General features: G+C 38.7%; 98 protein-coding genes, 1 tRNA gene, 1 pseudogene and 1 riboswitch (1 of these 101 running past the window's edge). Of the genes and pseudogenes, 29 read left to right on the forward strand and 71 right to left on the reverse strand.

Features of this window, described 5'->3' with window-relative positions:
• The 3 genes from uvrA to BUC12_RS13175 all read left to right on the forward strand — a co-directional run.
• A protein-coding gene (uvrA, locus tag BUC12_RS13165) for an excinuclease ABC subunit UvrA (RefSeq protein WP_062182267.1) crosses the window boundary here: on the forward strand, positions 1-623 show its end. The gene continues 2,164 nt to the left of window position 1, outside the view; the window shows 623 of its 2,787 coding nt (coding positions 2,165-2,787); its start codon lies beyond the left edge, outside the window; it ends in the stop codon at positions 621-623.
• A 221-nt stretch (positions 624-844) separates the two neighbouring features.
• Positions 845-1,198, forward strand: a complete 354-nt coding sequence (locus BUC12_RS13170) for a DUF1801 domain-containing protein (protein WP_062182270.1) — start codon at positions 845-847, stop codon at positions 1,196-1,198.
• A 97-nt stretch (positions 1,199-1,295) separates the two neighbouring features.
• Positions 1,296-2,690 (forward strand): vWA domain-containing protein, encoded by a 1,395-nt coding sequence (locus BUC12_RS13175; RefSeq protein WP_062182273.1) that lies wholly within the window; start codon positions 1,296-1,298, stop codon positions 2,688-2,690.
• Between the two features lie 135 nt (positions 2,691-2,825).
• Here the strand turns inward: BUC12_RS13175 and BUC12_RS13180 are convergent, their stop codons facing one another.
• Together BUC12_RS13180 and BUC12_RS13185 are read right to left on the reverse strand one after the other, a co-directional pair.
• The gene (locus tag BUC12_RS13180; protein ID WP_062182276.1) at positions 2,826-3,578 is read right to left on the reverse strand and encodes a class I SAM-dependent methyltransferase; all 753 of its coding nucleotides are present in this window, start codon (positions 3,576-3,578) and stop codon (positions 2,826-2,828) included.
• A gap of 7 nt (positions 3,579-3,585) precedes the next feature.
• Positions 3,586-4,713 (reverse strand): acyltransferase family protein, encoded by a 1,128-nt coding sequence (locus tag BUC12_RS13185; RefSeq protein WP_062182279.1) that lies wholly within the window; start codon positions 4,711-4,713, stop codon positions 3,586-3,588.
• Positions 4,714-4,857: 144 nt separating this feature from the next.
• On the opposite strand from BUC12_RS13185, the gene BUC12_RS13190 reads away from it, so the two are divergent.
• Positions 4,858-5,727: an AraC family transcriptional regulator gene (locus BUC12_RS13190; RefSeq protein ID WP_062182281.1), complete on the forward strand. Its 870-nt coding sequence runs from the start codon at positions 4,858-4,860 to the stop codon at positions 5,725-5,727.
• A 62-nt stretch (positions 5,728-5,789) separates the two neighbouring features.
• On the opposite strand, the gene BUC12_RS13195 is transcribed toward BUC12_RS13190, so the two are convergent.
• The 5 genes from BUC12_RS13195 to BUC12_RS13215 form a co-directional block, all read right to left on the reverse strand.
• On the reverse strand, positions 5,790-6,854 hold the full coding sequence (locus BUC12_RS13195; protein WP_062182284.1) for a bifunctional 3-deoxy-7-phosphoheptulonate synthase/chorismate mutase type II: 1,065 nt from the start codon (positions 6,852-6,854) through the stop codon (positions 5,790-5,792).
• A 24-nt stretch (positions 6,855-6,878) separates the two neighbouring features.
• Positions 6,879-7,424, reverse strand: coding sequence for a GNAT family N-acetyltransferase (locus tag BUC12_RS13200; protein ID WP_062182286.1), 546 nt, complete (start codon positions 7,422-7,424; stop codon positions 6,879-6,881).
• A 12-nt stretch (positions 7,425-7,436) separates the two neighbouring features.
• The gene (locus tag BUC12_RS13205; protein WP_062182289.1) at positions 7,437-8,606 is read right to left on the reverse strand and encodes a pyridoxal phosphate-dependent aminotransferase; all 1,170 of its coding nucleotides are present in this window, start codon (positions 8,604-8,606) and stop codon (positions 7,437-7,439) included.
• Between the two features lie 22 nt (positions 8,607-8,628).
• Positions 8,629-9,474 carry a prephenate dehydratase gene (locus BUC12_RS13210; RefSeq protein WP_062182292.1) on the reverse strand — a complete coding sequence of 282 codons (846 nt, stop codon included), beginning with the start codon at positions 9,472-9,474 and terminating at the stop codon, positions 8,629-8,631.
• Positions 9,475-9,817: 343 nt separating this feature from the next.
• Positions 9,818-10,276, reverse strand: a complete 459-nt coding sequence (locus tag BUC12_RS13215; RefSeq protein ID WP_062182294.1) for a PepSY-like domain-containing protein — start codon at positions 10,274-10,276, stop codon at positions 9,818-9,820.
• Positions 10,277-10,459: 183 nt separating this feature from the next.
• Between BUC12_RS13215 and dusB the strand changes: the two genes are divergently transcribed.
• Positions 10,460-11,446 (forward strand): tRNA dihydrouridine synthase DusB, encoded by a 987-nt coding sequence (gene dusB, locus BUC12_RS13220; RefSeq protein ID WP_062182297.1) that lies wholly within the window; start codon positions 10,460-10,462, stop codon positions 11,444-11,446.
• A 173-nt stretch (positions 11,447-11,619) separates the two neighbouring features.
• Here the strand turns inward: dusB and BUC12_RS13225 are convergent, their stop codons facing one another.
• The 6 genes from BUC12_RS13225 to BUC12_RS13250 form a co-directional block, all read right to left on the reverse strand.
• Positions 11,620-12,081, reverse strand: coding sequence for a DUF3836 domain-containing protein (locus tag BUC12_RS13225; RefSeq protein ID WP_062182300.1), 462 nt, complete (start codon positions 12,079-12,081; stop codon positions 11,620-11,622).
• Positions 12,082-12,136: 55 nt separating this feature from the next.
• Positions 12,137-12,592: a DUF3836 domain-containing protein gene (locus tag BUC12_RS13230; RefSeq protein WP_062182304.1), complete on the reverse strand. Its 456-nt coding sequence runs from the start codon at positions 12,590-12,592 to the stop codon at positions 12,137-12,139.
• Positions 12,593-12,783: 191 nt separating this feature from the next.
• A complete protein-coding gene (locus BUC12_RS13235; RefSeq protein ID WP_062182307.1) occupies positions 12,784-12,981 on the reverse strand; it encodes a hypothetical protein in 198 nt (65 codons plus the stop codon).
• A gap of 261 nt (positions 12,982-13,242) precedes the next feature.
• The gene (locus BUC12_RS13240; RefSeq protein ID WP_062182311.1) at positions 13,243-14,700 is read right to left on the reverse strand and encodes a PspC domain-containing protein; all 1,458 of its coding nucleotides are present in this window, start codon (positions 14,698-14,700) and stop codon (positions 13,243-13,245) included.
• Positions 14,701-14,953: 253 nt separating this feature from the next.
• Positions 14,954-15,289, reverse strand: a complete 336-nt coding sequence (locus tag BUC12_RS13245; RefSeq protein ID WP_062182314.1) for a PadR family transcriptional regulator — start codon at positions 15,287-15,289, stop codon at positions 14,954-14,956.
• Positions 15,290-15,349: 60 nt separating this feature from the next.
• Positions 15,350-15,928 carry a PspC domain-containing protein gene (locus BUC12_RS13250; RefSeq protein ID WP_062182317.1) on the reverse strand — a complete coding sequence of 193 codons (579 nt, stop codon included), beginning with the start codon at positions 15,926-15,928 and terminating at the stop codon, positions 15,350-15,352.
• 187 nt (positions 15,929-16,115) lie between these two features.
• Between BUC12_RS13250 and BUC12_RS13255 the strand changes: the two genes are divergently transcribed.
• Entirely contained in the window at positions 16,116-17,249 is a 1,134-nt protein-coding gene (locus tag BUC12_RS13255) for a glycosyltransferase family 2 protein (protein WP_062182320.1), read from the forward strand.
• Here the strand turns inward: BUC12_RS13255 and BUC12_RS13260 are convergent.
• From BUC12_RS13260 to BUC12_RS13270, 3 genes are read right to left on the reverse strand one after another with little or no spacing between them, the layout of a single operon-like run.
• Positions 17,240-18,295 (reverse strand): toxic anion resistance protein, encoded by a 1,056-nt coding sequence (locus BUC12_RS13260; RefSeq protein ID WP_062182323.1) that lies wholly within the window; start codon positions 18,293-18,295, stop codon positions 17,240-17,242. The genes BUC12_RS13255 and BUC12_RS13260 overlap by 10 nt on opposite strands.
• A 10-nt stretch (positions 18,296-18,305) precedes the next feature.
• Positions 18,306-20,378 (reverse strand): BREX system ATP-binding domain-containing protein, encoded by a 2,073-nt coding sequence (locus BUC12_RS13265; protein ID WP_070808610.1) that lies wholly within the window; start codon positions 20,376-20,378, stop codon positions 18,306-18,308.
• 36 nt (positions 20,379-20,414) lie between these two features.
• Complete coding sequence (locus tag BUC12_RS13270; protein WP_062182327.1) at positions 20,415-21,731, reverse strand: tellurite resistance TerB C-terminal domain-containing protein; 1,317 nt, start codon at positions 21,729-21,731, stop codon at positions 20,415-20,417.
• 426 nt (positions 21,732-22,157) lie between these two features.
• On the opposite strand from BUC12_RS13270, the gene BUC12_RS13275 reads away from it, so the two are divergent.
• From BUC12_RS13275 to BUC12_RS13290, 4 genes are all read left to right on the forward strand, one after another.
• Complete coding sequence (locus tag BUC12_RS13275; protein WP_062182330.1) at positions 22,158-23,063, forward strand: ABC transporter ATP-binding protein; 906 nt, start codon at positions 22,158-22,160, stop codon at positions 23,061-23,063.
• Entirely contained in the window at positions 23,060-24,343 is a 1,284-nt protein-coding gene (locus tag BUC12_RS13280) for an ABC transporter permease (protein ID WP_062182331.1), read from the forward strand. Before BUC12_RS13275 ends, BUC12_RS13280 begins: the two co-directional genes overlap by 4 nt.
• 81 nt (positions 24,344-24,424) lie before the next feature.
• Positions 24,425-25,291 carry a bile acid:sodium symporter family protein gene (locus BUC12_RS13285; RefSeq protein ID WP_082141933.1) on the forward strand — a complete coding sequence of 289 codons (867 nt, stop codon included), beginning with the start codon at positions 24,425-24,427 and terminating at the stop codon, positions 25,289-25,291.
• A gap of 181 nt (positions 25,292-25,472) precedes the next feature.
• Positions 25,473-26,582, forward strand: a complete 1,110-nt coding sequence (locus BUC12_RS13290; protein WP_062182337.1) for a hypothetical protein — start codon at positions 25,473-25,475, stop codon at positions 26,580-26,582.
• Positions 26,583-26,636: 54 nt separating this feature from the next.
• On the opposite strand, the gene BUC12_RS13295 is transcribed toward BUC12_RS13290, so the two are convergent.
• The 7 genes from BUC12_RS13295 to BUC12_RS13325 all read right to left on the reverse strand — a co-directional run bounded on the left by BUC12_RS13295 (position 26,637) and on the right by BUC12_RS13325 (position 33,868).
• Positions 26,637-27,164: an acyl-CoA carboxylase biotin carboxyl carrier protein subunit gene (locus BUC12_RS13295; RefSeq protein ID WP_062182339.1), complete on the reverse strand. Its 528-nt coding sequence runs from the start codon at positions 27,162-27,164 to the stop codon at positions 26,637-26,639.
• Positions 27,165-27,177: 13 nt separating this feature from the next.
• Complete coding sequence (locus BUC12_RS13300) at positions 27,178-28,680, reverse strand: acetyl-CoA carboxylase biotin carboxylase subunit (protein WP_062182341.1); 1,503 nt, start codon at positions 28,678-28,680, stop codon at positions 27,178-27,180.
• A 29-nt stretch (positions 28,681-28,709) separates the two neighbouring features.
• Positions 28,710-30,251 carry an acyl-CoA carboxylase subunit beta gene (locus BUC12_RS13305; protein ID WP_062182343.1) on the reverse strand — a complete coding sequence of 514 codons (1,542 nt, stop codon included), beginning with the start codon at positions 30,249-30,251 and terminating at the stop codon, positions 28,710-28,712.
• A 65-nt stretch (positions 30,252-30,316) separates the two neighbouring features.
• A riboswitch (cobalamin riboswitch) is annotated at positions 30,317-30,546 on the reverse strand.
• A 61-nt stretch (positions 30,547-30,607) separates the two neighbouring features.
• A complete protein-coding gene (locus BUC12_RS13310; protein ID WP_062182346.1) occupies positions 30,608-31,492 on the reverse strand; it encodes a beta-1,6-N-acetylglucosaminyltransferase in 885 nt (294 codons plus the stop codon).
• A 15-nt stretch (positions 31,493-31,507) separates the two neighbouring features.
• A complete protein-coding gene (locus BUC12_RS13315; RefSeq protein ID WP_062182348.1) occupies positions 31,508-32,698 on the reverse strand; it encodes a class I SAM-dependent rRNA methyltransferase in 1,191 nt (396 codons plus the stop codon).
• A 10-nt stretch (positions 32,699-32,708) separates the two neighbouring features.
• The gene (locus BUC12_RS13320; protein ID WP_062182351.1) at positions 32,709-33,299 is read right to left on the reverse strand and encodes a 3'-5' exonuclease; all 591 of its coding nucleotides are present in this window, start codon (positions 33,297-33,299) and stop codon (positions 32,709-32,711) included.
• Positions 33,293-33,868, reverse strand: coding sequence for a DUF5063 domain-containing protein (locus BUC12_RS13325; protein ID WP_062182354.1), 576 nt, complete (start codon positions 33,866-33,868; stop codon positions 33,293-33,295). The genes BUC12_RS13320 and BUC12_RS13325 overlap by 7 nt, the downstream gene beginning before the upstream one ends.
• Before the next feature lie 435 nt (positions 33,869-34,303).
• Between BUC12_RS13325 and BUC12_RS13330 the strand changes: the two genes are divergently transcribed.
• Entirely contained in the window at positions 34,304-35,293 is a 990-nt protein-coding gene (locus BUC12_RS13330) for a WG repeat-containing protein (protein ID WP_062182357.1), read from the forward strand.
• A 63-nt stretch (positions 35,294-35,356) separates the two neighbouring features.
• Here BUC12_RS13330 and BUC12_RS13335 read toward each other — a convergent pair whose 3' ends face one another.
• The 3 genes from BUC12_RS13335 to BUC12_RS19880 are packed head-to-tail and all read right to left on the reverse strand — an operon-like array spanning position 35,357 to position 37,947.
• A complete protein-coding gene (locus BUC12_RS13335) occupies positions 35,357-35,959 on the reverse strand; it encodes a hypothetical protein (RefSeq protein WP_062182360.1) in 603 nt (200 codons plus the stop codon).
• Positions 35,960-35,973: 14 nt separating this feature from the next.
• Positions 35,974-37,431: a hypothetical protein gene (locus BUC12_RS13340; protein WP_062182363.1), complete on the reverse strand. Its 1,458-nt coding sequence runs from the start codon at positions 37,429-37,431 to the stop codon at positions 35,974-35,976.
• Positions 37,432-37,452: 21 nt separating this feature from the next.
• Positions 37,453-37,947, reverse strand: a complete 495-nt coding sequence (locus tag BUC12_RS19880; protein ID WP_062182366.1) for a hypothetical protein — start codon at positions 37,945-37,947, stop codon at positions 37,453-37,455.
• Positions 37,948-38,053: 106 nt separating this feature from the next.
• Here BUC12_RS19880 and BUC12_RS20080 point away from each other — a divergent pair, with 106 nt between their 5' ends.
• Positions 38,054-38,206: a hypothetical protein gene (locus BUC12_RS20080; RefSeq protein ID WP_157257559.1), complete on the forward strand. Its 153-nt coding sequence runs from the start codon at positions 38,054-38,056 to the stop codon at positions 38,204-38,206.
• Positions 38,207-38,507: 301 nt separating this feature from the next.
• On the opposite strand, the gene BUC12_RS13350 is transcribed toward BUC12_RS20080, so the two are convergent.
• From BUC12_RS13350 to BUC12_RS13360, 3 genes are read right to left on the reverse strand one after another with little or no spacing between them, the layout of a single operon-like run.
• On the reverse strand, positions 38,508-39,311 hold the full coding sequence (locus BUC12_RS13350) for a hypothetical protein (protein ID WP_062183747.1): 804 nt from the start codon (positions 39,309-39,311) through the stop codon (positions 38,508-38,510).
• A 20-nt stretch (positions 39,312-39,331) separates the two neighbouring features.
• Positions 39,332-40,141, reverse strand: coding sequence for a hypothetical protein (locus BUC12_RS13355; RefSeq protein WP_062183744.1), 810 nt, complete (start codon positions 40,139-40,141; stop codon positions 39,332-39,334).
• A gap of 30 nt (positions 40,142-40,171) precedes the next feature.
• A complete protein-coding gene (locus BUC12_RS13360) occupies positions 40,172-40,975 on the reverse strand; it encodes a hypothetical protein (protein ID WP_139262061.1) in 804 nt (267 codons plus the stop codon).
• A gap of 136 nt (positions 40,976-41,111) precedes the next feature.
• Here BUC12_RS13360 and BUC12_RS20085 point away from each other — a divergent pair, with 136 nt between their 5' ends.
• Together BUC12_RS20085 and BUC12_RS13365 are read left to right on the forward strand one after the other, a co-directional pair.
• Complete coding sequence (locus BUC12_RS20085) at positions 41,112-41,276, forward strand: hypothetical protein (protein WP_157257571.1); 165 nt, start codon at positions 41,112-41,114, stop codon at positions 41,274-41,276.
• 627 nt (positions 41,277-41,903) lie between these two features.
• Positions 41,904-44,198 carry an outer membrane beta-barrel family protein gene (locus BUC12_RS13365; protein WP_062183738.1) on the forward strand — a complete coding sequence of 765 codons (2,295 nt, stop codon included), beginning with the start codon at positions 41,904-41,906 and terminating at the stop codon, positions 44,196-44,198.
• A 9-nt stretch (positions 44,199-44,207) separates the two neighbouring features.
• Here BUC12_RS13365 and BUC12_RS13370 read toward each other — a convergent pair whose 3' ends face one another.
• From BUC12_RS13370 to BUC12_RS13390, 5 genes are all read right to left on the reverse strand, one after another.
• On the reverse strand, positions 44,208-46,508 hold the full coding sequence (locus BUC12_RS13370) for a carboxypeptidase-like regulatory domain-containing protein (protein WP_062183735.1): 2,301 nt from the start codon (positions 46,506-46,508) through the stop codon (positions 44,208-44,210).
• 31 nt (positions 46,509-46,539) lie between these two features.
• Positions 46,540-48,837, reverse strand: coding sequence for a carboxypeptidase-like regulatory domain-containing protein (locus BUC12_RS13375; RefSeq protein ID WP_062183732.1), 2,298 nt, complete (start codon positions 48,835-48,837; stop codon positions 46,540-46,542).
• A 190-nt stretch (positions 48,838-49,027) separates the two neighbouring features.
• Positions 49,028-49,363, reverse strand: a complete 336-nt coding sequence (locus BUC12_RS13380; RefSeq protein WP_062183729.1) for a carboxypeptidase-like regulatory domain-containing protein — start codon at positions 49,361-49,363, stop codon at positions 49,028-49,030.
• 74 nt (positions 49,364-49,437) lie between these two features.
• Positions 49,438-49,857: a thioredoxin gene (gene trxA / locus BUC12_RS13385; protein ID WP_062183726.1), complete on the reverse strand. Its 420-nt coding sequence runs from the start codon at positions 49,855-49,857 to the stop codon at positions 49,438-49,440.
• A 43-nt stretch (positions 49,858-49,900) separates the two neighbouring features.
• Positions 49,901-50,692 carry a DNA alkylation repair protein gene (locus BUC12_RS13390; RefSeq protein ID WP_062183722.1) on the reverse strand — a complete coding sequence of 264 codons (792 nt, stop codon included), beginning with the start codon at positions 50,690-50,692 and terminating at the stop codon, positions 49,901-49,903.
• A gap of 112 nt (positions 50,693-50,804) precedes the next feature.
• Between BUC12_RS13390 and BUC12_RS13395 the strand changes: the two genes are divergently transcribed.
• Positions 50,805-51,143, forward strand: a complete 339-nt coding sequence (locus BUC12_RS13395; protein WP_062183718.1) for a winged helix-turn-helix transcriptional regulator — start codon at positions 50,805-50,807, stop codon at positions 51,141-51,143.
• 37 nt (positions 51,144-51,180) lie between these two features.
• On the opposite strand, the pseudogene BUC12_RS13400 reads toward BUC12_RS13395, so the two are convergent.
• The 12 genes and pseudogenes from BUC12_RS13400 to BUC12_RS13455 form a co-directional block, all read right to left on the reverse strand.
• Positions 51,181-52,593, reverse strand: a pseudogene (locus BUC12_RS13400) (cation:proton antiporter domain-containing protein); the annotation flags it as partial.
• 266 nt (positions 52,594-52,859) lie between these two features.
• A complete protein-coding gene (gene ahcY, locus BUC12_RS13405) occupies positions 52,860-54,278 on the reverse strand; it encodes an adenosylhomocysteinase (protein WP_062183712.1) in 1,419 nt (472 codons plus the stop codon).
• Between the two features lie 82 nt (positions 54,279-54,360).
• Positions 54,361-55,179: a DUF3108 domain-containing protein gene (locus BUC12_RS13410; protein ID WP_062183708.1), complete on the reverse strand. Its 819-nt coding sequence runs from the start codon at positions 55,177-55,179 to the stop codon at positions 54,361-54,363.
• A 27-nt stretch (positions 55,180-55,206) separates the two neighbouring features.
• Positions 55,207-57,228: an Ig-like domain-containing domain gene (locus BUC12_RS13415; RefSeq protein ID WP_062183697.1), complete on the reverse strand. Its 2,022-nt coding sequence runs from the start codon at positions 57,226-57,228 to the stop codon at positions 55,207-55,209.
• Between the two features lie 38 nt (positions 57,229-57,266).
• Positions 57,267-58,748 (reverse strand): O-antigen translocase, encoded by a 1,482-nt coding sequence (locus BUC12_RS13420; RefSeq protein ID WP_062183694.1) that lies wholly within the window; start codon positions 58,746-58,748, stop codon positions 57,267-57,269.
• Between the two features lie 39 nt (positions 58,749-58,787).
• Entirely contained in the window at positions 58,788-59,564 is a 777-nt protein-coding gene (locus BUC12_RS13425; protein WP_062183691.1) for an SDR family NAD(P)-dependent oxidoreductase, read from the reverse strand.
• 2 nt (positions 59,565-59,566) lie between these two features.
• Positions 59,567-61,225 carry a hypothetical protein gene (locus BUC12_RS13430; RefSeq protein WP_062183689.1) on the reverse strand — a complete coding sequence of 553 codons (1,659 nt, stop codon included), beginning with the start codon at positions 61,223-61,225 and terminating at the stop codon, positions 59,567-59,569.
• 16 nt (positions 61,226-61,241) lie between these two features.
• Complete coding sequence (locus tag BUC12_RS13435; RefSeq protein WP_062183687.1) at positions 61,242-62,867, reverse strand: phospholipid carrier-dependent glycosyltransferase; 1,626 nt, start codon at positions 62,865-62,867, stop codon at positions 61,242-61,244.
• Positions 62,868-62,917: 50 nt separating this feature from the next.
• A complete protein-coding gene (locus tag BUC12_RS13440) occupies positions 62,918-63,787 on the reverse strand; it encodes a YitT family protein (RefSeq protein WP_062183685.1) in 870 nt (289 codons plus the stop codon).
• A 1-nt stretch (position 63,788) separates the two neighbouring features.
• Positions 63,789-66,590, reverse strand: a complete 2,802-nt coding sequence (gene leuS, locus BUC12_RS13445; RefSeq protein WP_062183683.1) for a leucine--tRNA ligase — start codon at positions 66,588-66,590, stop codon at positions 63,789-63,791.
• Between the two features lie 472 nt (positions 66,591-67,062).
• Entirely contained in the window at positions 67,063-68,673 is a 1,611-nt protein-coding gene (locus BUC12_RS13450; RefSeq protein ID WP_062183680.1) for an ABC-F family ATP-binding cassette domain-containing protein, read from the reverse strand.
• A gap of 74 nt (positions 68,674-68,747) precedes the next feature.
• The gene (locus tag BUC12_RS13455; protein ID WP_062183676.1) at positions 68,748-70,181 is read right to left on the reverse strand and encodes a PDZ domain-containing protein; all 1,434 of its coding nucleotides are present in this window, start codon (positions 70,179-70,181) and stop codon (positions 68,748-68,750) included.
• Positions 70,182-70,393: 212 nt separating this feature from the next.
• Between BUC12_RS13455 and BUC12_RS13460 the strand changes: the two genes are divergently transcribed.
• The 8 genes from BUC12_RS13460 to BUC12_RS13495 all read left to right on the forward strand — a co-directional run bounded on the left by BUC12_RS13460 (position 70,394) and on the right by BUC12_RS13495 (position 81,510).
• Entirely contained in the window at positions 70,394-70,996 is a 603-nt protein-coding gene (locus tag BUC12_RS13460) for a riboflavin synthase (RefSeq protein WP_062183674.1), read from the forward strand.
• A 188-nt stretch (positions 70,997-71,184) separates the two neighbouring features.
• Positions 71,185-72,060, forward strand: coding sequence for an arginase family protein (locus tag BUC12_RS13465; RefSeq protein ID WP_062183671.1), 876 nt, complete (start codon positions 71,185-71,187; stop codon positions 72,058-72,060).
• A gap of 292 nt (positions 72,061-72,352) precedes the next feature.
• Entirely contained in the window at positions 72,353-74,701 is a 2,349-nt protein-coding gene (locus BUC12_RS13470; RefSeq protein WP_082141944.1) for a TonB-dependent receptor, read from the forward strand.
• 69 nt (positions 74,702-74,770) lie between these two features.
• Positions 74,771-76,165, forward strand: a complete 1,395-nt coding sequence (locus BUC12_RS13475) for a DUF4374 domain-containing protein (protein WP_062183666.1) — start codon at positions 74,771-74,773, stop codon at positions 76,163-76,165.
• 84 nt (positions 76,166-76,249) lie between these two features.
• Complete coding sequence (locus BUC12_RS13480; RefSeq protein WP_062183662.1) at positions 76,250-77,116, forward strand: alpha/beta hydrolase; 867 nt, start codon at positions 76,250-76,252, stop codon at positions 77,114-77,116.
• Between the two features lie 19 nt (positions 77,117-77,135).
• Positions 77,136-78,809, forward strand: a complete 1,674-nt coding sequence (locus tag BUC12_RS13485; protein WP_073357317.1) for a PepSY-associated TM helix domain-containing protein — start codon at positions 77,136-77,138, stop codon at positions 78,807-78,809.
• Positions 78,810-79,601: 792 nt separating this feature from the next.
• On the forward strand, positions 79,602-80,903 hold the full coding sequence (locus tag BUC12_RS13490; protein ID WP_062183660.1) for a tyrosine-type recombinase/integrase: 1,302 nt from the start codon (positions 79,602-79,604) through the stop codon (positions 80,901-80,903).
• Positions 80,896-81,510 carry a hypothetical protein gene (locus tag BUC12_RS13495; protein WP_062183655.1) on the forward strand — a complete coding sequence of 205 codons (615 nt, stop codon included), beginning with the start codon at positions 80,896-80,898 and terminating at the stop codon, positions 81,508-81,510. Before BUC12_RS13490 ends, BUC12_RS13495 begins: the two co-directional genes overlap by 8 nt.
• A 169-nt stretch (positions 81,511-81,679) precedes the next feature.
• Here BUC12_RS13495 and BUC12_RS13500 read toward each other — a convergent pair whose 3' ends face one another.
• Positions 81,680-83,323 carry a hypothetical protein gene (locus BUC12_RS13500; protein ID WP_062183652.1) on the reverse strand — a complete coding sequence of 548 codons (1,644 nt, stop codon included), beginning with the start codon at positions 83,321-83,323 and terminating at the stop codon, positions 81,680-81,682.
• Positions 83,324-83,377: 54 nt separating this feature from the next.
• On the opposite strand from BUC12_RS13500, the gene BUC12_RS13505 reads away from it, so the two are divergent.
• Positions 83,378-83,587, forward strand: a complete 210-nt coding sequence (locus BUC12_RS13505; protein WP_062183649.1) for an NUMOD3 domain-containing DNA-binding protein — start codon at positions 83,378-83,380, stop codon at positions 83,585-83,587.
• Positions 83,588-83,863: 276 nt separating this feature from the next.
• On the opposite strand, the gene BUC12_RS13510 is transcribed toward BUC12_RS13505, so the two are convergent.
• The 3 genes from BUC12_RS13510 to BUC12_RS13520 form a co-directional block, all read right to left on the reverse strand.
• Entirely contained in the window at positions 83,864-84,799 is a 936-nt protein-coding gene (locus BUC12_RS13510; protein WP_062183646.1) for a hypothetical protein, read from the reverse strand.
• A 4-nt stretch (positions 84,800-84,803) separates the two neighbouring features.
• Positions 84,804-85,115: a hypothetical protein gene (locus tag BUC12_RS13515; RefSeq protein WP_062183642.1), complete on the reverse strand. Its 312-nt coding sequence runs from the start codon at positions 85,113-85,115 to the stop codon at positions 84,804-84,806.
• 318 nt (positions 85,116-85,433) lie between these two features.
• Positions 85,434-85,748 carry a helix-turn-helix domain-containing protein gene (locus BUC12_RS13520; protein ID WP_070808627.1) on the reverse strand — a complete coding sequence of 105 codons (315 nt, stop codon included), beginning with the start codon at positions 85,746-85,748 and terminating at the stop codon, positions 85,434-85,436.
• Positions 85,749-85,921: 173 nt separating this feature from the next.
• On the opposite strand from BUC12_RS13520, the gene BUC12_RS13525 reads away from it, so the two are divergent.
• The 4 genes from BUC12_RS13525 (at position 85,922) to BUC12_RS13540 (ending at position 87,478) form a co-directional block, all read left to right on the forward strand.
• On the forward strand, positions 85,922-86,116 hold the full coding sequence (locus tag BUC12_RS13525) for a hypothetical protein (RefSeq protein WP_062183640.1): 195 nt from the start codon (positions 85,922-85,924) through the stop codon (positions 86,114-86,116).
• A gap of 19 nt (positions 86,117-86,135) precedes the next feature.
• Positions 86,136-86,462: an SH3 beta-barrel fold-containing protein gene (locus BUC12_RS13530; RefSeq protein WP_062183637.1), complete on the forward strand. Its 327-nt coding sequence runs from the start codon at positions 86,136-86,138 to the stop codon at positions 86,460-86,462.
• A gap of 10 nt (positions 86,463-86,472) precedes the next feature.
• Positions 86,473-86,793 (forward strand): hypothetical protein, encoded by a 321-nt coding sequence (locus BUC12_RS13535; RefSeq protein ID WP_062183634.1) that lies wholly within the window; start codon positions 86,473-86,475, stop codon positions 86,791-86,793.
• Positions 86,794-86,890: 97 nt separating this feature from the next.
• Positions 86,891-87,478, forward strand: a complete 588-nt coding sequence (locus BUC12_RS13540) for a tyrosine-type recombinase/integrase (protein WP_062183632.1) — start codon at positions 86,891-86,893, stop codon at positions 87,476-87,478.
• Here BUC12_RS13540 and BUC12_RS13545 read toward each other — a convergent pair.
• The 21 genes from BUC12_RS13545 to BUC12_RS13645 form a co-directional block, all read right to left on the reverse strand.
• On the reverse strand, positions 87,475-88,341 hold the full coding sequence (locus BUC12_RS13545) for an NADAR domain-containing protein (protein WP_062183629.1): 867 nt from the start codon (positions 88,339-88,341) through the stop codon (positions 87,475-87,477). The two genes, BUC12_RS13540 and BUC12_RS13545, sit on opposite strands and share 4 nt — an antisense overlap.
• Positions 88,342-88,479: 138 nt before the next feature.
• Positions 88,480-90,447: a radical SAM protein gene (locus BUC12_RS13550; RefSeq protein ID WP_070808626.1), complete on the reverse strand. Its 1,968-nt coding sequence runs from the start codon at positions 90,445-90,447 to the stop codon at positions 88,480-88,482.
• Entirely contained in the window at positions 90,444-92,012 is a 1,569-nt protein-coding gene (locus BUC12_RS13555) for an ATP-binding protein (RefSeq protein WP_062183626.1), read from the reverse strand. The genes BUC12_RS13550 and BUC12_RS13555 overlap by 4 nt, the downstream gene beginning before the upstream one ends.
• 2 nt (positions 92,013-92,014) lie before the next feature.
• Entirely contained in the window at positions 92,015-93,676 is a 1,662-nt protein-coding gene (locus BUC12_RS13560; RefSeq protein ID WP_062183623.1) for an ATP-binding protein, read from the reverse strand.
• On the reverse strand, positions 93,677-94,861 hold the full coding sequence (locus tag BUC12_RS13565; protein ID WP_062183621.1) for a hypothetical protein: 1,185 nt from the start codon (positions 94,859-94,861) through the stop codon (positions 93,677-93,679).
• Positions 94,862-95,273: 412 nt separating this feature from the next.
• Positions 95,274-95,347 (reverse strand) — tRNA-Ile (locus tag BUC12_RS13570).
• Between the two features lie 157 nt (positions 95,348-95,504).
• Positions 95,505-96,551, reverse strand: coding sequence for a ketol-acid reductoisomerase (gene ilvC, locus BUC12_RS13575; protein WP_062183618.1), 1,047 nt, complete (start codon positions 96,549-96,551; stop codon positions 95,505-95,507).
• Positions 96,552-96,597: 46 nt separating this feature from the next.
• Entirely contained in the window at positions 96,598-97,272 is a 675-nt protein-coding gene (locus BUC12_RS13580; protein ID WP_062183615.1) for an acyltransferase, read from the reverse strand.
• A 257-nt stretch (positions 97,273-97,529) separates the two neighbouring features.
• Positions 97,530-98,276, reverse strand: coding sequence for an acyl-[acyl-carrier-protein] thioesterase (locus tag BUC12_RS13585; protein ID WP_236689412.1), 747 nt, complete (start codon positions 98,274-98,276; stop codon positions 97,530-97,532).
• Positions 98,269-98,823 (reverse strand): acetolactate synthase small subunit, encoded by a 555-nt coding sequence (gene ilvN / locus BUC12_RS13590; RefSeq protein WP_062183612.1) that lies wholly within the window; start codon positions 98,821-98,823, stop codon positions 98,269-98,271. Before ilvN ends, BUC12_RS13585 begins: the two co-directional genes overlap by 8 nt.
• Positions 98,824-98,868: 45 nt before the next feature.
• On the reverse strand, positions 98,869-99,348 hold the full coding sequence (locus tag BUC12_RS13595; protein WP_062183609.1) for a hypothetical protein: 480 nt from the start codon (positions 99,346-99,348) through the stop codon (positions 98,869-98,871).
• Positions 99,341-101,038, reverse strand: a complete 1,698-nt coding sequence (gene ilvB / locus BUC12_RS13600) for a biosynthetic-type acetolactate synthase large subunit (RefSeq protein WP_062183606.1) — start codon at positions 101,036-101,038, stop codon at positions 99,341-99,343. Before ilvB ends, BUC12_RS13595 begins: the two co-directional genes overlap by 8 nt.
• Before the next feature lie 36 nt (positions 101,039-101,074).
• Positions 101,075-102,055 (reverse strand): zinc-binding dehydrogenase, encoded by a 981-nt coding sequence (locus tag BUC12_RS13605; RefSeq protein ID WP_175552632.1) that lies wholly within the window; start codon positions 102,053-102,055, stop codon positions 101,075-101,077.
• Between the two features lie 58 nt (positions 102,056-102,113).
• On the reverse strand, positions 102,114-102,554 hold the full coding sequence (locus BUC12_RS13610) for a VOC family protein (RefSeq protein ID WP_062183591.1): 441 nt from the start codon (positions 102,552-102,554) through the stop codon (positions 102,114-102,116).
• A 7-nt stretch (positions 102,555-102,561) separates the two neighbouring features.
• The gene (ilvD, locus tag BUC12_RS13615; RefSeq protein WP_062183588.1) at positions 102,562-104,391 is read right to left on the reverse strand and encodes a dihydroxy-acid dehydratase; all 1,830 of its coding nucleotides are present in this window, start codon (positions 104,389-104,391) and stop codon (positions 102,562-102,564) included.
• Between the two features lie 268 nt (positions 104,392-104,659).
• Entirely contained in the window at positions 104,660-105,244 is a 585-nt protein-coding gene (locus tag BUC12_RS13620) for a hypothetical protein (protein ID WP_062183585.1), read from the reverse strand.
• 81 nt (positions 105,245-105,325) lie between these two features.
• Positions 105,326-105,913, reverse strand: coding sequence for a Crp/Fnr family transcriptional regulator (locus BUC12_RS13625; RefSeq protein WP_236689411.1), 588 nt, complete (start codon positions 105,911-105,913; stop codon positions 105,326-105,328).
• Positions 105,914-106,020: 107 nt separating this feature from the next.
• Complete coding sequence (locus BUC12_RS13630) at positions 106,021-106,776, reverse strand: succinate dehydrogenase/fumarate reductase iron-sulfur subunit (protein ID WP_062183581.1); 756 nt, start codon at positions 106,774-106,776, stop codon at positions 106,021-106,023.
• 24 nt (positions 106,777-106,800) lie between these two features.
• Positions 106,801-108,759 carry a fumarate reductase/succinate dehydrogenase flavoprotein subunit gene (locus BUC12_RS13635; RefSeq protein WP_062183578.1) on the reverse strand — a complete coding sequence of 653 codons (1,959 nt, stop codon included), beginning with the start codon at positions 108,757-108,759 and terminating at the stop codon, positions 106,801-106,803.
• A gap of 29 nt (positions 108,760-108,788) precedes the next feature.
• Positions 108,789-109,475: a succinate dehydrogenase cytochrome b subunit gene (locus BUC12_RS13640; protein ID WP_062183575.1), complete on the reverse strand. Its 687-nt coding sequence runs from the start codon at positions 109,473-109,475 to the stop codon at positions 108,789-108,791.
• 349 nt (positions 109,476-109,824) lie between these two features.
• Positions 109,825-111,480, reverse strand: coding sequence for an ABC1 kinase family protein (locus BUC12_RS13645; RefSeq protein ID WP_062183572.1), 1,656 nt, complete (start codon positions 111,478-111,480; stop codon positions 109,825-109,827).
• Positions 111,481-111,665: 185 nt separating this feature from the next.
• Here BUC12_RS13645 and BUC12_RS13650 point away from each other — a divergent pair, with 185 nt between their 5' ends.
• Positions 111,666-112,577, forward strand: a complete 912-nt coding sequence (locus tag BUC12_RS13650) for a hypothetical protein (protein ID WP_062183570.1) — start codon at positions 111,666-111,668, stop codon at positions 112,575-112,577.
• Positions 112,578-112,711: the final 134 nt, after the last annotated feature.

Raw genomic sequence — 112,711 nt, forward strand, 5'->3', positions numbered from 1 at the left:
GATGCGAAGAGTGTAAAGGTGAAGGTCAGACGACCATCGAGATGCAGTTTATGGCAGATATCACTCTCGAATGTGAAGCATGTAAAGGAAGGCGGTTTAAGCAGGAAATACTCGATGTAGAATATCGGGGCAAGAGCATTTATGATATTTTAGAGCTGACTATAGACGAAGCAATCGAGTTTTTCAGTGAAGGGAAAAACAGTACTGAAAAGAAAATCGTAAAACGACTCCAGTCTCTACAGGAAGTAGGGTTGGGATATATTAAGATGGGGCAATCGTCATCGACCTTGTCAGGAGGTGAGAACCAGCGCGTAAAACTGGCTTCTTATCTGGGTGAAGATAAGACGGAGCCTACCCTGTTTATTTTTGACGAACCGACTACGGGTCTCCATTTTCACGATGTGAATACTTTGCTTAAAGCATTTGACTCCCTTATTAAGAAAGGGCATACCGTTATTATTATAGAGCATAATATGGATGTGATCAAATGCGCCGATCATATAATTGATATAGGTCCCGAAGGAGGAGTAGAAGGCGGACATGTTGTATTTGAAGGAACTCCCGAGAAACTGATCAAAGAACCTAAATCGTATACAGGTAAGTTTCTGAAAGACAAATTATGATAGAACAATAAAATGAAATCAATACTCTGCGCCGTATTGTAGCTGTTTTATTTTTGTAATACGCACATCCGGAATGTATTGGTTTCATTATAAAAAAAAGAGAAAAGGCCGGATAATATTCATAAATATACACGTTATAAAGATATACAGAAAAGGCTTCCTTAATATTCCTTAGAGAATTCGACACACTAATTGAAAAACAAAATATAAACGGAGAATATATGGAATTACGACCTATAGATTCTTATTTTTTGCAACATAATGATCATATTAATGTTTGCCTGCAATTCCTGAGACAGCACATCCTTAACCTTGATGAGAATATATCGGAATCGTGGAAATACGAAATGCCCTTTTTTGTGTATAAGAAACAGATGTGCTGTTATCTTTGGGTACACAAAAAACTTAATCAACCTTATATAGGTATTGTTGAGGGAGCTTTGGTAAATAATCCGGCACTGATACAGGAGGGAAGAGCCCGAATGAAAATATTGTTGATCAATCCGTATGAAGATTTGCCGATGGAAACAATTAATGATATACTACAACAAATGCTGGCCATATATAAGAAATAAAAAATCTGAGTGATTTTTACTTTTTTGTTGATCCGTTTTATGGAAATTACGCGGCCTGTTACTCTACTTAGGTAAGTACAATCAAAAACCATGCGTAATGAAGAAAACACTTTTACTATCGATCGGATTACTAGCGCTAATCCTGGCAACAGCTTGTTCTAACAGAAACAAGAATAATCCATCGGGTGACGATGGTCAGACTACCGAAAATATCTCCGACGAAGGGGTTCTTACATGGGAACTATCAGCAAATAATCAGTATTGGGATAAGAACGAAAAGGACACGTACCTTTATATTTCGGTAAAGGTAGCAGGTAAAGAGAAAAAAACAGAGAAGAAACGTGTTCCCCTCAATATCGCATTAGTACTCGACAGAAGCGGTTCGATGGAAGGTGATGCCATGACTTATGCAAAAGAAGCTGCCAAATTTGTAGTCAGGCAATTGTCGTCCGAAGATATACTATCGATAGTCAATTATGATGATATTGTCGAAGTTACCTCTCCTTCGCAGCCGGTCAAAAATAAAGAAGTATTAATACAAAAGATAGACGAAATCTATGCTCGGAGTTCAACCAACCTGAGTGGAGGAACCCTCGAAGGTTACAAGCAGGTTGCAAGTACGAAAAAATCGAACTATGTGAACCGTGTGCTTTTGTTGACCGATGGTTTGGCTAACGAGGGTATAATCGATCCTGCACAATTGAAAAAAATAGCATCATCTAAGTTTCAGGAGTCAGGGATTGCTCTCTCTACTTTTGGTCTTGGAGCTGAGTATGATGAAGACTTATTGACACAAATGGCCGAATCGGGCCGTGGAAACTACTACTACATTGACAAAGCCGATAAGATAGCTGATATTTTTGCAAAAGAGTTAGACGGACTACTGAATGTAGTTGCACAAAGCAGTACCATTACTATTGTATTACCTCCTAACACTACATGTGAGAAGGTGTACGGTTATCCTTTTGTTGAGGAAAACCGTAGGGTGACAATTGCATTTAACGATGTGTTTGCCAAAGAAGACAAAGTAGCTCTTTTGAAAATAAAACTGAATGGAACTAGCGCTGAAAACCTCGATTTTCCGGTTGAATTAAACTTTATAGATGCAGAAACATTTGATTCGAATAACGTCAAGAAGAACTTGAAAATACAGGCTACAAAAGATAAAGCACTTATTAAAGAGCATAAAAATAAAAAGGTAGAAGAGCTGATAGCATTATTTGAGGCAACAGATACATTCGACCTGATTCTTTCGGATGTAGATAAGAATGACTATAATGCCGCTAAAAATAAGGCTACTTCTGCTATAATCCGGTTAAAGGAAATTCAAAAAGAAACTCCATCCGAAGAACTGCAAAAGCAAGAACAGAAAATGCAGGAATATCTGGATAATATGGACGAGATGAAAGAAATGGAACGCGAAGAGAAATTAATGCTCCAGAAGTCGACGAAGAATGATAATTATTCGATTAAGAAAATGAAAAAGCAATAAAATAATATTTTTATCCATATAGCCCTTCAGGTAAGAACCAGACCGAAGGGCTGTATGGATTATTTAAGGTTAATATTCAAAAATAAAATCATCATAAAACACAAACTGTAAATATCTTAAGTAATTCTACAAATTTTAGCAATCTGTTTTTCTCCCGATAAAGAAAGCATATCCGTAATGCTTGCCGAACTTCTCATACAAATCTATTTCTTTATCTATATTCTGAATTAATTGTTGTGCGAAAGGGTCGTCGGGATACTTTTTCAGGAAACTCTCAAAACCGTCTTCCAACGGGCAATAATGGTTCCACCAGCATTCGTCGGGCATCACGAAATAAGAGACAGGTAAAAAACCTGTTTTTCTTAGCTGTTCAATTCTGCTTGTGACAGGTGCTATTTCATTCTCATTCTTTCTCCAGAAATCAATTATTGCTGTTGGCGGATTGTCTGTAAGCCAGCAATAAGCACATATTACAATATAGCCATCCTTCTTTATAAATTTGTTCCATTCGTTGAGGGCATAATTAAAACCAATCTTGCTAGCCTGATATTCCGACCAGATAATATCATACTCCTCGTTCATAAACGGTAGATTATCGGGCGAAGCCAATACCGGATGTATGTATCTGTCCAGATTCTGCCGTTTTAGTTCATGCTCTACCGATTGGATATACTCCGGTATAAAATCGATGGCTGTAATAGGCTGATGGGTGGCTTCGTAGAGTATTACTGTCTGTAAGCCTGTTCCACAACCAATATTGGCTATCTTTTGTACGCGCGGAAGTCTTTCAACGAAGCTGAGAGCCTTTATCGTCGACTGATAGCTATTGGGAGCCAAGCTCCCTGCATGCAGATAGAAATCTGCAATCAAGTTGCCCGGTATTCCCATTTATCATTTATTTTAAAAAGCGTTTACGTAACCACTCTCTGACCGGCAGGTCGTATAACTTCATAGTCGAATAAGCGACAACTATACAAACAGCAGCGGCTAATAATCCGTAGGGCCATGATTCTTCCAGCGTATAGCCGTTGTTTGTAACCCATGCCATGTATATGTATATTATCGGGTAATGGGTGATGTAAATAGGGTAGGATATGTCTCCCAGAAATTTACAAAGTAAGGATGCTTTCTTTCCATGTACTTTTCCGCCTGCGCCCAGCCAAACAATAAGAGGGAACATGATGATAAGGCAAAAACATTCATATAATCCGTTTACCCACAAGATGTCGCTATTGAGACGGGGCATAGCCAATAAGATAACCAGCAGGATACTTGCTGTAAGAAACGCATTTTTAGTATATCGTAATTTTCCGATACGGGCTAGTAATAGTCCTGCCAAAAACGGGAAAGCAAGACGGGTGAATCCAATTCGCAATTGAGTAGGATCATCGATAGTCCATCCTCCGATAATATCTCCATTAGGATTCGTGAGAGCATATTGAATGGTAAACCCAGCTGCCACTACAACTAATATAGCCAGTACTACCTTTGATAAGTGACGGAAAACAAGTGCATAAAGTATGTTTGCTATATATTCGAAGAATAAAGACCATGCCGGCCCATTAAGCGGGTGCATTTCGTTCCATCCTCTAATATCTAATCCTTTGCCAACCGGTATCAGCGTGAATCCGATTACCATCACCAGTAGCATTTTCCATATGGGTACTTCGGATATTCCTCCCCAGCCTAAGTCGGGCGAATCCTGAAAATAGAACAGCAATGCCCCGATAAGGGAGCCGACTATAATCATCGGTTGCAAACGGATGACACGGCGCTTGAAGAAGTCTTTTAAAGTCATCCTTCCCCAGCGGTCATCATAGGCATAACCTATTACATAGCCGGATAGAAGGAAGAAAAAGTCTACAGCTAAATACCCATGGTTGATGATTTGTTTGGTATGGTCTCCTCCCGAGTGTATTTCGAAAACATGGAAAAGGACAACCAGCACAGCAGCTACACCACGTAATCCGTCGAGTATCTCGTAGTGAGGTTTGGATTCTGCTAAACTTATTGATCGAGTCATAATTATAAAAGAAAAGATTATATTGAATAAATTGGGTGTAAAAAGGTCGGCGACCTTATTTGCAAAAATAAGACTAATCTTGCAATGTTATTTGTTTTATTTTTGGATAGACTTGTCTTATATTTGTATTGAATGTGATTTTAGATGAAAAGAGAGAGAAATATAAAGTATGGACCTACACTCGAGTCAGAAGGAAGATCCTTTTTTCTGGACCATGTCCATATCAGATGGGATAACCAGATTACTTTGCATCAGCAGGATTCGTGGGAACTTTCGTATGTTATTACCGGAAGAGGTGTACGGGCAATCGGAGATATTATAGAGCCGTTTATAGAGGGTGAGGTTATACTGATACCTCCCCATATACCGCATTGCTGGACATTTGATGAATCGATACACGATAGCGAGGGCAAGATAGAGAATATAACTATTGCTTTTTATGATAAATTGCTCGAAGAGTCTTATCGGGTTTTTCCTGAATTGTCTGATGTAATCAGGAAGATACGGCAAAAGCAGAACGCAATTTCGTTTTCGGGAGAAACTTTGACGAAATTACAAACGGTAATGACATCTATGGCATCCGAAAGTCATGCCGAAAGGGTTTCGTCTCTGATCAGGATATTGAATCTGATAGCTTCTCCTGATACTGCTGATATTGTGGGACGTCCGGTCATGGAAGATAAGAAAGCCCGAAAGATGCAGCTTATATATTTGTATGTGATGAACAATTATCAACACAATATTTCATTGGATGAAATTGCTCAATTTGCAGGAATGGAAAAGGCTTCATTTTGTGTCTTTTTTAAGAAGATGGCGAATAAGCCTTTCTTTAGTTTTCTGACTGAATACAGAATAGGATCATCTTGCCAGATGTTATTAAAGACGTCTGATTCCATTTCAGAAATTTGTATCGCGTCGGGGTTTAGGGATGTGCCTTATTTCAACCGTGTATTTAAGAAAGCAAAGAATATGACTCCCGGAGAATATCGGAAAAACCACCAAATGGAACTATAAATAGGATAAAAAAAGAGGACAGATAATTATTATCTGCCCCTTTTTAGCTTTGTAAGTGCTGGTTATTTATTCAATATATCCAGTTGTACACGTACTGATTCTTCGTGGATAGCTTCCAGAATAACACGCATAAATTCAGGATTCATTTTCATTTCGGTTGCCTGAGCAATGCGTTTAGAAAGAATTTCATCATAACGGTCGGTTTGCACTATTGTCATACCGTGCTCTTTCTTAAAAGTGCCTATTTCCTGAGAGATACGCATGCGTTTAGCTATCAGTTCCAGTAATTGGTCATCCAGTTCATCTATTTGACGGCGCAATGCTGTCAGGTCTTCTGTGGTTTGTTTATTGCCATCGCGAATAACCAGATTCGCAAGAATTTCTTTTAAGCGGGGAGGCGTTACTTGCTGAGCAGCATCACTCCATGCACAATCAGGATTGCAGTGAGTTTCGATAATCAAGCCTTCGAATCCCAGATCCATAGCCTGTTGTGACAGAGGCTGGATCAAATCGCGTTTACCTCCGATGTGGCTAGGATCGCAGATGATAGGAAGATCAGGGTAGCGGCGTTTCAATTCGATAGGAATATGCCATTGAGGCAGGTTACGGTAGATCTTTTTATCGAAAGAGCTGAACCCACGGTGAATAGCACCGATACGAGTCAGTCCGACATTGCTCAAACGTTCTAATGCTCCGATCCATAATTCGAGATCAGGATTTACAGGGTTTTTAACCAATACGGGGATGTCTACTCCTTGTAGAGCTTCTGCAATCTCTTGTACGGCAAATGGGTTAGCTGTTGTACGGGCACCGATCCAAAGAAGATCCACTCCATATTTCAATGCTTCGTAAACGTGTTTTTGTGTAGCTACTTCGGTAGATACATACATACCGGTTTCTTGCTTTACCCTTTTCAGCCATTGAAGTCCTTCGCTGCCTATTCCTTCAAAACCTCCGGGTTTAGTACGGGGTTTCCAGATTCCGGCACGCATAATTTTGATACCATCGGCAGCCAGTTCTTTGGCTGTTTCCATTACCTGTTCTTCGGTTTCGGCGCTACAAGGTCCTGCAATTACTAAAGGACGTGTTGGGTCTACACCCGGTAGTAAGATTGATTCTAGTTTCATCGTTGTATGTATTTTAATTGTTTATTATTTTACGTTTAATGTCATAGTTATGTTTGCCACATATTTGTCATTTCCTATTTTCACAAAGTTGGGATGTCGGCCTACTTCTTCAAATCCATATTTGATATATAATTTATGACCCTGTACATTAGAATCATAAGTCTCCAGCCAAAGAATTTCGAGCAAAGGGTTGGCTTTCGCCCATTTTACAACCATGTCGACTAAAGCCGAACCGATACCGGTTCCTCTGTATTCTTTCAGCATTCCTATACCGATACAGGCCGTATGGCTCATCATCTTCCGCTCAATTCCATTTACACTGATATTTCCGACAATATGACCGTTTATCTCGGCCAGCAGAAGTAAACTATTCGGTCTATCTAAGAAGGATTGTATCCATTTTTGCTCATCTTCTACCGACAGGCTGAATTCGTCTTTTTCGTAAGGGATAAATTCACTTTCTTCAACATATTCTTTCACAACGGCAACTAGTTCGGCAGCATCCTCTATACGGGCTCCCCTTACAATTAGTTCTTCTCCATTTTTCAAAATATGCTTTGTCTTCTCCATATCTATCTGTCATTAAACTACCTTCTTCACCCTCTCCAAAGCCTCCTCTAACTGAGCCTCCTTACAACAAAGCGAAATACGGATATACCGTTCGCCGTTGCTGCCGAATATAAATCCCGGAGTGAGGAAAACATTAGCCTCATACAATAGTTTATCGGCAACCTCTTCGCCGCTCTTGTATTTTGCCGGAATTTTTCCCCAAAGAAACATTCCCGATTGTTTGGGATCGAAGGTACAACCCAGCACATTCATTATTTCTTCGGCAATTATACGGCGCGCACGATAAGCCTTATTATTTCCTTCGTACCAATCGGCTTCGCTGTTTAATGCTGCGATTGCCGCCATCTGGATAGGCTTGAAGATTCCGCTTTCGATATTACTTTCGACTTTCAGTATCCATTGGATAAACTGCGGATTGGATGCCAGCATGCCCATGCGCCATCCGGGCATATTGTGGGCTTTACTCATAGAGTTCAGCTCGATACAAATGTCTTTAGCTCCTTCTACTTCGAGTATGCTTATCGGATGATCATTCAGTATAAAGCTATACGGGTTATCGTTGACAATAACTATACCGTGTTTTTTACCGAACGCAACCAGTTTCTCGAACAGTTCCATAGTGGCATTGGCTCCGGTCGGCATATTCGGATAGTTTACCCACATGAGTTTGGTATGGGATAAATCCATCTTTTCCAGAGCATCAATGTCCGGTTGCCAGTTATTATTTTCATCCAGATCGTATGTCTGGATATTGGCTTCTACTAACTTGCTGTTAGATGAATAAGTAGGGTAACCGGGGTTGGGAACCAATACGTTGTCTCCCGGATTCAAAAAAGCCAGTGATATATATATTATCCCTTCCTTGGAGCCGATCAACGGGAGTAACTCGTTTGCTGGATTAAGGTCTACACGATACCATTTCTTATACCAGTCAGAAAAAGCTTTGCGCAATTCGGGGATGCCGATGTGAGACTGATAGCCATGTACATCAGATTTGCGGGCATTATCACAGAGAGCCTCGATGGTTGCTTCGGAAGGTGGAAAATCGGGGCTTCCGATTCCTAGGCTGATTACTTTTTTACCTGCTGCATTCATTTCAGCTACTTCCTGTAGTTTTTTAGAGAAGTAGTATTCGCTGACCGAACCGAGGCGTTGAGCCGGTATTATTTGTTTTGCACTCATATAGGTATATGGTTGATAGTTCTTAGTTTTCGCTTTGTCTTCCTTCGGGATAATCTCCCAGTATTTTAAGATCGCTGATAAGTGGACGGATAGCTACCAGTGACTGCTGGTATCGCTCGTAATTATCGAACTTCACATCTACATAAAACTGATATTCCCACTCGCGCCCGATAATTGGCAGCGATTGTATCTTAGTCATATTTATGTGGTAGAATGATAAGACTGATAATACCTGCGACAAGCTTCCTTCGTTGTGAGGCACAGTAAATACGATAGATGATTTGTTGATCACTTCGTCTTTCTGTATTTCGTCTACTATCCACTTATTACCGAAAATAAGAAAGCGAGTAAAATTGTGTTTGTTAGTCTCAATTCCCCTCGCCAGTATTTCCAATCCATAAATTTCGGCAGCTCTCACACTGCAAATCGCAGCGACTCCCTTCAATTGCTTTGTGGCAATATCACGGGCTGCTAAAGCTGTATCTTCATGTTCTACTACTTTTATTCCCGGTATTGTTTCAAGAAAATCTACACATTGCATCAATGCAATAGGGTGTGAATTTACTTCTTTCACATCGTGAATAGTCTGTCCCGGCAGAACAGCCAGACAGTGAGAAACCCGTTGTTTGAATTCTCCAGCGATAGGCAGCTTACTTTCTTTCAGTAGGTCGTAGTTTCCTAACAGGCTTCCGGCAATGGTGTTTTCGATAGCCATAATACCAATCAGATTAGGATCTTTCTTGATACCTGTAAAAATATCTTTGAATGTTGTACAAGGCACAATCTCTACCTCATCCCCTACAAAGAAATTTTCTGCGGCAATACCGTGGTATGCTCCTAATCCACCTTGAATAGCTACTCGTTTCATTCGAATTTATTTTGTTATTCTATTTTTATTTGAACTTAGTACCAAAAAAAAATCCCGTCATATCTGACAGGATTCTATATCTAGTTTCATTTTTCTATATGCATACAAAATCCTGTTCTACCTACTAAAGTAAAAGTAAAAAAAGAAGAAATATGCAAATGAAAACTGATTCATTTTATCGTTTGTTTATTTTGATTGGTACAAAAGTAATATTTTTTCAATAGAAACAAGTGTTTTGAGATTTTTTTTCTGAAAATTCTATATAATAAGAGCAAAATGCAGAGGATATGAGAATATCCTCTGCACCGAAAACAAAAAGTACCTGATTAGTTAGAAATAAAAATTAATCGTCTATTTTTTCTTTAAGCAATTGTCCTGTTCTGCTAAATTTGAGTTTTGCTTCCAGATTTCCGTTTTCCAATTCTACTTCTATCTTAGAGCTTTTCACTTCTACTTCGGTTAAAGCCCAATTACCGTATTTGGACGAGATATAAGAATGTATTTCTCGAGGTAACTCTTTCAGTATGCTCATCGGTAAGGGCTTGTTCTTAGCTTCCGCATCTTTGAGCGAACCGTCTTTATAAAAATTTAGCTTATAATCGTTGTTGAGATGTACGCCATAATTGTTAGGCCATTCTGCTGCAAATGTTACAGCCGATATCCCTTTGAAATATTTTGAGATAATGTTTTTCGATGTCGATGGTAAATTGTTTGCATCAATCTCTACCATTCTGCCCCATCTTCCTGCAAAAGCTCCGGTTGCTATACTTAGTACTAAAACCAGAAATAATAATCGTTTCATATCTATTTTATATTTATTGTTTTGATGCAAAGTTATTATGAGATTCTGGTTTAAATCTGAAGTTGATTACTGATCGACTGTATTGTATCGATTTTTAACTCAAGAATAGAGTATTATTCATCTTAAGGCAATATCTTTGCACCTCAAATAGAATCTGTTTATGAGCAGAAGAAAATTACATCAATGAAAATAGGCGATATACAATTTGCAGAAAATCCTGTATTCCTTGCCCCGATGGAGGATGTTACGGATATGAACTTCAGGGTACTATGCAAAACCTTTGGGGCAGACATGGTTTATACCGAGTTTGTGTCGAGTGATGCCTTGATAAGGCATGTGAATAAGACAAAAGAGAAACTTACTATATGTGAGACCGAACGTCCGGTTGCCATACAAATATATGGCAGAGAGGTAGATGCAATGGTTGAGGCGGCCCGGATATGTGAAGAGGCCAACCCAGATATTATTGATATAAACTTTGGGTGCCCTGTAAAAAAAGTGGCCGGTAAGGGAGCAGGATCGGGTATGATGAAAACTCCCGAACTGATGGTGGAGATTACCCGGGAGGTAGTGAAAGCTGTAAAACTGCCGGTAACGCTCAAAACGCGGTTAGGATGGGATCACGAATCGAAAATCATAGTTGAACTTGCTGAACAGTTGCAGGATGTAGGTATACAGGCACTTACTATACACGGGCGTACCCGCAGCCAGATGTATACGGGTGATGCCGACTGGTCGTTGATTGCCGATGTAAAGAATAATCAGCGGATGCATATTCCGGTAATCGGAAATGGAGACGTAACTACTCCCGAAATATGTAAGCAACGTTTTGATGAAACGGGGGTGGATGCCGTAATGATAGGACGTGGGGCAATAGGCAACCCCTGGATATTCAAAGAAGTGAAGCATTATCTGGCAACGGGTGAAAAATTACCTGCCGAGTCTTTTGGTTATTATATAGATATATTGAAAAAGTATATCATGGAAAATGTAGAAGAAGTAGGAGAGCGGGGCGGAATTATACATAGCCGCAGGCATCTGGCTTCGAGTAATTTGTTCAAAGGGATTCCCGATTTCAAAAAGACCCGTATAGCTATGTTGAGGGCTTCTACTGTGGGAGAGCTGTTTGAGATAATGGATAGTATTCCTCAAAATTATGAAGTAGAGTAAATAAGGCCTCAGACCTTTTTTATTGCTTTGGTATGTATAACAACCAAAGACTGTTATAAATTAAAAGTATATCATTAAATACTATCTGTTACTTAATATATAAAACGAAACCGGACACTGGTTTCACAACTAATGTCCGGTGAGTAAATTGAGTTTATTTAAAGAAGTATTGATTATCGTTGAGTTACAAATGAGTTTGTAGGGATACTGTTATCAATTTTCACGTAATTGATAGATAGACTGTTGTCTTCTGGGTTTCTTTCGTATACGGTATATGCTGTATTGTTTTCCCATTGTTCTGAAGATTTTTTCCATTTTGTATAAGCTATAGCCATAACCTGATTATCCGGGTTATACAGATAAATGTATTTAGCTTCATTCTCCCATTTATTGGAAGTTTCGTTCCATTTTGAGATAACACGTTCTACTGTATTCCCTGACTGGTCGTTGATATCGAAATAACGTTTGAGAGGAGTCAGGTGTTTTTCGTTCTCACCTTTGTATGTAATTGTTTCCTGAGTGCCGGACTGTTTATCGATTGTAACATTTTTATAGATATTTGAACCTGTACTTGCAAATACATTACCGATTGAAAATAATACGCTTGCTACTATTGCTATAATTGATGTTTTCATGACTGTTTATTTTTTATTGTTATTTTTCTAAGATTGATTTTATCCCTGTTATAAATTACTTATTGAGTTCTGCGTGAAGTTTTTGGGCTTCTTCTCCTTTTATATTATTGATCACCAACTTTTCTTCCTCTATATTCTGTTGATAAACGGTGTATGTAATGTCTTTTTCCCATTGTTTGAAATTGGCATTCCATTTGATATATCCCAGTACGACAACATCTCCGTTGGTATTACATTTGAAAATGTATTTTTTAGAGTTTACCCATGATTGTGACACTCCATTCCATACACATATTTTCCGTTCTGTTATGTTTCCTGCATCGTCGCGGGTGGTTGTATACTGTTTCACGGGAGTTAAGTATTTTCCATCTTCTCCGCTATATACTGTGGTTACTTCTCTGTTGTTTTCGTCTACTATCGTATTTTTATAAAGATTAGACGTTGTTCCTGTAAAAATGTTACTGATTGAAAGTAATAAGCTTGCTACTACTGCGATAACTGATGTTTTCATGACTTTTTATTTTTAATTATTATTTTTCTGAAATTATTTCTGCTTCTGTTACAAATTATTCCAAACCTGTGCCAAAAAACATAAAATGCTATAAGTCAATGATCTGTGTTTGTCTTGCTATCTTCTTGTTGTAAATAAATTTTACAGTATGAGTTTTTATTCTTTACACTTGTTGAACTCTTTCTATTCTATTAATTAATAGTGAAACCGGTCAAAGAATCGTGCTTGTACTCTACACTGATGCTATTTTTAATACTATCAGGAGAGCAGATCAAAGCATTTGAGATTTCGGTTTCCGAATCCTGGCTCAATACGTTTTCCTGTTGAAGTAAAATATAACTCGTTACAGCAAGAAACAGGGCCGAAATAACTGCAATTATTGTATTCATTCCTTTATTTTTTAGATGTAAGACACCTGATACGAAAAAATCGTACCTGATTGTGTTTGATAATATAATTTGGAAAAAAGCCGGATATTAATTTCCCAACCGATATCCGGCAACATTGAGTTAATTGAAGTTCAGGTCTTAACCTGTAATTTTCGAGTAGGTATAGAACCTCTTGTCTTACCTACGTGAATATTGTATTTCTGTTCCCTTTAATTAAGACTGCCGTCAATAGGGAAATGTTACACTTGCGGATGATTTTTTTTAAAAATCGAAGTCGAAATCGAAATCATTCGGAGACCATCCGTAGTGCCAGGAAGTCTTTGCGAAATCTCTGGAGTCGGGAAACCGGCTGTCTATTTTGACTTCTTTCGATTTAGGACGGGTGATCACTATGTTGAAATACTCGCGGTCCCACTGTTTTTTCTTATTGTATAAGCGTGGATTAATAGTTACCAGCGAATCCTGCATCTGTACATCGAATTTGGCTTTATCCGCTTTAGCTTTAGCTTTACGCTTACTTGAAGCAAATGCCTTTTTATTAATCTCGATAGAGAAATTCTGTGCTGTGGTGTCTTCCACTACTCTGATGGATGGTACAAAAAACCACGAATCGGGATTCCCTTCCAGCTTATATGTATATTTAGAGGCTCCTACCAGATCGGCTTGTTTATACAAGTTACCGATATTAATATAAAGGGTATCGGCCTGGGTTTGAGGTTGTATAATCTGGCTCTCCGATGACTGGTGCTTATACTGTTGCGCTATATGTGTTGTTACAGATGCACCATAGCCACAGGCAACCACCCATATTCCAAAACCAATGCCTATAATGATCAGGTCACGCGAGGTAAACTCTATCATAATGCGGATCCCTATATAAATAATAATAAGTGCTGGGATAAACCAGACCAGTATAAGTGTTATACCAAGATTGGCGTTGCTGAACCCGAGTATTGTAGTTAATTCATTAAAGGTTGGTAGCCCTGTTGCAGGAGCGAAAAAGAACATTGCTGCACCTGCAAGAATAATGCTGATACCGGTTAAATAACAAATCAGTCCGACAAGTATCTTAAGTGTTTTGATCAATACGCGTCCTGCGGCAGCTCCTTTTTTCTTTACCGGCAGATTACCACTTTGTATATTTTCGATAGTAGGAGTCTTACCCGACATTGCCAGTTTCTGGGCGAAAGTGCGTGCTGCAGGCATCACTATCCACAAGATGAAGTATAATAGAAAGAAGAATGCACTGATTTTGTGCGATAACGGATTGGATACGGAAAGTAATATAAGGTAGATAACACGTACCATCACCGGATCGAGGTTGAAGTAATGCCCGATACCGCTACATACCCCGCCTAATATGGCATTGTCGGTATCACGATAGAACCTTTTGCCGATAGAAGCCGGTCTTTTGTCGTCTTCGGCAGTATCTGACGTTGGGTTATCCGAAGCTGATTCATCTTCAAAATCTTTCGGGTTACCCATTATCTTGATGATATCTTTCGCGTCTTCGAGTGTGATAACTCCATCTGTTTTGGCATTTTTCAGCTGGAGCAGTTCGCTCATACGGGCTTCTATGTCCTGAATGATCTCAGCACCTTCATCTTTGGTCGAAAAATGCCGTTTGAGGTTTTCGAGGTATGCTTGCAGCTCCTCATATGCGTCTACATCCAGTGTAAAGGCGTATCCTCCTATGCTGACTTTAGTTGTTTCTTTCATGTTATTTTGTTTTTATCTTTCTTCTGTATTATAATCCTTTTGTATCTACATGTTTATAGTACGGACTGTGAATAATTATTTCGAAGCTGGTAGCATCCCATTTCTTACCGGTGTTATAAACCGGAGGGGATAATGCAATGATTGAATCTGCTATTTCGAAATTGAATACCGCTTTTTGTGCTATTTGTTGCGCTGTAATCGAATCTTGTGCATAGCCTTATTCCCAGAAAAAGATCTTTGATAGTCATATCCTTTATTTTTTGCGTATACGTGCTATTGTATTAACAAGGTCGGCCCATACATTGTCGAGTTCTGCCAGTACTGCTCTTCCTTTGTCGGTGATCGAGTAGTATTTGCGGGGAGGTCCCTGTGTCGATTCTTCCCAGCGATAGGTAAGTAGTTCCTGATTCTTCTGGCGGGTAAGCAACGGATACAGTGTTCCTTCCACCACGATCATCTCGGATTCCTTCAGTTCGCTGATAATGGATGATGCATAAGCATCTCCTTCCGATAAGATACTCAGTATACAGTATTCGAGTATACCTTTCCTCATCTGGGCTTTTATATTATCTACATTTATTGGTTCCATAATTTTACAATTTTGTAACTGACTACAATTTTCTTCATATACTAACGGGTAAGTTTGTATTTACTTGTTACCCGAATAGTTCTTGATATTTTCGGCGGTAACCGATTCGCCACGCATTTCCATCTTCTGGCTTACAGTCAAAGCCTCGGGCATAGCAATCCACAGTACGATATAAATTAATAGTGTAGACCCATACAAAAACAAGGCTACGATGAATATGATACGCATAAGGGTTACATCTATATTGAAGTACTCGGATAAGCCGCTACATACACCTGCTATTTTTTTATCTTCAGGGTTGCGATATAATTTTTTTTCTGATCTCATTTTCTTATTATTTGAATTGTTTGTATTTGTTTCTTTATTTCCGGTTTGATTGTTTGCTCCTGCCTGATCGATTTCTCCCAGACATTCGATTACGGTATCTACCATTTTTTCGTCCACTACCTGGCTTGGATATTTTATTTCTTTCTGAAATAATTCTGATACCCGTATTTCGATATCTTCCATTATTTCTTTGGCATCTTCGGTGGGCAATGTTGCCTCAAACCTTGCTAAATAAGATTTTAGCTTTATATAGGCGTCGTCTTCGATAGTAAAGTTGATACCTCCTATATTTACTTCAACTACTTTTTTCATGACATTTTTATTTAGTTTATGCTTATACCTTGTTTTATGTATTGCAAATATATGTAATTATTTTAGTACTATGCAATACATAATACCATAAAAATAATACTACCTTGTATTGTGTTCGTTTCAATGTATTGTTTATTAGGTGTTTATGTTTTTATTAATTTCTTTTCGTTAAGAAAAATTAACTATAATGATTCTGTTTTTTATTTATTACCTTTGTGAAAAGACTTCGAATATGCCTCTGGTTTCTGTCATATTACCTGTGTTTAATGCAGAGCGAACTATATCGAAATGTATCGGTAGCGTGCTTTCGCAAACGTTACACGACTTCGAATTGATTATTATTAATGACGGAAGTACAGATCTGACTTTGTCTATATGCGAAGAATTCATTCTGAAGGATAATAGAATCATTGTTCTGAATCAGGAAAACAGGGGTGTGTCGTATGCCCGTAACAGGGGGATTGAAAAGGCTTCGGGGAAATATCTTTGCTTTGTCGATTCAGATGATTGGGTAGGAGAGCGGTACCTGAAAGCGTTTTTCAAAGATGGTGAGATTGCTGAAAAGGAGATCGTTTTTCAGGATTGTATTGAAGAGTCGGAAGGACGCTCGTCGATCAAGTGCAATTTTCAGGTGAAAGAGTATAATTCATCTCGATTAAGTGAAGTATTCAATGAGCAACGGTTATTGAACTTCGGATATCCTTTTTGTAAATTGTACCGGAGGGATGTTATAGAGTCTCACGGTATCAGGTTTCGTGAGGATATATTCTTTATAGAAGACCGGATTTTTTTGCTTGAATATATCCAATATATGGAGAGTTTCCGGTTTTCGGACGAAGCTCATTATCATTATACTTTCAGCCACGGGCAAGAATCGCTAACCTTCAGGCACAACTCTTTTGAGTCTGAGATTAATGCATACTATATTGAAAAGGGCTTACTGAAAAGCCTGACCCGGCAATTCTCGCTGAATGCTGAAGCTGTGCATTATTGGAAGTCGTGCAATGGTTTTTTGCTTTACCGGGCTTTACGGACTATCTACCGTCCCGAATGGCAGAAAAACTTCGGAGAAAGACAAGGTATTTTACGAGAGCAATATTCCGAAGAGAATATTTATTGCCTCAGAGCATATAGCCGTGCATATCTGGGAGAACTTCTGAACCGGACGGCCGTCCGGCTATACACCCACAAGTGTTTTTATACTTATGATCTTTATACCCGGTTCTTCATTTTTATCAGGTACAGAATGTCGTTTGTCTGGCAGATTTTCAGAAAGGTTGTGAAACCTGTAACCGAATACCGGACAAAAGATCATGATTGAAGTCCGGACGCCAGTTGAGAGAGTTCGCGCTCAGCGACCAGTAACTGGTTTTCGGCATCGCCTCTGGCTCTTCGGGCTTCCTGTTGTACATTAAGCACATCATAGACCGATGTTAGTAAATCATTATTGATACGTTGCAGTGAGTAAAGGCTTACGACACCTTGTTCGCCTTCGCGGGCAATGGTATGAGTCGACCGACGAAGGGTTTTGCTATTTCTCCGTAGTACTTTATTTACAAACCGGGTGATCGTCTGCTGGGCTTCTAATGCCTGTTGCGAGTTTGCCACATTCAGCGACAGTATCATTTGGTTGCGCCACAACGGGAGTGTATTTACGAGGCACGATTGTAACTTGTCTAACAATACAGTATTGTTACTTTGTATAAGACGTATCTGCGAAGCCAGTTGCATGGCTACTACTTTGCTCAATCGAAGATTGTGGATACGGCGTTCGAGCCTGAGTGACTGTTCTTCGAGTACGGAACTTTCGTACTGTTTTGCGGGATCGGATTTCAGTAAGGGAAGTTGTGTTTCCTTTATTTTTTTCAGCAATAATTCTCCGGCATATATGTATAAGGATAGTTCTTCGAAGCATTCCTTATTTTGAAAAAACATTTTTTCGAGCAACTTCAGGTCTACAGCCAGAGTCTGGTACTGCTTTTCGATTTGTAATTCAATTTTAGCAACTGTCGATTCGATGCTCTTATACTCGCTATTGATACGGACAATACGTTTTTTATTGCTTTCGAACAGATATTTGAATTTCCAACGGCTTATCGATTTATCGAATTTCTTCAATTCGTCGACCAGAGTGGATAGGGTAGTATCTATGCTTATCGCATCTTTCGAACGCATTTGCTTCAATACTGCTTCTGAAAAACTGCCCAATTTATATTGGCTCGCTATTCCATATTGCATGGAAGAAGTATTATTCAGGTCGATTCTCGACTTGAATGTATCGATCCGTTGCTGATATTCGGGAGTTACATCCACTACCTTTTCGATAAGGTCGTCTCCTAATACGGTTAGTTTACGTACGTCTTCCATTATTTTCCTGTTAATCTAAAAGTCCTCTGTTCCTTAAATTCTCGATATATACTTCCGACTGTGCATCTATGTCCATCATATCCATCTGGAATATATTGGTCAGCTCCTGTTCGAACGCAATATGGGATGTGCCGATGGCTTCTTCTATCTTAGTCATGGAATCTAATGTCTCGGGATTGTTCAGACCCGAATTTTCGAGAATATAGTATTGTTGCAGCATCTTGGTCAAAGCTTCGAAATGACGGATGAAGAATGTTTCGCTGGCTTGCGGGTCTTTTTCCTGAATGATAAATGCAATACGTGCCATTTTGATCAGATGCTCTTTAATTTCCGCATTTTGCATCTGCTTGATCCAATATCCCAGTTCGGCGGCCAGAGTTTTACGTTCCAGTATATCGATCTGTGCTTCGAGAAATGCCAACAGGGGTTTGATCTGTACATTCGGTATAAAGTCGATATGTAGCTTGTCGTTATCTCTGGTGAGATATAAGGTACTGTTCTGAGCGCCTTTTTGATAGCTCATTTCAGTAATCTGGCTGTAAGGAAAGGATTCTACTATATCGGCCTGTTTGTTGATAAACACAAGGCGTTTCTCTGTCGCGATAAGCGAGCCTGCCTTGTTGTTAAACGAACAGGCGACTACCCGGAGGCAATTTTCATCGTCGAGAAGTGTCTCCAATAGTTTATCGGTAAATTCGGGACTGAAGTTCATCGATTTGTATTGCTTAGTTATCTGCCTTGCTTTTTTCTCGTACAATTGCTTTTGTCCTTCTTCGAGATCGAGAGGGCGCTCGTCGGCAATGGTTATTTGTTGTATCAGCGTTTTTTTATTTGCTTCCGGATTTTGGCGGAGTATATTCAGTATATTCAGAAAATCGCGAATCACACTGCGGGGTGTAAGGTACTCGGCCGCACCGGGTTTGTTATACATTTCCTCCATGAAATGGTGAATGTCTTTGTCCGAAAAATCTACTTTGACACTGTAATTGAAATCGAATATCTCCTTGAGGTTCTTCAATAAAACAAATATCTCGTTATGGTTCAGTGGCATGAGCCGGATTACGGGTTGGGCGAAATCGCGGTTTTGCGCCGTTTCGAATTTGTTGACCTGCAAACGGGTTTTCAGTGCGTCGTAACTGTAAAAGCCTCTGTCCTTGTCTTCCAGAGTCTCGGTGGTTGCGGCGAAATTCAGAAAAAGATGCTCTACTTTTCCCTGAAAGCAATCATTATACATACTCATCAGGGCTTCGTAGTTTTTTTGCCGCATCCCCGAATTATTGATCTTGTATAGGTTGATGACTTCATCGAAATTGATGACGAATCCACTGTACCCGATTTTAACGACCAGCTTTGCCAGATTTTTCAGCATATCGTAATAGTTACGGTCGTGCACTATATCCAACACTCCCAGATCGGCTTTGGCTTCGGTTTTGGTTTTGTATTCGCCTTTGAGCCAGCGGAGGGCATTTCGTTTCAGAATGTCGTCTCCGTTGATAAATCCTTCGTAATACCTCACAATGGCTAGCCCGAAGTCGAAACCGCCTACTTCGGTTATCTCATTAGTCGTTTTTATAATCGTGTTTTGTATCTTTCCGGCATATTCCGGTTTACGGATATCGGTCAATGGGATATTCTCTTCTGTTGCGGTTTGCATAATGGCTTGCTCTATCCACTTCTCAAGTAGGACGGACAAAGCACCGCCTTCGGGTTTGGAAACAATGGCAATATTGTCGACCAACGATGTATATAAAGCCTGAGCTTTGCCATCGTTGGAGTACAACCGCGAATGTGGAGTGAAATCGACATTTGCCACAACAAATTTTTGTTTTAGCGCTACGGTGGTAAGCAGATGCAGCATAAAGGATTTTCCGGAACCGAAGTCACCGATCCAGAATTTGGTCATACTGTGTCCGGCTTTTACTTCGTTCAGCGCCTGAATGAAGGTGTCTACTTCATCGGCTCGTCCAACAGTAATATGCTGTACCCCTATTTTGGGTACAACTCCTCCTGTCAGTGAATTTATTATCGCTGTTGCTTCTTTTGGTTTTATATTAACCGGATTATTAGTTCCTTCTTGCGTCATATAAGTACTTTACATTTACTGGTTTTTTTAGATGCCTTACGAAATCAGGTGTTGGTAATACTCCTTGTTAAGGGTATAATGATCGCCGTCTTCTTCGATCAGAAGGTCGTCGAGTTCTTCGTAAAACTGTTCGTTGATACCCTCTATCAGCTGGCTTTTGAACATTCCTTTTGAATGAACGAAATTATCGACTTCATCGTATTCCAGATGGAAGTTGTTAGCTTCGAACAACTTTAGAAATTCGGTTTGTAAGGTATTGAATACTGGTGACGTGTTTTCCGTCTCCTGTACATCCTGTATATTTTGAGAGTTATCGGCTATCGCTTCGGGTTCTTCGAGATATTCGTTTAGTATATCTACTACTCCGGCTAAATCATTGCGTGCGGATTGTATTGCATCGGTATCCAGAACAATTCGCCTTTTTTCTTTAATAAAGATATTTTCGACTTTCAGTAAAGAGGAGTTTAGATATGATTTTCGCTTCTTTTTCTGCTGCAACTGGCTGAGTATTTTCTCGAATTTTTTGAGTTGTTCGGGCGTATCGAATAATATTTTTTTGTCACGAGCTGTTACCGGCTTGTATTTAAAGTTATGATCGCTTGATAAGGTTTCGTAACAGAAGTAGCGAATGTAATATTGGAGTGAAGCGACTTTGTCTCTTGTCACTAAAAATTTATGAGCTTTCAGGTGTATCTCCCGTTGTGCAACTTCAGTTCCATTATTTTTGATTAAAGTGTCGATATCCGCAATAAATTTTTCAACTGCTGTATATCCTGTTTCTATATCTTCATGCTTGGTCTCAGATGTTTCAATCGTAGTATATTCTGCCTCTATAGCTTGATAAAAGTTTTTCCATCTTTCAGAATCATGTTCGTTCAGTTTCCTGTTTTCTTCTTCGTTCAGTCCAGAAAATTGAGGGATAAGTGAATCTATAACCTTTTTTATCTCGTCGGGTACTTTCGATTCTATTTCGGCTATTTTGGTATGGTAAGGCAGCTTTACTTTGAGTGCTACCTTCAGTACGTATATTGTATAGTTGAAAATGTCTAGATAGCCTTCCAGCCCGATATAGCGTTCATTCGTATGGTTTGGTAGTTCAGCCCGGAGATATTGTAAGAACAAATAAAAGGCTCTAAGCTTGAAGAAATGGACGTAAAAAAAACGCTCACCCCGGGTCTTTTCCGACAGGTAGCTCATTATTTCCTCTTCTTTTTTGGTCATATCACATCCACCCCGTATTTCCTTCATCCACTCGTCGGCGTGGGCAGGTCTTTCCCTTACTGTAGAATACAGGAACCACATAAACCAAAGAGCAGGCAGAGCGAAAAAGATACTAAAAAAGAACATCCCCATAATTCATAAAAAGCGTGTGGATGGTCAAAGATAATGAATTCTGATGATTTTCAAGGTGTCAGGTCTTTTTACATCTTTAGACAAATACATCGAAATATTAAACCTGTTGAGGGAAATCATAGGGGGATGTATTGTGTTTTATCTATTATATATAAAGAGGGGCCTTTGATATATTGAAGCTAAAAGCTAAAAATGAAAAACTGAAAATTAAGAATAAAAAAATATTCAAAAACAGTGTCACTTTTGTCACCTTTGTCACTTTATATGATGTTTGATGCTGATTCTTAGTTCGATAAAAAGGTGACAGCCTAAACAAAAAAGTGACACAAAGTATACACAAGGTGTATAAGTTTGTTTACTTTGTGATTTTTTAGGGAAAGCATGGACTCATTATATAAAATACTCAACTTACTATAATCGACATTTATGATATATCTTGAAGCAAGAAACGTAGTAAAGCAATACGCAGAGCATACCGCCCTGAGCGGAGTCAGCCTGCAAGTGCCCAAAGGTTGTGTTTATGGTTTGTTGGGACCCAACGGTGCCGGCAAAACTACATTGATACGCATTATCAACCGCATAACTGCACCTGATAGTGGGGAGGTACTGATAGAAGGGCATCCGTCGCAGGCATCGGACATTTATAAGATCGGCTATTTGCCCGAAGAAAGAGGATTGTACAAGAAAATGAAGGTTGGCGAACATGCCGTATTTTTGGCCCAGCTGAAAGGTTTAAGCAAACGTGATGCGGAACAGAAAATAGCTTTCTGGTTCGATAAATTCGATATTACCTCATGGAAGAACAAGAAGGTGGAAGAATTATCGAAAGGTATGCAACAGAAGGTACAGTTTATCGCTACCGTTATTCATGACCCTGAGCTTTTGATTCTGGACGAGCCTTTCAGTGGTTTTGACCCTGTGAATGCCGAGTTGTTGAAAAGGGAAATATTAGAACTGAAGGCGAAAGGCAAAACGATTATCCTATCGACCCACAATATGGAATCGGTGGAGACTCTTTGCGACGAAATCACACTTATCAATAAATCGCAGGCAGTGCTGCAAGGCAATGTAAAAGACATTAAAGAAAAGTATAAGACCGACGAATTTAATGTGGTTGTTAAGGGTAATTCTTTTGATATCGATTCGGGGCTGTTTTCGGTAGAAGCACAGGAAATGAATGAGGGCATCACCGGCGTCCGTATCAAAAAATCGCAGGACGTGTCGAACTCCCGGGTTATCGGCGAGATATCCGGTAAATACGAGGTTGTCTCATTCAATGAGATTCTGCCATCGATGAACGAAATATTCATTCAAACTGTAACAAACAAATGAAAGCGCTCAAACTGATTATACAAAGGGAATATCTGACCCGTATCAAGAAAAAGTCGTTCCTGATATTAACGATACTAATGCCGGCTATATTTATCGGCGTAATATTTCTTCCTATCTGGCTATCCGGAATCAAGGATTCGGAGGCTAAGCATATTGCTGTTATCGATCCTACCGGTAAATATGCGTCTCACCTGCAATCGTCGGACGAATACAAGTTTGATATTACCGATCATAATCCCGGGCATCTGGTTAGTGAAGGCGGGTCTGAATTGTATGGTATTCTTCAGGTCACCGATGATTTGTCCGTTAATCCGAAAGCCATTACTTTCTATTCGGAGAAACAAGCACCTATCGGGCTGCTCAGTTATATTAATTCAACCCTTTCGGAAGTAGTAAAGTCCGAAAAGCTTTCTACTCTATCCAGCCGTGACAATATCGACCCGAAGGTTCTAACCGAAATAAGGGAGATAACACAAAGCCGGAATAATGTGAGTGTAACTACTATGCGTTGGGATGAAAACGGTGCGGAGAAGGAAACTTCAACAGCCATAGCATCCGGTATCGGAGGAGTAATCACTCTGCTGATGTACATGTTTATACTGATGTATGGGGCTATGGTAATGAATGGTGTTGTGGAAGAGAAAAGCAACCGCATTGTGGAAGTGCTGATATCATCGGTTCGCCCGTTCGATCTGATGATGGGTAAGATTATCGGTATAGGGTTGGTCGGGCTGACTCAGCTTCTTATCTGGGCTGTTTTGTTGGGTGTGGTGTCGGCATCTGCGGGAACTTGGCTCACTTCTTCGGGGATGAGTGATGCAGCTCCGATGTTGACTAATATGGAATTACTGTTCTCTGTCAACTGGATCGAGATTTTGATCTGTTTCCTGCTCTTCTTTGTTGGAGGATACCTTATTTATGCATCTATTTTTGCTATTATCGGTGCGGCAGTAGACAATGCACAAGATACCCAGCAATTTGTGATGCCTGTGACCCTTATATTTATATTTGCCCTATATGTCGGTATATATAGTATACAAAATCCCGACGGTCCGCTGGCGTTCTGGTGTTCGCTTATCCCTATTACATCGCCTATCGTAATGATGGTACGTATACCTTTCGGCGTGCCGCTCTGGCAAGAGGTGTTATCTGTGGCTATTCTTTACATATCCATTGTGCTGGTTGTCAAATTCGCAGCCAAAATATACAGGGTGGGTATATTGATGTACGGAAAGAAACCGAGCATGAAAGAAATTATCAAATGGTTCTCTTATAAATGAAGCCGGTTGAGGGCTTTTATTCGTATCTTTGCCTGCGCTTAGAGAAAGACAATCATGACGTTGAAGAATATTAAATCCTATATGATGCCGATATCTATGTCTATCGGCATTGTTTTTTATCCGGTATTAAGCCAGTTGGGATTTTTGACCCCATACCTTATATTCTTTATGTTGTTGCTCTCGTACTCGAACCTGTCGTTCCGTACGATCCGGTTTAGTAAACTGCACTTTTGGCTTCTGGGTATACAACTGATAGGTAGTGTTGTTGTATACGGCTTGTTATCCTCTTTAGTAGACCCTATAGTGGCTCAGGGTGTAATGATATGTGTATTGGCTCCGACGGCCACTTCGGCTGTGGTTATAACAGGGATGCTCGATGGTAATATGTCGAGTCTTACGGCTTATAGCCTCTTAAGTAATCTGGCGGTAGCTGTAGTTGCTCCTGTACTGTTTACCCTGATCGGGAACAATCAGGGGGAAATGTCGTTCATAGCCGAATTCTGGGAAATAGGTCAGCGAATCTTTGTCCTTTTGCTGTTGCCATTCATTATATCTATTGTAATTAGCCAGGTGTCACCACGTACACACAGCTTTATCCGTAAGCAAAAATCAATGTCTTTTTATTTGTGGAATATTGCCCTGATTATAGTAACAGCGCGTACTGTCCTTTTTCTGCTTACAGAAGGGCAAGGACATTTTCTACTTGTATGTCTTATATTCTTCTTGGCTTTTGTTGTATGTGCGGGCCAGTTTTTGACCGGCCGGAAACTCGGTCGGAAGTATGACGATACAGTGGCCGGAGGGCAGGGGCTGGGCCAGAAAAACACAATCCTTGCTATATGGATGGCTCAGTCGTATCTCAATCCGATATCATCTATCGGACCCGGAGCATATATCTTATGGCAAAATATGATCAATTCGTATCAAGTGTGGCGTAAACACCACTGAATCTGAGACATTGAGCATTCTTAACAATCCAATGCTTTGTTAATTCAAACATTATTTCTAGCTTTGTAGGCTGGAAGTGTGTCTGGATATTTAGTAAAGACACTGTGCGAACTAATCCTCTAAGAACAACAACGTATAGGTATTTTTTATAATAAGGCACAACCGTATTGAAACAAGGAATATGAAAAAACTCTCTATAATATTATTCTCGCTGGCTTTGACATCTACTCTTTTTGCCCAAAATACGACAGGCAATCAGACAAATGTTAATAATGAAGAGCAATTCGAGAATAAGATTAAGCAATCAAGCAACTTCTACATCAATTCAGACGGATTGGTTGTATATAAGCGAAGTAGTGCAGCTACTACGCAGGAGGAAGTTCCTGCTAAGAATGATACTACGGCAGCACAAAAGGAAGAATCAGGACAAACCGGAACATACTCAAACTCAACAGTGTCAACTCAGAATCAAGTGAGTGATACTCCTGTTATTATACGTAAAAGCGCATATGATAACAATGCATCGCAAGCTCCTTCAAGAGTTGAGAGCGATAACTCTGATCCGGTAATAACACGTCCGGTAAAGAAAGAGCCTGTAAATTATGCTTCTTCGCCCGAAGAACCGGTAGCAGTACCGGTGAGGTCTTCGAGCGTACCTCCGGCTGTGGCAGCAGGAGCTGTTAAAAAAGAAGCTCTTACTGTAGATGAATCTATAAGAATAAACAGCAGGCCGGTGAATGTTAACAGTATGGAAGATGAAACTGTTAATTACGGAGCTATCACTCCTGCGCCTTCAAAAGTAAACGAATCTAAGGCTGACCCCAAAAAGGAATATAGAAAATACAGCGAAAGAGGGTATGAAAAACGCCAGCCACAATATAAGAGTATAGAGGAAGCGGCTTTGGCTGTAGAAGAGATGATAGATGAGCTAAAGAAGAAACAAAGCCAAACGACAACTGCAAAATCGATGTCATCTAGATTGTCGACAGGTGCGAACCGTGCGGCGCTGCGTAAAAAACCTCTTAGTAATAGTACAATGAATGCTTCCGGTTATGGATATACAGATACTTCTGCCCAGCCAAAACCTGCAGAAACAGTACAGGCTCCTGATAATGATTGGGGCGAAGAACCTACATACTATATTAATGGTACGGAAGTAGAAAGGGCTGACGTTGAACAACTCAAAAAGAAAGATATTGTAAATAAGCAATTTAAAATAAGAAATACGACTTCGGGAAATCCCAATGGGGAAGTCTGGTACGAAGTACAAGGATATAGTAATAAGAACTAAAAAAAAAGAGGTGAATTAAGATTCACCTCTTTTTTTATATATCAGAGACATACTTTACATATCTTTTTCCAACTCGATAAGTAGGTCGCTCTTACTGGTTGTGTCACCTTCTTTTACCAGTACCTTTTTAATGGTTCCTTTGGTGCTTGCCAGAATAGCATTCTGCATCTTCATGGCTTCGAGTATAAGGAGAGTGTCTCCTGCTTTGACCGAATCGCCTGTTTTAACAAGTACCTCGAGTATTTTACCCGGCATAGGTGCTTTCAGTCTGATAGTTGTCGATTCACTTGCTTCGGCACTGAGCATCTTTTTGCGTCCGAGTGAGAAAGGTGTTTCGACCGAAAAAAGATAACTTACTCCATTGACCAGCAACTCATATTCGTTCTGATGGCGTGATACTATTTCGATCGGATAGCTTATTCCGTTTATAGTCATAACAGAAAAACCATCGTCGGTAGTCTCGATAGATGCATCTAACTGTTTAGAGTCGAATGCATATTTGCCGTTCCCGCTTATTGTGATAGGATATTCTTTGGACGAAACTTTATCTAAAGCTATAAGTGTTTTATTATTAGTACTCATATGCATTCTTTCATTACATGTTATTGATTCTGTTGCGTAAAGCCCATAAGTCTATATCTTCTTTCTGTTCAGTGATGGGCTTGTTTTGCTTACCGTACTGGGATACAGCAAACAGAGCAGCAAATATTTCTTCGTCTTTCTCTACATGAACTGTCGATTCCATATCTTTCTCGATAAATGAAGTATCGAAATTACCATTGCAAAAGATCTCGTTATGTAAAACGGCTTTATCAAACGGGATCGTTGTTTTGATCCCCTTTATCTGAAAGTCATTAAGAGCCTCCAGTGTACGTTTGATAACTGCGTTACGGTCTTCGGCATGCACTATCAGTTTTGCGATCATAGAGTCGAAGAATGGGGTGACTTCCGATCCTACAACTACGCCTTTGTCTACCCGTATACCTTCGCCTTCGGGTAAGCGTAGAGCTTTAATCATACCTGTGCAAGGCGAGAAGTTAGATTGCACATCTTCTGCATTGATACGACATTCGATAGCCCATCCGTTTAACTTAACTTCTTCCTGTGTGATAGGAAGTTTTTCGCCGTTGGCAATACGTATCTGAAGCTCAATCAGGTCTAATCCTGTGATCATTTCGGTAACAGGATGCTCGACCTGTACACGGGTATTCATTTCCATAAAGAAGAAATCCCCGTGCTTATCAAGTAGAAATTCTACTGTTCCAAGACTTACATATCCGGCTTCGCGGGCAAGGGATACGGCAGCATCGGTGATTTTCTTCCGCAGTTTATCGTCTAGTGCAGGAGAAGGCGCTTCTTCGAGCAGCTTCTGATGCTTGCGTTGCACTGAACATTCGCGTTCCCATAGGTGGATAACATTACCGTGTGTATCGGCTACTATCTGTACTTCGATATGTTTCGGGTTTTCGAGATATTTTTCTATAAACACAGACGGGTTATTGAATGCCGAAAGAGCTTCGGTAGATGCCGAATGGTACATTTGTTTTATTTCAGACTGTTTACGTACGATACGCATACCACGTCCGCCACCACCGGCAACGGCTTTAATAATCAACGGGAAGCCGATTTCTTTCGAAATCTGGATAGCTTCGTCCAGAGTGTCTACACTTCCGTTACTGCCTCCCAACATCGGAACTTTGCCTTTTGCTGCTATTTCCTTAGCAATAACCTTGTCTCCCATATTCTGGATAATACGGGGTGAGGGGCCGATAAATATAATTCCTTCTTCGGTACAGCGGATAGCGAATTGTGCATTTTCCGACAGATAACCGTATCCGGGATGTATAGCATCTATTTTATTACGTTTGGCAAGTAATACAAGGCTTTCGATATCGAGAAACTCAGGGACATCGTTTTTCTCCCTGTCGGGAAAGTCTACCACCTTGTCGACCTGTGTCAGATAATAAGCATTAGGTTCTTTCACTGTACGGATACCAACCGGGGTGATACCCATCTTACGGGCGGTTTGGGCTATACGTATAGCAATTTCGCCTCTATTGGCTATTAGTATCGATTTTATCTTATCTTTATTTTTCATCCTTCTTCATTATTTAGATAACCTGTCTTTTACAGAGGCATATTTCCGTGTTTGCGTTTAGGACGGTACTCTGTTTTTCTATCCAAAGCTTTCAGGCTGGTAATAATTTTCGAACGGGTCATTGCCGGATCGATAACTTCGTCGATAAAGCCTTTTTCGTCAGCTATATAAGGGTTGGTTACTTCCTCGCGGTATTTCTGGGTAAGCTCTTTTTTCAGCATAACAGGGTCTTCCGATTCGGCAAGCTCTTTACGGTAAAGTATGGCAATAGCTCCGTCCGGTCCCATTACGGCAATTTCGGCGGTTGGCCATGCGAAAACAAAGTCTCCGCCTATACCTTTACTGTTCATTACAATATAGGCACCTCCATAGGCTTTACGCAAAATGACAGTTATTTTAGGTACGGATGCAAATGTATAAGCATATAGCAACTTCGCTCCATGGCGAATAATTCCGTCGTGCTCCTGATCGGTTCCGGGAAGAAATCCGGGTACATCTTCCAATGTTATAATCGGGATATTGAAAGAATTACATATATTGATAAAGCGTGCGCCTTTTATCGACGAATCGATATCTAATGTACCGGCCATCACTTTAGGCTGATTGGCTACGATACCTACAACCTGACCATCCATGCGGGCAAAGGCTGTGAAAATATTCGATGCATGGTTTTCGGCTACTTCCATATAGTCGCCGTTGTCGACCAATAGTTCTACGATCTCTTTTACATCGTAGGGTTTATCGGGATCTTCGGGTACAATATTCCTGAGTTGGTCTTCGACACGTTTTGCCGTATCATCCGATTTTATCAATGGGGGATTCTCCATATTATTTAACGGAAGAAAAGACAATAACCTTTTTACTCCGAGAATAGTGTTCTCGTCATCACTGTAGACGAAGTCGGCTACACCCGATTTAGTGCTGTGTACGGAAGCACCTCCGAGGTCTTCTGTCGAAACGGTTTCATTCAGAACCTCTTTCACTACATTAGGTCCTGTAACGAACATGTAGCTGGTGTCGGCTGTCATGAATATAAAGTCGGTCAATGCAGGAGAGTATACCGCACCTCCGGCGGCCGGACCCATGATTACAGATATCTGGGGGATAACACCTGATGAGTATACATTGCGTTTGAATATATCGCCATATCCGTTCAGTCCGGTGATACCTTCCTGTATACGGGCACCTCCCGAATCGATAAGCCCTACAACCGGCGATCCGGTCTTGAGAGCCATATCCTGGATTTTTACGATCTTGGCAGCATGCCTCGATCCTAAAGATCCTCCCAGTACATTGAAGTCCTGCGAATATGCGTACACCAAGCGTCCGTTGACTCGTCCGAATCCTGTAACTACTCCGTCTCCGAATGCTTTAACTGTTTTACCGAACGAAGCTTCGGCAGGTGGTATATAGGCATCGGTTTCTTCGAAAGTTCCTTCATCGAATAGCAAGAGAATACGCTCGTGTGCGGTTAGTTTTCCTCGTTTGTGCTGCTTTTGCACATACGTTTCGTCATATTGCTTATCAAGCAGTTCGCGACGAGCCGAAAATTGTTCGTACGATTTCTTCATATTATAAATACTATGTGTTTTAATCTTCCTCTGTGTTTCTATCAGCTTTATTTTCCCGAAAGCAATAGCTCTAAATGGTATTGGCAGGTCTTCTGGCTTACTCCGTCTTCGAATTTCCTTCCCGTTAGCAACCGGTCTGTATTATTAATATCCGGTATAACAGTGGTATTTAAGTATTTATTCAAAGATTTCAGGTGGAGCTTACAGCAGCGGGTCTGCCCGGGATTTACACCCGGTTCCCTTTTCACCACTACGCACGAATGTACGAAGTGACACCAAAACCGGCCCAAAGGTAGATATTTTTCTTTATTTATACGTTTTTATGATTAATTCTTTCGTGACAGACTTTTTGTATATTATTTGTTTGAGATTTTCTCTTTCAATATTTCGTATAGTTTTTGTGATACCGGAAATTCGAATTTACGTGCAAATAATGCATCGGACTTTAAAATATTCTCATAATCGGTTTCATCCAGATTGGCCGGATTATTACCGTTCCGTTCCTGCCAGATTACGAACCGCAGGTTATTCGATTTCACTCTGTCTTTGTAAGGAGAGTTCATGATTATAGTCTGGAAGAAGATTTCTTCGGAACAATAAGTAAACCTGAACCGGCGGAGAAAAGAAGGATTATTGTCTGAAAAATCGAGTATATACTTCATAGCGTCAGTAGGTATCGACCAATATACGAGTCCACCGTAAAGATCTTTTGGAAAGCTTTTTGGGAAACTACGGTTTATCCTGAACTTTTGCTGTAACTTGATAAGGCGCTCTTTCAATTTGTAATTGCGCTCGGTGCGTACGTTTATCAGGTCATGCGGGTGGTAGTACATTAGACGGTCTAAGCCTCCTTTATACCACGCATGGTAGGGTAGTTTATTTACTTCCATGAAGACCGTACCTCTGTTCTCTTCCATAAACCGGGTGATTTCCGCAGGAGATTGTATAGGATAGTCGTGTCCGGTTATTGTATGTACATATTCGATAGAAATATCTTTAGCAGCTTCGCGGCAAAGTTGTAATATCGCTTTTAGATGGTTTATGCTGCCCCACTGAACTTTATAGTCACGGGATACGAATTTTACGTTAGGCTTTGATCGTAAGTTTCTTATATCTTCATCAGTAAAGGCACCTTTGCTATCGATGTGTATATATATCGGAAAATTATCGTCGAATACATCTATCAGATTATTCAGATGCACCGGATTCTTATATGCCGTAATTAATAATGCCTGTTTCATGTGGATGATATGGTTTTATTCGACATACAATACTAGTCCTTTCAGGTACTCACCTTCCGGATGGTAAATGTTGATAGGGTGGTCGGCGGGCTGGGTCAGCTGATGCAGTATCTTAACGCTCCGTCCTGATTGGGCGGCAGCACTGAATACGGCCAGACGGAAAGCATCTTTTGTTATAACCTGCGAACAAGAGAAGGTAAAAAGTATTCCCCCCGGAGCTATTTTATCGAAAGCAACGGCATTCAACCGTTTATAACCTTGTAAAGCATTTTTGATTGCTCCCCGATGTTTTGCAAAAGCCGGTGGATCGAGGATGATGAGGTCGTACTCTCCTTTTTCCATGTTTGCCAGATATTTAAAAGCATCTTCGGCATAAGCTTTGTGGCGGTCGTCGCCGGGAAAATTTAACTGTACATTATTCTCGGTAAGCATTACGGCTTTAGCCGAACTGTCTACCGAATGAACAAGCTTTGCACCCCCGCGCATTGCGTAGAACGAAAATCCTCCTGTGTAGCAAAACATATTCAGTAAACGGCGGTCTTTAGAATATTTTTCTAAAAGAGCCCTGTTGTCTCTTTGGTCGACAAAAAAGCCTGTCTTTTGCCCTTTGAGCCAGTCGGCATGGAATTTCAATCCATTCTCAACTGCTATGCCATCGGTGTTTTCTTTTCCTCCGAACAAATATCCATTCTCAGCTCCCAAATCGGCTTTATATGGTAGAGTTGTTTCCGATTTATAATATACATTTTTCAGGTTATCGCCCAGTATTTTTACAAGGGCTTTGCATATATCGTTACGGTTTTCGTGCATTCCTACCGAGTGGGATTGCATTACGGCTGTATATCCGTATATGTCGATAATTAATCCGGGGAGGTTGTCTCCTTCACCGTGAATAAGGCGGAATGCGTTGTTGGATTCGGATACTACACCTATTGTTTTGCGCATATCGTAAGCTACAGAAAGCCGTTCTTCCCAGAATGAATCGTTTATCTCCCTTTCGCTAAAACTCAATACCCTGACTTCGATGCTTCCTATCTGATAATGTCCCGTAGCTATATACTCGCCTCCGGCTGTGTATACTTCTACGATCTCACCTTCGGTAAGAGACGGATCTTTCTGGGCTACAGCTCCCGAAAATATCCATGGATGGAAGCGACGTAACGAGTCTTCTTTTTTCGGTTTCAGGGTAATTCTCTTATATTTCATATGATATGCATTATGCTTTAGAAAGATCAGGATCGAGCCTAACCAGTTTGTTATATATTTGCAGGCAAGCCCATGCATCGAGTGCAGCGTATTTTTGCTGAGCATCGGTCAGAATATCAGCTTCCCAGTTCGAGAGCCGCTGTCCTTTCGAGATGCGTTCGCCGAAAAGGATTGCATAGATACGTTGTAATCCATTGTCTTCGATCCCGAATTTTTTCACGTAAGATTGCAGTTCGATAAAACTTTGGGGCTCCAGTTGTATCCGTTTGCGGATTGCCGCAAAATCATCTTTCAGTGATAGGCCTATCTTTAGAATATCGGGTGCTATCAGTATCTCTTTGAGACATTCGGGTATATCTATCAGGTTGAGCCGGAACAAAAAGCAGGTGTCGGGAGTCGATATCTGCATAAGCGCGATTTTGCGAATCAAGCCTTTGGTAAACGAAGGACGGGTTTCGGTGTCAAAACCCAGGATGTCGAATTTCTTGAGGTACGAAACGGCTTTTACAGCTTCCGCTTCTGATTGTATTACGATAATACGTCCCGGAAAAACGGCGGTTTCGAGTTCTGCTATCTGTTCTTTCGATATTGTTTTCACCACTCGGCTTGCATGTTTTCGGGAAGACTGTCATCTTCCTCCTGTTCGGGATTCATTGAATATCGGATAGAGTGTAATGCCCGTAGGACATTTACCAGTTTTTGCCCCCAATAAAGCCTGAAGTTTTCGCTGCAGGAACATAGTGCCTCGTACATACTTTCTTCGAGGCCTTGTTCGTACACCGCGGCAAAGTTTTTTATATCCTGATAAATATCAGCAAGGTCTTCCGATATACTTGCCGAAATAGGTGTGTCGCTGTATTTCATATCTTCGAGAAAAACTTCGAGATACGTATCATTACTCTTAAATGTAGAGTAGAGCCGGTTAACGATATATTCGTAATCGTCTTCGGTCACACTCACTTCAGGATAAATGTCATATTCTATCTCAACTTCCGGAAGCAGGGTCGCTTTCAGATAGAGGAGGGGTAATAGCTTGGTGAGCTTGTTTGATAACTCTGAAGAAGTTTGTTCTTCAAATGTCTCCAAAAACGAGCAGTACTGTACGCCTACTGCTACGAATTCGACCACATTCTTCGAAAAAACTATATTTTGAGACAGGTTATTTTCCATCTTTAATACTCTTTACGGAATATTGTCCGTTTATTTATTCTTTTATTTTTAAATATTTATATATCAGATTTTTATATCTGTTTAGGGAGCCGTTCCAGTACAGACATCTGATATACCTATCTGCAAATTTAGGAAATTATATTATAAACTGTTTAAAAATACTTCATGTACTGAAATTTAAGTATCAGTATGAGTATGTTACATAATGGTTGGGAGCGGACGATATAAAGGATATAAATTTTTAACAGACAAAATCTATGATTGTTGCTTATATTGTTGTGAAATAAAGAAGTAAGTGCTAAATTTGTTGTGATATTTCCTGTAATCAGATAAATCAGTATATTAGCTTAAAGTATAGGGAGGTGGTATAACTATCAAAATAGTATTATTTCTATAGATAATTGACACTTATATTTCAACTATTCGCATATTTAAATGAAAAAAATCTTACTTGCACTACTAACGTTTGCAGTTTTCAACACTTACTCTTACTCTCAAAAGTACGAGATCATTCAAAAAAAAGACAAGTATGGGATTGCCGAGGGTAAAAAGACCTGGGTAAAACCTCAATATCAAAAAATATCGGCTCTCGATAATAACTTCTTCTACGCAAAAAAAGATGGTAAATGCGGAGTAATTTCTCCCAGAGGTATGGTTATGATACCTATGGCTTACGAAGACGTAAAACATTTCGACGATGGCTTATACATTGTTAGGGATCAGAACCTGTGGGGTATTGTAGACCGTATGAACCAACTTGTATTGCCGATAGGTTATACCAACTTCGAGTTTCTGGACGATTATTTGTGCGAAGTGAAATCGCAGGGTAAATCGGGTCTTATCAATAAATTCGGTAAGGTACTTATTCCTGCTGTTTATGACGATATCGCAGCATTTTCGCCATACCTTCTTATGATTAAGAAAGACGGTAAATCGGGCTTGGTGGACATGAAGGGAAATCTGGTTGTTCCTGCCTTGTACGATGAATTCGATATAATGACCGAACGTAATATGTATTGTGTAAAGTCTGCCGGTAAAATCGGGTTGATGGATTATAGCGGACGTATGATTCTGGATGCTGTATATGATAATATCGAATACGATTCTCCGGTTGGATATCTACTTCATCAGGATGGAAAAATCGGATTTTATATTGCTGAGGGTAAGGTAATAGCACCTGTTTACAGTAAAATATTATTCGCCCAGCCCGAATTTGGCTTGGTGGTCGTAAAAGAGGGAGATAAATATGCTCTTATCACTTCGCGTGGAGTGGTGACTGCCGCTGCTTACGAGAATATAAGCCGCTTTTCGCCTCAGGGAATTGCTTTTGTCGAAAAATCGGGAAAACTGATGGCTGTAAATTACGAAGGCCGCGAAATGCTTTTGCAGGAAGTAATGGGTGGAGGTAACCGTCCTCCGCAATAATCGGGAAGAATAAACGAAAATATATAAGAAAGGAGGAATATCAGAGGTATTCCTCCTTTTTATTTATCTCAACATAAATACGATGTTAACAAATGCGTCGTAGTTGGGTAACGAATTTACGGTATAACTTAATATTCCCGAGTCGTTGATTCCTGTTATTGTAACACAAGGGTCGGCATAAGTAACGTAATAATATAATTGCTCCCTGTTGAAAAAAGGGATCGAACCCGGCGCACTTGTGCTTTTAATTGCCGGAGCCGAAAATCCTGTATTATAGACACTGTATAAATCGATAGTTTGAGTTCCCGTTAACAGGCTGCCTGTAGCATTGGCTGTCGATATATTGATCGATGGCATGTAAAAGAAGTGCCTGTTGAATATGGTTATACAAGTCCACTCATAAGTGCCAGGATTTGACGGGGTATCTTTGTATTGGGATATGCATTTGTAATTAGTGTCATATACAATCAAACCCGGTGCAGGACTCGATATGGCTGTCTTCTGGGCGGTTGTCATTTGGGGAATCAGGAATCCCTTGTCTTTACTGTATGCACTGATGTCTAACACGGACGAGGCATCGGGAGCATCGGTGTTTACTCCTATCTGGGCAAATGCAGATAGGGTTGTAAACAGTAAGCAAAATATGATTATAAATATCTTATTCATCTCTAAAATAAAAGTTATTGTTGTTTCGAATTCAATAATTCCGACCGTGTCATACGGTTACTTTTGAGTGTACAGTTCACAATATTTGCCTGCATGGTGATATCATCTATCGTAGTCCCGTCACCTTTGTAAGGTGTTATGGTAATGGTGTAGATTCCCGAATTGGGATACGAATGTACCTGAGAGTATTTACTCTGTGTTGAATTCACGGTTTGAGTAATATTTGGTGTACCGTCTCCAAAGTTCCATACAAGCTGCGAAGGAGCATTCCCTCCCGATAGATCGACCTCTACGCTGTAAGTACGGTTATGTGCGGTGCAGGCAAAAGGCTGCTCCTTGGGGATAATCCGGATGAATCCGGCAGCAAAGGTAGGTAAACCTAAGTACCCTGTACCTTTCAGGTAATCGGGAAAATATTTAATATTAGTACCCCCGTCATCAGGATTCAGTACGACATATATGTTTTTAGTCGGTTTTGCAGATGCCAAAGCAGACGTTCCGTATAATCTGTTGTCCATTCCCCTTCTTAAATTGGTTATACCATTGGATAATGCAGTAAATGCGACTCCGGCTCTCAAATTGTCCCAGGTATTGACATAAGCTCTGGCGCTTCCGTTATATCCGCTTGCAACATAGATATATTTATTGTTGGACGAGAATGATCCTCCGAAAGGATAAAGCGGAAAGCTTTGAACCTTGATGTCAGAAATAAGTCCGGTCGCAGGATTGAAATCGGATGAGATAATCTGGTATCCGGCCCACGTACAAGTGACAAGTTTAGTATAGTCGGGCGAGACTATAATTTCTCCAACATAAGATGATGTTACAGTTGTTATAAGACTACTTGTTATTGTTTGGTGCGGAGTTGCCGATATACCCGCAGATGTTATTGCCCATACATAAAATGTTTGGGCAGTACGGTGTATCAGCCAATAGTCTTTGCCATTTGTGTTTGGTACTGCGGCGATGTTCTCGTATACTGTACCGGACAGGATAACGTTATTCTTCGAAGTTATTTCTCCCAGTCCTCCATTTAGAGAAAGATCGGCAACCGAATAACAGACACCCCCGGCAGCCAGTGCTTGTGGCACTGTTATGATGTAATATTGGGTCAAGCTTCCCGGTTTTGGTACTACTATCCCCGATTGCGTTGCCGATGAACCTCCGAGTAAACCTGTGCCGTTTGTCATTACGTTTCCATTCCTATCGTAAACAGTCCTTCCGTCTGACGACATTAATAATTGTCCGTCGTAGGTAGATAGGGTAAAGCATCCTTCTTCGGTATACAGTGGCCCTGATATAGACTCGGGCATATCGGTTACTATAGTGCCATCACTTGCAGTGACATTGCTCAGGCTGTTAAAATTAAATCCACTATTGAATCCGAAGTGCCACCAAGCGGTTTCCTTCTGGGCTAAAGCATTTAGTTGTGTAAGTACAATTAATGTACTTAAGTATATTATTTTTCGCATTGGTTTTAAGTTTTTAGCTTCTTATTTGACAACAAATACTACGGTCATAAAAGAGTCATAGTCCGATTCGGCTTTGATGTCGTACGTCATCACGCCATTATCATTGATCGACACATTCTCAAGCACATCGGTATCATAGCTTGTGATGTAATAATACAGGTCGGTGCGGCTCGTGAAATAGGGAATATTTACAGGTGCTGCCGGATTTTTAATAGGTGCTGTAAATTGTGTCATGTATTCATTGTACAAGTCTATTGTTTTGCCTGTGACAACAGCCGAAGCATCTACCGCAATGGTTGGCATATAGAAAAAACCGTTTTGAGCATCTTTTTGAGAAAGGCATACCCATGCCGGAGATGCAGCTGTACCGGCATTCTGTGCAATACATTTCAGCGTGGTATCATATACCAGGAGTCCCGGAGCCGGGCTGCCGATTGGTGAGGCGAACTGGTGTTTATGCCTACTTGAGCCTGTGTTGTAAATATCCCTATCAGGCAAAGCATTAAGAAGAAACATTTTTTCATTGTTATTACTATTTGAGTTGTTGTTTTCAGGGTTTGTATGCCCTTTCGTTGTTTTTATAATAAGAGGTTGTTTTGTGTTGAAATAATAAAGCAGCAAAGTGCATACACTGCACCCTGCTGCAATAGGCAGTTGGCTTATTGGTAAATGGTTGTCCGGGGTAGTTTTCGAACGACAACAAAACAACAATGATTCTATCCGGTACAGCTTACCGAGCCAACTTATTTGGAAATGGATATATACGACGAAGTAAACGAAGGCATAAAAAAATGCTCCGTTATTTTGACACAATAGAAAATTTTGTTTAGTTAACGCCCTGTGATGCGTCTCTCTCTCTCTCTCTCTCTCTCTCTCTCTCTCTCTAATATTTTAGCACACAATATCAAATCTAAACTGTTAAAATTTAGATAATTATCGATGTTCTTATGTGTGAAAACCTGAATCATTCAGAGATTGTAATAGGTTGTTTGTAGGGCAAATATAGCGAATGTTTTTAATTTAGCAATATTTTAAATAAGAGTATAGATTTTAGTCTATACCCTTATTCTTGTATATTATTTTATCCTAAATGCTGTAATGTTGCTAAAATTATTAGACATCCCGATATTTATAGTTAAGGGTATTGATCCAGCATAGTCCAGTTTACCCAATAACAGATTGTACTGTTTGGTTGTGTTTGAGTCATTTTTTATAGTCAGATTAGCTACTAGATTACCAACACCTCCAGCCCATGCTAAACCGGAGAAATATCTTTTTTCGGTAGTGGATGTTGAGTAATCTTCTATGTCGGATGTTGAAGATAAAGTTCCGAGAGTTGAACTGTCGGCGAATGTGCTTTTAAACCAAGCTCTTTCTGTAGTACCGGTAGATACAACATCAAATATGATCGTTACAAGTACAAGCCATCTGCCTGGAGGCAAGTCAAGAGTTATACCTGTATTTACAAATATAGAACTTGTTGTATGAGGTATGGATGTATTGACCGTACTGAATTGACCGAGAATAGCTATAGGGGTATAGTCTTTCCATAATCCTTTTCCTGTGTTATCTGAATATAAAATTCTATTTACTTGCTGTGCTCCATCATCGATGCGCAGTATAGAGCCGGTAGTCAGGCTTTCTAAATGGAATTTGGCTTGAGGGGTAATTGTGCCGATACCCACCTTACCATCTTTCGAAACAACAATATCGTCATCTGTAATACCAGAAGTCAGGCTACCAGATGTGTCATTATTTGCTTTAGGGTCAATATGTAAAATTAGATTGTTGCTAATTTGCTCTGTATTAATACCTATTTGACCGTATAAAGAGGTGTTTATTACAAGCAGAAAAATAAAAATATAATATAAATGTCTCATGAAAGTTTTAGATATTAAAGTTATTGTTCTATACGTAAGGCTATTACCCTATTTTGGGGATAGTCACTTGAGCCGAAATTTTTAATAAATGTAGTAGCTGTGGGTAGATTATGTGCTTCGGATGTGTTTGCGAACAAATAATAAGTTTTATCTCCTGAACTTTGATTTTGTATAATGTGTATTCCATTAAATAGTGTTGGGGTATTTTCGTAGAAATAATCGGCAGTATAACGTCCTGTTATATTATCAGTGGAGACACTTGCTGTAGTTTGAGAATCGCAAAATATAAAATTTAGCCAGCAGGCATTATTATAGTTATTACCGGTAGCTGTAGTTTCGCCGACAAGATTCGTGAATATAACCCATGTACCTACTGACAATGTTATATTGATATTGAAATATGTTTTTAGGCTATTTTCTATTGTATTACTGATGCCTACTTTGGGTAATATTCCTTCTACTGTTTCCATTTCGCCCGGAAAGCGCCATGTTCCCAAACCATTTACGTCGGATACTAATACTTTGTATTCCAGTTCGTTCCCATCTTCGATTTGTATTGCCGTCTGAGGTTGTGTCACTCCGGTTTCCTTAGAGCTGATATCCAAACGTTTTACCGGTGTTATGTGTCCTAATGCGATTAAACCGTTTGCGTTGATAAAGACATCATTTGCTGCTTGTGATGCAGAAGGTAATCCGCTTGCATTATTATCAGCTCCTCCGTCGATATGCAATGTTCCCTGCTGAGCATTTAATGCATTAATCCCCACTTGAGAATGGGCATAAGAGAAACTATTTGCCACTATAATTGATATAAAAATTAATTTTTTCATTTGTCTTGTTTTACTTTTAGTATACATTGTTTATGGAATACGGAATGCAGAAACACTATCTTCACCGTATCCCATTCCTATGCTGTAATAAATGGTTCCTGCTGTACCTCCTGATAGATTCGTGATGTCTCCAACCATTATGTAATAAGTTTTTGAAGCGAGAGTGTTTTTTATGACTAATTTGCCTACCATATTGCCGGCAGGTCCGCCAACCCATAATATGTTTTTGGCGACTGGTGAACTTTCGAGGTCAGAACTGGCAACAGCTGAGAGGTTTCCCGATGTTTGCGCATCGGATAATGTTGTGCAAATAGTTGAGATATGAGGTTCGAAAATAGTATGGGAAGTCGTTGCGTGTAAGATGATAGAGACAACCCATCTGCCTTCTGTCAGGTTTATTTGAGCACCTGTCGAATTATATATTGGGTTGTTACCTCCTTTTCCTGCAGGAAGTGTGAGGTCGACTCCGGTTCCCCTTGTCCAGTATTTTCCGGATAAAGTAGAAATAGTTTTCCATGTAGCGTCTCCCGAAGTATTTTCAGAAGTCAGAACCTTGCCTTCTCCTTGATTTCCGTCTTTTAGTATAAATCCGGGAATAGGGTTATTCACGGTTCCTTCGGTTTTGATGTGTAATCTGCTATCAGGCATTGTTCCGATACCTAAATAACCTCTGTTTGTTACAATTACATCATCCTCGTAGCCCGAAAGTGTTGTTGTGTTTTCTTGGGGGTCGATGTGCAATATGCCTTGGGGACTTTGTGTGTTGATTCCTACCTGTGCATGGGATAATCCGAACGAGAATATACCCAGCAGAAGCAAACATTTCTTTTTCATTGTCATTTCAATTTGAGTTGTTAGGGCCTCAGACCCTCTTGTTGTTTTTAAGGTCACAGACCTTTTTGTTGTTTCTATAAAGAGTTGTTGATTTTCAGCACAGAATTTATTGATCATTTGAAAGTAAAGCAGCAAAGTGCATACACTGCACCCTGCTGCAATAGGCAGTTGGCTTATTGGTAAATGGTTATCCGGAGTAGTTTTCGAACGACAACAAAACAACAATGATTCTATCCGGTACAGCTTACCGAACCAACTTATTTGGAAATGGATATATACGACGAAGTACACGAAGGCATAAAAAAATGCTCCGTTATTTTGACACAATAGAAAATTTTGTTTAGTTAACGCCCTGTGATGCGTCTCTCTCTCTCTCTCTCTCTCTCTCTCTCTCTCTCTCTAATATTTCAGCACACAATATCAAATCTAAACTGTTAAAATTTAGATAATTATCGATGTTCTTATGTGTGAAAACTTGAATCATTCAGAGATTGTAATAGATTGTTTGTAGGGCAAATATAGTTAATAATTTTATAAATCAAGAATTAAGCTTTTTTTGAAGCGGGCTATCTTCTCTGTAAATTAATATTACTACCCTGAAAAAGCGACTGCATCCGTTACCGCCCACCGGCATGTGTATATATATACACATGCCGGTGGGCGGTAGACTACGGCTTGCAGGATATTTATAGACGGTTATATGTTCTAAATGTATTATCATGCTAATTATTAGATGGATATGTCTTTTTATGGACTGCGCTTATTACCGTCATTGAACCGTTATCTACCGTTCGCCGGTAAGGACGGTTAAAAATGTTCCGTTAAGACTAAATAAGACTTCGTAAGCAAGTGTTAACCCATTTTGAAAAGTATGTTTTTCATCTTTGTTGCATAAAGTTATGAAAACAATAAACAAACATATAATAATATGAAAACTCTAATCTCTTTTATCTTAGCTTTTGTAATTGCCTCAATGGGATTATACGGGCAAACTATTAAAGGGCGGGTTGTAGATAATGCAAACAATCCTGTCGATTATGCTACTATTGTACAACAAACCCCCGATTCGGTATATCTGGCTTCTACCATGACCGATACATTGGGCTACTTTTCCCTGCCTCCGGCTTCTGTACCTTATCGTTTGATTGTTCAACATCTTCTGTATGATACTAAGGTAGTGACAGTAGATACTCCCGATGTTGGTGTTATCACATTAGACGACCGCTCACATGCACTGGGCGAAGTAACCGTTCGGGGATACCGTCCGGCAGTGGCGGTCGAGAACGGTAAGTTGTCGTACGATATGCCACGCTTACTCGAAGGTAAAGTTGTGAGTAATGCTTATGAATCGTTGCTTGAGCTACCTGGCGTAAGGGAACAAGACGGGCGTCTTGTGCTGGCGGGAGCCAATAGCCTGACTGTTATTCTCAATGGTAAGCCTACTACTATGACTGTGGAGCAATTAACTGAAATGCTGAAGAATACACCCCAATCGAGGATACTCAAAGCCGAAGTTATGTATAGCGCGCCTCCACAGTATCATGTGCGCGGAGCTGCTATCAATCTGGTTTTAGATGGTGGTACATCGGAACATCCGTCGTGGCAGGGACAGGTAAATACTTCTTATACACAACGTACATACGACCGTGCTAATCTGGGCGCGACACTGATGTATTCGTCGTTCAGATTTTCGGCAGACCTGATGTATTCGTTTACAAACGGACAAAGTACGAATAGTATGGAATTGTACTCAAATCATTTATTGGATGGAACGGTTTATGATATCGAGCAATTTAACCGGATGAAAAGCCATGTGCAGATACATAATATTCGTTTGGGTACTGAGTATAAGCTTTCCGAAAACGATAAACTCAGCTTCACTTATACTTCGCAATTGATTCCGTCATATACAGGCACACAACGGTCGAATGGTACATACTCTAATTCGGTAAACCGGAAAACAAATGACAGTCCAGAGCAGATGCACAATATGGCATTGTCTTATTCTTCGGGATTTGGCTTGACTACGGGTGTCGATTATACTTATTATACCGATAAGACGATGCAGGACTTTGATGATGTCAGAGGCTCCGAAAACGAGCAATTCATGTCACATTCGTCTCAGGAAATAAACCGCCTGAAACTGTATGCCGACCAGAACCATAGCCTTGCTAAGGACTGGACCCTGAATTACGGGGGTGCTTTTACTTATGCATCGGATAAAAGCGGCCAGACTTATACAACTGTAACCGGAACCGATATTTCGGACAGAAATACAAGTGGTAGCCTGCGTGAATATACATACAATCTGTATGTCGGCTTTGAGAAAAAACTGACCGAGAAACTTTCTCTCTCGGCGTCATTGTCGGGCGAATATTATAAAATGGGTGATTTTGACCAATGGTCGCTGTTCCCTTCGCTGGAAGCTACTTACGTGATGGCGCCCGAGCATATTCTTCAACTGTCGGTATCATCTGATAAGGATTATCCGAGTTACTGGGAAATGCAAGGAGCAATAAGTTATCTGAATGGCTATACCGAAATTCACGGAAATCCATCGTTGCATCCTTCTAACGATTATACTGCACAGTTGAGCTATATCTTCAGAAGTAAATATGTGCTGACACTTTATGGTTCGCATTCCGACAACTATTTTGTACAGCTTCCTTACCAGTCGCCCGATCGTTTGGCATTAATATATAAAACAATGAATTTTGATTTTAAGCAGGATTTCGGAGCTAATCTTACATTACCTTTTGCAGTTGGCGACCGTGTAAGTTCACGCCTGACCGTTATCGGAATGTATAACCGGGCAAAGAGTACACGTTTTCATGACCTTTCGTTCGACAATAGTAAGTGGATAATGTATACATCTCTGAGTAATACATTCAATATTTCGAACAAGCCGAATATAAAAGCCGAGTTGTCGGGAGCATATATTAGCCCGTCGATACAAGGTCCCGGAAGTATTTCGGAACTTTGGAAAGTTGATGCCGGACTCAAATGGGTATTTGCTAATGACAAAGCCGAACTTGGACTGAAAGCTGTTGATATATTCGATACATGGTCTCCCGAAATGCGTTTGAAATATGCAACTCAGGATATAAAGATGAATGTGCAACAAGATTCGAGAGCTTTAACCTTGTCATTCACCTACAAATTTGGTGGATATAAGAATAAGGAACGGAAGAGCGTCGATACATCCCGTTTCGGACAACAATAAATAAGCATATTATAACGAAACATTTATTCCAACACTGATAGCCCTGTTGAAGGGTAACAAATAGAGCGGGTCATACGATCCGCTTTTGTTATCGGTATTCACTTTGGTAAACAGGTTTTCGGCATTCAAATAGAGCCGGATTTGAGGTTTGCTATTGTATCTGTCTTTAAGCATGTAAGATACATTGAGCATTTTCAGTCCGTAGTAATCTGTTTTTGTTTCGTTGCCGTAAGTATAGCCTGTTTTTAGGTCTGATGCTCCATGAAACAGCATTGCGAAATAAAATTTTTGATGCAGCTGGAATTTTGAATGAAAATTGTAGATATTCTGGGGGGTATTATATTCCCCGAGAATCGGGTGCGAATCATTATCCGCTGATATTGGGGTGTGTCTGATTGCCTGATTGTTCCGGGTATAGTTGGCTTGAAAATAAAGAGATATTTTATTTTTATTTATAGGCATGTAACTGGCCGAAAAATCCCATCCCCGGTTGATTAACTGGGTATTGCCCGATGTTATCATTACGCCTGCCGCAGAAGGTACTACTTCGAGCAGATTATATGTCTTCTTATAAAAGTAATCAGCAGTTATATAAATAGAATTATTCCTTTTTAAAGTTAAGTCAATACCTGCATTGCGTTGGTCGGTTATGATCCATCGGAGGTTAGAGTAAATATCCTTATCGTCACCGAATGGAGAAATAGCTCTGGTGCTCCCTGTACGTCCCCATGCTACTTTAGGTCGTAACCGGTAGAAGAATTCCGAATACACCCAATCCTCTCGCATTATATCCCATCCTGCTGAGAGAGCCGGAAGGTTTGCCGAGCTTTTATCCGGCTTTAGTTTTGATGATTCGCTGTGCCGGATACTTGCGGTGAGAGTGCGTGCACCATTCTTATAATTGTAATCGGCCTGTGCCGATAAGGTATTTATTATCTCCTTGCCGGTTGTATACCGATTATCTCCTGAAAGGTCTGTACTAAGCGGACGTAGGCGGTCTTGGGTATGTATATAACCACCTGTCAGATTAATATTGTGGTTGTATATATAGATGGAATGACCTATCGTATTATCCCACATCAGGCGTTGAGAGCGTCCGTTGTATACTGAGCGATAGTCATAATCGGGATTGTACACACTGTAATAGTTATATCCGGCAGAGGCAAGGGTTTTGTCGGATGAGTCTATATAATCGTACGATAAAAGCGATCTTAGATGGATTTTGTTCCACGGGCGTACTTCGAGTGTTGTGGCAGAGTAAATGCGGTCGGTCGGTTTGTGGTCGATGATATTTGCTCCGGTCGATGATTCTGTGGAAGAATTATCAGGATTGTAATCATATATTATACCATCGCGTTCCGAGTAGCGGTTATAAAAGAGCTGCTGGCTGATTTTTGCATATTGGTGAAGAAAAAATTCTCCGTTGACTTGAGCTTTTAGCTGACTGTCGTTAGATGATCTGATCGTGTTTTCGGTGTTGTCATACGAAACCGAGGCATTTAGGTTTACTCTCGAAAACCTATGCGAACTTCTGATATGGTAATGTTGAGTAAACCCTGTCCGCAAATGTTCGTCATACCTCTTTTTATCGAGTCTCGGAAACATTACAGAAGCCTGTTGTAGACCTATCCAAGTGTCTGCCTCGAGTGGACTGTTTTCGTAATAATCTTTCCGTGTGGTGATATGTACTACACCTCCGGATGCTATGCCCGTTCCGAATACCGATGATGATGCAACATCGGAAGTGATCCGGTAACTTCTTACATCGGCAGGATTAAACGGTGCATTCGGGACACCGTCTACTACGTATAAAACCTCACCTCCGGCTATATTACTACCTCCCCTGATATTGCTACCTGAGAACGGATTGTAATATATCCCCCTGCTGAATCCTTGGAGGAGGCTTTCTTCGTTGTTGGGGCGTCCTGAGAATTGAGTACCTACCCAGGATAGGCTTGTCGACATGTCGCTCTGTGAACTTTCTTTTGTGTAAATATATACCGGATGACTACAGATTATCTCGTTTTCTTCCAGAGTAACATTGATGCGCTTTTTTCCGTTTATTTCTATCGTCTGGCTTTTAAACCCTACATAGCTAAATTCTAATATGCCGTTTAAAGGTGCGGATATTTTATAGTCACCGTCAATGTCAGCCATAGTGCCGTTAGGTGTACCTTTTAAAATCACAGAACATCCGATAAGGGGTTCTCCTTCTTTGTCTTTTACTATTCCGGTAACTGTAATCATGTCAGTCTGTGCATACAGGTTCATATGCCCAAATAAAATAAGTATGCAGATAAGGTATTTCATGATGGAAGGGTGTTGTTTTATTACTTTAATCCTATAATTGGATACTTACTCCGGCACTGATTGCCCTGTTTACGGGTAAGAGATAGAGCGGGTTATATAGCTCGTTCTTATTGCCGGTGTTCACTTTGGTAAGCAGGTTCTCGGCATTCAAATAGAGCCGTATTTGAGGTTTTCGGCTGTATCTGTCTTTAAGCATGTAAGATACATTGAGCATTTTCAGCCCGTAGTAATCTGTTTTTGTTTCATCGCCGTAAGTATAGCCTGTTTTCAGGTCTGATAGCCCATGAAACAGCATTGCGAGATCGAATTTCCCGATTCCGTATTTAATATGCAGGTTATAAATATTTCTGGGGGTGTTGTATTCTCCGAGTATTAAATACGGATCATTGTCTTGTTTACTGTTATGCCTTACATCTGATTTATAATGGCTATAGCTGGCCTCGATAACCAATGTCGAATAACTGTTGGAAATAAGCCTGTTACTTGCCGAAAATTCCCATCCCCGGTTGATTAGTTGGCCTTTTCCGGATGTTATCATTGTGCCTGCCGCAGAAGGTACTACTTCGAGCAGGTTATATGTCTTTTTATAAAAATAATCGGCTGTTATATAGATATACCTGTCTGAAAAAGATGTGTTTATTCCGATATTGCGTTGATCGGTGATAGTCCATTTCAGATTGGAATATACATTTCGCTCATAGCTGAAAGGCGATATGGATCTGGTGCTTCCTGTACGACCCCATGCGGCTTTTAGCTTTAGTATCGAAAAGAAATCACAATCCCAAAAGCGTTCCCTCACTATATTCCAACCAGCCGAAACGGAAGGAAAATAGGCAAAATCTTTATCGGGTTTCAGTTTCGAAGATTCGGTGCGGCGGATAGCAGTTGTAAATGTGCGTCCTCCATCCCAGTAATTGTATGTAAATAGCCCCATCAGGTTATTGGTTATATCTTTTCCTGTTGTGTACGAATAGTTTCCAGAGTCATCTGCATTTAATGGCCGTAAGCGATCTTGAGTATAAGTGTAACCGGCCGTAAAGCCTATGTTATGTCCATTTATATAGTGGGAGTAACTTGCTGTACTATTCCACATCAGGCGTTCGGTTCGTCCATTATATACCGACCTGTAATCGTAATCTGGGTTGTATATATTGATGAAAGAATCATATCCCGTAGCCGATTTATCTGACGAGTCGGTATAGTCGTACGAAAAGGTTGATCTGAATCTGAAATTCCGGGGACTGGCGCTTAATGTGGTTGCCGAATAGATGCGGTCAGAGGGTTTATAGGGAGTGATAATTACTCCCGCAGACGATCCTTCCAGAGGTTTACCGGGATTATTATCGTATAATAGTCCATGACGTTCCGAATAACGGTTATAAAATAATGTCTGATCCAGTTTTAACGACCGGTATATGTATTTATTTGTATTTACCTGAGCCATCAGATGCTCGCTGTTCGACGACCTGACGGTATTCTCTGTATTGTCATACGAAAAGGAAGTATTCATTTCTACGCTATTCCATTTGTTAGACCTTTTTGTGGTTCTTAAATAATAATGCTGAGATAAGCCTGTTCTCAAATTATCGTCATACTTGCTCTTATTGAATCCGGGCAATGTTGACGATGCTTGCTGTAGCCCTACCCATACATCAGCTTCAAGAGGGGTGAAATTAAGCCCTTTCTTTGTTGTAATAAGGATGATTCCACCCGATGCCATCCCGGTGTCGAAAACGCTCGAAGAAGCAGGGTCTGAGGTAATCTGGTATCTGATAACATCGGCTGGATTGAAAGGTGCATCCGGTATTCCGTCTACTACGTACATCACATCATTGCCGGCTATACTGCTTCCGCCTCTGATATTGATACCCGAGAAAGGATTATAATATGCACTCTTATTAAATCCATTGATAAGGCTTTCTACTGTATTCGGGCGTCCGGAAAATATGTCAATTGTTCCCGATATGCTGGTTGATAAGTCATTTTTGTGTTGGTATGTCGAGTAAGAGTAAACAGGGCATCCGGTAAGGGTCAACTCATCTTCCTTTAATGTGATATCAATAGTAGATCTTCCTTCTATCTCTATTTCCTGACCTTTGAATCCGATGAAGAAAAATTTCAGTGTGGCATCTTTCGGGGCAGAGATACTGTATTTTCCGTCTATATCGGCCATGGTGCCGTTAGTTGTGCCTTTTAAAATCACAGAACATGCAATAAGGGGTTCCCCTTGTTCGTCTATTACTGTTCCGGAAACAGTAATCGTATCACTCTGTGCAAACAAGCTTGTGTGCGTAAAGAGAATAATGAGTATAGAGATAAGATGTCTCATAGTAAAAAGTGTTGTTGTTTCCAAAGTTAATATTTTATCTGGATATCAGATGATTATATTTAATTTGTATAAGCCGATCAGTCGGTTGTGTTTTGCTGGGGTTATTTAAGTTTTTGGTAAACAGCGCTTTCTTTTGTTATTAATAATGTGTCGATCAGACTTATTGAGATGTTGGACAAAGAGGGATTGATCACTCTTTTGGGGATGCAAATAAAGATTGGAGAATCATTTTGGGAACTGCTTCGAGGGCAATATCAATACATGATGTTTCTGCTATTGATACCTCCATACTTTTATATTCGGCATATCTGAAAATTAATGTGCCGTTTTCGGGAACCTTCAGTGTATATCGTCCGTCTATATTCGTCAGGGTACCGGTAGTTGTACCTTCCAATAATATTGGAACGCTGATGAGTGGCTCATTTGTTTCTTTATCAGTAACGATTCCCGAAATGGTAACTGTGCCGGATTGGGCACAGACTGTTAGGCATGTCAGAAGAATAACTGATAGTATAAAGTATTTCATGGCGTAAAGGCGTTTATATCGACTCCGGTTATTAGTTAATAGAGTCGTAAATTGCCATTATTCCATAAATAGGGTCAACCCTTTTTCAATAAGAACTGGTCGATGGCATCTTTGAGCTCGTGCTTTGGTATAGCTCCTTGTCCCATTTGAGGCTCTTCGTCCATCGGGATAAGTAATAGGGTGGGAATACTGCGGATATTAAAAAGTTCAGCTAGTTCAAATTCTTGTTCAGTGTTTACTTTGTATATGTAAATCTGGTCTTTGTACTCTTTGGCGAGTTCTTCGAGTACAGGGGCAATTATTTTGCAAGGACCACACCAATCGGCGTAAAAGTCGATAATGGCGGGGCGGTCTCCCAGGTATTTCCATTCGGGAGTAGTTTCGTAGTTGGCTATTTTTTTGAGGAAGCCTATTTTATTGAGTTGTATAGTACTCATTCTGTTTCGGATTAATTGATAAATAAAAGTATTATAGTCATTAAAGGTAGTAAAAATTGGGTTTATGACCCCTATAATCCGGTTAATTATCCCCGAAACCTCATTTATTCACTGTTCTCAGTGCTCGTTTGATGATGTAAGATGTACTTTTGGATGTGCTTTCTGCTGCCCATTTTCTGCAAAGGTTTTTTACAAAATCGGGTTTTGATTTACTTGCGTCATTCAGCCAGTTGGCAACACTATCCTGAACGTATTTTGAAGGGTCTGAGTTCAGTTTCTCCAGAATGGGTAGAGCCAACTCGGGTTCGGTTTTCAGGCGGTCGATATGTTTGCACCAAACCCCATTGGGACGGATAGCTTCGCACGAAAATCTCCTGATATTATCATCACTGTTTACAGCCCATCCGGTAAAGATGCGGATAACTTTTTCGATGTGTTTTTCTGTTTCGTGCCTGATAGCCATCCATGCTATTTCGCGTACCCCGAAATGTGTGTCGGCAGCAAAGGGTTTTATTCTTTCCAGTTTTTCTTCGACTGTTATACATTCGTTTAGTCCTACTATGTAAGCCGCCCAGCAACGAGCCATGTCAGAAGGGTGGGGACTCAGCTTACCGAAAAGCCGGTCGTCATTTTCCGATATTGTTTTCCTGAGCAGGACTTCTCCAATCGTCCGGATATTATGCGTGACTGTTTTATTCTTCAGGCCGTTTATACTTTCTTCGCAGGCTGTAGCGTAATCAGGCTGTAGTATGTTATGTATAAGAATGATCTGATCTATTGCTAGCCATTCGGTGAGGTTAACCGATTCGATAAGACCTTTGTTTAATTGATTCAGAATATCCTGAGGGATGTCTTTCTGTGATCTGGCTCCTTTACGGGTTGGGGCATTCATTATATATGAGTATATTTATTTTATTTTTTATCAGAAACAAAAATCATCATTTCCCTTCAGTAATACAAGTACGCATATCTTTATGCGATAGGGATAAAAAAGTCACAATCGGATGAAATCAGATAAAAGAACAATAACAGAAAAGGTATGTCCGCTCGAATTAGCTGTGAATGCAATAAGCGGAAAATGGAAAGTGCCTATTATCTGGCAGATGAATAAAGGTAAAAAACGACCGAGTGAACTGCTCAGAGGGATAATGAAAGTAGACAGGCGGGTTCTTAACCAGCAACTCAAGGAACTGGAGTCTGATGGTATTATTGCAAAAGAAATATTCAAAGAGCTTCCTCCACGCGTAGAATATACACTGACAGAGCGGGGAGACCGGCTTGTAGAGGTTCTCTGGGGATTAAATGAATGGGGTAAATTGTTACTCCCCGAAAAAGAGAAATAAGAGTCTCGGATTTTGGGGAGCAACTGCTGATTTATTACAGATTGGCTGATTCTTCTTTTTTGAATATCTTATTGATAAGGTTTAGTAATGGCCCGGTCATAAATGTGGTGACGAGAGCCATTATCACCATCATGGCAAATATTTCGGCATTAAGCACTCCCAGATCATAACCGATATTGAGCACAACGAGCTCCATCAATCCACGGGTATTCATCAGCGAGCCGATGGTAAGGCTGTCTTTCCAACTCTGCCCGACGACCTTGGCGGCAATGGCACTTCCTGCAAACTTACCGACAATAGCGACCAGAATAATAAGTCCGGTGATACGCCACAGTTCGGGGTCGTCAATTAATCCGATCTCGGTGCGCAGCCCGCTCATTACGAAGAATAGGGGAAGGAAAAGCACTAAGGCAACATCTTCTATTTTTCCTGCAAATTTACTCCTGAACTGCATATCCGAAGGCATCATTACTCCTGCCATGAATGCACCGAAAAGGGCATGTATACCTATTGTTTCGGTAACAAATGCTGATACAAGCATCACAACAAAGAATATAGCTATAAGTGTTTTGCTTACTTCTTTATCCGCTTGATAGCGTTTCCCCAGTTTCTGAAGAAATGGACGGACAACTTTTATCATAAATGCGACATAAGCTACAGCCAGTACGATTGTATAAGCAGAACTTACTACCGAACCGGCTTTTACAATAGCGATTACCACAGCCAGTATACACCATGCTGTGATGTCGTCGGCAGCGGCACAGGTGATTGCTATGGCTCCGAGTTTGGTTTTTTGCATCCCTCTTTCCTGAATAATTCGGGCTAATACCGGAAATGCAGTGATACTCATTGATATACCAATAAACAATGCGAATGAAGAAAATTCGATATGATCGGGGGCATGCGCCGTATAAATGATGTAAGCCAATGCAACTCCGAGAGCGAAAGGTATAATTATACTGGCATGGCTGATAACGACAGCTTCGTGGGCTTTATTACGTAATACTTTCAGATTGAGTTCCATACCTATTACAAACATAAATAGAATAAGTCCTATCTGACTGAGAATATTTAAGTTGCCTAGCGATTGGGCTGGGAATAAAAAACCGGATACATCCGGAAAATACAATCCAAGCAAGGAAGGCCCTAGAACTATACCTGCAAGTATTTCACCTATGACCATTGGTTGCCCTATTTTTTTGAAAGCCCATCCGAATATACGGGATACTATAATTATCGTAATTATTTGGAGGACAAGTAGGCCAATAGAATGATGTAAATTATCGAGTAGCGAACCGATAAATTCCTGAAAGGGGGTTTTTTCTGAAATATTGCTGACAATACCACGGCCTTCTTCAAGAGCTTTGCCATAAAATATAATACCGTATATAAGTGCAGAAAATCCTCCGATAATAACTGCATAAAACAGAATGTCTTTTAATTTCTTCATAAGTTGTGGGCTGGTTCTTTAACGGCTTATTGGGCCGGAATGTAAAATGATGTGAAGTTGTATGCCGTTTTGTACATCTGTATACATAAGGGTATGTCGCAAATTTAAGTATTTTTTGATACTTTATGTGTTATTTTGCGAAAATTCGAGGCTTGTTTTGCTAAATTGTTAGATAAAAAACTGGTTTTCCAGATAAAGTAAAAGCCGGCTTTTATGTTAATAAAAACCGGCTTTTGTATGATATAGGTTATTCTATAATCCTTTTTTTAGTATCTGTAATGCTCAGGCTTGAATGGGCCTTCCTGAGGGACTCCCAGATAATCGGCTTGCTCTTTGCTCAATTTAGTCAGTTTCACTCCGATTTGTTCAAGGTGAAGGCGTGCTACTTCTTCGTCAAGATGTTTAGGTAGGCGGTATACATCTACTGTATAGTCTTTTTGCCAAAGCTCGATTTGAGCCAGTGTTTGATTAGTGAACGAGTTACTCATCACGAATGAAGGGTGGCCTGTTGCACAACCAAGATTAACCAGACGTCCCTCGGCTAATAAGAAGATCGAATTTCCCGCAGGGAATGTATATTTATCGACCTGAGGTTTGATATTGGTATGTTTGATTCCGGCAAAGCTGATCAGCTTCTCTACCTGGATTTCGTTGTCGAAGTGTCCGATATTACATACGATAGCCTGATCTTTCATTGCTTTCATATGTTCGATAGTAATGATGTCTTTGTTTCCTGTAGTGGTTACGAAGATATTGCCTTCTTTTACAGCTTCCTCCATTGTAGTTACTTCGAATCCTTCCATTGCAGCCTGAAGCGCACAGATAGGATCTATTTCGGTAACGATTACACGCGCTCCGTACGAACGCATAGAATGTGCACATCCTTTACCTACATCACCGTATCCGGCGATAACTGCTACTTTTCCGGCAATCATTACGTCGGTTGCACGTTTAATACCGTCGGCAAGAGATTCGCGACATCCGTATAGATTATCGAATTTCGACTTAGTAACGGAGTCGTTTACATTGATGGCAGGAATCAATAATTCGCCGCGTTCCATCATCTGGTATAAGCGGTGTACACCTGTCGTAGTTTCTTCCGAAACACCTTTCCAGTCGGCAACAGTGCGGTGCCATCTTTGGTTATCTTCTTTAAGAATACGGTTCAAGGTGTCAAGTATTACCTGCTCTTCGTGGTTAGAGCCTTTGCGGTCGATGGTTTTTGCATCGTTTTCGGCTTTGTATCCCATATGGATAAGAAGTGTAGCATCGCCTCCGTCGTCAACGATCAGATTCGGGCCTTTGCCTCCGGGGAAGCTTAGTGCCTGCTCTGTACACCACCAGTATTCTTCGAGTGTTTCGCCTTTCCATGCAAAAACAGGAATACCTGCTGCTGCAATTGCTGCTGCTGCATGGTCTTGAGTTGAGAATATATTACAGCTACACCAGCGTACATCTGCACCTAGTTCTTTCAGGGTTTCGATGAGTACTGCTGTCTGGATAGTCATGTGTAACGATCCCATTACTCTTGCACCTTTCAGAGGTTTCTGAGTACCGTATTTCTTACGAAGTGCCATCAAACCGGGCATTTCGTGTTCAGCTATTTCTATTTCTTTTCTACCGAAATCTGCCAGATTAATATCGGCTACCAAATACGGTAAGTTGGGTACTAATTGTATAGACATATTTAATAATTAAAATGTATTGATGTATTGTTCTGGCTGCAAAGATACAAATTAGATATTTTGCAGACAAGTTGATTCACTTTTAGTTAGCTATATTAACCGGATGTTTGTTTCCTTTATAGCTTTTTAGCATAACACGGGTTGAACCAACTTTCAGCTTGGTTTCGAGCCTTACGGGCAAACGGTTGTCATCGTCAGTTATATATACCTTCATCGCTTCTTTCCCGTTGTCGAATGCTTCGTCCGCTATATACAGAGTCAGTTTCAGACAATTGTATTTATTTCCGTCATTGGCTTTTACTTTTTCTTTACCATTGTAAATGATGCGCATATGAACATTTGACTTGCCGGTGATAAACCGCACTTTAGTTTCGGTAATGTCTTTCATGTTCGAATAATCGAGGGTACGCGCATAGAAGAGCACACTCATAAGATCATAGGTACAGGCATCGTTTTCGATGGTTTCATCAAACCTGAATTCTCCGTTTTTATGTCTGATACTCCGTGTTTTAACTTTTCCGTTAGCATAGGTGTATCCCATCCGTTCTTTGGTATAATCTCCTCCTTCATGCGCATCTTTCATATATGCCAGAGGTACAAGGTCTTTGGTCATAACACAAGCCAATGTATCGTTTAACTCAAACATCTTTCGGGCAAATCCTTGGGACTCTGATACAAGCGTCATTTTATACGCATCTTTACCTGCATAGCTCACATTCTGCGTGGTTAGCTTTGCATATCCGCCTTTGATGGTAGCTGCGAATTTTATGTACAGGTCATATTGGAGTGTTTCTCCTGCCTGAAAGTATTTATTGTTGATCGAGCATTGTGCCGCTACGTTTTGTATACCAAGCAGCGGTAACAGTAATAAGAGAGCCGATATGTAAAAAAATTTCTTCATAAGCGTATTCTGTTTAGTAAGTGATGCTTACTGATAGGTGTTATTATAATTGTTAGTAGCGTTACTGTTATTAGTAGTACTATTTGTATTCGAACTGTTTTGCGAATTTCCGCGCCTTTTCTCATTTGCTTCACGACGCTCAAGCTCTTTTTTCTTGCGGTCGTTGTCTTTTGGTTTGTTTTTGGTGATATCGAGTGGCTTCTGCTTGTCGAGTGGCAGTTTGTTCACAGTCCAATCTTCTTCCATCTCCCAATATGCCTTCAAATCAATGCTTTTGCTATAATAATAAACCATTTCGGGTTCGCGTTTGTTCGATTCGGTATATTCACCCGGATCCCATTTACCGTTATCATTATTGTCAATTACTATACGGGCGTAGTACACACCGGGATCGAGATTTGGAACGGATGTTTTGGGTAATGAGACCTTGGCTTTTCGTATTACTCTGTCCGATTTATCGAGTATCTCGATGAAGGCAGGAATACTGTCGGGTACACCTTCCAGATAGAATGAGATGATACCGTACTGGTCTTCGGTCTTCACTTTGAAGCCTGATTCGAATTTGTTGTTCCATCGGCCATCGTAGCTGTGGATAGCCGCCGAATCTACTTCGAATTTATACTGACTGCCTTGTCTCCACTTATATTGTATTATATATTTTCGGGGGCTCAGAGTATCATTGCTTAGTACAAAATCTCTGTCCTGATAAGTAGAGTCGACCAACTCTTTTAATTTCAACTGGTTCTTTTGCAGATCGATAATGGGTCTGTCAAATTCGATATTGATATTCTTGTATACATCAAAAGCCTGTGATATATCGGTACTTATGTTGAGAAAGTCGATTTTCTCTTCTTCCTCTTTTCCGTCTTTTTTCCGTTTCTCTTTTTCTTTCTCCTTTTTCTCCCGTTCTTTTTCGTCCTGTTTACGACGCCTGTTTACGAAACTCAAAGTATCGCTTACCGGCTGTAATTGGTTCAACGAGTCGGTCATATAATACGATATCTTTAGGTTGATGCTGTCCATCTGGACAATCGCCGGTTTGGTGATCCAGAATTTCAGGGTATCGTTTCCTGCGGAACGTTCCAGTACCGACCATTCGTCTATCCCAGCCGGAATATCCAATGGTTCTATCTTGGGCATTTGAGTAGCCGATCCGAAGAAGATGTTCAGTACATCGTCAGATGGGCGTTCGACTTTTTGCAGATATTGCCTCTTGAATGATGAGGTGAAAGATCTTAGCACAATATCATCGGGCAAGAAGCGGGTGTAATGTACTGTTTTGATAGTGTCAAAAATATGCTTAATATCGAAAATACTGTCCTGGCGGCTGGCGGCTTCGGTCGAAGGAACTATAACTTCGTCTAGAAAAGCGATAGCTTCTCCCGGATCGTTGTACCGGTAATCCCGATTAATGTCGTTCAGCGCATATATTCTGTATTTACCCGGTGCAATACCTTTGATAGTGAACTTACCCAGTTCATTGGTTCGTGATATACGTAAAAAGGGTTTTTTGATGAAGGCTGTATCTGACAAGTCGGAATGAATACCTACATACATCCCCGACACCGGTTCGAGATTATCGGCGGTAAGGACTTTCCCCGACACGGATAGACTGTCTACCACGTCACCTGTAGAAAATGAGATGGCAAAGTTTTCGAGAACGTTTTTTTCGTTGTTATCTACTATCGCATCCGTAAAGTCGATAGTGTATGTTGTATTTGCAAGCAGTGTGTCACGTAAATCCACAACTACACGATTGTTGACAGCACGTATGTTCGGAAAGTTTTGTTGAGGAGGCGTGATGATTATTTTTTCGTCCTGCTTTTCGAGTTGTACAAGTTCGTCGAATATAATCTCCACTCTTCCCTTTTGTACATTAGTGGCATTAAATTCGGGAGTTACTTTTACAACTTTCGGAGGATCTAGGTCATAATCTCCTCCCGAGGGTGTGCCAATACTGGCACAGGCTGTGATAAAAGTTCCAATACAGCACAGAAGAATCGTGCGGATAGTATGTTTTTTTCGATCGAATACGGATTGTCTGAACATATAATGTTTCTTACTTGCTATTTCGGACAAAAATACAATTATTTCTTGTTCTTATTTAATTTATTCCTAACCGATTTTAATGGAAATACCTTGTTCAGTTTTATAAAAGAGACGGTTGCTGAAAGAACCAGCATCGGCACAACTGCAATTATACTATATTCCGGCTTGTATTGTACTATAACAAAAGCTAATAAAACTAGAATAAAGCTAAAGATTCCGAATGTCAGATTTTCGCTAGCCCATTTAAATCCGGTGAGCTTCTTTCCGATAACGAATACCACAGGAAGATATATCACATATCCTAACAGATAAGCTATACCAACGGCATCGAATCCGAAGTAAGGATACAGCAGATAAGTAGAGCCGAGATAAACAAGGAGGTACAACATTTCGGTAGCAAAGTATATGGCTCCCTTGCCTTTAGCCAGCAATATAAAGCCTAAAGGCCACGATAATAATTTGGCGAATGTGCCCAGTATCTGCCAGTTTAAAACGGATGCTGCTCCTGTAAATTCAGATGAGTATAACAAAGCGAGTGCCAGTTTAGAGACCAATAATAAAATCAATATTGCCGGTACGCAGAGTATAAGTACTATGTAGGTTTGTTCGTTTATCAGCTTGCGTGATCCTTCTTTGTTCTCGATTACACTGCAAAGGCGGGGATAAAAATCGGATCCCATTGATTTCAGGATCATCGATAAATAAACATTGGTAATACTCCATGCGGCCTGATATAACCCGACTGATTCTAACCCTATATTGTTTGTAAGGAATGCACGGATAATGAAATAGCCGACCATTGTCGGTATTGCTGCCGATGCAATAAAGAAACCCAGCCTGAGCATCTCTACTCCTCTTGCTTTGACCTCGCCGAATGATAATTTTATCTTGGGGATATTCAGCCTTCTGCGATAATAATATGCACTGTAGAACATCCCGATACTTACAACGATAAAAACCGGTATAATACCCTCTGCTCTCCAGTAATAGTATAAAGGGATGGCAGCTATCAGTCCTGTCAGATTCCATATAATCGCAGATTTCACCATATAGCCTATCTGCCGTAATCCCTGTAAGATTACAGTTTGCCCTGCCGCAAGTACCATAAAAAATAAACTGACCGACAGGATAGCTATTTTTAGCGTATGTTCGGTATTATCGAATAGCCATAGTCCGATAGGATAGGCACAAAGTATGCACACAATAGCACTTAGGCCGGCAAGAATCAGCGACCATGTATCTACAGTGGAAATAGTTTTATAGAGTTCCGTTTTTTCTTGCTCTTCTGCCGACTTTGCGACTTCGCGTACTCCGCTTGTCTCTATCCCGAATCCGGTAATAGACTTTATGGTATCGAGAATAGATTGGTAGACACTGATAAGTCCGGTGCCAGCTGCACCCAGAAGTAATGCAATGAGTTTGTTGCGGGCAATTCCGATAAGAATGGTAATCACCTGCGAGCCGCCGAATATACTGGTCGACCTGATAATCTGTTTATATGAATTATCGCTTTTTTGCAAAGAAGTAAGTCTTAAGTGCAAATGTAAGGAAAGAATAGGTTATAAGATACCGCTACGTCCTATTTTTCTCTTTTCCAGATATGAATAGATGGTGAAGATGAACGGGAAGATGTGCCCTGTGTAGTTAAATATCCTGAATAAGAAAGAAGGATATACCGATTTTTTTTCTTGCTCGATACCCCGGATAATAGCTTTTGCTACGGTTTCTACACTTTGTGTAGGAAAGGGCAAAGGAGGCTCTTTATCCCCGTTAGCTTTTTCGAAGAATGGAGTACGTGTCGCCACCGGATAAACAGTAAGTGTATGTACGTTTGACGATTTTTCGTACTGATAAGTGTGGACAAACTGTCTGATAGCTGCTTTTGTGGAGCAATACAATGAATAGTAGGGCAGAGGAACACTTGATACAGCTGATGATGTACATACAAAAAAGCTTTTTGAGCTTTTGCCATTAAATTCGATTTGCTTACTTAAAGAGTAGATGGGTGAAATAGTATTCAGAGCAAAAATATGTTCGATGTGCTTCCAATCGGGTATTTCTATTTTTTCTAAATAGGCAAAACCTGCATTTGCGATAAAGATATCTATGTTTTGAAAGATACTTTTTGCAAAAACGAATAGTCGGTCTATCTCTTCCTTGTTACTTAAATCGGCAGAATAGGGGATGATAATTCCTTCCTTGACAGGTATTGGTTCAATATGCCGCGCAACAGCTATAATTTGCACATTCCCGTATTCCGATAGCCGTTTGAGTAACTCCAGCCCTATGCCTGATGATGCTCCGGTGAGAATTATTCTTTTACCTGCTATGTCCATCTTTAGTCTTTATTCCAAAGGATTGTATAGTAGGCATTTCTATCGACATTAAATCCTTCGAGGTTGATATTTCCTACCATGGCGTTCGAAACCACATAAGCAGTATTTTTCTGAGGGATAATCTGTTCGGGTAACCCAAATTCTACATTGGCATACGAATCTGCTATTTGTATTGATTCGCCTGTCTTCTTGACTGTCTTAGCGAAGGTATATGGGTCAACAGGATCGAAGAACAGAACTGTACTGTGAACAATATCACGGGGATAGTATATCTTGTCGAAATCCTTATCTCGGACAAAGAGTACACTTTGCTTGATCATATGCGAATAGTAAGTGAATCCCGGCTTAAATGTTTTAGCATTGAAATAAGCCAGCAGAAAAAGCAGAAATAGAATACTGAATGTTGATAAGAATAAGCCCTTGGCTGGTGAAAATGATTTGGTGAAGTAATAAATACCATATCCTGAGAATATAGAGAATGGTAGCCATAATAGATTCCAGTGAACAAGGCTGGCTCCAATCAGGATAAGTAACACGGAGGCTGATGCAAGCATTATAAATAATATATCCTCGCTGTTACTTCTGTCTTTTGATCTGAAAAAATACCAGATTCCGTAACCCAGTAAGGGTAAGGATATGACATTGTAGAATACCCCGAAATAAGGTATTGCTATTTCGTTACTGATTCCGTCCGTTCCCAGTAAGATCAGTTTAGCTATGACAGGTATGCTGATTTTTATTTCATTAAGTATATTGTTAGAGCTGAGGATAAATGTTCCGGTATCATCAGCCCTGTTGAATTCGAGTTGGGGAATTGTCATAGCACCGACTTTTACTTCTCCGAAACCAAGATACATAACTCCAGCGAAATAGATTAAAGGCCATGCAATAAGCAGCATTACCCCTATAGACCCGGCTATTTGTTTTGTGGTGATCAGTTTTTTCTTTAATAAGTATATGAAGAGAGCCACAACCAGTACCGGTAATACAACCCATGACACTGCGTACCCGTACGCGGATAATGCAAGTATCCCGAATCCGAGGATATAGGCGGTGCATCGTTGCCAATTGACAGTAAGGTAGCAGGCTAAAATAATAAAGCAAACACCGATTAAAATCAAATCGGGGGCAACCATTGCATCCAGTCCATAACGGCTTTTCATGATATGCCACGGACAGATAGCCAATATGCATGTCATAGTAGCGGTGAGGAGTGTATCTTTTTGTGTTTTACGCAACACCCAATAGAAAAATAGTATGGCAAATGAACCTAGCAGGGACATAGGCAGACGGAATACTCCTTCCGACAATCCGAAGAGTTTTACAAACGGGGCTGCCATATAGATGTATAATGCACTCATTCCACTGCCCCATACCTTCATATATACAGGGAAAGAGGTCATATGGCTGTCGATTCCGAAATTGCCGAGACACCATGCTTCGTATCCCGCCATGGCTTCGTCGAGATTAGCTCCATCCATATAGTCTAGATTGTAGAGGCGCACTATAATCCCGATAACCAGAACCAGTTGTGTGATATATAAATGCGTCTTATCTTGCTTCTCCGGATATGATCTTGTTTTCCATACTTCTCTGCCTATAAAAAGCAGAGCCAAAATGAAAAACAATATCTGTATATACATATAATCTTGAAAAATCATCTTTTAAATCTTTATGTTATTTAGACCATAATACACTGTAATATATACCCTTTTCGATATTGAACCCGGTAAGGTCAATTGATGGCAATGAGGCGTTTGATATCACATATGCGGTTTTTTCTTGTGAATGTATTTCGGCAGGTAATCCGAACGAAATATTGTCGTAAGCTACAGCTTGCGCCAAATCATTCCCATTCGAAACAAATGTCTTTGCAAATGTATATGGATCTACCGGATTATAGAAAAGAGTAAAACTGTGTATTATATCTTGTGGATAATAAATCTTATTAAATTGTTTTGAGCCGACAAAGCGGATCTCTTTTTCAAACATATAGGAGTTGAAAGGACTGTAGATGTTTTTGTCGAAATAATTTCGCAGGAATAATCCAAATGATAAAATATATATTGTACCTATAATAAACAGATTTGTTCTGGATATTTCAGCAAATCGGAAAATGCCATATCCGGTGAAATATATCACGGGAAACCATATCAGGTTCCAATGGTTTATAGTGGGCTCTACCAGCAATAAGAGAGGAAGGCATGAGATGAGCCATATTAGAAATATCCGTCCCATAATATCTTTAGCTTTGATGCTTTTGTATAAGCCATATGCAAGAAATGGTAAAGAGATAATGTTGTAAAATACACCTGATACCGGAAGAGAACTGGCATTGAGATTATCGACACCTGTAATTACGATTTTATAAGCGTATTTTGTATACCGGATAATTTCGGCAGGGATATTACTCGCTCCTAGGAGTGTTGTATTATCATGCCTGTCAGCGCTTAATTGTGTGATAGTTATGAAACCTAATGAGAATTGATCCCATTTCAGGAATAATCCGAAGGCGAATAGTACTAGTGGAAGCAACACTATGGCTGAGGTAATAGAAACAATTGCTATTTTCTTGATATCTATTCCTCCTTTTTTATACAGAAACCAAATAGTTAGTAGGTAAATAAAGGGTAGAACCATCCAGCTGATGCCATATCCATATGCACTGACCGATAACATAATAAAACCACCAAGATAAAACCACAATTGTTTTTTTTGTGTGCTATAGTAGCCCCATATGATGAGGCAAATGCCTATAAGTATAAGGTCGGGGCAAATGTTACAATCTACAGCGAAGCGCGATTTGATGATATGCCACGGATTAATTGCCAGAAATGCAGTAATACAAAGCGTTGCGAGAGTGTTTTTTTGTCCTTTTTTTACAGTCAGGTAAAGAATTATCAGAGCAAGACACCCGATAATGGACATTGGCAGGCGGTATGCAACAATATTTAGCCCGAAAATCTTGATGAAAGGAAGTGCGAAATAAGCATATAAAGCACTCTGTCCGGTTCCCCAGGACTTAAGATATACCGGATAAGATGCCAGATTGCTATCGACCCCAAAGTGAGCCAAGCACCACGAATCGTATGCTCCCATGGCTTCGTCGACAAAGATCCCATGAGGATATGTCAGATTAATCGACCGGAGTAAGATACCGGCTAGGAGAATAATCAGTGTACAATAAGTCAGTTTGCGGTCACTTAGAGACAACCCTTTCACCTTTTGTATTTCATAGCCTAAAAAAACAGCTACAAATACAAAAAATATCACCTGCACTATCATGTAGGGTTGAAATTCCATATTATATAATATAAGAGGTATATGTTATAGATATATACCTGATATCCCTTTTATCTTATCTTGTCAAAGCCTTCACCATATACGCCTCTAACAGTACTTTGTGATATGAAGGCTTTCTCATCGATATTCCGGATGAGGCGGAAAAGTTCAACTGATTCGGCGCGTTTTGCCAGCACCATTATTACTTTAGTCGGTTTTTTAGTGTACCATCCCATTCCGTCGAGCATAGTACATCCCCGGTGTAATTCTTTATTGATAGCATTTGCAATTATATCGTGTTTCTCGGATATAATAAGTACCTGTACCGACTGCCGGAAACCGTTGATAACCATATCTATGGCATAAGTCATTACACCCATTACTATCAGTCCGTATACTATTTTGTTGACATCCTGAAATACAATATAAGAGCAACAGATGATAATGAAGTCGCAGAGTAACATTCCCCGCCCGAAGGCGATATTCTTGTATTTATTAATGAGGGCTACAATGATATCGGTTCCTCCCGTACTACCGTTGGCGCTGAATACCAATCCGATACCGCTACCACACATCATTGCACCGATTACACCCGATAGCAATGGCTCGCCGGAAATGATGGGCTCTTTTATGATAATAGTCAGGGCGGTCATCATGGCAGTAAGCGTTATTACTCCATAGATTGTTTTAATCAGAAACTTGAAACCCAAAATCTTGAGAGCAACAATTAGCAGCAAGCAGTTTACTGCAAAATATGTTTCCTGTAAGAGTATCTTGCCATTGGTCCCATATTCGACTAAAAGTCCGATACCGGCAAGTCCACCGGTAACTATTCCTCCGGGTCGAATGAAACCTATCAGCCCTATGGCATATAATGCAAGCCCTAAAGTTATATTAAGGTAGTCCTTCCAATAGAAATTCTTGAGGTACTGCTTCGGCATATCAGAGAACGATATTTACAATTTTCTTCGGTACGATAATTACCTTTTTCGGAGTTTTGCCTTCGAGCCATTTTTGTGAAGACTCGTGAGCCAAAACTGTTTTTTCTATTTCGTCGTTGGCTGCGTCTGCTGCGAATTCGATGGTGAAACGAGCTTTTCCGTTGAAAGAAATTGTATAGTTGACAACATCTTCTTTCAGGTACTCTTCGTTACAAACAGGCCATTGAGCATCACATACACTGCCGGTGTGTCCCAGATTGTGCCATAGTTGCTCGGCTATATGAGGGGCAAATGGGGCGATAACTATAACCAACTGTTCAAGTATTGCCCTTTTATTGCACTTCAGAGAAGTCAGCTCATTAGAACAGATCATAAATGCAGAAACCGAAGTGTTGAATGAGAAATTCTCGATATCCAGACTTACTTTTTTGATCAGTTTATGCAACGATTTCAGCTCGTCCTTAGTTGGTGCTTCGTCAGATACAGTAAATTCTTCACCCGTGTGGAAAAGGTTCCATAAGCGGCGAAGGAATCTGTGTACACCATCAATACCATTCATATCCCAGGGCTTAGATTGCTCTAATGGCCCAAGGAACATTTCATACATTCTTAATGTATCTGCTCCATATTTGTCTGCTACATCATCTGGATTTACGACATTGTGATATCTTTTCCCCATCTTTTCGATAGCCCATCCACAGATATATTTTTCATCTTCCAGAACGAATTCGGCAGAAGCAAATTCGGGTCTCCAGGCTTTGAATGCTTCAATATCCAGTATATCGTTATTCACGATATTTACATCGACATGAAGTTCCGATGTTTCGTATTGGTCTTTCAGTCCATGAGAAACAAATTTATTAGTACCGTTGATACGATATACAAAATTGCTTCGTCCCTGAATCATACCTTGATTGATCAACTTGCGGAATGGTTCGTCCTCACAAGCTACTTTGATGTCATAAAGGAATTTATTCCAGAAACGGCTGTAAATCAGATGCCCTGTAGCATGCTCGGTTCCCCCGATATACAAGTCAACACTGCGCCAGTATTCGTCTTTGTCTTTTGCAACAAGAGCCTCGTTGTTATGTGGATCCATATAACGAAGATAGTAAGCCGACGATCCGGCAAATCCGGGCATTGTATTCAATTCAAGCGGAAATATAGTGGTATTATTTATTTCCGATTTGTCTACCACTTCTTGTTTTACAGTATCCCAAGCCCATTTAACAGCATTGCCTAGTGGCGGTTCTCCTGTTTCGGTAGGCAGAAATTTATCTACTTCAGGAAGTTTCAAAGGCAGTTTGTCGACAGGCAACATTTGAGGCATTCCATCTTTGTAATATACAGGGAATGGTTCGCCCCAATAGCGTTGACGCGAGAAAGTTGCATCACGAAGACGATAGTTGGTCTTTACGTGACCTATATTTTTTTCTTTGATGTATTCTTTCGTTTTTGCAATCGCTTCTTTTACGGTTAGTCCATTCAGGAAGTCTGAATTCATGACAATACCTTCTTTAGCATCAAAACTTTCTTCCGAGATATCACATCCTTCAATCAAAGGGATAATAGGTAAATTGAAATGCTTTGCGAAAGCATAGTCCCGGCTATCATGAGCAGGTACAGCCATAATGGCTCCCGTTCCATATCCGGCCAATACATAATCGGCTATCCATACCGGAATTTCTTTTCCGTTTAATGGATTGATAGCATATGATCCGGAGAATACGCCCGAAACTTTCTTTTCGGATTGGCGTTCACGTTCCGTACGTTTTTTAGTTGCAGTCAGATATGCGTCCACTTCGGCTTTTTGCTCCGCTTTTGTAAGCATGGCAACATAGTCGCTTTCGGGAGCAAGTACCATAAATGTAACCCCGAAGATGGTATCAGCACGGGTTGTGAATATTTCGAGTTTGATATCCGAATCTTTTACCTTGAATTTCATCTCGGCACCTTCCGAACGGCCTATCCAGTTTTTCTGGGTTTCTTTCAGTGAGTCGCTCCAGTCTATAGTATCTAAGCTTTCCAACAAGCGTTGTGCATATGCAGAAACACGCAGACACCACTGGCGCATTTTGCGTTGTTCTACAGGATAGCCGCCACGCTCGGATAAGCCGTTTATAACTTCGTCGTTTGCTAATACTGTCCCCAGTGCAGCGCACCAGTTTACCATCGTCTCGCCCAGATAAGCGATCCGGTAATTCAGTAATACCTCTTGTTTCTCTACATCAGATTTGGCTTTCCACTCATCGGCTGTAAACAGTAATTCTTCGCTGCAAGCTATATTCATACCTGCTGAGCCTTGTTGTTCAAAAACGGATATCAGTTCATCAATAGGGCGTGCCTCTTGTTCATCGTAACAATAGTACGAGTTGAACATCTGGATAAATGCCCACTGCGTCCATTTGTAATAGCCGGGTTCGCAAGTGCGTATTTCGCGGTTCCAGTCAAAAGAGAAGCCGATCTTATCTAACTGTTCTTTGTATCTGTTTATATTTTGCTCGGTAGTGACCGACGGATGTTGCCCTGTCTGAATTGCATATTGCTCGGCCGGCAATCCGTATGCGTCGTATCCCATGGGATGCAATACATTGAAACCTTGGAGGCGTTTGTAGCGGGCATATATGTCAGAAGCAATATATCCCAGCGGATGCCCTACGTGTAGCCCTGCTCCCGAAGGATAAGGAAACATATCGAGGACATAGTATTTGGGCTTATCTTTGTTTTCTACTACTTTGTAAATTTGCTGATTAGTCCAAAATTCCTGCCAACGCTTTTCGATTTCTTTGAAATTGTATTCCATGACTTGTTTTACCTGTTGTTTGTTTTCAGTTTTATCTAAAGTGACAAAAAAGGTCCGAGACCTTTAAGCTCCTCAAATTTCGATAACAAAGGTAGTTATATTCTTTGAATTAATAAATATGGTATAAAACCTAATTTTCAGATTGATGTGTCGTTTATATTTGCTTGTCAGTTATATTTTATGCCTATTTTGTAATGTGTATATATTAAAATGTATTTATATTTGCAAAATTAAAATATCAATTATTATATGGCTCCGGATTTGTAACTGTGAAGATATTCGAATAATGAGGATACCATGATATTGCTAAGAGACTAGTTTTTATTATTATATTTAATGGATCGCAGTGATGCGTAAAGCAGCAGAATCCTGACCGGGATTCTGCTGCTATTTTAATGTTTTGGATGAAATAGAAATAGCGCCCTGAGTATTAAATCAGGACGCTATTTTTTATAATGTAAATGTGAATTTATCAGTACATTTTTTCCCTTAACTGTTTGATTTCAGGAGATACGATGTAATCGTCGTAATCCATATACTTATCGATGATTCCGTTAGGAGTCAATTCGATAATACGGTTACAAGTGGTTTGGATAAACTCGTGGTCATGAGATGACATCAGGATAATTCCTTTAAACTGTTTCAATGTATTATTGAATGCTTGTATTGATTCCAGATCGAGGTGATTGGTTGGTGAATCCAATACAAGGCAGTTAGCATTTTTCATCATCATGCGGGCAATCATGCAGCGCATCTTTTCACCTCCGGATAATACTTTGGCACTTTTCAATACTTCTTCGCCAGAGAAAAGCATACGTCCTAAGAAACCTTTGATGTATATTTCGCTGGTGTCGTCCGAAAACTGAGATAGCCATTCTACCAAGGTTTGGTCTATTTTGAAATATTCCGAGTTATCCAAAGGTAGATAGGCTTCGGTAATGGTTTGTCCCCATTCGAAAGACCCGTTTTCGGGAGTTTGGTATCCGTTGATGATTTCGAAGAAGGCAGTCATTGCTCTGGGATCCTTGGATAAGAATATCACATGGTCGCCTTTTTCGATATTGAGGTTTATATTGTCAAAAAGAACTGTACCTTCGATAGATGCTTTCAGGTTCTTTATCTCCAGAATCTTGTTACCCGGCTCACGGTCGGGAGTAAAAATGATACCCGGATATTTACGAGACGATGGCTTGATCTCTTCAATATTCAGCTTTTCGAGCATTTTTTTACGGCTGGTAGTTTGTTTCGATTTTGCCACATTGGCACTGAAACGGCGGATAAACTCTTCGAGTTCTTTTTTCTTTTCTTCAGCCTTTTTATTCTGTTGAGCTTGTTGACGAAGTGCCAATTGGCTGGATTCGTACCAGAAGCTATAGTTACCGGGGTATAGGTTTACTTTACCAAAGTCTATATCGACTGTATGTGTACATACTGAGTCGAGGAAGTGACGGTCGTGAGACACCACTAATACTGTATTTTCGAAATTAGACAGGTATTGCTCCAGCCACATAACGGTGTCTATATCCAGGTCATTGGTGGGCTCGTCGAGTAATAAGTTGTCGGGGTTACCGAATAGTGCACGTGCTAATAAGATACGGACTTTCTGTTGTCCGCTCATATCCCGCATCATTTGTTGGTGTAGTTCTTCTTTGATCCCTAGTCCGCTAAGTAATGTAGCTGCGTCATTTTCAGCGTTCCAGCCTTCGAGTTCCGCAAATCTTTCTTCCAGTTCGGAAGCTCTGATCCCGTCTTCGTCAGTAAAGTCTGCTTTCGCATACAAGGTGTCTTTTTCTATCATAATATCCCAGAGGATGGTATGCCCTTGCAGCACTGTGTTCAGGACGGTTTGATCGTCATATGCAAAGTGATCCTGTGACAGTACCGACATACGCTCGTTCGGGTTCATCGAGAATGAGCCTTGGGTTGCATCTTTCTCTCCGCTCAGGATTTTGAGGAAGGTTGATTTTCCTGCCCCGTTTGCGCCTATTATTCCATAACAATTTCCGGGAGTGAATTTCAGATTTACGTCCTGAAACAAAACCCGCTTACCAAACTGAATACCTAAATTTGAAACTGTAATCATATTCTACTTCAAAATCAGAGGATAACCGATACCGGCTATCCTCTGATATATTTATAAATGTTTTCTTATTTTAATCAGAGCGCTTTTATTGTAACCGATGTTTGTAATTCGGGTACAATAGTTATTGATTTTTTGCTGCTTCCATCTTTTATTTCCACCTGAATTGATTTCGAAGGTTTTTCGGAAACAAATTTTTGGAAGGCGTAAAGATAGCTAAAACATGGCATATAAAGGCTCTCTTTTTTGAAAAGGTTTGCCGCATCGGCATATTTATTGACACTCCAAAGCATGCAATCGGGGAATCCGTTAGCATCGATGAAACGTGTTTTTGGGTTTCTAAACTTCATAGACTCAATGATAAAACGTCTGTAGCCGTTGTCGATTTCGTCTTTTGTATATTTGAAGTTAACGCCATTGATGCTCTCGATAACAGCACCTGCGCGTATTCCGGCATTGTAGGCCGGGGAGTTTTCGTCGACGGTAGTAATCGTTTTCAGGTCTTTGTTGTCGAAGTTCATTCCGGTATAATTGAAGCTCTTGAAGCTGACAATGTATTTAGCTGTGGTTTTTGCTACACTGTAAGGGTATTGCATCAACATTAATGGAGCGTGCAGGCGGGCATATTCTGTAAGAGCATAATCTTCTGTCAGATATTCAGTCGTTTTACAATCCCATATCTGGGTCATCTTTTCTGTGCTGATGAATTTTCTGTCGAAGAACCTTATTCCCAGTTCTAGTATATACTCACCTTTAGCTTCGGCATTTGGGTCTTCAGCCGAAAGAATAGGAACCTGTACCATTTGACGTATCTCACTATCGTATCTCCATGTTTTTTGATTTTTACTTCTGCTTGAAGCATTGTATTTCACATTGGGTTGATAACTGTAGTATGATTGTACAATGATATCGGGGTCTTTAGTATCTCTCACTAAACCTCTTTCGATAAGCGCCTGTTCTATTTGCTGGTTGATGTAGTGATCGGCATCGGGTACTGATGTGCCTTCGTTGATAAAGTCAAATGTGTGGTAATCAGAAAAATCAACGTTCGTATTCGGATCTACTCTAGCCGGAAGTGTAAATGACCGGTCGTTTGTAGTTTCTATACTGTAGAAAGAGTATGCAGATGCGAGGTCGAATTCGCTTAATGAATTAACAGTTCTGACTTCTGTTTCCAATGGGAACTCTTTGAAGTATGTATTAATATTTCTGACAGTCAGGGTCATGTTTCGCTCTGTTCCTCCTGTCAACCAACTGGCGATCGTTACATTGTTTCTCAGATATGTTGCCATACCGTTTATCTCCATAATGATATCACCTCTTTTCAGTCCTGCTTTGTCGGCAGATGAAAATGGTTGAACATGAGTGATGACCGGTTCGCCGTATCCCCAGTTCGGATTATTACTCACTTCAAACAAAATTCCTGCATCACGGTATTTTCGGTTTGGTTGAGCATATATCCCCGAAATGGTAATAGCAATAAAAAGTAAAATAAGACTGAATTTTTTCATCTATTTATTGGTTTACGTTTTAATTTACGTTCGTTAGTTGTTTTTAATTAATAGAATGTGAATATACGTTTTAACACACAAAGATACACTATTAGTCTAATAATCAAATACTAATTTTGATATTATTTTTTTAATGCTATTCTATGGTTTTTATTTTATATCTTTGCACCTCTTAGGCTAAATTAGGTTGAATAAACATAAAATATAAGCATATGTTTTCAGGAATTGTTGAAGATGCGGCCTTGGTAAAAGGTATACGTAAGGAAAACGAAAATGTGCATTTAACACTTACTTGTTCTTTTGTCAAGGAATTGAAAATAGACCAGAGTATTGCGCACAACGGAGTTTGCCTTACTGTTGTTGATTTGACAGAAGATACCTACACAGTTACCGCTATCAAGGAAACTTTGGATCGTTCTAATCTTGGGCTTTTGGCAGTAGGAGATAAGGTAAATGTAGAGCGCAGTATGCTGATGAATGGCCGTCTGGATGGGCATATCGTTCAAGGGCATGTTGATCAGACTGCACGTTGCACGGCAATAGACGAGGCCGATGGCAGTTGGTACTTTACCTTTGAATATGAGTATGATAAGGAGATGGCAAAAAAAGGATATATCACTGTAGACAAAGGTTCTGTTACAGTTAATGGTGTGAGTCTTACTGTATGTAACCCTACGGATAACACCTTTCAGGTAGCTATTATTCCTTTTACATACGAACATACGAATTTCCACCAGTTTAAGGTGGGTTCGGTAATTAATTTGGAATTCGATATTATCGGAAAATATATCAGTCGTATTGCTGCTATTAAATAATGGCTAAAATAGATTGATTTTTACGGTTTGCCTTTATAAAATTTGAAAAATGAAGCCGGGGATAATTTCCCCGGTTTTGTTTTTTTATATCGGGACAATATCAGGCATGGGAGAATTTATAGTTTTTGATTAAAGGAGAATTTTCTATAATTTCAGAGAAAAGATAAACCTGTAATATTAAATAAGATATGAAAAATAAAACATCTACACTTCGTCTTATATATCCTCAGTGGCAGGGTGGTATTGTAGCTCATTGGATGTCCGACCTTCCGGCGGACGATGCTTCACAGGGTTATTATCTGGGCGCCCGGTTATTGAACTTTCTGGCTCCGGCGAGTACACAAAAAATAGAAGAAGTACCGGTTTCGCTTGATATAAATGACAGGGCCGTTGAAAACGGAATCAGCGCATATCGTGTAATTGTGGAGCAGACAGAGGCTGCACTTGAAATTATCAGTCGTAATAATCCGGATAAAATAATAACTCTAGGAGGAGATTGTGCTGTTAGTGTAGCTCCCTTTTCTTTTTTGGTGGCAAAATACCGGGATGATGTTGCTATTATCTGGATAGATGCTCATCCGGATGTAACTCTCCCTTATGATGATTATAAGGGATACCATGCAATGGCGTTGACTGCTTGTTTAGGTATAGGCGACGAGAAAATTATAGAAATGCTTCCCGGTAAAGTCGATCCTTCAAAAGCTCTGATAGTGGGGATTCGTTCCTGGGATGAAGGTATGAAGGAACGACAGCATGAATTGGGTATACAAGGTTTATCTCCAACGGAAGTTGCCGGTGATAGCTCAGCCGTGATAAAATGGCTGAAAGGAACAGGCGTGTCTAAAGTTGTAATCCATTTCGATATGGATGTACTGGATCCGGCGGAGATAATAGCTGCTGTAGGAACAGATCCAGACGGAATGAAAATCGATGCGGTAATACGCCTGATTAATGATATATCTTCTGAATATGAGGTTGTTGGTTTGACAGTAGCAGAGCCGATGCCCCGGGTTGCAATCAAGCTCAAAAATATCTTAAACCGATTGCCTCTGCTGAAAGATTAATCTTTTAGAAATTGTATACTTATTCTTAAAGGGCCTGCATGAGATATTGCAGGCCTTTTTTGTCTTGAAAAACTCAATGGAATATAATTATCCCGAAATACATAATCATATCTAGGTATTATCCGGGGGTATTTTACCTAATAATAATGATTGCCTATCTATCCTTTTTTCTTGAATTTTGCAGGTCTAAAACAATGTTATAAATATTCTTTATCACTAATAACTAAAAATTGTGAAAGATTTTTGTCAAAAAGTCAGTGTGGGGCTTATTCTTTTATTGTGCTTTCCTTATATGTATTCCCAGTCGGCTAAAGTGCAGATATCAGGGAAGATAACTACTCCTAATAAAGAAATAGTGGATTTTGCTACAGTTCATCTCAAAGGTACTAACTATGCCATTTCTACAAATCAGCAAGGTATGTATACTATTGAGGCTCCTGCCGGTAACTATACCATAGTTGTGTCTTCGGTAGGATATACAAAGACCGAAAAACAAATAAAGCTTGTATCCGGAAAAAATATAGTGCTAGATATACAGATATCGTCAAACGGTACTGATTTAAATGAGGTTGTGGTTCAGTCAAATGCGGTAAACCGGTTAAGGGAATCTGCTTACAACGCAATCGCCATTGATACTAAAGCATTGCATAACACGACATTGGATTTGGCCGGAGCATTGGCTAAGGCTCCCGGTATGAAAATCCGTGAGTCGGGAGGTGTTGGTTCTGATATGCGTCTTATGATGGATGGTTTTACAGGAAAGCATATAAAGGTCTTTATTGATGGAATACCTCAGGAAGGTGTAGGCGGTTCATTAGGACTGAATAAAATTCCAATAAACTATGCTGAGCGTATCGAAGTGTATCGGGGTGTAGTTCCGGTTGGTTTCGGTACCGACGCTTTGGCGGGTATTATAAATGTTGTTACCAATAGGAATAAGCAAAGCTGGTTTTTAGATGCATCCTATTCGTATGGTTCTTTCAATACACATAAATCATACGTGAATTTCGGTCAGACTCTTAAAAACGGATTTACTTACGAAATCAATGCTTTTCAAAACTATTCAGATAATAGCTACAAGGTAGATGTTGCAGTAGAAGAGTTTTTAGGACCAAGTTATACAGATGGATCGAAATTTAGCGATAAAAATATACAACATGTGAAACGGTTTCATGATAACTACCATAACGAAGCTGTTATAGGTAAAGTTGGTGTTGTGGATAAGAAGTGGGCTGACAGGTTGATGCTTGGATTTACATATTCGCATTCTTATAATGAGATACAGAATGGTGTACTTCAAAAAATTGTATTTGGAGGGAAGTTTACCAAAGGACATTCCATTATGCCGTCGTTGGAATACCGTAAGCGTGATCTGTTGACAAAAGGGCTTGATGTAACATTGACAGCTAATTATAATAAGAATATAGTTAATAATGTCGATACATCCAGCTATAAATATAACTGGAAAGGGGAAAAGCAAAAAATGTCTGCTCCCGGTGAAGTCCAGTATCAGGACTCTGAATCTGAGAATAATAACTGGAACGGTACATTTACAACTAACTACCGTTTAGGTATACACCGTTTTACATTCAGTCATGTGACTAACAATTTCCGCCGCAAGAACACAGGTACGGCTGGTTCCAGTGGTACACCATTGTCATATGCAATAGATAAAGAAACGAACAAAAATATCAGTGGTCTTTCTTATCTCCTTATGCCTTCGGAAGTATGGAATGTTTCGGTATTCGGAAAATATTATAATCAACATGTTGCAGGACCAGTATCGACTTCTACCAGTAATGATAATTATGTAAGGAATACAAGCAATGTTAGTTCCTTTGGATACGGAGCCGCCGGAACTTATTTCTTTTTGAGATCTATACAGGCTAAACTTTCGTACGAGAAAGCATACCGTTTACCAACTAATGAAGAAATGTTTGGTGATGAAGATCTTGAACATGGAGAGTTTACATTGAAACCCGAGAATAGTGACAATTTCAATTTCAGTTTAAGCTATAGTCACCGATTTGGTAAGCATAGTGTATATGGCGAAGGTGGTCTGATCTACCGTAATGCAAAAGATTATATCCAACGCAGTGTACAAGAAAATACCATTGCGGCAAAGAGCTATGCAACCTATCAGAATCATGGAAAAGTTGAGACCAAAGGGTATAACCTTTCTCTTTCTTATGGTTATTCTGATTGGGTTAATGTAACTGGAACTTACACGCAAATTGATACGCGGGATAATGTGAAGACGTTAGAAGCAGGGTCGGATCAGGTAAGTACCTCTTATGGCGTGCGCATGCCTAATGTTCCGTACCGATTTGCCAATTCGGATGTAACCCTGTTCTGGCATAATCTGGGAAAGAAGGGTAATGTATTGACTTTTACATACGATAATATGTATGTGCATGAATTTCCCCTTTATTTTGAGAATCAGGGAAGCCGGGATAAAAGAGTCGTACCTACTCAGTTTTCGCATAATCTGAGTGTCGCTTATAGTCTTGAGAACGGACGTTATAACTTGTCGTTCGAATGCCGGGACTTTACAAATGAAAAATTATATGACAACTTTAGCCTTCAAAAAGCAGGACGTGCTTTTTACGGGAAGTTCAGGATATATCTTGGAGGAAAATAATAGAACACAAGCAGAATTAATAATTCTATTTAATAACGTAATCAAATACAAAATAAATTAAAGTAAATCATGAGGAAAAAATTAGTATGGGCACTTTCTGTTGCATTGTTTGCCAGCGCGTCATTTGTATCTTGTAGTGATGACAACAATAGTGATCCCACTGAACCAGTTACTCCGGCTGAAACGGATACAACCGCTTATGTGATTTCAGCAGCATCGGCTGATGGTGCTAACTATTTGTTAGAATCTACATCTTTGGATGCCGGTACTGTTTCTTATATAAACAATGGATTGGAAACAGAGGCCGGAACATATTGGGTTTATTACAAGGATAAATATTTGTACCGGTTGGTTTATAATCAAGGCGATGCAGGTGTTACTACATCATATCAGCTTAATAGAAGCGGACAAGTAGAGAAACGTGAATATGAATATCAGATCAAGCGTTTCACTTCTTATGGTATCTACGGCGATTATATTATAACATCCTCAGCCGGAGACCTTGGAGAAGAGTATAAGGACGAAAATGGATACTTGGCACAAGGATTATTATTCTCTTACCTGAATACAAGTGCGGAGACTTATACAACAAAATCGATTGAAGCTGAAAACTATGTAGGTACTGGAGAGTATGTTACACTAGCTGGAATTTTGGAAGCTAATAATAAAATCTACTCGGCTGTAATTCCGATGGGGTTAAGCCAATATGGAGTTAAGGCTAATAACGGAGCATATGTTAAGTATCCTGAACTGGTTAAAACAGAATCCGGTGGTACTAACAGTAGTGCTTATGTAGAGGGTGAATTGCAATGGACACAATATCCAAACGAAGCTTGGGTGGCTATATATAATGACCAGAATTTTACGAACCCGACATTAATAAAAACTGATAAGATCAGTTATGCTTGTGGACGTAACAAGTCTCAGTATTATCAAACTATATGGGCTGATGATAATGGCGACATATATGTATTCTCTCCAAGTTTTGCCAAAACAATGACAGCAAATGTTCAGAAAACAACATTGCCTGCAGGTGTAGTACGCATCAAATCAGGTGCACAAGATTTCGACTCTGACTATTATTTTAATATAGAAGAAGCTGCAGGAGGTAACTCCTTCCTTCGTTGTTGGTATATAGGAGGAAATTACTTCCTTATGTTGATGTATGACCGTCCTCTAACACAAACAGGTTATACTGCAAATACGATGGCTATCTATGATGCTGCAAACAAAAAGCTAACTAATGTAACCGGATTACCGGGTGCAGATGTTCTTAGTTCATTCGGAAGTACTCCATACTTCGAAGATGGAAAAGCATACGTGGCTGTAGCAGCTACAAATGCTGCCAATCCTTCTGTTTATGTGATTGATGCAGCAACTGCCAAGGCTACTAAAGGTATTACAGTAGAAGCCGCTTCTATCAGCGCAATGGGTAAATTGACAAGTGCAAGTACTAGTAATTAATCAGTTCTTATAAAGTGCAATGTAAAACTGGCGGTATATTTTTTGTATCGTCAGTTTTATCTTAATTGAAGAATCCATCATTCCATGAGAATATATTATTGGGCATTTTTTTTATTATTCTCTATTTCAGCCTATTCTTTTGCCCAGGAAGATATTTGTATAGGTAAAAAGTATAAGGTGTTTTCCAACCTTCTGCAAGAGAAAAGAGAATATCAGGTATACCTCCCAAATTCCTATAACAAGAATAGTTCTGATAAGAAATATCCGGTCATTTATCTGACTGATGGAGAATCGTTTTTTCATAGTCTGACCGCTGTACATAAGTCATTCTTTACAGAACGTGCCTCTTTGATGCCGGAGTGTATTGTTGTAGGTATAATTAATACAGACAGGACACGTGACCTGACACCTACAAAGTCAGCCTATCGTCGCGATGGAACGCGTGAAGAAGGAGATAAAGAGTTAGGAGGAGGGGCCGGTACATTTGCCCGTTTTCTTATTGAAGAGCTTCGCCCGCTTATAGACTTAGGCTATAAAACTAGTGGGGAAAATATTCTCTTCGGACATTCATACGGAGGCTTATTCGTTCTGAGTGTATTTTTTCAATACACAGATAAATTCGATACTTATATTGCTATTGATCCTGCTTTATGGTGGGATAATGCAAAATTAGCAAAGGATGCAGAGTATATTCTGCAAACAAAACAATTTTCAAATAAAACATTATATGTCGGAATTGCCGGAGGAAAACGTCCGGACAATAGATATATACATTTTAGTGTTGCCAATGTTTTTTTAGAGGAAACACTTCCTAAAGGAAAAGAAAAAGGACTTTTATATTATTCAAAAGTATTTCCGGATGAAAATCATGGAACTATTCCTATCCCGGGTATGATAGATGCCTTCAGGCAAATATATGTAACCCCTAATCTTAGAAATAAATTTAAATAACAATTATATATCCAAATTGATGAAAAAGATATTTCACAAATTACACTTGTGGCTTTCAATACCTTTCGGGTTGATAATATCCGTTATCTGTTTATCGGGAGCTGCTTTAGTGTTTGAAGATGAGATAATGGAGTTTTGCTATCCCGAGCGTTATTTTGTGGAGCAGGTGAAAGAAAAGCCATTACCTATAAATGAGCTTCTGGAAAAAGTGGCGGCAACATTACCCGATAGCGTCTCGGTTGCGAGTGTAAGCATACCGTCAGATCCAAGTAAGGCTTATCAGGTGGGTTTGTCTAAGCCTCGTAGAGCATCTGTTTATGTAGATCAATATACGGGAGAAGTAAAGCCACGTTTCCAACGGACTGCATTTTTCAGTGTGATGTTTCGAACACACAGATGGTTATTGGATTCGATGAAGCCCGATGGAGGAATTTTCTGGGGCAAAATGATTGTGGGTACAAGTACTCTGATCTTTGTGTTTATTCTGATAACGGGTATTGTTATTTGGGTGCCTAAAACGATAAAAGGATTGAAAAACCGATTGAAAGTATCAGTGACGAGAGGGCATAAACGATTTTGGTACGACCTCCATCTTGCCGGAGGAATTTATGCTGCGATCATATTATTAGCATTGGCTCTTACCGGCCTCACATGGTCTTTCTCTTGGTACAGAACAGGTTTTTATAAAGTCTTTGGTGTAGAAGTGCAACAAGGAGGAGGTCATGGTGGCGGAGGCCAGCAACAAAGCCCATTGGCAGATGAAAACAGTGATCGCAGACCGGGAAGAGATGAAAAGAAAGATTCGATCAGAATAGATTCAATAATGCCAGAGAGGCAGGATCGCGACCGCAAGCATGATCGTAATATCGCGATGAATACAGATAATAAGTCTGTAGAAAAGCCCGACTCCTTAAAGAATGAAAGGAAGAGGGACGGAGGTAGAAATGGTCAAGGTCAAAGAAACCGAGAGGAAAGGAGAGGAGAGAGACCTGATTCTCTAAGGCATGAGAGAAGAGGAGAGAATCCTGAAAGACGAGGCCGTTTTGCTGAAAATGATACTATTTCGGGTGGTATGCCCGACTCATTACGACAAGAAAGACATAACAGAGGTCGTGGTAGAGACCATGATTTGGCAACGAATGAGGAAAAACCTATGCCGAAGCCTGACTCCGAAAGACAAGAGAGAAGAGGAAATAGAGGTGATCGGAATAATGCAACTGTAGTTGTAAATGATTCGAGAGAAGAGCGTCCGGATTCGTTAAGACATGAAGGACAAAGCGAAAGAGGAGAAAGAGGCGAACGAGGAGGTAACAGACAGTCTGCTCCTGTTGATTTTGTTGTATGGCAACAGGTATACGACCAATTATCAGTTCAGAATCCGACAAATAAGCAGATTAGCGTATCGAAGAATTCTGCTAATATATCCTTTGATACATGGGGGAACCAAAGAGGTTCAGACCGGTATATATTTGATCCGAAAACAGGAGAAATTACAGATACTAAATTGTACAAAGATCAGGATAACTCGGGTAAAATACGGGGATGGATATATTCGGTACATGTCGGAAGCTGGGGTGGTATGCTGACCCGTATCCTGACGTTCGTTGCGGCATTTCTTGGTGGTACACTTCCATTGACCGGGTATTATATCTGGATTAGAAAATCTTTTAAGAAGAAAAAGAAAAAAGCTTAATTATAAAGATGGCATTACAAGATATTATCAATTAATACCAATTCTTTATTTGCCAGTAGCTCTTTAAATTCGAAGTAGGCTATAACAATTATAAGCTGATAATAATTCTATTATCAGCTTATAATACAACATAATCTATTATTACTAATTAAGATAAAACCATTACTCTGGTCTGCAGGGCGTGTATTGTTTTGCCCGGCGCAACTACTGATCTGTTTCCTAGTTGGAATATCCAGTTATTCTTGCCATAATAGCATATTTACCATTCTTTTTAGGCTGATTCTTTCTCACATAGAAAAGTGTCCTGAATGTTGACTTCATAATTCTTCAAATTTTAATTACAAATTTTTGTTTTTTCGTTTTGAAGAATGACAGCCAATTACGGCAATAGATAGTAAATGAGATGTTTACAACGAAATCCATTACTAAAAATAGCTTCCCAAAATAGTAATGTTTTAGTAACGGTTTTTGACTTTAGATTGGCTTTTTCAGGTCTAAAAGATGACCTAAGAGAAGTTTATAGAAACTAAAAAAGCCCTCTAAACTAAATATTTAGAAGGCTTTTCTTAATTTTGGCCGATGTTGACTTCGGCTTTTGTGGTCCCACCTGGGCTTGAACCAGGGACCCCCTGATTATGAGTTTGATTTTACAAATTTCATCTATTTACAACATTAATCATAAAAAATTAATTTTCAAACAATTATCTTATTTCGTATCTTTGTAATGTATCAACTTTTGACAGGTTTTTACGCATTTTGTTATTCGTTTTGTTTCCACCAATATAATTTAAAATGAAACATTCAGTAAACGTAGCTATTGCTTTAGATACAAAGAAAGCTATAACAGATAAGACAAAGAAACAGATAGGTAGAGAGGATGTCGAAGAAAATCTTTATCCATTAAAAATACGTGTAACATATTCACGTCAACCACGATATTTCTCATTAGATAAGCCTTATTATTTAACCAAAGAAGAGTTTGAAGGATTATTCACAAGTCGCAAGGCTGAATTACTAACCATTCGTAGGGATGCAGAAAAGAAGTTTGCAGAAGCAAATCGAATAGCAGATGAAATAAGGGATTTTTTCTCTTTTGATGAATTTTCTCGGATATACAATTCAAAAACAAAATCGGTTAAAGATGTTTATTCGGTCTATGAAGAATATATACAAAATCTTAAAGATAATAAGCAACATGGAACTGTTGATGCATATACATGTGCATTAAATCATTTAAGAAGGTACAAGTCTAAATTATATTTTAGGGATATTACCCCTGAGTTTCTGAAAAAATATGCAAAATCGGCATTCAATGAAGGAAGTGCAACTATTGGTATTTATTTGCGTCCATTACGAGCTGTCTATAACTATGCCATTGATGTAAAAAAGATTGCAAGAAGAGATGATTTTCCATTTGGAAGGAATAAATATGTTATTCCTAAGTATACACCCCGTGATATGCTGCTTTCATGGGACGATTTCAAGAAAATATATGAATATCATCAATCCAACGTAGATAATAAGGTAACAAAAGAGATTTTGGCTATTGACTTGTTTTTATTTAGTTATTTTTGTCAAGGCATGAATTTCTCTGATATTATGGATTTAAAATATAACAACATATTGATTGATGATATAGGAGATAAGTACATATATTTCAATCGTAATAAAACAAAAAATACTGTAAGAAATATTGAATATACTTACGTTTTCATTAATCCATTGTTAGAAGTTATTCTTGATAAACATGGAAATTTATCAAAGGACAAAAGTAATTATCTTTTCCCTTTCTATGAATTAATCAGTGGAGAAGAAAGGTTTTATAAAATAAAGGAAGAACTTGGGAGAATAAGGAAGGCTCTCAAACGTGTTGCAAAGAAACTAAATATTGATAATATATCATTTTATTGGTCTCGTCATACATGGGCTACCCACGCCCGACAAGAAGGTTATGGTTACGATGATATTCGAGATATGATGGCACAAAGAACAACAACTGTTACACAAGGGTATGTTCATAGAAATGAAAAATTCCCCGTGTTTAAAGATGCGAGTAATAAACTGTTAACTAATCTAATAGGTGAAAATGAATAAAAACAAATTATGGAATTGCTGTGTTGGTGCAGAAAGTAACATTGAAATTTCATCAATTTTCAATAATTACATTAATGAGCTATTGCAAAAGTATTCTCATAATATCATATATGTAAAAACCGAACTTCAAGACTGTATTTATATTATAGATGATTATATTAAAGGCTTTGAGAGTTATATTATGGAAGAAGAGGCTAAATTGAAAGAACCAAAAGTCTCATCTATTGATACCAATATGTCTATGATGGTAATTAATACTTCAAAAGAGAAAATCCCATTATTCAGATTTCTAAAGAACTATGTGGAAAATAAAATATCTGAGATGCAATTAACTCCATCTACTGTTATTGCATCAACAGTCCAAACGAAAAAAGAGGATAATTCAATAGAAATCAATCAAATTATTCAAGATTATATTGACAGTAAGTTCAAATTTGACCCCAATAAAAAGGTATATTCTCGAGAGGAGGCTTGTGAGTATCTTCAAATTACTGACCGAAAGTTAACTACTCTTCTTGAAGGAAAAATCAAGCCTATATCTACTGCGGTCAAACCCTATACTTTCAATATTGAAGAGTTGGAACGTTACCGAAAAGAAGAAATGTAATTATTCACCCCTTTGGACGCAGGCAAGCGGTATCCATCCAAGTAAACTCTATTAAACTATGGGGTGCTTTTGAACTTGGATTACACCCTGTTTATCGACACACAAATATTTTCCAAAATAGAAAAGCAGTTGTATTTGAACTATATTAAGCTTATTTGAGCTATTGTTCTTAGTTGTATCGGTCAATAGAAAAGGTCGGAAATAAGCTGTAATTGTTGTAGACATCTCTCATTATGGATTCTATTCCATCAATCTTACAATTCTCGTTACTCGGGGTATTAAGGATGAGTACCGCATCGTGGATATTAATAGCGTCATATTCCGTTTGCTTATATATTCTTTCCAAAATTTGGTGAAATAGCTCACTCTCTATCTTCATAATAAGATGGCTTAACTTTGTTTCTTCTCCTTTCGGTTTTAATTTATTAATTACTTTATATACATTCGGATAGATAGACTTAAAGACGCTACCATATTCTTTGTAAGTGATTGTTCGGGTCTTGGAATAGAAAACCTCCGCAAACATTTGAGCTTTCAATTCCCCTCTATCATCAGCTTTCAATCCCTTAGCATCGCAAGCATCCAATAATTCCTCCCACATCTGACCTTGCGAAGTCTTGCAGATGTATTTTCTAACATCGAGTGGAATATTTTTAGTGTCATCCAACGACTCTTCTATATTATTGTATATTAAATCATTATGAATATTCTCCGAAACATAATGGGTATATGGTTTACTATTAGAAATAAGTATAGTATTTATATTGATATGTTTAATTTCTTTATTTACAATATTATTAAATAATTCATTATCAATATAATAAATTAGTAATAGTTTATTTAGTAATAATGGATGTGAATTCTTAATATCAATAGAGAATTTTATATTTAGATATTCTTTCAAATCTTTTGGTGTATTTGTGAGAATATGGTATATACGATTGTCATTATCAATTTCAGATATTTTGAAAGTACCGTTTTCTTGAATGATATATTTTGTAAATATATTCTTGTAATATTCCTTTTGCATAGGTTTATTATCCTCATATATTTTTCCTGTTAATATAAAATCTTTACATTCATCTATTCGGGTCATTTTAAGCTTTGATAAACAATTATCATACCTTTCAACTATGAACTTATCTCTATCTGCCAATCGTTGAAATTTGGCTTTCTTATGGGCTTCAATCTTGTTAGTAACTTTGTCAATATATCTTTTGACTTGTACATGGGAAGATGGCTTCACTTTTATAGAACGAGCATAGTCATTTTGTAGACGATAGGCACTTGATTTCTTTCCAATGACATAACCGCCAATAGTATATATTAATCCGATTCTATTCAATGTATAAAGAGCTAAATTGTACTCATCACCGATAATATTCTTCAATAATTCTGCATTGATATTAGTCTGTCCATTCTCGTTGTTAGTGCATCGGGAACAGAATAAATGTATCAGATAAGTAAATTTGTGATGTAATTTTAGCTCATGCTGCTTTCCTATTGGTTTTCGGTTAAGTTTTCTCTCAATGTTTATTACCTTAACATCATCAGAGAAGTTTTTTGCTGCTAGGTTCATCTTTTCTTCAATTTCTTTCCATGTCAAAGATTGGGGAACAACATGGCTAACATTATTAGCTTCTGCTCGTTTAGAATTATATTGCTCATAGAAATCTCTTTCATCTTGTGTTAGTACACTATATTCTTTATGTTTCTTTATTATGTAGTTAATATCAAGCCCATCTATATAGTATTGCAAGAATTCTCCTCTTTTCAATTTGATTTTTTCGGGGTTGAAAGTTTCTTTTTCCATTTTATCAGATATTTATATATAAATATAGTTCAATAAAGAAAAAAGTCAAGAATAATGAAAATAATAATTACAGATGATATGGCACGAATATTTAGAGAAGCGAGCGAATTAACTAAGACAAGAATGTCGGTAAAGAAGCAAGGAATTAATAATCCAAACTATGGACGGGAACGAAGTGAGGAGACAAAAATGAAAATCAGCACCAAAATGAAGCAATATTGGCAAGGGATTCCAAATAAACCTGTTGATAATGGTGATAAATGAGTACCTTTTGACACCTACTACAATTCGTTCTGATTTAAGCAGTTTCATTAATCGTAAATATAAACCGCATATTTTCAGCACGTTAAACACATTAAACAGTTGGTGTCTATATAAATAAGCGGTGTGTGAATTATCCAATGTTTATATTTAAAAATTTTCTAAAAATATAAGGGTTGCTGATATGGCAACCCTTATTCTACACAAATAGTAAAATAGTAAAAAACTATTGATAACCATTTCTGATTATCACCATTCAAATTATTTAATATTTGTGTTTTATCGTTTTCTGTAATTTTTGGGCATCATTGATAATCTAATTTTACCTTGAGTGCTCGCATATACATCAGCTTCCTTAATTCTACCTTCTTCATTTCTTATTATATTATATATTGAAATTTTAAAATATCTTAAATTATCGTGACTATCTTTCTTTTTCAATACAAGATAATCATTTTGTAGATGTTCTTTAACAACAAAGTGTATTCCTTTATTTATCCGTAAATATCGAACCTGATTAAATGATTGCATAATAACATCAGCAGGTGAAGTTGGAATACTATTATTCGGTACAAATTCTGATACTTCTGTTAGGAATGTAGGATTACCATCACCATCTAAACCTCTATAATCAAAACTAAATGACACATAAAAACCATCACTATGTTTATATACGAATAAATTTTTATGCAACACATTTATTATATCTTCTACTGTTGGTTTACTTGATGCTACATTATTATCTTCAATAGTTCGTAAAGCTATAACTTCTTCATTTTCATCTTTAATATATACTTCACCGTTATCTGTTACTAATGTAGAACCTTTAATAGTAAATTTCACATTAATCTTATTAATATTTTCGGGGTCTACATTATCACCACTTTCTTCACCATTAAAATATAAAATACCATTTTCAATTTTATATTTACCTATAAAAGAACAATCATCATAACAAGGTCTGTAATAACCATTTTCATCATCAAAAAATCCTAATTCATAGGTTATATTACCCATACCATCATTTCTATCAAAAGTATAAGTCCATATCCCAATAACATTATCTAATTTTTGTTCTACCATATTATTTACTAAAATAATACTATCACTTACTGATGATTCGGGTTCTTCTGTTGTATTGGCATCATTCTTTTTACTATTACAAGAAATGATTATTAAAGTTGTTATAAACAGTAAATATAATTTATATTTCATAACCTTATCTGTCTACAATTTCCCAAGATATAATTCTCTTTCTTTGGTTTGCAACTGATACCTGCAAAATAGCTTCTTGCACATCTCCTGCATCTAAGTCGTATACACAACTGCTTGTCTTTTCGGTAGTCCCATCATCAAATTTTACTTTAACAATCGCATCTAATCTCGTTCTGAACCCTCCTGAAATATTTTTTATTTTACAACTTAGACCTAATGTATGGTCTTGAATGTCATAAATTTGGGCATCGGGAGTACTTGGTCCACATGAAGCAAAGAAGAATACCAAACTAATTAATAAACATTTTGTACGCATAATAAATATTTCTTAATACCTATTAGCTTCAAATAGGATATTATAAAAAAAGAGAATGTGAAGCTACTTAGCTGCCAATCAATCTTCCTTCAACGTATCGCCAAACACGCACAATTACAGACTAAAAGACAAACTAAATAGCTCACATTCCCATATATGAAAATGTGAGTATTTAGCTGCTAATCCTTGTAATTGTGATGAAATTTGGCGATTTCTGAAAGAAAAGGATTAAATTGAACTAATACATTCTTTAAAATTCTAATAAATAACTACATCATCAACGCTTTGAAATATAGTTGTTACAAAGTTATAATATTTTTATTTAGATTCTTTCTCTTGTAATGATTTTACTTGACTAAAAACTTGTTCCAATGTTGGAAAATTATCGACTATCCAAATATCTTCATTGATTTTGATTAACCCGAATATTTCAATACCCTCTTTCTTGGTCTCCCTGAACAGGTCTTTAACGCTTACATTTAGAGAATCAGCAACTTGCTTCAATCGCTCCAAAGTTGGATTCCCATTCAGGCTATTAGATAAGTTTACCCTGTTTATGCCTATCATATCAGCAAGGTCTTGCATAGTCTTTCCTTGTTGTTTTAGTATTTCTTTTATCCTGAGTTCTTCCATTTTATATTTTGTAATGGTTTATCATTCGCAAAAATACCTATCAAATCCATATACTACTACAAAAAAGTGTTAAAGTTTCACTAAACCGTTACATTTTTATTGTTTTTATTTCAAAATGTAATAGTATATCATTATATTTGCAGTGTAAATAATTAATAAAGCATTATAAATAAATGAAAGAAAAAGTTGGATTATATCATTTCTGTCATAAGCGTAATATGTGGAGTGTGTATCAATATACAACGGTTACGGAAACAGGTTCTACTGCTCGCCATATTGAGGATTATGGATATTTTGAAGATGCAGTTAAAGCTGTATATAGATTAAACGGATGGGGACAACCTAAAAACATAACCAAGAAATTTTAAACGAATAATATATCAAGATATGAAAACAAATATTAATCAACTTATGATATTGGACAGAGCAAAAACGATGGTACTTAAAGGATATAATCTTAATGATTCTTTAACAACATCTTCAATGATAGAACTTTTGCAGCTAAAAATGATGAATGGAGTCACACATTTTTTATATAGAAAGAAAGATGGAACAATCAGGGAAGCATGGGGTACACTACTTGAAAAAGTTGTTGTCAATAATATCCATGGGTATGGAGTACCAAAAAGATACTATAATTGTCAAGCCTACTTTGACATTGAAAGCCAATCTTGGAAAAGTTTTAGGTATGAGAATTTAATAACAATCTTATAATAAATTAGTTATGAAAACAGCAAATTATTTACTGTCGATATTAAAATCTAATCTAAATATCTTTTGGTCATGGGGTAGTCATAAGTTTGTAGCTATTGAAAATGGTCTGCGTTTCAATGTGGACGGATTTATACATAAAGGTATCGTTGAAATAATATACAATGAAGGCTCAGACCTGTTTGATATAAAACTACTATCCAACAGGCTGAAAGAAGTAAAGTTTATCGAAGGCATTTATATTGACCAACTGATAGATGTAATTGATGATAATGTAGAATGTTGCAAAAATTATGAGCAGAGGGTAAGGGATAAATATTCACTTCCCTTATAAGAGAAACAGATAATGTTTTGATAAACTGACGATTAGATATTTCGCACCAAAATAGGCATTCACTAACAACGATTAACCGACAAAACTGAATATTATTATGAGTAAGAAATTTCAAAATACAACAGCCGATTATTTAGAGTGGGATAGTAATATATTGCTAATATCTAAATTGTATCAAGACCAAAATTATAAATTTTCATTATTGATTACTTTGGGTAGTTTCTTTGGTGTCAGAATTTCTGACCTCTTAAATTTGAAATGGTGCGATATACTCAATACTAATACACTAAACATTATTGAGAAGAAAACTAAAAAACAACGTACCATCAAAATAAATGACCAACTGAAAAAGCATATCCAAGCTTGTTATAAAGAAATTAAGCCTCAAACAACCGATGATTTTATTTTTACAAGTCAAAAAGGTTCTGTCTATTCAGTGCAAAGAATTAATGTTGTTTTTAAGGAAATTAGAGTGAGATACAATCTCAAAATTAAAAACTTCTCTACTCATACTATGAGGAAAACATTTGGTCGTCAAGTTTATAATAATGCAGGTAATAATGCAGAATTAGCATTAGTGAAACTCTCTGAATTATTCAATCACTCAGATGTCAGGACTACAAGAAAATATCTTGGATTGCGTTCAGAGGAATTAATGGAGGCTTATGATTTATTGAGCTTTTAAGAAATTCTATTACCTAAAATATGAATGTCATTTGGAAGAGTATAATTTAACTTTCCATTATTATCTCTAAGAATGGTCAGAAGTTTTCCCATATTATTAACTCCTTGAAAATACCCATCTCCAACAGTTGAATAAATTTTATCCAATTCAAAATTAATTTCTTCTTTTGATACTTTTTTTACTTTTAGAGAGCTTCGTTTTTCTGAAATAATATGACGTCTAAGAAGGTCTTTTGCTCCCCAATAAGAGGACGAAATACCGTTTTGCATGGTCGAATCTTCAATGATAGTTTTGCCATTGGTTGAATTAAGTAGGTCAACCCATTTAGGATTTTGGGCATATTTTTGAACAAGGCAGAATTTCATCCATTCAAAATTAAAGCTACTCCAATCTTTTCGCCAATGCTTTTTCAGATAAACACCATGACGAAAGATACGTTTAGCTTTGGTAGGATTATTTTCTTTAAGAAGCTCCTCCTGAATAGATTTATCTTTAAAACCTGCTATCATATACAGCATTTCAGATGCTACAAATTGGACACCAAACAGCTCTATTCCAAATTGTTTTGACATATTGGAAAAAGCTCCATATTCCCCATCTAATTTTCGAAAAGTAACAACATTGTGAGAATCATATATTTCCCATTTATGCAGCTCGATTATAGGTGTGGATGTTCTAAATAGTTCAAATAAATCAACTTGCAGAAAAGAAGCTATTTTGGATAATGTTTCGAAGGTCGGATTGCCTTTATCACTCAGAGCCTGAGTAAAGCTCACAGGGTGGATATTTACACCTTCTGCAAGCTGTTTCAAAGTAAGACCTTTTCTCTTACAGATTTCACCTATCTTAAATTCATCTCGCATAAAACAAAGATAGAGCAATTAGTGATACATTAAGTAAGTGTTCATATTTATTTCACATATAAACAACTACTATATCTTGATTGTAAGAAATAAGTATATGCTGCTTAATTGTGAACACTTACTTATTAATAATAGATGTTATTCGAAATCATAAGTTAATGTGAGAGTCTTAAATTGGTCGTCCTTAATAAGCTTATCAAAATATTGTTTCATTTTAGAATAATTCAAATCTTTACTCTTTACATCATTAACATCCTCTCTTTTTATTGTATAATGCCTTAATAACTCCAATATCTTTGGATTATCTGTCAATTGAAGATAGTTTTTAAAATCATTAGATATTACAATAGAATGAGTAAGTTCTCTTTCTTCATCAGATAGTGAATAGTAAAGAGTATGCCACATTTCTGTATAGCCCAAATCTCGGAACAAATGTCGATAAACAATATAAGTTTCAGGCATATAAAGTATTTCAAAAAATTCGTTCATATTTTTACCAAAAGCTTCAGTAAAGAAACTTCGTCCAGGAGCAACAATCCCTTTGGTTACGTTAAGAACAGATTGGATAGCTCGAATAAACTTTTTGTTCCAATGAGAACCAATAAAGGTTCTGTCTTTTGCTTCCTCTCCAAATAGTGGAATGTATTTCATTGGAAATGAGTATATATGTATATTAAGTTCCTCTCCTAATTCTACGTTAAATTGTAATCTGTTATATAAATCTTCAGGGGTGTCCTTAAAATTATACAAGATATAATTTGACAATTCTTTTATATTATATTTTGCTGCTAACCTTACAGAATTTTCATATTTATCTTTTATTTCCCAATAGTCAAATGCTACTCTCAAAGGTCGAATAGGAATTTCACTCATTAGCTTCATTAAATCTTCAGTAATATACCTTGCGTCTACACCTTGATTGAAGTCCACAAAGCGTTGTTTAGGCTTCTGAGGTCTATATCGTTCATATATATCTTTTAGCTTCTCATAGGCTTTTAAAACACCTTCCTTTGTTATAGTCTCTATTTTTATTAGATTATATTCATCTAAAGTATTGTAAAAAGTCTGTTGAGTATTACTTCTCAGCTTTTTCAATAATTCATGAAATAGAAAATAGCATCTGCGAACATATGCTTTATCATTCATTCCTTTCTTGAGATTTCTAATAGAAATTTCTAATTGGTTAGGCTCAATATAAGTTGCTCCATTGTAAAATCCCATTTCTTTAATTTCTTCTATAATCTCAGGAAATCTTGGAGAAGCTAATACGTTGTTGTCCATCAATAGTAGGTGCTGTTGTTCACCATATATTTCATTTATTTCAGAAAATTTGTCAATGGTATCAACTTTTGCTTTGTATGTTGGCTCTAATATTGGTACAGAACAGAACACACACTTCCTTGTGCAACCTTTTGTCATATAAGTAAAATATGCACTTCCTGTTGGATAGATATATTCTATTTCATCAAGTATTGAATAATCAAGAGGTAGATTGTCTATAATAATGCCTTTCGCTTTTTTGTTATTAGGGTCAAGAATATCAGGTTTATCAAGCAATCCTTTATACGGCTTTATACCTGTTTCTTGTTCAAGTTCTTCATATAATAAAGATGCAAGTACTCCCCCTACCCAAATCTTTTTTTGATTGGTTACTAAATTTTTAGCATACTGTATAGCTTCTACTGTTACTTTCCAATAAAATGTGAATAAGGTAGTTATGTATATTCTGTCCCACTTGGGAAAGTTGTCGTAATCTTTCTTATAGTATACCGCAGCAAAATATGTAATACAATTTACTATTAGAGATTTATATTTTGAGTTTTCAATGTTTAAATCCTCTAAGAATAGGTTTCTTTTAGTTTTGATATAATTCCTTATTGTTGAATGTTTCCTTCTCCAATCTTGTTCGTTGTCAATCTTTATTAGCTTATGGATACATTCTTCAGTCATTTGGTCTAATACTAAATCTTTTAAATCACCTTTAAAAAACATAACATTATCACCTAACATTTTATGATAGGTTGCTATTTTCATTAGACCAATAGGGGGATATTTATTCTTATATTTAGGTTCTATAAGAAGAATATTTCTTCTTTTATTACTCATTTTATTTCTTCTTCTATTTTACAAATCAAATCTTCAGCACTACCATTGTCAAGCACATCTCGAATGATTGTGAAAATTTTTCCGACAAATTTACGTTCTTTATTACTTAATCGACTCAATTTATCTGTTCTAAATTTAGTTTTATCTTGCTTTCCTTCACTAATCGTTAGAGTCGTACTAATGCTTGTTGTTTCAGGCTGAATAACTCTTGTTAATATCCGTTGAATAGGAATAACAGATTTTTCATCTGCTTCTTTTTGTATTTTTTCTATTTTAATTTTAGCTTTTTCTGCTTCTTCTTGCTTTACTCTTAATTGCTCAACAAATTCTTCATGCTCCTTTCTATCAGTAAATCCATCAGTTTGCTTTTGAAGATATTCTCCTTCAAATATTTTCAAACTTTCAATTCTTTTTAAAGAACTATTTAACTCGGAAGCAACATAACATAGTTTATAAACTTTAGTATGAAAAAAAGATTTCAATTTCTGCTCGAATTCAAAAAATATTTTATTTTCAGTAAAATAATCTCGCCTTGAATTAGGTATCAAATCTGCATGAATACCATAAATTTCACCAAAGAAATAGAAATGAAAACGCCTATCACGCTGAAGCTTTAGCAAAGTATATTCATCTCCTATTTGTATATTAGATTTACGAAGTCTAAAACCTCGCATAAAATTTATTTGGTTTAAAGATTGATTTTTTTCTGAGATACTATGCCATCCCCAAAACAAAAGCTTACCATCGGACGAATATTCTTTAAATATTTCTATATCAATAACTTCATCTTCTTTTCTACTATTATTTTCATCACCTTTATAAATGTATGTTGAATACCCTTTAAATATTTGCTCGCAATCTTGTCCGCTATTCAAATAGATTTTATATTCATCTAATGAAATACCTACATCTTTTAGTTCTTTATAAATCTTACTTTTATAAATAAATTTTGTAGCAAATGGGACAGGAGCTACCATCGAAAGATATTTTTTTATAGAATCCTTCTCTAATAAATCATCATTTGTTACATTTTTAAGTATTACCTTAAAATAGTGCTCATCAGAGTCTTCTTTTTCTATTGAGAAAGTAGTAACTTCCCTAATAACAGATATTGCATCTTCCTTTATATTTCGGTTATTGATGATATTTTTTAATTCTAAAGCATTCCATGTGAGAATAGACTTTTTATTCTCACCTTTGAAAGAAGTTTCAAAAATTAGTTCATCACAGTAAGCAATGCCACCTAAACGTCCAATACCTCTAAACCCCTTATCTACTCCTCTCTTTTTTGTGGATTGGGCTATATTTTGCAAAATAGGTTGAACTTCTGTAGATATAATACCTGTTGCGTTATCCTCTATCGATATAGACCTTGTATCATAATCAATATTTATATGAATTTCTCCTTCAGATGATTGTATTAGTCCTTCTTTAATCGCCTTATCAATTTGGTCTGCCGAATTTTGTATATATTCTCTATAAATAAAACGGGAATCTTCATACATCCCAATTGTAAGAGACTCAATAACATCTTTTCCTATTGATGGCGTAAAGTTTGTATTCATATTTATTTAAATTGTTTATAGATAGGTTTAGGGAACTTTATATTTAATAGTGACCTAAAAACAGGATTTTGTATAACATATTCCCCCTGTTTTAATCTTGTAAGCATAGATTTATAGACTTTAGGTACATATTGATAATCAGATTTTGATAATTCTATTGCGTTAGTTCTTCCATAAGCATGGGTAGCACAGTTTCCTTTAACCCTATCATGAATGTCGCTCTTAAACTGTTCTGCCGAGAATAAAATTATACCAAGAGAACGACCTCTTTCTGTGATATCTAATAATTGCCTTAAAATTGGAGAGCTTTTAGGTACATCTTTTGATGCATATTTATTTAATTCATCAATAAATACAATAATTTTAGAAGGAATCTCAGCCTCACTTCTATCATTTGCTTGCCCCAATTTTAACTCATAAATAGCCCTCATAACATCTCCGAAAACAAAACCTTGCGTATCCTCATCAAGTTTAGCAACATCAATAACATGAATATCGTTCTTTTGTATATCTAAAATAGAAGAATATAACCTTGTCTCTTTACTATTAGGTTGATTGTTTATAGAGTTTGAGAATATAGTTGTCTTTTCAATAGTTTTTCTGAATAATCTATAAAACTTACGCCAACTTAATACAGAAATTGAATCACTATCTCTTTTGCCTGCGTTCCCTGCCTTTGTGCTATTATATATTTCTGATAATAACTCATTCCAATTAGTAATACCATTAAACGCTCCTTGACCTGTGGCAATATAATTGACTATTGATTCCATTGTCTGAGTCGGGTCATCAATATTTGAAAATAGTAAGTCTATATTTTCTTTATCTTCATCAAAAATATATTTATATAAGAAAGCCTTATCTAATTGCATTTGACTTTTTACATCTTTTCCATATGTTGATGATACTATATCTTTAGAGTAGGGATAGAAATACTTTACATTTTCAAATGGTTTAGGCGTCAATCCCAACATTCGATATATATCTTTATCTTCCTCTGTAAGGTCATCATTATCTTCATCTATCGCTAAAAGGTCACGACCCTTTACGTTAAACATTACAAAAGCAACAGATTCATTTTGGTCTGACTTTAAATATTGTTCTTGTATGGCTTTCATTAAAAACATGGCGTAAGACGTCTTTGAAGCTAATCCTGAAATACCTGATATGTTGAGATGTGCACCTTCGGGACCAATTAGAAAATGCGAATTAAAATGAACAGGGATAGTAATGCTATCAGGTTCTTCATACATTTCAAGATATCCACAAGGTAATGGATTTTTTATTTCATTTAGTCCAAGAGCTTCCTTTACATCTTTTTCAGTAGCAATACTAACACTTGCACCATCTAATACAGGAGTATAAAACCCTTTAGTATTACCTACAACTTTTGCTCTAACATAATTCATCCCTATTCTTTCAGTGTATTTAGGTTCATATTTTACATCACCAAAATCACTCGAAATATATCCTGCTAAAAAACTTGAACTATCAGTAAGATGAGAAATTTCCTCTACAACTCCAAATGTTGTAGATTCCTTAATATGGTTAACTTTAACAACGTCAAAAGGTCGTATTATTAATTCTTTGTCAGTCCAAAAGAAGAACTCGTCAACTGTTGTTGGAATTTTTTCAGTTGCTATTATTTTTCCAATTTGTTTCATTTAAAATAGATTAAGGAAATGAATATCACTAAGGTATTTACTTTTTAAAAATCGTTCTGTCAGATAAACAGGATAAAGATGATTAGCCCACCTACTATCCTTTCCATAACAGACAGGATTTCGTTCATTGATAATATTTGCGGTTAATATATCAACTAATTCAGAGTCAATTCCCCGTTGAATTTCTTCTTCGGTTATTAGAATTTTTTCGACTTTCACGATTCCTGCAAATGGACTTTCTGTTCTGCTTTTTTCTCTAATTCTTACATACCAAACACTATAGGTGTAATCTCCCAAGAATGACCATTTTTCTCTATCATGTTGAAACATAAACGCAGGAGTCCTATGATATAATTGTAAATTAGCTAATGCAGCAGCATTACTTTTTCCACTTTTATCTTTACTAAATTCAGGATTAAATAATTTTGATACCCCAATAACCCACCTGTAATTATTTTTGATTTTTGCTAACTCTTTAATATCAGAAGTTTTTTGGGGTCTATATTGCAGAGAACCATCTTTTATTAAATAACAACATTCATTTAGATGATTTTTAGTAGTTAAGTCTGAAATGATTTTTTTCTCACTGTTTATCATCTCATCTTGAATTGTAGCAATGCCCAAATGTTCATACTTTGAATCTTCTGTACTATTTGTTTGTTTCGAAGAATAGCTCAGTATTTTTGAGAAGTTTAAACCTGTTCTTTTAACTCTTTCTACAGAATTTATTTTATCTTTCAAATTATTGAAAAATAAATTTGCATTCCGTATCTCAGGATTAGCTTCAGATGGCAAAGACATTACGAGGTCATTGTCTAATGCTTTACATTTAAAATTTCGAGGACTTAATCTTTCACAACAAGCAACTCCAATTTGTCCTGCCATGATTGGAAATATCCTTTTGTTTATTTCAATATCATCTACCTTATACGCTCTTCTTGACCCATCTAAAAAATAGCGAAATAAAGGCTCTTGTTCTGATAATGTCAGTGCTAATTTTGATACATCTTTTGTTTTCTTCAAAGAAGTATCAATTTCTCCATATCTATCTTTAAAAATTGAAAATGTTTGTGATTCCTCATAACTAAGAGTAGGAACTCTTAACTCTTCATCTGCACAATATTTGTAGGAATTATAACAAACTCCATTTGTTGATTCTTCTAATATTGTACGAATATTTTTCATTGATAGCTAATTATAATCTTTGAATCTAACCGATTTAACTTTTGCAAATGTAAACATTTATTTACAATGTTAATTATATAAATCTAAGGAAGTATAGAACTAAATTGAGATAAAAATAAAATATGCGACCACTTTTGCGGAAAAATGCGACTGAATTATGTGTCTTTGCATCAGCTATTTAAATATTTCTTTGTTGTAATTACTAATTATAAATCGTTGCCTTTTTAATAATTTATAATGATTTTGGTCGCAAAGTAGTCGCATTCGATAGTTTTGAGGATTGCGCCAACTGACGTACGGGTAACTGTAATAGAATTCGATGCAAATAGTTAAACTTTGTTATTCGTTTTGTTTCCACCTAAAAGAAAAAGCACCTATGAAATATATTCATAAGTGCTTCATTTTCAATAAGTGGTCCCACCTGGGCTTGAACCAGGGACCCCCTGATTATGAGTCAGATGCTCTAACCAACTGAGCTATAGGACCTGATTTTCGGCGGTTAACCCGAAATCGGATGCAATATTACTGCTTTTTGTTTATATATGCAAGTTCTGGAAGAAAAAGCTTTTCGGAAAATAACTAATAGAAAAGAAAACCTGTACTTTAGATACAGGTTTTCAGTATCTTATTTATCAGAATAAAATTAGTTATTCTCAGGACGAAGTTTTCTTACAACTTCACCCGTACGCCACATTTCGCTTTCGCGAAGAGCTTTCAGTTCTTCTTCCAGTTTCTCACGATAGTCTGTTTTAGAGTTTGTATCGATAGAGCGTTGAGCCTCATTTCCGTTAGCAACTTCCGAATATAGTTTAGCGAAAACTGGTTTTGTTGCATCGTGGAAAGGTCCCATCCAGTCTAATGCTCCACGTTGAGCTGTAGTAGAACAGTTTGCATACATCCAGTCCATTCCTTTTTCTGCGAAAAGAGGCATCAATGATTGAGTAAGCTCTTCTACAGTTTCATTAAATGCTTCAGATGGAGAGTGTCCGTTCTCACGAAGAACTTCGTATTGAGCAAGAAGGATACCTTGAATAGCACCCATCAATGTTCCGCGCTCACCAGTTAAGTCAGAATATACCTCACGTTTGAAATCTGTTTCGAACAAGTATCCCGATCCTACACCGATTCCTAATGCAATTGTACGTTCTTTAGCACGTCCTGTAGCATCTTGGAATACTGCATAGCTTGAGTTCAAACCGCGTCCTTCAAGGAACATGCGGCGAAGGCTAGTACCCGATCCTTTAGGAGCAACAAGGATAACATCTACATCAGCAGGAGGGATAATACCTGTACGCTCTTTGTAGGTGATGCCAAAACCATGAGAGAAATATAATGCTTTACCTGCTGTCAAATGAGGTTTAAGTCGAGGCCATACTTCGATTTGGGCAGCATCCGATAACAGGTACTGAATGATTGTTCCTTTAGCTGCAGCTTCTTCGATATCGAATAGTGTTTCTCCCGGAACCCAACCATCAGCGATTGCTTTTTCCCAGGTTTTACCACCTTTGCGTTGACCGATAATTACATTGAATCCGTTGTCTCTAAGATTAAGAGCCTGTCCCGGACCTTGAACTCCATAGCCGATTACAGCAATAGTTTCGTTTTTAAGAACTTCTCTTGCTTTTTCTAAAGGGAACTCTTCGCGGGTAGCTACCTGTTCGGTAACTCCACCAAAATTCATTTCTGCCATTTCGTGTTTTTTTAATTTTTTGATTAGAAATATATGAATTATTTATTTAGTCTTTTATATGGTCATACGACCAGTTTACGTTTGTCTTTATAACTTTCGCCGGAATACCCGCAGCAACAGTATTGGGAGGAACGTCCTTTGTAACGATAGAACGGGTGCCTACAATAGAATTATCTCCAAGAGTGACTCCTTTTAATATCGATACCATAGCACCCACCCAGACATGTTTACCTATCAATATGCTTTGAGGTTTATTTATCCGCTTGTTGCTTTCGGTATCTATAATAGAATGCGAATCGCTGGTTCTGACCTCTACCTGATAGGAGAACAAACTATCGTCTCCGACCGTGATAGACTGATTGTCTTCAATTGCGGCAAAACTGGCATCCATTACTTTTACACGGTCCCCCAGAGTAATCCGGTTGTTGCAGCCTTCTATCCAGAGAACTCCGCCTTCGAAGCCGCAACCGTTGCCGAGGCGGATAGTATTGTTGTTGCCAACTATTACGATCCGGGCATTAGATACAGTTGTGTATTTCCCGATAATGATTGTATTATTATTTCCGATCACTTTTTGGGTTACCTTATAGAACCGCCCCTGATTGTCGATCTTAATATTGTCCCCTTGAATCCATTTTTTACGGTTTGCCCTGTCTAACTTAATTTTATAAGTGAGATTACGGATGAAGGAACTTTTATATAAGATTTCTTTAATACTCATTTTTTAATTTAGTTCTTAAAGATACATTCTTTAATCGAAAAACCGCATAAAGTGATAAATGGTAGTGCAAAGTAAACAAAAGTTACATGAAAAGTGACAAAAAAGTGACACCTGTCACCTTTTTATTTCTTTATCTGACAGTCGTTTCGATGCAAAAAAGTGACACGTAACATAAGTTACATTCATTTTTATTTTTCTTTCCGGTTATTCGAGGATGCATTTCTTTAATAGATAAAAACTTTACGTGCTCCCTGTTTTTACTGCCATGTTACCTTTGCAGAACAGATAGTGCGGTCGTTGTCCCTCATTTCGAGCATATATACACCTTCGGATATTTCTTTTTCGAATATACCGAGTTCCGAGCCATATTTACCCTCCGTGATATAGTTGATCTCGAAGCCCTTTATCTCTTTCTGCTGATAAAGTTCGAGAGGAAATATGTCGACAAAATGTTCGATATATTTCATACTATTGAGGTGTTTGTTGATATCTATATCGCTGTATTTGACCGTGAAGTCCGTGATATGTCCGGCATCCTTCGATAGTGGTAGCTTTCCGGCACTTTCAATTGGGCATTCCTTATCGGTTCTGAAATCAGACAAACCTTCCAACTCCAGTACATTGGTCGGACGACGGGTTTGCAGGTCGATAGATGCCCAAAGTGAGCGGGCATACCCGAAATAATTCCCGTTCTGGTCTTCGAATGCAAAACACCGCTCGGTAAATAGTTTATTCAAATCCGATACCCATGTATGTAATTTAATCTGGGTATCGTTCGACGGATATTCAGATAGCTGGATATTCATTCTGGTCAAAACCCATACCCGTTGCTTACTGATCATCGAGGAGTATCCGAATCCACGTTCTTCGGCATGCTGTGTCGCTGCCTGAAGCATAAAGCCACCCAGCATAGGTAGGGTTGCCTTTCCCCGGAAATCCGATAAGTAAGCGTCTATTGTATAAGTGAATGTCCCTGTTTTCTCCATTTGGGAATGCTTATTCATTAAGTCTGTTTTGTTTTCTTTCTATGTCTTTCAACATATCACTCAGGCGTTCTATTTTCGATTTGGTAATGGCTATCCGTCCCGAACGGATAAACTGTAATACCCCGATTGTTTTGCTCAACTCATCGAAGAGAGCCTGAGTTTCGGCGTGATGGCCTGTTTTATGCAATACTACGCAATTTTCGTTGATTTCAAGAATTTTGGCATTATATTTCCTTATTAGCTGTTCTACCGTGCCCATCTTTAAAAAATCGGGAGTAGAAAGCTTATACAGGGCAATTTCCTGATGTATCAATTCTTCATCTGTGTTGAAGTATGCTTTCAGTACATCTATGCGCTTATCGATTTGCTTTACAACCTTTTCGATCATATCACGGTCGGTAAAGATCGTAATCGTAAATTTATGAATACCCGGCAGTGCCGAAGGTGAAACCGACAAGGTCTCGATATTCAGCTGGCGGCGGGTAAAAACACTAGTTACCTGACCGAGTAAGCCTACTGTGTTTTCGGAAAAAATGGTTACTGTATATAATGTTTTTTCTTCCATAATTTGTTTGATCTTAATAACATATTATTAAATATAAAATCTATCCTATGGCAAGCCTTTCCAATACCTGATATCTAAACTACTGAGAAGAACCTGTTCGATATGTGCATCCGAAACAATGGTATCCGAGCGAAAAGGTGTATTTCCTAAATTCCAGACTCTTTTCCATTCCGATTTTTCGGAATTATAGAGTTCCACTCTATATAACGGGTTGCCTACCGAGTCTTTCTCATTGCTTAAAAGGACAGTTATTTTCCGGGTACCATCCAAAAGGTTACTTTCAGGTAATGTCTCTGCCATATTGAATTTGTATATAATAGAGTCTTTCTGTCCTTCGGTACTTGCATAATTATAGACAGTATCCCGCCGGTTTTCGAGACTCTTTTCAATGGCATTTTTTATTCCTGCAGGTAAATTCTGGGTTTCGATATACAAATTCCGGATTTCGTATGGACTTTTATTCTCTTGGCAAGAAGCGAGTCCGGCGATGGTTAGAATTTGTATAAGCAACCGTAATTTACTCATCTCCTAACAGAATATTTGTGACACAAGTTCCCGCCGGAACCATCGGGTAAACCATCCCTTTTGCTTCTACATCAACATCTAACAGATACGACCCCGGATGATTGAGCATTTCGGTTATTGCAGCATCTATATCTTCCCGTTTATCTACTTTTCGGGCAGGAATATTATAGGCTTGCGCGATTTTTACAAAATCGGGGTTCTTCATTACTGTTTCCGAATATCTTTCGTCGAAGAATAATTCTTGCCATTGACGAACCATACCTAGAAAATGGTTATTAAGGATTACTATTTTTACGTTGATATCATATTGCATAATAGTTCCGAGCTCCTGAATGGTCATCTGGATACCCCCGTCGCCAACGAACAGGCAAACAGTACGGCCGGGTGCTCCTACTTTAGCACCGATAGCTGCCGGAAGCCCGAATCCCATAGTACCTAACCCTCCCGAAGTTACAACACTCCGAGTCTGTTGGTACTTGAAATAACGTACACCCATCATCTGGTGCTGTCCTACATCGGTTACAAGTACGGCATCATTGTTTGTTGCTTCGGATATTTTATTAATAACTTCACCCATTTTCAAATTGCCGGATTCGGGATAAAGCTCGTTTTTGATCACAACATTGTATTCTCTTTCGTAACAAGCCCTGAATTCACTTAGCCATTCGGGATATTTTTTTTCTTTGATAAGTTTGGTAATAGCCGGTAATGTATCTTTTACATCTCCGTAAACACGTGCTGTGGCTTTTACGTTCTTATTTATCTCGGCAAGATCGATGTCGAAATGGATAACTTTTGCCTGCTTAGCATATGTATTCAGGTCTCCTGTTACACGGTCGTCAAAACGCATGCCAATAGCGATAAGCACATCACATTCGTTTGTTTTCAGGTTAGGACCTATATTGCCGTGCATTCCCAGCATACCTACATTCTGTGGATGGTCACTAGGCAATGACGATAAGCCTAGTACAGTAAATGCCGAAGGTATACCGCTCTTTTCGATAAATGCTACCAGCTCTTTTTCTGCTTCCCCGAGTATAACTCCTTGTCCGATCAGTGCTAATGGATTTTTCGCATCATTGATTATTTGTGCGGCAACTTCAATCTCTTTTGAGTTGACTTCGGGTTTGGGCTGATAACTTCTTATGAAAGTTGTTTTTTCGTAATGATAATCCAATAAGCCGTTTTGGGCATCTTTGGTGATATCTAAAACTACGGGTCCGGGACGTCCTGATGAAGCTATGTAAAACGCTCGTGCTACAGCAGTCGGGATATCTTCCGCCCGTCTGATCTGATAAGCCCATTTCGTAATCGGTTGGGTGATACCTACTACATCTGCTTCCTGAAAAGCATCACTGCCCAGTAGTGATGATACTACCTGTCCGGTAACTACTACCAGCGGAGTACTGTCTATCATTGCATCTGCAATACCTGTAACGGTATTGGTGGCTCCGGGGCCCGATGTAACGAATGCTACTCCTACTTTGCCCGATGTACGGGCATATCCCTGTGCGGCATGGGTTGCTCCCTGCTCGTGACGTACCAATATATGTTTGATCTGCTCTTTGTAATCGTATATGGTGTCGAATATGGGCATAATTGCACCTCCCGGATATCCGAAGATGGTATCAACCCCTTCTTGTATAAGCGACCGGATCAGTGCTTCCCGTCCTGTTATTTCTTGTCCCATGATTTTAAATTTATATAGCGAATAATAAATTTCAGTTTATATAGATACCAGATATTTGGTCTGGCTATGATTTCGTTTCATCTCAGCGAGATGTGCCGGTAGTTGGTCGAATCCTGCGACCGAGTTTTCTCTTAACTTTAAGACTCCTGCTCCGATTTTATCAAGTAACATCTTTCCGTCTTCGATAAGTTGTGCTATCTGTTTCGGCGATGCATATTTGTGATATGCTCCTAATGCTACTTCGTGCAACGAAATGCAAGTGCTGAAAGCCCGTACAGGATTCTGCTCGACTCGGTCTTGTATAGCTACGAGGTGCCCGTAATAACCTAGCATTGTTCCTAGTCCCGAGGCGTGTAACCCATTTACTGTATCGAAGGCTGCATCGAATAAATTACCGTGTAATGAATCAAGCATTTCCGTTTTCCAATCGGGGCTATTATAATCTATTGCTGCGGATACTCCCATCTGTAAAAACTCCTGATGATGTTTCGGGCTTGCCGTTACATATACTTTTGCATTTTCGTGAAGTAGGAGTTGCGTCAAAAAGTAGCCGACCGAACCTCCTGCACCACTGACAAGTACTGTTTTTCCGGCAAGATGGGGAATCTTACTGAAAGCCTGCCATGCAGTAAGAGAAGGGCAGGGAAAGGCCGCCGCCGTAATATCACTGACTTTGTCGGGGACAGATATTAGCGCATGTCCCGGTACGATAGTATGTGTACCGAAACTTCCGTCTTTCGACAGGTTTGTATGGTAGCATACTCTTGTTCCGGTTCTGAGATGAGACATTTTCTTTCCCGTTTGTAGGATTATCCCCATGCCATCTACTCCCGGAACAAATCCCGGTTGCCATTCCGGATGTCCCCATTCAATCAGTTTCCAGTCTACAGGGTTTAGCCCGATTACACAATTTTGTATGAGAACTTCGTCGTTACCCAGAGTACGAACCTCTTTCTCTGCTAAAACGAGTTCGGTCGGTTCTCCCTTGTGTTGCCACGTCCACGATTTTGCTGTCATATTCATATATTCATTTGAGAAATATAGCTTTAAGGCTTTTATCTATACGGAAGCAAATTTATAAGTCATTCTCTTCCAATAGCTCGATGATTTCACCATTAAGCCCTTCGACTAAAGCGTTACGTACAATAATAGTTGGGGTCCCACCTAAATCAACGGACATCGGCGATAGTATAGACTTTGCACCCAATAAGATTGCTTTATTATAAATGGCTTCTGCATCTTTTACCGTAAATGCCATATGTAAAATTGAACCTTGTACAATTTCCTCATTATTCATACGGAGGCGTCCTTGTGCTGCAATATTAGCTTCTTTGTCAAAAATCTCGATGTACGACTGTTCGTCAAATGATTTCATCATAACTCCTCTTTTTAGATTAAAAGATGGAATCGACCACTCATGTCTCACCGTGAAGTTAAGGACATTCGTGTAGAAGCTAATCGTTTGATCTACGTCATTTGCTTTAATAGCTATATGGTGTAATCCTTTTACTTCCATTCTAAGATTACTCTATTATTCTTACTGCACCTAAATCAGCCGAACTTACCATACTTGCGTATGCTTTCAATGCTTTTGATATTGTACGGGTACGATTCGGTTTGAATGCCATATTGCCTTTTGCCAATTCTTCATTGCGACGTTTATCCAGTTCTTCGTTGCTGACTTTGACATTTATAGAACGGTTTGGTATGTCTATTTCTATAATATCGCCATCTTTAACGAGACCGATAGCACCTCCTGATGCGGCTTCGGGTGAAACATGCCCGATGGAAAGGCCTGATGTCCCTCCTGAGAAGCGTCCGTCTGTAATAAGCGCACATTCTTTACCCAGATGTTTCGATTTGATATATGAAGTAGGGTAGAGCATCTCCTGCATACCGGGGCCCCCTTTAGGACCTTCGTATGTAATAACCACTACATCGCCCGATTTTACCTGATCTCTTAATATACCTTCACAAGCAGCATCCTGCGAATGGAAAACTTTAGCAGTGCCCGAGAATTTAAATATACTCTCATCTACTCCGGCTGTTTTAACAACACAGCCGTCGAGGGCGATATTCCCTTTGAGTATAGCAAGCCCACCGTCTTTTGTGTAGGCATGCTCCATGTCGCGGATACATCCGGCTGTGCGGTCTGTATCTAATGTCGGGTAATAGCTGTCCTGCGATCCCATTACCAGATTGAACTTGTTTCCGGGAGCCGATTTATAGAGGATTTCAGCGTCCTTATTTATTTCTTTTTTGGTGATGTCGTATTTTTCGATTGCCTGAGCCAATGTCAGACCATCTGCACGGTTTACCGAAGTATCGATCAGATTAGCTTTAGCCAGTTCATTCAGAATACTGAGGATACCCCCTGCACGGTTTACATCTTGTATGTGGTATTTGTCGGTATTAGGTGCAACTTTACAAAGACAAGGCGTCTTGCGTGACAGTTTGTCTATATCGTCCATCGTGAAGTCTACTTCCGCTTCGTGTGCAATGGCTAATAAGTGCAGGATAGTATTGGTAGATCCACCCATTGCTATATCGAGAGTCATAGAGTTGAGGAAAGCCTGCTTTGTTGCAATATTACGTGGTAATATAGATGCGTCCCCGTCTCTATAATATTTATAAGCGTTCTCGACAATCAGTTTGGCTGCATCTTTAAATAATTTCAAACGGTTTTCGTGAGTGGCTACTATAGTTCCGTTACCGGGTAATGCTAATCCTATAGCTTCATTCAAACAGTTCATTGAGTTAGCCGTGAACATTCCCGAGCATGATCCACAGGTAGGACATGCAGCCCGTTCGATAGCATTTACTTCTTTATCGGATACCGAACTGTCGGCCGCTTTGATCATTGCATCGATCAGATCGAGGTGTTTGTTATCGAGTTCCCCTGCTTCCATAGGTCCTCCTGAGACAAAAATAACAGGAATATTAAGGCGCATGGCAGCCATAAGCATACCGGGGGTAATTTTGTCACAGTTACTGATACACACCATAGCATCTGCTTTGTGCGCATTAACCATGTATTCGATGCTATCGGCAATGAGGTCACGTGAGGGTAGGGAGTATAACATCCCATCGTGTCCCATGGCGATTCCGTCGTCGATTGCTATTGTATTAAATTCGGCAGCGAAACATCCAAGTGCTTCTATTTCTGCTTTTACTTGCTGTCCTATGTGGTGCAAATGGACGTGGCCAGGTACGAACTGAGTAAAAGAGTTGACTATGGCAATCAACGGTTTGCCCATTTGTTCTTCCTTCATTCCGTTGGCTCTCCAGAGAGCTCTTGCTCCGGCCATTCTTCGTCCCTGTGTACTGGACGAACTGCGTAATTCGATTCCCATTGCTATATGTTTTTAAAAGAAAAGCCTTCCTCATTACTGAGAAAGGCCTATGTTGATTCATTATATACTTCTACAATTCATGTAATCTGCGTTACACATACCTTTCTCATTTATCCTGTCCGACGAGCAGAATATCAAGAATGAGGACTTGTAATACGCAATTTGCCATTTTTGACGCTTATGATATATCACAAAGTTATAAATGTTTTTTGATTTGCAAGGCTTTTGTATATATAATTTTGTACTTTATTTTAAAAAACGTGGATTTCTATTTACTCCAGAGCCTTACTCCCAGCCGGATTACGGGGGAGAAATCGGTGTTCGGAATATTGTATTTTGTACCGTCAAAGTCTAAGCTTTTGTCTTTCCTCAGATAGATATGCAGGGCAGGTTGTATATAGAAGTAACGCCCGATGAAAAATTGATAGCCAATTCCTCCTCCAAAATCGGTACTGTATAAATCCTTTTCGTATTTGGTGCTTTTTTGTTGTATGGTGAATGTATGGAATTCGGCATAAGTATATACTTCAAGGTTTTTCCATACATTATATCCAAAGAATATACCGGGAGATGTTTTGTAAAACCGTTTGAATTCGGAAGAGTTGTTATTGATACCCGCCTTTTCGGCATTATAACTGCCTCCGTTTATAATACTGGCTCTGACTCTGAATCTTTCATACCGGTATCCCACTCCTACATGATACCCTCCTGAGAAGAACATGGGTACGAGGCTCTCGACTTCGAGAGCTTGTTTTACTTCAGAGTGAGTAGGTGTAACAGTCGGCGTCTGGTTTTGCGATAATAGGTTGGAGGCTATGGCTAGTAATCCGATTAATAGAAGTGGTCCTTTCATTTTTATTCTGACATTTACAATTGTTATGTATGCAAAGGTCTGAATAGAAGGTGGCTCTATTGCTCCACATTTGTTACCAAATTACCTGTTGTTGAAAATTTCACTCCGGATGCGGCTTAAAGATTTGGCTGCTATACCCAGATAGTTGGCAATATGATACAGGGGGATTCTCTGAAAGATTTCGGGATGGCTTTTTAGTAATTTCAAATACCGTTCTTTAGCCGATAGCGTTTGCAGATCTATATTGTGCCCGACCATTTTCAGGAAGAAGTGTTCTGTGACTTTTCTTCCTAATCTTTCCAGTACAGGAACCTTACAGTAAAGTTCTGATAAGTCGTGGTCTTTTATTATATATAGGTTGGTTTCCTCTATGGCTTTTATATTCAAGAGAGAAGGGCAATTATTAAGCCGGCTATAGTTGTCCGTAACCCAATCTCTTTCGAAAGCAAAGTCGGTAGTCATCTGATCACCGTTTTCGAGGTCTTTATAATAAATAAGAGCTCCCGTGTTTATGAAAGCGATAGCATTACATACTTGGCCTTCTTTCAGAAAGAAATCGTCTTTAGCTAATGTCTTATTATCAAGTGCATTTGCGATCGATTCCCATTCGGAGTCTTCCAATGTAATAATAGAAGCGATGTATTCCCGTATGTTGGCTGATATTGGCAAAGTAGTTTTTGTTACTAAATTTGTAATGCGAAATTAATGAATATATTGGAAAAGAAAAGCGGCTTCTATTTTAGAAGCCGCTTTTGTGGAATATATCTCAGTGATAATTAATCTCTGAATTTTGCTTTCAGGAACTCGCGGTTCAAGCGGGCGATATTGCTGATTGAAACGTTTTTAGGACATTCAACTTCGCAGGCTCCTGTATTGGTACAGTTACCAAAACCAAGTTCGTCCATCTTTGCAACCATTGATTTAGCACGTTTTGCTGCTTCAACCCTACCTTGTGGAAGAAGTGCAAGCTGGCTTACTTTAGCCGAAAGGAACAACATAGCCGAACCATTCTTACAAGCTGCAACACAAGCACCACAACCGATACATGAAGCAGAGTCCATAGCTTCGTCAGCATCTTCTTTAGGAATCGGGATTGCATTTGCATCCTGTGCACCACCTGCATTAATAGAAGTGTAACCTCCTGCCTGAATGATTTGGTCGAAAGCTGTACGGTCTACCATCAGGTCACGGATCACAGGGAATCCTGCCGAACGCCAAGGTTCGATAGTGATAGTTTCCCCATCTTTGAATTTACGCATGTGCAACTGGCAGGTAGTGATATCTTCATCCGGTCCGTGAGGGTGTCCGTTGATATACAAACTACACATACCGCAGATACCTTCGCGGCAGTCGTGGTCGAATACTACGGGCTCTTGTCCTTTATTGATGAGTGTTTCGTTGAGGATGTCCAACATTTCAAGGAATGAACTTTCAGTTGAGATTCCATCCAGTTTGTATGTTTCAAAAGCTCCTTTTTCTTTAGGACCTCTTTGACGCCATACTTTCAGTGTTATATTTATTGTCTTATCCATTTTGTTACTCTTTTTCTGATTCGGTTATGCTTTATAGTTACGTTGTTGTCTAACTACGAATTCGTAGTCAAGAGGTTCTTTAACGAGCTCAGGCTCTTGATCCTCACCCATATATTTCCAGCATGAAACGTAAGAGTAGTTCTCATCGTCACGAAGAGCTTCGCCTTCGGGAGTCTGATATTCTTCACGGAAGTGACCACCACACGACTCATTTCTGTTTAGTCCGTCAACAGCCATCAGATAACCGATTTCGATAAAGTCGGCCAAACGTAAAGCTTTCTCCAGTTCTACATTCAGAGTATTTGCTTCTCCCGGGATACGAAGGTTAGTCCAGAAATCTTTTCTTAGTTCTTTGATTTTTTCAATCGCAGTTTCCAAAGATTCTTTTGTACGGCCCATTCCTACATATTCCCACATAATGTGACCCAGTTTTTTGTGGATAGAGTCAACCGAATGTTCTCCCTTGATAGCCATCAGTTTTGCAACCTTTTTATTGATCGCATCTTCTGCTTCCTGGAATTCGGGTAAATCTGTACTGAAACGTGGAACTGTAATCTGATCAGCAAGATAGTTCTGGATAGTATATGGTAATACAAAATAACCATCGGCAAGACCTTGCATAAGCGCTGATGCTCCAAGACGGTTTGCTCCGTGATCGGAGAAGTTTGCTTCACCGATGAAGAAACATCCGGGAATTGAAGTTTGCAATTCATAATCAACCCAAACACCACCCATTGTATAGTGGATAGCAGGGTAGATCATCATTGGTGTTTCGTATGGATTATCATCAACAATTTTTTCGTACATCTGGAACAAGTTACCGTATTTAGCTTCTACAGTGCTTTTTCCAAGGCGTTCGATTGCTGCCGAGAAGTCAAGATAAACAGCCAAACCTGTAGAACCTACTCCGAATCCGGCGTCGCATCTTTCTTTAGCTGCACGTGAAGCTACGTCACGTGGAACCAGGTTACCGAATGCAGGGTAACGTCTCTCCAGATAGTAGTCTCTGTCTTCTTCTTTGATTTGAGTTGGTTTCAGTTTTCCTGCACGGATAGCTTCTGCATCTTCTTTTTTCTTTGGTACCCAGATACGCCCGTCGTTACGAAGCGACTCGGACATCAAAGTCAGTTTAGACTGGAATTCGCCGTGTACAGGAATACAGGTAGGGTGGATCTGTGCGAAACAAGGATTCGCGAAATAAGCTCCTTTTTTATATGCCTGGATAGCTGCCGAACCGTTAGATCCCATAGCGTTGGTAGAAAGGAAGAATGCGTTTCCGTATCCTCCTGTTCCTACAACTACAGCGTGAGCAGAGAAACGTTCGATTTTACCTGTTACAAGGTTACGGGCAATGATACCACGTGCACGGCCGTCGATAATAACGAGGTCTAGCATTTCGTAACGGGTATATAGTTTAACACTTCCTTTTTGTACCTGACGGCTCAATGAAGAGTATGCGCCAAGTAGAAGTTGTTGTCCTGTTTGTCCTTTTGCATAGAATGTACGTGATACCTGAGCACCACCGAAAGAACGGTTATCAAGTAAACCGCCGTATTCGCGGGCGAAAGGTACTCCCTGAGCCACACATTGGTCGATGATATTGTTAGAAACTTCGGCCATACGGTAAACGTTAGCTTCACGTGCACGGTAGTCTCCACCTTTGATTGTATCATAAAACAGACGGTAAACAGAGTCCCCGTCATTCTGATAATTCTTAGCAGCATTGATACCTCCTTGTGCTGCAATAGAGTGAGCACGACGAGGTGAATCCTGGATACAGAAATTCAACACATTGAATCCCATTTCGCCAAGAGATGCCGCTGCCGAACCGCCGGCCAAACCTGTACCTACAACGATAATGTCGAGTCGACGTTTGTTTGCAGGGTTTACCAGTTTTTGGTGAGCTTTATAGTTCGACCATTTTTCGGCCAATGGACCTTCGGGGATTTTAGAATCTTTCTTTGGATCTAATATAGTAGCCATATCTAATTTTTTCTTTTAGCGGTTATTGATTACATGCACGAAGTACAAAGCAGACTTTTTGCAAAGAAGTAAAGTGGAACGATAGCAAAACCGATACAAACTATTGTTGATACGATATTAGCTACACATTTTAAACGTGGTAACCAAGTTCTTCCATTTAAGCCGGACGATTGGCACATACTCCAGATACCATGCGATAAGTGGAACCAGATTGCAACAATACCGATAAGATAAAGAGCAACCTTAATTGGATTCGCGAAAACAACCAGCATGTGGTTGCCTACCTGTTCGGGCAGTACAACGATGTCATGCATGTGGAATAGTTCGGCAAACATCATTTTAAACCAAAAGTCGTACAAGTGCACCAATAGGAATACCAGGATGGCAAGACCAAGCACGAACATGTTTTTTGAAGACCATGGAACATCGCTCAGATTCGAAGATGCGTATTGGTCGTTACCTCTTGCCTTGCGGTTGCGCAGAGTAAGAACGATAGCGTAGCAAATGTGAATCAGAAACAGACCTGCTAAAGCTACTGTACCTGCCACTGCATACCAATTAGTACCTAAGAATTCGCAAATTTGTTCGTAGGCATCGATAGAGATGATCGAGACTAAATTCATGCTCATATGGAAGAGCAGGAACAGCACCAAGGTCAAACCCGATAAAGCCATGATGAATTTTCGTCCAATGGAGGAATTAATTAACCAACTCATAAGTTTTAATAGTTTTTTAGTTATTTAATGGTTGTTGATTACGTAGATATAAATAAAAACAATAGAATATTTCTTTTGTCAATATTTGTTTCGCAAAATTAAGGTAAATAACATTGGTAAGAAAGTAAAATCAGACTTTTTTACTGTGTTTTTGTCAGGTTTTAACAGGTTTACTGCTATCCTTTTTTGATCTTAGCATTCTTTTGAGCTATAAATACATCTGTTTAAGATTCTATTTGTTAGGAAAAATAACGTTGTTTTGCTATTTGTGTTATTGTTTTTCTGCTTGAACAAAATGACATATTGTGTGTATAGCTTACTGCTTTCTATCGAGAGTTTGTGAGCAACCTTAATCTTCCTTCTTATTTCTTAATATCGTTAGTATAACAAGGGTTGCCAGCGTGCTTGCCGACAGCGTGCCTAATACACCCAATACGGATACTCCCCAAAGAAGAGGAGGCATTTTTGCCAGAATCAGGATACACGAACCAATGGCGACAGATGATGCTATGATTGCCAGAACAAGCCGGTTTATGGTGTTCTTTATATCATTTAGCCCGTTAATATTGTGGCTGATTTTCAGATCGTCGTGATTGACCTTCTGTATGAGTGTATGAAAATCGTCGGGAAGTTCTTCCAGCCTGTCGCTCCAGCTATAAAGTTTATCCATTAATCGGTTGGATATGTATTCGGGATTCAGCCGTTGTTTGATTAGCGTTCGCCCATATGGTTTCACGTGTTCGATTATGCTCGATTCGAGTCCCAGTTCGCGGCCTATTCCTTCGAGAATAACGATACCTCTCGCAAGTAGGTAAATGTATTCGGGTAAAATAATCCGGTTCTCGTATAAAATATTACTGAATCTCTTCACCAGTATTTTCAGATCAAGGTCTTTGACGGAAGAGTTATCCATCATGTCCAGAAAATCATATAAATCCCGTTCGAACTGAATCTCATTCCGGATATTATATTCGACAGCTACTTTCTTGATAATCCGGATAAGGCGTCTCGTGTCTTTCCTTATTATGTGGATTATAAGATTGGCTAATAGTTCCTTGTCCTGAGGAATCATCCGTCCGACAGATCCGTAATCGATGAAAGCTATTTTGCCGCAAGGCAGAACGAAGATATTACCCGAATGCGGGTCTGCATGGAAAAAGCCGAAGTCGATAATTTGTTTCAGGTAGAGTTCTACAACATCCAGCCCAATACTTTTAGGCGATAATCCTGCTTCTTCGATAGCTTCTTTATCCGAAATCTTGATGCCATCGATAAATTCCATACAGAGGATGTTATCATTCGATAACTGTTTGTAGGTTTGCGGAACATGTATCGAGGGGGTTTTTGCGAAGTTTTTGCGGAACCGTTCTATGTTATTCAGTTCCTGCGTAAAAGAAAGTTCGGCTAAGATCGATTTTTCAAATGCTTTGATAATGTAGCTGATACCTGTTTGCCGTGCTATTTCGTAATATGTTTCGAGTAACCTGCTGAAATCCTTCATGATAAGCAGATCGGCTTCGATCAATGGAGTTATACCTTCCTTTTTTACTTTGATAATTACCTTCTGTCCGCTGTCTTGTAATGTTGCAGTATAGACCTGTGATAAGGATGCTGCGGCTATAGGAGCTAAATCGATATCCGAGAATATTTCGTCGGGATCGATCTTTAATTCATTCTGTAGGGTCGCTTTCAGGCCTATATCTTTAGTTTGTACATCGTCCTGAAGTTTTTGCAATTCTTCTATCAATTCGATAGGGAACAGGTCGTCCCTGTTACTGAGTAATTGCCCCAGCTTGATATAGGTAGGCCCCAGTTCCTCTAATGCCATACGAATGCGTTCGTAGATGGTTAAAGAAAATATTTCCTTGCGTTTTTCACTCTTATTGATATAGTTGTCAGGAATAAAATTCTTGATTCCGGTTTGAGTGACGAGTGTTTCAAAGCCGTATTTAGTCAGAATGGAAACTAACTGCCCCGTACGTTTTATTTTCCTGATGCTGTCCATATCAATGATGATGCTTAATATTACGTAAATTGAAGGGATACAATGATACGACTTTTTTTTTGAGTTTGTTATTATTTATATATTGTACCGGTAATTAAGTTTATAACCTTTTTCGGACTATCTTCCGGTATTTAACCTTCGCTAAAGGAGGAATGTTTAGTGATTAATTATTATACCTTTGATTTATGAAAAACGTATATTTTGCATTTTTATTCTTTACAGGACTTCTATTTTCGTCTTGCGACAATAAGTTGAAATCGACTCAGGATTTTTGGATAGATAACCCTTTAGCTCACGAAATTGTAGTTGCTGTAGACGAAACTGAGTATAAGATACCTCCATTGGCGGGTGTATCCGTAACTTTGGAATCGGGTGTGCATAATCTCAAATATGACGGGCAGTCTGTTGATTTTCTTTCTAAGCGATGCAATCAGGCAGTTGTCTTAAATCCGACACTCAGTAATTACTTTTTGGGATATAATGCTTTTTTTGACGAAAAAGATTTAGAGAAAGGCGATGAGCAGTTGGAAAAAATAACGGAAGCGTACCTCTTTGATTATGAGTTTGAGCCGGGAGATGTTGTTAAAGCTCCGTTTAAGCTGACAAACGACCTTTTTATCGAGAGGTATGATTATTACTGGAATTTTGATGTTATAACCCCCTTCCCCTCTGTAGTGTCTGTCCGCGAGGATGCCGCATCAGCATTGAGTGTTCTTGTACAATCCAAGTTGTTCCGTGAAAAAGATTATCTGGAATTTGCTAATGGCATTTTGCCCGAAGGGTATGTTTTTCCTAAAAATACGACGAAATTAAGTGATTTGCAGCCTTTCGTATTGGTGCCTGAAGAGATATATCCCGAATGTCAGGATGCACGATATATAGGAGATGAGATTAATGCTAAATTCGATTCGTTGAAGATTGTTACGGGTGACGAGTTTAATGCAGTGCTTTTCAGATTGGAACGTATGTCTTATGATGACCGGATAATTAACCGGACCCTGGAAAGTGAGTGTGAAGAAGAATTTGGAAAGAAACTTCTTGAAATAGACAGGCGTATAAGGTCTGTCGGATCTAAAAGTGCTTTCGTTATAAATTAAGGTAACTGTTTCGTATATATAATAAAAGCCGGTCAGAAATGAAGTGAACCCTAAAAGTTAGACAAACTTTTAGGGTTTATTTTATGGAAAAGAAGAAGCGTAACAAGTTTAGTATCGAAGATCGGGAGCGAGCC

Source organism: Indolivaga macrotermitis (genome assembly GCF_900128985.1).
In the GTDB taxonomy this organism is placed as follows: Bacteria; Bacteroidota; Bacteroidia; order Bacteroidales; family Dysgonomonadaceae; genus Dysgonomonas_A; species Dysgonomonas_A macrotermitis.

Bases quoted from the DNA above. Each gene is read 5' to 3' on its own strand.
- BUC12_RS13170 (WP_062182270.1), top strand. From the start codon at position 845: ATGGAATTACGACCTATAGATTCTTATTTTTTGCAACATAATGATCAT.
- BUC12_RS13175 (WP_062182273.1), top strand. From the start codon at position 1,296: ATGAAGAAAACACTTTTACTATCGATCGGATTACTAGCGCTAATCCTG.
- BUC12_RS13180 (WP_062182276.1), bottom strand. From the start codon at position 3,578: ATGGGAATACCGGGCAACTTGATTGCAGATTTCTATCTGCATGCAGGG.
- BUC12_RS13185 (WP_062182279.1), bottom strand. From the start codon at position 4,713: ATGACTCGATCAATAAGTTTAGCAGAATCCAAACCTCACTACGAGATA.
- BUC12_RS13190 (WP_062182281.1), top strand. From the start codon at position 4,858: ATGAAAAGAGAGAGAAATATAAAGTATGGACCTACACTCGAGTCAGAA.
- BUC12_RS13195 (WP_062182284.1), bottom strand. From the start codon at position 6,854: ATGAAACTAGAATCAATCTTACTACCGGGTGTAGACCCAACACGTCCT.
- BUC12_RS13200 (WP_062182286.1), bottom strand. From the start codon at position 7,424: ATGGAGAAGACAAAGCATATTTTGAAAAATGGAGAAGAACTAATTGTA.
- BUC12_RS13205 (WP_062182289.1), bottom strand. From the start codon at position 8,606: ATGAGTGCAAAACAAATAATACCGGCTCAACGCCTCGGTTCGGTCAGC.
- BUC12_RS13210 (WP_062182292.1), bottom strand. From the start codon at position 9,474: ATGAAACGAGTAGCTATTCAAGGTGGATTAGGAGCATACCACGGTATT.
- BUC12_RS13215 (WP_062182294.1), bottom strand. From the start codon at position 10,276: ATGAAACGATTATTATTTCTGGTTTTAGTACTAAGTATAGCAACCGGA.
- dusB (WP_062182297.1), top strand. From the start codon at position 10,460: ATGAAAATAGGCGATATACAATTTGCAGAAAATCCTGTATTCCTTGCC.
- BUC12_RS13225 (WP_062182300.1), bottom strand. From the start codon at position 12,081: ATGAAAACATCAATTATAGCAATAGTAGCAAGCGTATTATTTTCAATC.
- BUC12_RS13230 (WP_062182304.1), bottom strand. From the start codon at position 12,592: ATGAAAACATCAGTTATCGCAGTAGTAGCAAGCTTATTACTTTCAATC.
- BUC12_RS13235 (WP_062182307.1), bottom strand. From the start codon at position 12,981: ATGAATACAATAATTGCAGTTATTTCGGCCCTGTTTCTTGCTGTAACG.
- BUC12_RS13240 (WP_062182311.1), bottom strand. From the start codon at position 14,700: ATGAAAGAAACAACTAAAGTCAGCATAGGAGGATACGCCTTTACACTG.
- BUC12_RS13245 (WP_062182314.1), bottom strand. From the start codon at position 15,289: ATGGAACCAATAAATGTAGATAATATAAAAGCCCAGATGAGGAAAGGT.
- BUC12_RS13250 (WP_062182317.1), bottom strand. From the start codon at position 15,928: ATGAAAAAAGTAGTTGAAGTAAATATAGGAGGTATCAACTTTACTATC.
- BUC12_RS13255 (WP_062182320.1), top strand. From the start codon at position 16,116: ATGATTCTGTTTTTTATTTATTACCTTTGTGAAAAGACTTCGAATATG.
- BUC12_RS13260 (WP_062182323.1), bottom strand. From the start codon at position 18,295: ATGGAAGACGTACGTAAACTAACCGTATTAGGAGACGACCTTATCGAA.
- BUC12_RS13265 (WP_070808610.1), bottom strand. From the start codon at position 20,378: ATGACGCAAGAAGGAACTAATAATCCGGTTAATATAAAACCAAAAGAA.
- BUC12_RS13270 (WP_062182327.1), bottom strand. From the start codon at position 21,731: ATGGGGATGTTCTTTTTTAGTATCTTTTTCGCTCTGCCTGCTCTTTGG.
- BUC12_RS13275 (WP_062182330.1), top strand. From the start codon at position 22,158: ATGATATATCTTGAAGCAAGAAACGTAGTAAAGCAATACGCAGAGCAT.
- BUC12_RS13280 (WP_062182331.1), top strand. From the start codon at position 23,060: ATGAAAGCGCTCAAACTGATTATACAAAGGGAATATCTGACCCGTATC.
- BUC12_RS13285 (WP_082141933.1), top strand. From the start codon at position 24,425: ATGATGCCGATATCTATGTCTATCGGCATTGTTTTTTATCCGGTATTA.
- BUC12_RS13290 (WP_062182337.1), top strand. From the start codon at position 25,473: ATGAAAAAACTCTCTATAATATTATTCTCGCTGGCTTTGACATCTACT.
- BUC12_RS13295 (WP_062182339.1), bottom strand. From the start codon at position 27,164: ATGAGTACTAATAATAAAACACTTATAGCTTTAGATAAAGTTTCGTCC.
- BUC12_RS13300 (WP_062182341.1), bottom strand. From the start codon at position 28,680: ATGAAAAATAAAGATAAGATAAAATCGATACTAATAGCCAATAGAGGC.
- BUC12_RS13305 (WP_062182343.1), bottom strand. From the start codon at position 30,251: ATGAAGAAATCGTACGAACAATTTTCGGCTCGTCGCGAACTGCTTGAT.
- BUC12_RS13310 (WP_062182346.1), bottom strand. From the start codon at position 31,492: ATGAAACAGGCATTATTAATTACGGCATATAAGAATCCGGTGCATCTG.
- BUC12_RS13315 (WP_062182348.1), bottom strand. From the start codon at position 32,698: ATGAAATATAAGAGAATTACCCTGAAACCGAAAAAAGAAGACTCGTTA.
- BUC12_RS13325 (WP_062182354.1), bottom strand. From the start codon at position 33,868: ATGGAAAATAACCTGTCTCAAAATATAGTTTTTTCGAAGAATGTGGTC.
- BUC12_RS13330 (WP_062182357.1), top strand. From the start codon at position 34,304: ATGAAAAAAATCTTACTTGCACTACTAACGTTTGCAGTTTTCAACACT.
- BUC12_RS13335 (WP_062182360.1), bottom strand. From the start codon at position 35,959: ATGAATAAGATATTTATAATCATATTTTGCTTACTGTTTACAACCCTA.
- BUC12_RS13340 (WP_062182363.1), bottom strand. From the start codon at position 37,431: ATGCGAAAAATAATATACTTAAGTACATTAATTGTACTTACACAACTA.
- BUC12_RS19880 (WP_062182366.1), bottom strand. From the start codon at position 37,947: ATGTTTCTTCTTAATGCTTTGCCTGATAGGGATATTTACAACACAGGC.
- BUC12_RS13350 (WP_062183747.1), bottom strand. From the start codon at position 39,311: ATGAGACATTTATATTATATTTTTATTTTTCTGCTTGTAATAAACACC.
- BUC12_RS13355 (WP_062183744.1), bottom strand. From the start codon at position 40,141: ATGAAAAAATTAATTTTTATATCAATTATAGTGGCAAATAGTTTCTCT.
- BUC12_RS13360 (WP_139262061.1), bottom strand. From the start codon at position 40,975: ATGAAAAAGAAATGTTTGCTTCTGCTGGGTATATTCTCGTTCGGATTA.
- BUC12_RS13365 (WP_062183738.1), top strand. From the start codon at position 41,904: ATGAAAACTCTAATCTCTTTTATCTTAGCTTTTGTAATTGCCTCAATG.
- BUC12_RS13370 (WP_062183735.1), bottom strand. From the start codon at position 46,508: ATGAAATACCTTATCTGCATACTTATTTTATTTGGGCATATGAACCTG.
- BUC12_RS13375 (WP_062183732.1), bottom strand. From the start codon at position 48,837: ATGAGACATCTTATCTCTATACTCATTATTCTCTTTACGCACACAAGC.
- BUC12_RS13380 (WP_062183729.1), bottom strand. From the start codon at position 49,363: ATGAAATACTTTATACTATCAGTTATTCTTCTGACATGCCTAACAGTC.
- BUC12_RS13390 (WP_062183722.1), bottom strand. From the start codon at position 50,692: ATGAATGCCCCAACCCGTAAAGGAGCCAGATCACAGAAAGACATCCCT.
- BUC12_RS13395 (WP_062183718.1), top strand. From the start codon at position 50,805: ATGAAATCAGATAAAAGAACAATAACAGAAAAGGTATGTCCGCTCGAA.
- ahcY (WP_062183712.1), bottom strand. From the start codon at position 54,278: ATGTCTATACAATTAGTACCCAACTTACCGTATTTGGTAGCCGATATT.
- BUC12_RS13410 (WP_062183708.1), bottom strand. From the start codon at position 55,179: ATGAAGAAATTTTTTTACATATCGGCTCTCTTATTACTGTTACCGCTG.
- BUC12_RS13415 (WP_062183697.1), bottom strand. From the start codon at position 57,228: ATGTTCAGACAATCCGTATTCGATCGAAAAAAACATACTATCCGCACG.
- BUC12_RS13425 (WP_062183691.1), bottom strand. From the start codon at position 59,564: ATGGACATAGCAGGTAAAAGAATAATTCTCACCGGAGCATCATCAGGC.
- BUC12_RS13430 (WP_062183689.1), bottom strand. From the start codon at position 61,225: ATGATTTTTCAAGATTATATGTATATACAGATATTGTTTTTCATTTTG.
- BUC12_RS13435 (WP_062183687.1), bottom strand. From the start codon at position 62,867: ATGGAATTTCAACCCTACATGATAGTGCAGGTGATATTTTTTGTATTT.
- BUC12_RS13440 (WP_062183685.1), bottom strand. From the start codon at position 63,787: ATGCCGAAGCAGTACCTCAAGAATTTCTATTGGAAGGACTACCTTAAT.
- leuS (WP_062183683.1), bottom strand. From the start codon at position 66,590: ATGGAATACAATTTCAAAGAAATCGAAAAGCGTTGGCAGGAATTTTGG.
- BUC12_RS13450 (WP_062183680.1), bottom strand. From the start codon at position 68,673: ATGATTACAGTTTCAAATTTAGGTATTCAGTTTGGTAAGCGGGTTTTG.
- BUC12_RS13455 (WP_062183676.1), bottom strand. From the start codon at position 70,181: ATGAAAAAATTCAGTCTTATTTTACTTTTTATTGCTATTACCATTTCG.
- BUC12_RS13460 (WP_062183674.1), top strand. From the start codon at position 70,394: ATGTTTTCAGGAATTGTTGAAGATGCGGCCTTGGTAAAAGGTATACGT.
- BUC12_RS13465 (WP_062183671.1), top strand. From the start codon at position 71,185: ATGAAAAATAAAACATCTACACTTCGTCTTATATATCCTCAGTGGCAG.
- BUC12_RS13470 (WP_082141944.1), top strand. From the start codon at position 72,353: ATGTATTCCCAGTCGGCTAAAGTGCAGATATCAGGGAAGATAACTACT.
- BUC12_RS13475 (WP_062183666.1), top strand. From the start codon at position 74,771: ATGAGGAAAAAATTAGTATGGGCACTTTCTGTTGCATTGTTTGCCAGC.
- BUC12_RS13480 (WP_062183662.1), top strand. From the start codon at position 76,250: ATGAGAATATATTATTGGGCATTTTTTTTATTATTCTCTATTTCAGCC.
- BUC12_RS13485 (WP_073357317.1), top strand. From the start codon at position 77,136: ATGAAAAAGATATTTCACAAATTACACTTGTGGCTTTCAATACCTTTC.
- BUC12_RS13490 (WP_062183660.1), top strand. From the start codon at position 79,602: ATGAAACATTCAGTAAACGTAGCTATTGCTTTAGATACAAAGAAAGCT.
- BUC12_RS13495 (WP_062183655.1), top strand. From the start codon at position 80,896: ATGAATAAAAACAAATTATGGAATTGCTGTGTTGGTGCAGAAAGTAAC.
- BUC12_RS13500 (WP_062183652.1), bottom strand. From the start codon at position 83,323: ATGGAAAAAGAAACTTTCAACCCCGAAAAAATCAAATTGAAAAGAGGA.
- BUC12_RS13505 (WP_062183649.1), top strand. From the start codon at position 83,378: ATGAAAATAATAATTACAGATGATATGGCACGAATATTTAGAGAAGCG.
- BUC12_RS13510 (WP_062183646.1), bottom strand. From the start codon at position 84,799: ATGAAATATAAATTATATTTACTGTTTATAACAACTTTAATAATCATT.
- BUC12_RS13515 (WP_062183642.1), bottom strand. From the start codon at position 85,115: ATGCGTACAAAATGTTTATTAATTAGTTTGGTATTCTTCTTTGCTTCA.
- BUC12_RS13520 (WP_070808627.1), bottom strand. From the start codon at position 85,748: ATGGAAGAACTCAGGATAAAAGAAATACTAAAACAACAAGGAAAGACT.
- BUC12_RS13525 (WP_062183640.1), top strand. From the start codon at position 85,922: ATGAAAGAAAAAGTTGGATTATATCATTTCTGTCATAAGCGTAATATG.
- BUC12_RS13530 (WP_062183637.1), top strand. From the start codon at position 86,136: ATGAAAACAAATATTAATCAACTTATGATATTGGACAGAGCAAAAACG.
- BUC12_RS13535 (WP_062183634.1), top strand. From the start codon at position 86,473: ATGAAAACAGCAAATTATTTACTGTCGATATTAAAATCTAATCTAAAT.
- BUC12_RS13540 (WP_062183632.1), top strand. From the start codon at position 86,891: ATGAGTAAGAAATTTCAAAATACAACAGCCGATTATTTAGAGTGGGAT.
- BUC12_RS13545 (WP_062183629.1), bottom strand. From the start codon at position 88,341: ATGCGAGATGAATTTAAGATAGGTGAAATCTGTAAGAGAAAAGGTCTT.
- BUC12_RS13550 (WP_070808626.1), bottom strand. From the start codon at position 90,447: ATGAGTAATAAAAGAAGAAATATTCTTCTTATAGAACCTAAATATAAG.
- BUC12_RS13555 (WP_062183626.1), bottom strand. From the start codon at position 92,012: ATGAATACAAACTTTACGCCATCAATAGGAAAAGATGTTATTGAGTCT.
- BUC12_RS13560 (WP_062183623.1), bottom strand. From the start codon at position 93,676: ATGAAACAAATTGGAAAAATAATAGCAACTGAAAAAATTCCAACAACA.
- BUC12_RS13565 (WP_062183621.1), bottom strand. From the start codon at position 94,861: ATGAAAAATATTCGTACAATATTAGAAGAATCAACAAATGGAGTTTGT.
- ilvC (WP_062183618.1), bottom strand. From the start codon at position 96,551: ATGGCAGAAATGAATTTTGGTGGAGTTACCGAACAGGTAGCTACCCGC.
- BUC12_RS13580 (WP_062183615.1), bottom strand. From the start codon at position 97,272: ATGAGTATTAAAGAAATCTTATATAAAAGTTCCTTCATCCGTAATCTC.
- BUC12_RS13585 (WP_236689412.1), bottom strand. From the start codon at position 98,276: ATGAATAAGCATTCCCAAATGGAGAAAACAGGGACATTCACTTATACA.
- ilvN (WP_062183612.1), bottom strand. From the start codon at position 98,823: ATGGAAGAAAAAACATTATATACAGTAACCATTTTTTCCGAAAACACA.
- BUC12_RS13595 (WP_062183609.1), bottom strand. From the start codon at position 99,348: ATGAGTAAATTACGGTTGCTTATACAAATTCTAACCATCGCCGGACTC.
- ilvB (WP_062183606.1), bottom strand. From the start codon at position 101,038: ATGGGACAAGAAATAACAGGACGGGAAGCACTGATCCGGTCGCTTATA.
- BUC12_RS13605 (WP_175552632.1), bottom strand. From the start codon at position 102,055: ATGACAGCAAAATCGTGGACGTGGCAACACAAGGGAGAACCGACCGAA.
- BUC12_RS13610 (WP_062183591.1), bottom strand. From the start codon at position 102,554: ATGGAAGTAAAAGGATTACACCATATAGCTATTAAAGCAAATGACGTA.
- ilvD (WP_062183588.1), bottom strand. From the start codon at position 104,391: ATGGGAATCGAATTACGCAGTTCGTCCAGTACACAGGGACGAAGAATG.
- BUC12_RS13620 (WP_062183585.1), bottom strand. From the start codon at position 105,244: ATGAAAGGACCACTTCTATTAATCGGATTACTAGCCATAGCCTCCAAC.
- BUC12_RS13630 (WP_062183581.1), bottom strand. From the start codon at position 106,776: ATGGATAAGACAATAAATATAACACTGAAAGTATGGCGTCAAAGAGGT.
- BUC12_RS13635 (WP_062183578.1), bottom strand. From the start codon at position 108,759: ATGGCTACTATATTAGATCCAAAGAAAGATTCTAAAATCCCCGAAGGT.
- BUC12_RS13640 (WP_062183575.1), bottom strand. From the start codon at position 109,475: ATGAGTTGGTTAATTAATTCCTCCATTGGACGAAAATTCATCATGGCT.
- BUC12_RS13645 (WP_062183572.1), bottom strand. From the start codon at position 111,480: ATGGACAGCATCAGGAAAATAAAACGTACGGGGCAGTTAGTTTCCATT.
- BUC12_RS13650 (WP_062183570.1), top strand. From the start codon at position 111,666: ATGAAAAACGTATATTTTGCATTTTTATTCTTTACAGGACTTCTATTT.